The organism is Selenomonas sputigena (assembly GCF_026015965.1).
In the GTDB taxonomy this organism is placed as follows: domain Bacteria; phylum Bacillota; class Negativicutes; order Selenomonadales; family Selenomonadaceae; genus Selenomonas.
On sequence record NZ_CP110383.1, the window covers coordinates 2,435,633 to 2,550,975 of the forward strand.

Annotated in this window: 94 protein-coding genes, 2 tRNA genes and 3 rRNA genes (2 of these 99 running past the window's edge); 61 read left to right on the top strand and 38 right to left on the bottom strand. The window is 59.1% G+C overall.

Features of this window, described 5'->3' with window-relative positions; all coding sequences use genetic code 11:
• The 3 genes from OL236_RS11625 to OL236_RS11635 all read right to left on the bottom strand — a co-directional run.
• Window positions 1-1,533: the 5' portion of an AAA family ATPase gene (locus OL236_RS11625; RefSeq protein ID WP_265070740.1), read on the bottom strand. The gene continues 561 nt to the left of window position 1, outside the view; only the first 1,533 of its 2,094 coding nucleotides appear in the window; it begins with the start codon at window positions 1,531-1,533; the stop codon falls past the left edge of the window.
• Window positions 1,534-1,767: 234 nt separating this feature from the next.
• A complete protein-coding gene (locus OL236_RS11630) occupies window positions 1,768-2,091 on the bottom strand; it encodes a nitrous oxide-stimulated promoter family protein (protein ID WP_265070741.1) in 324 nt (107 codons plus the stop codon).
• Window positions 2,092-2,123: 32 nt separating this feature from the next.
• A complete protein-coding gene (locus tag OL236_RS11635) occupies window positions 2,124-2,849 on the bottom strand; it encodes a DUF169 domain-containing protein (RefSeq protein ID WP_265070742.1) in 726 nt (241 codons plus the stop codon).
• A 309-nt stretch (window positions 2,850-3,158) separates the two neighbouring features.
• Between OL236_RS11635 and OL236_RS11640 the strand changes: the two genes are divergently transcribed.
• From OL236_RS11640 to OL236_RS11655, 4 genes are all read left to right on the top strand, one after another.
• On the top strand, window positions 3,159-3,659 hold the full coding sequence (locus tag OL236_RS11640; protein ID WP_009646910.1) for a hypothetical protein: 501 nt from the start codon (window positions 3,159-3,161) through the stop codon (window positions 3,657-3,659).
• A gap of 259 nt (window positions 3,660-3,918) precedes the next feature.
• Window positions 3,919-4,566: a vWA domain-containing protein gene (locus OL236_RS11645; protein ID WP_009646919.1), complete on the top strand. Its 648-nt coding sequence runs from the start codon at window positions 3,919-3,921 to the stop codon at window positions 4,564-4,566.
• Between the two features lie 44 nt (window positions 4,567-4,610).
• A complete protein-coding gene (locus OL236_RS11650) occupies window positions 4,611-6,299 on the top strand; it encodes a PP2C family serine/threonine-protein phosphatase (protein ID WP_265070743.1) in 1,689 nt (562 codons plus the stop codon).
• The gene (locus OL236_RS11655) at window positions 6,292-7,767 is read left to right on the top strand and encodes a serine/threonine protein kinase (RefSeq protein WP_265070744.1); all 1,476 of its coding nucleotides are present in this window, start codon (window positions 6,292-6,294) and stop codon (window positions 7,765-7,767) included. The genes OL236_RS11650 and OL236_RS11655 overlap by 8 nt, the downstream gene beginning before the upstream one ends.
• Before the next feature lie 248 nt (window positions 7,768-8,015).
• Here the strand turns inward: OL236_RS11655 and nrdG are convergent, their stop codons facing one another.
• The 8 genes from nrdG to glyA form a co-directional block, all read right to left on the bottom strand.
• Window positions 8,016-8,519 (bottom strand): anaerobic ribonucleoside-triphosphate reductase activating protein, encoded by a 504-nt coding sequence (nrdG, locus tag OL236_RS11660; RefSeq protein ID WP_265070745.1) that lies wholly within the window; start codon window positions 8,517-8,519, stop codon window positions 8,016-8,018.
• On the bottom strand, window positions 8,506-10,839 hold the full coding sequence (locus OL236_RS11665) for an anaerobic ribonucleoside triphosphate reductase (RefSeq protein ID WP_265070746.1): 2,334 nt from the start codon (window positions 10,837-10,839) through the stop codon (window positions 8,506-8,508). The genes nrdG and OL236_RS11665 overlap by 14 nt, the downstream gene beginning before the upstream one ends.
• 469 nt (window positions 10,840-11,308) lie before the next feature.
• Window positions 11,309-12,352, bottom strand: a complete 1,044-nt coding sequence (locus tag OL236_RS11670) for a mechanosensitive ion channel family protein (RefSeq protein ID WP_265070747.1) — start codon at window positions 12,350-12,352, stop codon at window positions 11,309-11,311.
• 334 nt (window positions 12,353-12,686) lie between these two features.
• A complete protein-coding gene (locus OL236_RS11675) occupies window positions 12,687-13,409 on the bottom strand; it encodes a hypothetical protein (protein ID WP_037370382.1) in 723 nt (240 codons plus the stop codon).
• 526 nt (window positions 13,410-13,935) lie between these two features.
• Window positions 13,936-14,976 (bottom strand): hypothetical protein, encoded by a 1,041-nt coding sequence (locus OL236_RS11680; RefSeq protein WP_265070748.1) that lies wholly within the window; start codon window positions 14,974-14,976, stop codon window positions 13,936-13,938.
• A gap of 61 nt (window positions 14,977-15,037) precedes the next feature.
• Window positions 15,038-15,125: transfer RNA gene (locus OL236_RS11685), tRNA-Ser, on the bottom strand.
• Between the two features lie 120 nt (window positions 15,126-15,245).
• On the bottom strand, window positions 15,246-15,896 hold the full coding sequence (gene upp, locus OL236_RS11690; RefSeq protein WP_009646668.1) for a uracil phosphoribosyltransferase: 651 nt from the start codon (window positions 15,894-15,896) through the stop codon (window positions 15,246-15,248).
• A gap of 11 nt (window positions 15,897-15,907) precedes the next feature.
• Entirely contained in the window at window positions 15,908-17,155 is a 1,248-nt protein-coding gene (gene glyA / locus OL236_RS11695) for a serine hydroxymethyltransferase (RefSeq protein WP_320109798.1), read from the bottom strand.
• A gap of 409 nt (window positions 17,156-17,564) precedes the next feature.
• Between glyA and OL236_RS11700 the strand changes: the two genes are divergently transcribed.
• The 12 genes from OL236_RS11700 to hypE all read left to right on the top strand — a co-directional run bounded on the left by OL236_RS11700 (window position 17,565) and on the right by hypE (window position 28,204).
• Complete coding sequence (locus OL236_RS11700) at window positions 17,565-19,097, top strand: Ppx/GppA phosphatase family protein (protein WP_265070749.1); 1,533 nt, start codon at window positions 17,565-17,567, stop codon at window positions 19,095-19,097.
• A gap of 130 nt (window positions 19,098-19,227) precedes the next feature.
• A complete protein-coding gene (locus OL236_RS11705) occupies window positions 19,228-19,611 on the top strand; it encodes a hypothetical protein (protein WP_265070750.1) in 384 nt (127 codons plus the stop codon).
• Window positions 19,612-19,946: 335 nt separating this feature from the next.
• On the top strand, window positions 19,947-21,053 hold the full coding sequence (locus OL236_RS11710; RefSeq protein ID WP_265070751.1) for a hydrogenase small subunit: 1,107 nt from the start codon (window positions 19,947-19,949) through the stop codon (window positions 21,051-21,053).
• A complete protein-coding gene (locus tag OL236_RS11715; RefSeq protein WP_265070752.1) occupies window positions 21,050-22,957 on the top strand; it encodes a nickel-dependent hydrogenase large subunit in 1,908 nt (635 codons plus the stop codon). Before OL236_RS11710 ends, OL236_RS11715 begins: the two co-directional genes overlap by 4 nt.
• Before the next feature lie 81 nt (window positions 22,958-23,038).
• The gene (cybH, locus tag OL236_RS11720) at window positions 23,039-23,755 is read left to right on the top strand and encodes a Ni/Fe-hydrogenase, b-type cytochrome subunit (RefSeq protein ID WP_265070753.1); all 717 of its coding nucleotides are present in this window, start codon (window positions 23,039-23,041) and stop codon (window positions 23,753-23,755) included.
• 15 nt (window positions 23,756-23,770) lie between these two features.
• Window positions 23,771-24,013 (top strand): hypothetical protein, encoded by a 243-nt coding sequence (locus OL236_RS11725; protein ID WP_006192754.1) that lies wholly within the window; start codon window positions 23,771-23,773, stop codon window positions 24,011-24,013.
• A 101-nt stretch (window positions 24,014-24,114) separates the two neighbouring features.
• Complete coding sequence (gene hypA, locus OL236_RS11730) at window positions 24,115-24,456, top strand: hydrogenase maturation nickel metallochaperone HypA (RefSeq protein WP_013740499.1); 342 nt, start codon at window positions 24,115-24,117, stop codon at window positions 24,454-24,456.
• Window positions 24,457-24,460: 4 nt separating this feature from the next.
• The gene (gene hypB / locus OL236_RS11735) at window positions 24,461-25,123 is read left to right on the top strand and encodes a hydrogenase nickel incorporation protein HypB (protein ID WP_265070754.1); all 663 of its coding nucleotides are present in this window, start codon (window positions 24,461-24,463) and stop codon (window positions 25,121-25,123) included.
• Entirely contained in the window at window positions 25,123-25,860 is a 738-nt protein-coding gene (locus tag OL236_RS11740; protein ID WP_265070755.1) for a HyaD/HybD family hydrogenase maturation endopeptidase, read from the top strand. Before hypB ends, OL236_RS11740 begins: the two co-directional genes overlap by 1 nt.
• Window positions 25,860-26,090, top strand: a complete 231-nt coding sequence (locus OL236_RS11745; RefSeq protein ID WP_006192758.1) for a HypC/HybG/HupF family hydrogenase formation chaperone — start codon at window positions 25,860-25,862, stop codon at window positions 26,088-26,090. The genes OL236_RS11740 and OL236_RS11745 overlap by 1 nt, the downstream gene beginning before the upstream one ends.
• A 16-nt stretch (window positions 26,091-26,106) precedes the next feature.
• Complete coding sequence (gene hypD / locus OL236_RS11750; RefSeq protein ID WP_009646677.1) at window positions 26,107-27,213, top strand: hydrogenase formation protein HypD; 1,107 nt, start codon at window positions 26,107-26,109, stop codon at window positions 27,211-27,213.
• The gene (gene hypE, locus OL236_RS11755; RefSeq protein ID WP_265070756.1) at window positions 27,203-28,204 is read left to right on the top strand and encodes a hydrogenase expression/formation protein HypE; all 1,002 of its coding nucleotides are present in this window, start codon (window positions 27,203-27,205) and stop codon (window positions 28,202-28,204) included. The genes hypD and hypE overlap by 11 nt, the downstream gene beginning before the upstream one ends.
• A 12-nt stretch (window positions 28,205-28,216) precedes the next feature.
• On the opposite strand, the gene OL236_RS11760 is transcribed toward hypE, so the two are convergent.
• Window positions 28,217-28,714: a hypothetical protein gene (locus OL236_RS11760; protein ID WP_264918166.1), complete on the bottom strand. Its 498-nt coding sequence runs from the start codon at window positions 28,712-28,714 to the stop codon at window positions 28,217-28,219.
• 195 nt (window positions 28,715-28,909) lie between these two features.
• Between OL236_RS11760 and bioF the strand changes: the two genes are divergently transcribed.
• From bioF to OL236_RS11815, 11 genes are all read left to right on the top strand, one after another.
• On the top strand, window positions 28,910-30,835 hold the full coding sequence (gene bioF / locus OL236_RS11765) for an 8-amino-7-oxononanoate synthase (protein WP_265070757.1): 1,926 nt from the start codon (window positions 28,910-28,912) through the stop codon (window positions 30,833-30,835).
• A gap of 243 nt (window positions 30,836-31,078) precedes the next feature.
• Window positions 31,079-31,170, top strand: a tRNA-Ser gene (locus OL236_RS11770).
• Window positions 31,171-31,452: 282 nt separating this feature from the next.
• On the top strand, window positions 31,453-32,328 hold the full coding sequence (locus OL236_RS11775) for a LysR family transcriptional regulator (RefSeq protein WP_265070758.1): 876 nt from the start codon (window positions 31,453-31,455) through the stop codon (window positions 32,326-32,328).
• Between the two features lie 105 nt (window positions 32,329-32,433).
• Window positions 32,434-33,198 (top strand): response regulator transcription factor, encoded by a 765-nt coding sequence (locus OL236_RS11780; protein ID WP_320109799.1) that lies wholly within the window; start codon window positions 32,434-32,436, stop codon window positions 33,196-33,198.
• Between the two features lie 43 nt (window positions 33,199-33,241).
• Window positions 33,242-34,666, top strand: a complete 1,425-nt coding sequence (locus OL236_RS11785) for a sensor histidine kinase (RefSeq protein ID WP_265071827.1) — start codon at window positions 33,242-33,244, stop codon at window positions 34,664-34,666.
• A gap of 56 nt (window positions 34,667-34,722) precedes the next feature.
• Window positions 34,723-35,397, top strand: a complete 675-nt coding sequence (locus tag OL236_RS11790; RefSeq protein WP_265070759.1) for a dTMP kinase — start codon at window positions 34,723-34,725, stop codon at window positions 35,395-35,397.
• Between the two features lie 139 nt (window positions 35,398-35,536).
• On the top strand, window positions 35,537-36,124 hold the full coding sequence (rnmV, locus tag OL236_RS11795) for a ribonuclease M5 (RefSeq protein ID WP_265070760.1): 588 nt from the start codon (window positions 35,537-35,539) through the stop codon (window positions 36,122-36,124).
• The gene (gene rsmA / locus OL236_RS11800) at window positions 36,121-36,987 is read left to right on the top strand and encodes a 16S rRNA (adenine(1518)-N(6)/adenine(1519)-N(6))-dimethyltransferase RsmA (protein ID WP_265070761.1); all 867 of its coding nucleotides are present in this window, start codon (window positions 36,121-36,123) and stop codon (window positions 36,985-36,987) included. The genes rnmV and rsmA overlap by 4 nt, the downstream gene beginning before the upstream one ends.
• The gene (locus OL236_RS11805) at window positions 36,984-37,760 is read left to right on the top strand and encodes a histidinol-phosphatase HisJ family protein (RefSeq protein ID WP_265070762.1); all 777 of its coding nucleotides are present in this window, start codon (window positions 36,984-36,986) and stop codon (window positions 37,758-37,760) included. Before rsmA ends, OL236_RS11805 begins: the two co-directional genes overlap by 4 nt.
• A gap of 156 nt (window positions 37,761-37,916) precedes the next feature.
• The gene (ahpC, locus tag OL236_RS11810; protein WP_265070763.1) at window positions 37,917-38,480 is read left to right on the top strand and encodes an alkyl hydroperoxide reductase subunit C; all 564 of its coding nucleotides are present in this window, start codon (window positions 37,917-37,919) and stop codon (window positions 38,478-38,480) included.
• Between the two features lies 1 nt (window position 38,481).
• Window positions 38,482-40,146, top strand: a complete 1,665-nt coding sequence (locus OL236_RS11815) for an FAD-dependent oxidoreductase (protein ID WP_265070764.1) — start codon at window positions 38,482-38,484, stop codon at window positions 40,144-40,146.
• Between the two features lie 81 nt (window positions 40,147-40,227).
• Here the strand turns inward: OL236_RS11815 and OL236_RS11820 are convergent, their stop codons facing one another.
• From OL236_RS11820 to thiT, 8 genes are all read right to left on the bottom strand, one after another.
• On the bottom strand, window positions 40,228-41,709 hold the full coding sequence (locus OL236_RS11820; RefSeq protein ID WP_265070765.1) for a glycoside hydrolase family 32 protein: 1,482 nt from the start codon (window positions 41,707-41,709) through the stop codon (window positions 40,228-40,230).
• 15 nt (window positions 41,710-41,724) lie between these two features.
• A complete protein-coding gene (gene dnaB, locus OL236_RS11825) occupies window positions 41,725-43,050 on the bottom strand; it encodes a replicative DNA helicase (RefSeq protein ID WP_265070766.1) in 1,326 nt (441 codons plus the stop codon).
• A gap of 1 nt (window position 43,051) precedes the next feature.
• Complete coding sequence (gene lonC / locus OL236_RS11830; protein WP_265070767.1) at window positions 43,052-45,106, bottom strand: Lon family ATP-dependent protease; 2,055 nt, start codon at window positions 45,104-45,106, stop codon at window positions 43,052-43,054.
• 16 nt (window positions 45,107-45,122) lie between these two features.
• Entirely contained in the window at window positions 45,123-45,569 is a 447-nt protein-coding gene (rplI, locus tag OL236_RS11835; protein ID WP_265070768.1) for a 50S ribosomal protein L9, read from the bottom strand.
• The gene (locus OL236_RS11840; protein ID WP_265070769.1) at window positions 45,520-47,553 is read right to left on the bottom strand and encodes a DHH family phosphoesterase; all 2,034 of its coding nucleotides are present in this window, start codon (window positions 47,551-47,553) and stop codon (window positions 45,520-45,522) included. Before OL236_RS11840 ends, rplI begins: the two co-directional genes overlap by 50 nt.
• Window positions 47,554-47,601: 48 nt before the next feature.
• On the bottom strand, window positions 47,602-48,561 hold the full coding sequence (locus OL236_RS11845) for a YybS family protein (RefSeq protein WP_009645575.1): 960 nt from the start codon (window positions 48,559-48,561) through the stop codon (window positions 47,602-47,604).
• A 170-nt stretch (window positions 48,562-48,731) separates the two neighbouring features.
• Entirely contained in the window at window positions 48,732-49,610 is an 879-nt protein-coding gene (gene rarD, locus OL236_RS11850; protein ID WP_265070770.1) for an EamA family transporter RarD, read from the bottom strand.
• Window positions 49,611-49,650: 40 nt separating this feature from the next.
• A complete protein-coding gene (gene thiT, locus OL236_RS11855; RefSeq protein WP_013740519.1) occupies window positions 49,651-50,292 on the bottom strand; it encodes an energy-coupled thiamine transporter ThiT in 642 nt (213 codons plus the stop codon).
• A gap of 254 nt (window positions 50,293-50,546) precedes the next feature.
• On the opposite strand from thiT, the gene OL236_RS11860 reads away from it, so the two are divergent.
• From OL236_RS11860 to rrf, 8 genes are all read left to right on the top strand, one after another.
• The gene (locus OL236_RS11860; RefSeq protein ID WP_265070771.1) at window positions 50,547-52,379 is read left to right on the top strand and encodes an acyltransferase family protein; all 1,833 of its coding nucleotides are present in this window, start codon (window positions 50,547-50,549) and stop codon (window positions 52,377-52,379) included.
• Between the two features lie 51 nt (window positions 52,380-52,430).
• A complete protein-coding gene (locus OL236_RS11865; RefSeq protein ID WP_265070772.1) occupies window positions 52,431-52,673 on the top strand; it encodes a type II toxin-antitoxin system HicA family toxin in 243 nt (80 codons plus the stop codon).
• Complete coding sequence (locus tag OL236_RS11870) at window positions 52,666-53,067, top strand: type II toxin-antitoxin system HicB family antitoxin (protein WP_265070773.1); 402 nt, start codon at window positions 52,666-52,668, stop codon at window positions 53,065-53,067. Before OL236_RS11865 ends, OL236_RS11870 begins: the two co-directional genes overlap by 8 nt.
• Before the next feature lie 21 nt (window positions 53,068-53,088).
• Window positions 53,089-53,457 carry a YkvA family protein gene (locus tag OL236_RS11875; protein ID WP_265070774.1) on the top strand — a complete coding sequence of 123 codons (369 nt, stop codon included), beginning with the start codon at window positions 53,089-53,091 and terminating at the stop codon, window positions 53,455-53,457.
• 116 nt (window positions 53,458-53,573) lie between these two features.
• Complete coding sequence (locus OL236_RS11880) at window positions 53,574-54,059, top strand: hypothetical protein (RefSeq protein ID WP_265070775.1); 486 nt, start codon at window positions 53,574-53,576, stop codon at window positions 54,057-54,059.
• Window positions 54,060-54,530: 471 nt separating this feature from the next.
• A 16S ribosomal RNA gene (locus OL236_RS11885) occupies window positions 54,531-56,085 on the top strand.
• A 420-nt stretch (window positions 56,086-56,505) separates the two neighbouring features.
• Window positions 56,506-59,423, top strand: a 23S ribosomal RNA gene (locus tag OL236_RS11890).
• Between the two features lie 69 nt (window positions 59,424-59,492).
• A 5S ribosomal RNA gene (gene rrf, locus OL236_RS11895) occupies window positions 59,493-59,609 on the top strand.
• Together the 16S, 23S and 5S rRNA genes form the textbook arrangement of a ribosomal RNA operon.
• A gap of 37 nt (window positions 59,610-59,646) precedes the next feature.
• Here rrf and OL236_RS11900 read toward each other — a convergent pair.
• Window positions 59,647-60,093: a helix-turn-helix domain-containing protein gene (locus OL236_RS11900; RefSeq protein WP_009644874.1), complete on the bottom strand. Its 447-nt coding sequence runs from the start codon at window positions 60,091-60,093 to the stop codon at window positions 59,647-59,649.
• Between the two features lie 487 nt (window positions 60,094-60,580).
• Between OL236_RS11900 and OL236_RS11905 the strand changes: the two genes are divergently transcribed.
• The 7 genes from OL236_RS11905 to OL236_RS11935 all read left to right on the top strand — a co-directional run bounded on the left by OL236_RS11905 (window position 60,581) and on the right by OL236_RS11935 (window position 67,380).
• Complete coding sequence (locus tag OL236_RS11905) at window positions 60,581-61,753, top strand: serine/threonine protein kinase (protein ID WP_265070776.1); 1,173 nt, start codon at window positions 60,581-60,583, stop codon at window positions 61,751-61,753.
• Between the two features lie 232 nt (window positions 61,754-61,985).
• Window positions 61,986-62,255 carry a transcriptional regulator gene (locus tag OL236_RS11910; protein ID WP_265070777.1) on the top strand — a complete coding sequence of 90 codons (270 nt, stop codon included), beginning with the start codon at window positions 61,986-61,988 and terminating at the stop codon, window positions 62,253-62,255.
• 16 nt (window positions 62,256-62,271) lie between these two features.
• Window positions 62,272-62,835: a zinc-ribbon domain-containing protein gene (locus OL236_RS11915; protein WP_265070778.1), complete on the top strand. Its 564-nt coding sequence runs from the start codon at window positions 62,272-62,274 to the stop codon at window positions 62,833-62,835.
• Window positions 62,836-62,919: 84 nt separating this feature from the next.
• Complete coding sequence (locus OL236_RS11920; protein WP_265070779.1) at window positions 62,920-64,056, top strand: hypothetical protein; 1,137 nt, start codon at window positions 62,920-62,922, stop codon at window positions 64,054-64,056.
• Window positions 64,057-64,346: 290 nt separating this feature from the next.
• Complete coding sequence (locus OL236_RS12490; RefSeq protein ID WP_320109800.1) at window positions 64,347-65,189, top strand: methyl-accepting chemotaxis protein; 843 nt, start codon at window positions 64,347-64,349, stop codon at window positions 65,187-65,189.
• Between the two features lie 239 nt (window positions 65,190-65,428).
• Entirely contained in the window at window positions 65,429-66,343 is a 915-nt protein-coding gene (locus tag OL236_RS11930; RefSeq protein ID WP_265070780.1) for a GGDEF domain-containing protein, read from the top strand.
• A gap of 410 nt (window positions 66,344-66,753) precedes the next feature.
• A complete protein-coding gene (locus tag OL236_RS11935) occupies window positions 66,754-67,380 on the top strand; it encodes a DedA family protein (RefSeq protein ID WP_009644875.1) in 627 nt (208 codons plus the stop codon).
• A 324-nt stretch (window positions 67,381-67,704) separates the two neighbouring features.
• Here the strand turns inward: OL236_RS11935 and OL236_RS11940 are convergent, their stop codons facing one another.
• On the bottom strand, window positions 67,705-68,667 hold the full coding sequence (locus OL236_RS11940; protein ID WP_265070781.1) for an AEC family transporter: 963 nt from the start codon (window positions 68,665-68,667) through the stop codon (window positions 67,705-67,707).
• Window positions 68,668-68,789: 122 nt separating this feature from the next.
• On the opposite strand from OL236_RS11940, the gene OL236_RS11945 reads away from it, so the two are divergent.
• On the top strand, window positions 68,790-69,767 hold the full coding sequence (locus OL236_RS11945) for a type I phosphomannose isomerase catalytic subunit (protein WP_413777377.1): 978 nt from the start codon (window positions 68,790-68,792) through the stop codon (window positions 69,765-69,767).
• A 55-nt stretch (window positions 69,768-69,822) separates the two neighbouring features.
• Here the strand turns inward: OL236_RS11945 and OL236_RS11950 are convergent, their stop codons facing one another.
• Window positions 69,823-70,929: a DUF2939 domain-containing protein gene (locus OL236_RS11950; RefSeq protein ID WP_265070782.1), complete on the bottom strand. Its 1,107-nt coding sequence runs from the start codon at window positions 70,927-70,929 to the stop codon at window positions 69,823-69,825.
• A gap of 60 nt (window positions 70,930-70,989) precedes the next feature.
• Between OL236_RS11950 and OL236_RS11955 the strand changes: the two genes are divergently transcribed.
• Entirely contained in the window at window positions 70,990-71,439 is a 450-nt protein-coding gene (locus OL236_RS11955) for a metal-dependent hydrolase (RefSeq protein WP_265070783.1), read from the top strand.
• Window positions 71,440-71,554: 115 nt separating this feature from the next.
• Window positions 71,555-73,447: a fructose-1,6-bisphosphatase gene (locus tag OL236_RS11960; RefSeq protein WP_265070784.1), complete on the top strand. Its 1,893-nt coding sequence runs from the start codon at window positions 71,555-71,557 to the stop codon at window positions 73,445-73,447.
• Between the two features lie 109 nt (window positions 73,448-73,556).
• Here OL236_RS11960 and OL236_RS11965 read toward each other — a convergent pair whose 3' ends face one another.
• Entirely contained in the window at window positions 73,557-75,806 is a 2,250-nt protein-coding gene (locus OL236_RS11965) for an adenosylcobalamin-dependent ribonucleoside-diphosphate reductase (RefSeq protein WP_265070785.1), read from the bottom strand.
• Window positions 75,807-76,155: 349 nt separating this feature from the next.
• Here OL236_RS11965 and OL236_RS11970 point away from each other — a divergent pair, with 349 nt between their 5' ends.
• Window positions 76,156-76,485: a YnfA family protein gene (locus OL236_RS11970; RefSeq protein ID WP_265070786.1), complete on the top strand. Its 330-nt coding sequence runs from the start codon at window positions 76,156-76,158 to the stop codon at window positions 76,483-76,485.
• Window positions 76,486-76,695: 210 nt separating this feature from the next.
• Here OL236_RS11970 and OL236_RS11975 read toward each other — a convergent pair whose 3' ends face one another.
• Together OL236_RS11975 and OL236_RS11980 are read right to left on the bottom strand one after the other, a co-directional pair.
• Window positions 76,696-77,439 (bottom strand): DUF4198 domain-containing protein, encoded by a 744-nt coding sequence (locus OL236_RS11975; RefSeq protein ID WP_264919861.1) that lies wholly within the window; start codon window positions 77,437-77,439, stop codon window positions 76,696-76,698.
• Between the two features lie 380 nt (window positions 77,440-77,819).
• Window positions 77,820-82,022 carry a hypothetical protein gene (locus OL236_RS11980; protein WP_265070787.1) on the bottom strand — a complete coding sequence of 1,401 codons (4,203 nt, stop codon included), beginning with the start codon at window positions 82,020-82,022 and terminating at the stop codon, window positions 77,820-77,822.
• Window positions 82,023-82,238: 216 nt separating this feature from the next.
• Between OL236_RS11980 and OL236_RS11985 the strand changes: the two genes are divergently transcribed.
• From OL236_RS11985 to OL236_RS12000, 4 genes are all read left to right on the top strand, one after another.
• Window positions 82,239-83,546 carry an LCP family protein gene (locus OL236_RS11985; protein WP_265070788.1) on the top strand — a complete coding sequence of 436 codons (1,308 nt, stop codon included), beginning with the start codon at window positions 82,239-82,241 and terminating at the stop codon, window positions 83,544-83,546.
• Window positions 83,547-83,706: 160 nt separating this feature from the next.
• A complete protein-coding gene (locus tag OL236_RS11990) occupies window positions 83,707-85,719 on the top strand; it encodes an ABC-F family ATP-binding cassette domain-containing protein (RefSeq protein WP_265070789.1) in 2,013 nt (670 codons plus the stop codon).
• 83 nt (window positions 85,720-85,802) lie between these two features.
• Window positions 85,803-87,986 (top strand): ATP-dependent RecD-like DNA helicase, encoded by a 2,184-nt coding sequence (locus OL236_RS11995; RefSeq protein WP_265070790.1) that lies wholly within the window; start codon window positions 85,803-85,805, stop codon window positions 87,984-87,986.
• Window positions 87,983-88,672, top strand: coding sequence for a ComF family protein (locus OL236_RS12000; RefSeq protein WP_265070791.1), 690 nt, complete (start codon window positions 87,983-87,985; stop codon window positions 88,670-88,672). The genes OL236_RS11995 and OL236_RS12000 overlap by 4 nt, the downstream gene beginning before the upstream one ends.
• A 119-nt stretch (window positions 88,673-88,791) precedes the next feature.
• Here the strand turns inward: OL236_RS12000 and thrS are convergent, their stop codons facing one another.
• The 8 genes from thrS to OL236_RS12040 form a co-directional block, all read right to left on the bottom strand.
• Complete coding sequence (gene thrS, locus OL236_RS12005; protein WP_265070792.1) at window positions 88,792-90,573, bottom strand: threonine--tRNA ligase; 1,782 nt, start codon at window positions 90,571-90,573, stop codon at window positions 88,792-88,794.
• Between the two features lie 160 nt (window positions 90,574-90,733).
• Window positions 90,734-91,978, bottom strand: coding sequence for a Fic family protein (locus tag OL236_RS12010; protein ID WP_265070793.1), 1,245 nt, complete (start codon window positions 91,976-91,978; stop codon window positions 90,734-90,736).
• A gap of 144 nt (window positions 91,979-92,122) precedes the next feature.
• Window positions 92,123-93,439 carry a glutamate-1-semialdehyde 2,1-aminomutase gene (hemL, locus tag OL236_RS12015; RefSeq protein ID WP_265070794.1) on the bottom strand — a complete coding sequence of 439 codons (1,317 nt, stop codon included), beginning with the start codon at window positions 93,437-93,439 and terminating at the stop codon, window positions 92,123-92,125.
• 13 nt (window positions 93,440-93,452) lie between these two features.
• Window positions 93,453-94,427 carry a porphobilinogen synthase gene (gene hemB, locus OL236_RS12020; RefSeq protein ID WP_265070795.1) on the bottom strand — a complete coding sequence of 325 codons (975 nt, stop codon included), beginning with the start codon at window positions 94,425-94,427 and terminating at the stop codon, window positions 93,453-93,455.
• Window positions 94,421-95,932 (bottom strand): uroporphyrinogen-III C-methyltransferase, encoded by a 1,512-nt coding sequence (gene cobA, locus OL236_RS12025; protein WP_265070796.1) that lies wholly within the window; start codon window positions 95,930-95,932, stop codon window positions 94,421-94,423. The genes hemB and cobA overlap by 7 nt, the downstream gene beginning before the upstream one ends.
• Before the next feature lie 16 nt (window positions 95,933-95,948).
• On the bottom strand, window positions 95,949-96,884 hold the full coding sequence (gene hemC / locus OL236_RS12030; protein ID WP_265070797.1) for a hydroxymethylbilane synthase: 936 nt from the start codon (window positions 96,882-96,884) through the stop codon (window positions 95,949-95,951).
• Complete coding sequence (gene hemA, locus OL236_RS12035; protein ID WP_006193691.1) at window positions 96,844-98,163, bottom strand: glutamyl-tRNA reductase; 1,320 nt, start codon at window positions 98,161-98,163, stop codon at window positions 96,844-96,846. The genes hemC and hemA overlap by 41 nt, the downstream gene beginning before the upstream one ends.
• Complete coding sequence (locus OL236_RS12040; protein WP_265071829.1) at window positions 98,132-98,779, bottom strand: bifunctional precorrin-2 dehydrogenase/sirohydrochlorin ferrochelatase; 648 nt, start codon at window positions 98,777-98,779, stop codon at window positions 98,132-98,134. The genes hemA and OL236_RS12040 overlap by 32 nt, the downstream gene beginning before the upstream one ends.
• Before the next feature lie 556 nt (window positions 98,780-99,335).
• Here OL236_RS12040 and OL236_RS12045 point away from each other — a divergent pair.
• The 11 genes from OL236_RS12045 (at window position 99,336) to OL236_RS12095 (ending at window position 110,988) form a co-directional block, all read left to right on the top strand.
• On the top strand, window positions 99,336-100,736 hold the full coding sequence (locus tag OL236_RS12045) for an L-fucose/L-arabinose isomerase family protein (protein WP_265070798.1): 1,401 nt from the start codon (window positions 99,336-99,338) through the stop codon (window positions 100,734-100,736).
• Between the two features lies 1 nt (window position 100,737).
• Window positions 100,738-101,553 carry a transketolase gene (locus OL236_RS12050; RefSeq protein WP_265070799.1) on the top strand — a complete coding sequence of 272 codons (816 nt, stop codon included), beginning with the start codon at window positions 100,738-100,740 and terminating at the stop codon, window positions 101,551-101,553.
• Window positions 101,550-102,476, top strand: coding sequence for a transketolase family protein (locus tag OL236_RS12055; RefSeq protein WP_265070800.1), 927 nt, complete (start codon window positions 101,550-101,552; stop codon window positions 102,474-102,476). The genes OL236_RS12050 and OL236_RS12055 overlap by 4 nt, the downstream gene beginning before the upstream one ends.
• A 1-nt stretch (window position 102,477) precedes the next feature.
• Window positions 102,478-103,965 (top strand): FGGY-family carbohydrate kinase, encoded by a 1,488-nt coding sequence (locus OL236_RS12060; RefSeq protein WP_265070801.1) that lies wholly within the window; start codon window positions 102,478-102,480, stop codon window positions 103,963-103,965.
• Window positions 103,966-104,048: 83 nt separating this feature from the next.
• The gene (locus OL236_RS12065) at window positions 104,049-105,050 is read left to right on the top strand and encodes a D-ribose ABC transporter substrate-binding protein (RefSeq protein ID WP_265070802.1); all 1,002 of its coding nucleotides are present in this window, start codon (window positions 104,049-104,051) and stop codon (window positions 105,048-105,050) included.
• 72 nt (window positions 105,051-105,122) lie between these two features.
• Window positions 105,123-105,761 carry a DUF2291 family protein gene (locus OL236_RS12070; RefSeq protein WP_265070803.1) on the top strand — a complete coding sequence of 213 codons (639 nt, stop codon included), beginning with the start codon at window positions 105,123-105,125 and terminating at the stop codon, window positions 105,759-105,761.
• Window positions 105,762-105,773: 12 nt separating this feature from the next.
• Window positions 105,774-107,345, top strand: a complete 1,572-nt coding sequence (locus OL236_RS12075; RefSeq protein ID WP_265070804.1) for a sugar ABC transporter ATP-binding protein — start codon at window positions 105,774-105,776, stop codon at window positions 107,343-107,345.
• Between the two features lie 28 nt (window positions 107,346-107,373).
• The gene (locus tag OL236_RS12080) at window positions 107,374-108,426 is read left to right on the top strand and encodes an ABC transporter permease (RefSeq protein ID WP_265070805.1); all 1,053 of its coding nucleotides are present in this window, start codon (window positions 107,374-107,376) and stop codon (window positions 108,424-108,426) included.
• A gap of 129 nt (window positions 108,427-108,555) precedes the next feature.
• A complete protein-coding gene (locus tag OL236_RS12085) occupies window positions 108,556-109,578 on the top strand; it encodes a LacI family DNA-binding transcriptional regulator (RefSeq protein ID WP_265070806.1) in 1,023 nt (340 codons plus the stop codon).
• A 19-nt stretch (window positions 109,579-109,597) separates the two neighbouring features.
• Window positions 109,598-110,524 carry a ribokinase gene (gene rbsK, locus OL236_RS12090; RefSeq protein ID WP_265070807.1) on the top strand — a complete coding sequence of 309 codons (927 nt, stop codon included), beginning with the start codon at window positions 109,598-109,600 and terminating at the stop codon, window positions 110,522-110,524.
• A gap of 17 nt (window positions 110,525-110,541) precedes the next feature.
• Complete coding sequence (locus OL236_RS12095; protein ID WP_265070808.1) at window positions 110,542-110,988, top strand: RbsD/FucU family protein; 447 nt, start codon at window positions 110,542-110,544, stop codon at window positions 110,986-110,988.
• Between the two features lie 83 nt (window positions 110,989-111,071).
• On the opposite strand, the gene OL236_RS12100 is transcribed toward OL236_RS12095, so the two are convergent.
• The 4 genes in view from OL236_RS12100 to OL236_RS12115 are tightly spaced (at most 53 nt apart) and all read right to left on the bottom strand, a layout consistent with a single transcriptional unit that may run on beyond the window.
• Window positions 111,072-112,304 carry a Zn-dependent hydrolase gene (locus OL236_RS12100; protein WP_265070809.1) on the bottom strand — a complete coding sequence of 411 codons (1,233 nt, stop codon included), beginning with the start codon at window positions 112,302-112,304 and terminating at the stop codon, window positions 111,072-111,074.
• Entirely contained in the window at window positions 112,301-112,993 is a 693-nt protein-coding gene (locus tag OL236_RS12105; protein ID WP_265070810.1) for an aspartate/glutamate racemase family protein, read from the bottom strand. Before OL236_RS12105 ends, OL236_RS12100 begins: the two co-directional genes overlap by 4 nt.
• 53 nt (window positions 112,994-113,046) lie before the next feature.
• Window positions 113,047-114,447, bottom strand: a complete 1,401-nt coding sequence (allB, locus tag OL236_RS12110) for an allantoinase AllB (RefSeq protein ID WP_265070811.1) — start codon at window positions 114,445-114,447, stop codon at window positions 113,047-113,049.
• Window positions 114,448-114,459: 12 nt separating this feature from the next.
• Window positions 114,460-115,343, bottom strand: partial view of an MFS transporter gene (locus OL236_RS12115; RefSeq protein ID WP_037370668.1) — the 3' portion only. 415 nt of this gene lie beyond the right edge of the window; the window shows 884 of its 1,299 coding nt (coding positions 416-1,299); its start codon lies beyond the right edge, outside the window; its stop codon occupies window positions 114,460-114,462.

Sequence of the window (115,343 nt, forward strand, 5' to 3'; positions counted from 1 at the left end):
CTGCACCGCCGTCCAGCCGACGTACCTGCCCACGAGATCGGCGCGTCCGCACTCGACGAAATGTCCCGTGTCAAGGAGGTTCTCCTTGCTCAGGATGTCGGCGAGCAAGCGGGCGACCGTCGTCTTTGCGCTGCCTGGGTTGCCCGTGAAGCACATGTGCATGGAGGGGCGCTGCGCGTCCATGTCGAGCTCGGTGCGCCGTTTCTGCACGGCGAACGAAGCGACGATCTGTCGCACGAGCTCCTTCTGCCTTTTCAGTCCGACCATCTCCTGCAGCGCGGCCTTTGCATCCTGCTCCGATTTCTTGGCTGTCGTCTCTTTATAGAACTCGATGTCCTGATACGCACGGTAGGTCTTGGCCTTCAGTGCGTCCCGATACAATTTCTCATGAATCTGGTGAATGTCGGAGGCGCGGAAGGTATGCCGCTCGCCGAGCGCCAGCTCCAGTTCGCGCACGCTGTAGTGGGGCATCGACGACTGAGTGTCGAGTTTTTGCAGATACGCTGCTGCCTGCGCACGGTTGCCCGCGCCCTCTTCGATGTGTACGAAAGAGATGTCTTCCTGCAGGTAGGCCAGAAGTTTTTTCAACGCTCTCGTTTGCGTATGGAACTCCACAAGGATGAAGAGCGTGTCGCGCTGATATTTGCGGATGATCTTTCCGAAATATTCGACAACGCGCTCATAGCTTCCTGCATAGTTTTCTTCCTCTTCACTGCAGCCACACATTTCAATGACGACGGCCCCTCCCTTCGCATGGTGCAGAAGATGTTCGAGATCCTCCTCCTCGAAACAGGTGTCTTTAATGCTATGAATGCGGTTGATTCTTTGCCCCACAAGGCGCTTGTTGGCGTGGAGCGCACGCGCGAGAAGGCGCGTCATCGCCATCGCCGCCTCCGAATTTCCTGCTGCGATATGGTAATGCACGGGATGTCCGTAAAACATCCTGCGCTCGTTCTCTTCGGCATAGATTCGCGCCAGTTCTGCCAAAAAGCTGTTGTCTGCCAGCAGACTTTCCGCTTCAAGGTTCGCCTGTGCATGTGAGAGGCGCGGCCTGCTCCGAAGGATTTCCTCTGTCAGTTGGAAAGCCGAACTGTCTGCATAGTTGAGGTTCATCTCATAGAAGGGATTGCAGATATTGATATAATTCTTTTTGTCACAGACTTCGAAGCGATGCACAAACTGTTCGCGTGTAACCTCGCGCAGACCGTGGATGGCGATTTCCTGCACATCGCACGTTTCGGCGAGCAGGGGAGCGAGTTTCTTACCGAACTGCCCTGCGGTCATCGCTTTCATCTGATTTAAGGCGGCGCACATATGAAAGCCGTTTGGAAGGATGCGGTCGATGAAGAGCAGAACCATTGCGTCCGCGCACACTTCCCTGAGCGCATCATTCAGGTCGGAGAGCCAACGTTCCCGCTTGCGGTGCGAGTTAAAGATGGAAAGATGTTTGTTCGGATCACGGGAGTCTTCGCTTGAAGCGGCCTGAATCGCTTTTGTCAGATTGCATTTTACCTGAAATTCATAAAACAGCATCGTTCTCACTCCTTTGCTTCAAAACTTTTCCTGCCGATGATTCCTCTATGAAGTTGTCAAGGAACAAATGGAGCAAGCCGCTGTTTGGGAGTCTCTTCAGAGGCCGTAAGTCCTGTACATGTGCAGAAGCACATCCTTCAATCTCGTTTCTCCTCCCTTTGTAAACAGTATAACACAGCGGATGTACAAAAAAATGCACATCCGCTGTAAAAAAATCTTTTGCTAAGCCTACCTTCAGCGCCGCTTCTCGCGCCACTCGATCCACATGTGCCGAAGCGCCATGACGGGCGCGTGGAGCAGCATGCGCGGGCCGCTGTAGCGCATGGCTTCGCGGATTTTTTCGCGCATCTTGGGCGCGTAGCAGTGCGTCTGGCACGCACTGCAAAACGTCTTCGTCTCCATGTGCGGGCAGCGCTCGACGCGCGCACGGGCATAGTCGAACAGCGCTTCACATTCTTCGCAAAGGCTCAAATTGTTGCCATGATGCGCGCGGCAGTAGATTTCGAGCATTTTCTTGACCGTCGCCATCTCCGCCTTGCGTTTTTCTTCTGACGTCATACGGATCATCCGACTCCTCTCTTTGCAAATTTTCATCCGTCGAGGCGCACCGCAATCTTTTGCCACGTTTCTTTCGTGAGAAAGCTTCCTTCCGCTTCGCGTTCCATTTCCAGAAAGCGGCTGTACGGTATGCCAAAGGACAGCACATCCTTCGGAATGCATTTCCTAGCCGAAGGATCGGTCAGCCCGATGAAACAATTTGTGCCGCCCTCCTGCTCTTCTGTCACGGGATAGAGCACCGCCTGTGCACAGCCCGCACCGAAGAGCAGTTTGACGTTGTCCTGCGTCCTCTTATCGTAGTTTGCGAGCGTGGCAAGAGCTGAGAGCTGATCGGCATTCACGAAGAAGATCACCGCGAGCGGGCGTTCATCGGGCAGGACATCGCACAGGGGCTTGCAGACGACATAGGGCTTGCCGTCATGACGCTTAATATTCTCGATAAAGTCCCGCGCCAGCTCCGGTGTTTTCTTGTAGAACTCGCCTTCTCTGCCGATCTGTTCGCCGCCCGTCGAGAGGAAGTATTCGATCCAACCGTGCGGGTAATTCTGAAAGCCCAGCCCAGTTTTCGCGCCAAGACAGACGGTCGTCTTTTCGGCGAACGCGGCCGTCCTTCCCTTGCTTGCCGCAACAAGCAAGGCAACCGAGCAGCCCCATGTGCCTTCCTTGAACTGCACAGCATCCTCAGGCGCCGTATCCGCATGAAGCACGGCTACGGGCTGCGTTTTCAAGTGAATGAGTTCTGCGATTTTGCTTTCCATGGCTGATCACCCCTTTAATGCTGCATATTACATGTCTTTTCCTATACGACAGTAAGTAGAATATTGCATCCAGCCACGAAATATTTTTCAACGGGAAACGATAGATCTTCTGGCTGATGAATCGTCCATAGCTTTACTGAAAACGATATCCGCTGCGACTCTGCTCGCTGCCGTACAACTCTTTCCCGTTGTCATTTTTGATGCCTCCTATTATAACATATATATTGAAGCAGCAGGAAACCAAACATCCAGCGCGAAATGATAATCACATAGGCCAAACGACAACCTTAAACCAAGGAGGCATCCATCATGAAACGATTTTTCCACACATTCCTCACTGCAGCGGCTTTTGCGCTCTTCTTCCTCGTCCAGCCGCACGCGGCATCTGCTTCCCTGCAGTATCTTGACGACGATCCCAACTATCCTGTTTCGTATTATCACGCCAACTATCGTGAATATGTGGATCTCAGCTCATGCACCTTCAGTGCCGAAGATCCGGATTACTACACGTATGCAACGGGCTATGTCGCTTATTATCGCGATGCCGACGGCTCTTTCCGTGAGTATAGAATTCGGCAATACCGCCAATCGAAAGACGGCGGCTCAAATCCTCAGTTCTACTCCGCTCAAGGGCGATGGCTTTCCATGCCCGCGTTCGATTACGATGAGATCTCTCGCTACATACAGAGCCACGGCTATACGGGATACATCGACGATTACCATGCCTATCCCTACTACATGTTCAAGATCGTCTACAAAAAAACACGCGGTGTCGAATATCCGGACAATCTGCATGGACAGACACCTTGATGCGGCAAGATCTTCCTACATTTTATCCGCCGCTAGTCTGCCAAAGACAAACAATCCGAATGTCCACTTCTTGAAAGAGCGCCCCGCATCTGCCGGGCGCTCTTCTTTCTTCGCGAAAATCGCTCGACGCCGTCCGCTTGACCTCCTGCGCTTTCGTGGTTAGAATAAAGTGTATACGATAAGGGCTTCGAGGCGTACTGCCTCGGACTATGGTTTCCGCCGCTTTTTGCGTGCGGAAGGATTCTAGGAGGTGCTTTTCATGGCGGATGTTGGACGCAGACTGCCGGTGTATTTGCTTTTGGATTGCTCGGGATCGATGATGGGCGAGCCGATCGAGGCCGTGCGCCAGGGGATCAAGGCGCTCTTGTCGGAGCTTCGCGGCGACCCGCAGGCGCTTGAGACAGCGTATCTTTCGGTCATCACGTTCGCGAGCCAGGTGCGGCAGACGACGAAGCTCACGGAGCTCATGCTCTTCAAGGAGCCGCGCCTTGAGGCCGAGGGCTGCACGCTCATGGGCGGCGCTCTGAAGCTCCTCGCCGAGTGCGTGCGCACGGAGGTGCGCAAGAACACCGAGACGCAGAAGGGCGACTGGCGGCCGCTCGTCTTCCTGTTGACGGACGGCAGTCCGACCGATCTGGAGGACTTTAGGCAGGCGGCGGCTGAAATCAAATCTCTGAAGCTCGGTAATATCATCGCGTGCGCGGCGGGCGCCGATGCCGATACGAGCTATTTGAAGCAGCTCACGGACAACGTGCTGATGATGAACAGCCTGTCGGCTGGCGATATGGCGAAGTTCTTCGCATGGGTTTCCGGCTCGATCAAGATGTCGTCGAAGAGCCTCGACGCGAAGCCCGGCGCGGCCATCGAGCTGCCGCCGCCGCCGAAGGGATTCACGGTCGTCCCCTGATGGGCAGAGAAGAGCGGTCATGAAGAGGAAAGGGGTGATGTGTCTTGACGGAAAACGAAACATCGGCTGAAGTGGAACTGGGAAAGATTCACCTTGAAAAGTGTGCGGCTGCCGCGCCGCCCGAGCCAAGGGAGGAACTGCTTGAGGCGAGCGCGACTCCGCCCGAACCGATGAAGGAGCCGACTACACCCGAACCGATGGAGAAGCCGACTACGCCTGAGCCAACAGGCGAGCCGCCTGCATCGAGCGATGCGCTGCCCGAACCAATGAATGAGCCGCCTGCATCGAGCGATGTGCTGCCCGAACCAATGAGCACGACGCCCGAACCAATCGCCGAACAGGCAGAATTGCCGAAGCAGCCGTCCGAATGGATCGCCATACCATTCGCGCCGGACAGCGAGCCGCCTGCATCGGGCGATGCGCCGTCCAAGCCAACGAGCGAGCCGCCCGCATCGAGCGCTGCAGCCGCCCCTGCGGATGCAGAAGTCGATGCAGATGCAGCAGCGGACGATGCTTCTCTCGCCCTGAGCGATGAGGCGGTTCTCGCACATACGGCATCGCTCTGGCAGTATCATCCCGTACCGCAGGATGAGCCGGATGCCGCGCCCGAGTACAAGACTGAGGAGAAGAGAATCGGCATGGCAGACTTCATCGCGGCACGTGTGCGCGGCAAGAAGCACAAGCATGAAGCGACGAACTGCGACGATTGGTTCGCTGTAGCTGCCGTCGGCGACATCGCCGTTCTTGCCGTTTCCGACGGTGCAGGCTCGAAGCGCTTCTCGCGCGTCGGTGCGCGTGCGGCGAGCGAGGCCGCCGTCGGCTCGATCTACGAGCAGCTGCGCACCCTCGATGCGGCGAGCGCCAAAAATCGCGCCGCCTTCGCGCTTCCCATGAGCGATGCGGCGTTCGGCGAGGCATGCGCCAGGCTTGGCGCGGCACTTCACACGGGAGTGCTCGATGCTCGACGCGCCGTCCTCGCGGCTTTCCATGAGCGATGCGGCCAAGAGGCGTATACGAAGCATCTCGGGCGCGACCTCGCTCTCTCCGACTTCGCGGCGACGCTTCTCGTGACCGTCGCCGTGCCCGTCCCCGAGCTAGGAGAAGTCCTCGTGCTCTCATGTCAAGTCGGCGACGGCATAACCTGTGCCATCGACACGCATGCGCCTTACGGCAAGGCAGTCAAGCTCCTCGGCAAGCCCGACAGCGGCGACTTCTCGGGCGAGACGGATTTTCTGACGAGCGAGGCCATGGCGGACATCGCCAGCCTGCAGAGGCGCACGCTCGTCACGCGAGGCGCTTACGATCTCATCCTCACGATGACGGACGGTGTGGCGGACGACTACTTCAACGAGCAGGAGATGCACCGCCTCTATCTCGACCTAGTGGCGAACGGTATCGTGCCGGGTGCGCAGGGAACGGCCACGTTCACGCGCGCCGAGGTTGAGTTTCTGCGCAGCCTGCCGCAGCCCACCACCTTCCCGTGGGTCAACGACAAGGAGCAGCATATCGCGCTGCAGTATGCGAGCCACATGTGCCGCAAAATCCCCACGACGGAAGAATGCTTGTGGCAGAACGCGCATGTGCTCGCACTCGCTGCCGAGGATACGAGCCTCAAGGGCGTCGCCTCGCACGCTGAGCGGCTGAAGATCTGGCTCGATAACTATGTGACGCGCGCCTCCTTCGACGACCGCACGCTCGCGCTGCTCGCATGGAAGGAGCCTCCGCATGTCTAGGCCGAGGCTCGCGGAAGCCGTCCTCGCGGACGGCAGGAAGATTCCCTACGTCATCACGGAAAACCCGCCGCAGGGCGGCATGAAATACACCTACTTCGCGCCCGACAAATCCTACGTCGTGCAGTTCTTCCTCGATCCAGACGCAGTCGACGAAGCGCTCGTCGATCGGCTGACGGCGATCATCGGGCGCTACAACCCGACGCTTGCCGAGACAAAGGGCGGCGCACGCGGCAATACAGTAGAGGCGGCGACCTACTTTGCCGATCTCTTCTGCTGGCCGACGGCGATCGTCACGAAGCCCGAGTTCGGCATCGTCTGCCCCGCCTATCCGAAGAACTTCTTCTTCGGGCGCGACGCCTCGCGGCAGCTCGACCTCGCGGGCAAGGACAAAAAGGGCAGCTGGTTCACGAACCGCGTGCGCAAGTATCTAGAAAAGGCGGAGCTTGGCAACTTCCAGATGATGCTGCGCCTCTCCATCGCACTCGCACGCGCCGTGCGCCGCATGCACCAGGCGGGACTCGCGCATTCCGACCTATCGTGCAACAACGTCCTCGTCGATCCCAAGAGCGGCAGCTGCGTCGTCATCGACATCGACTCGCTCGTCGTGCCCGGCCTGTACCCGCCCGAGGTTGCGGGCACGAAGGGCTACATCGCGCCCGAGGTGCTCGCCTCGATGGATCTTCCGCCGGGCGATGCGCGCCGCGTCATTCCAAGCCTTCTGACCGACCTCTTCGCGCTGCCCGTGCTTCTCTATCAATACCTGCTCAAGCGTCATCCGCTCGAAGGGCCGAAGAACTACAACCTGCCCGCCGAGGAAGCCGACTTCCTGATCTACGGGGAAAAGGCGCTCTTCGCCGAGCATCCGACCGATCATTCCAACCGCCCGGACGATCTCAAGGTCACAATTCATGATCTCGGGCCATACCTCGAAAAGCTCTTCCTGCGCGCCTTTGTCGACGGCCTGCACGAGCCGGAGGCGCGTCCCACGGCATTCGAGTGGGAAAAGGCGCTCGTCAAGACGTGGGATCTCCTGCAGCCGTGCGCGAATCCGCACTGCCCCGAGAAATTCTTCATCTTGCATGATACCGCTGCACCGCGCTGCCCCTTCTGCGGCACCGCCGTGCCCGAGCGCCGCGTGCTGCACCTCAAGCGTCTGCGGCGCGTGCGCGGTAAGACCGGCCAATGGCTGAAAGCGGGACTTGTCAATGTCTACGACGGCCTGCCGCTCTTCTCTTGGCACTTCACGGAAAACGTCTTCCCCGATGAGAAGGCGCATGATCGCGAGGTCAAAGCCTACATCACGCGCCAAAACGGCGCATGGCATCTCGTGAACAGCGGCCTCTCCTCCCTGCGCACGCCCGAAGGAGAGCTTCTGCCCAAGGGAAAGGCGCTGCCCCTTCGGCCGGGCGAACCATTCGGTACCTGGGAGCAGCCCGACGGCGTCCTCTATATCGCCGAGAGGAAATAAAGGAATCCCTGATAAATTCAGCCACCCATCTTCGCACATCTGCGCTGTCCTCTCGTCGTCGACAAATCCTCGACGTAGCACCGCTACGCCTGTGGTTTGTCTCCTCGATAGATACAGCGCATCTGTGCAAATCTGGGCGACCTCATTTTATCAGTGCTTCCTAAATTTCGCGCACGGAGGAAAGCCGTTTGGTATCAGGGAATAAAAAAGAGAGCCGCAAGGCTCTCTCTTTTATTCCCTGATACCATTTATGCGTCCTGCCAGAGGATAATCTCCCCTGTTTCGCGCGTCTTCTTCATGTCGATCACGCGCTGATTGCGGCTGCCGCGAAAGGCGAGCGTGAGATCGCGCTCCGACTCTTCGTATGCGCCGTCCACGAGGACGTCGACCTCATCAAGCAGTGCGTCCACCTCGCACGCCTTCTTTTGCTGCAGGTCTTCGAGCGTATAGCCCGTATACGCCCAGACGTCCATGCCGTGCGCGTGCACCTCATGCGCGAGGGAAGCGAGCGGCGCGGCCTGGCAGAATGGTTCGCCGCCCGAGAGCGTCACGCCCGTCAGCAGGGGATTGCCGAGCACGTCCTTGAGGATCGTCTTCGTATCCATCTCCAAGCCGCCAGAGAAGTCGTGCGTCTTGGGATTCTGGCAGCCTGGGCAATGGTGCGGGCAGCCCTGCGTGAAGATCGTGTAGCGGATTCCCGCCCCGTCAACGATGGAATCCGATACCGTTCCTGCGAGCTTAACCGATGCCATGCTTGACCCGGTCATGCTCTTCGGCACGCTTCGCGTTGTTCCAACGGTCGATCGTGCCGACGAGATACCCCGTGATGCGGCGGATGCGCTCGAAGGGGCGGCCGTTCTCCTTTCTGCCGCAGCGCGGGCAGATGTTGTCGATGATACCATTGTAGCCGCAGACGGGGTCGCGGTCGACGGGATGGTTGACCGAGCCGTAGCCGATGCCCGCATCGTGCATGTAACGCACGATCGCCTCGAAGGCCTGGAGATTCTTCGACGGATCGCCGTCCATCTCGATGTAGCTGATGTGTCCGGCATTCGTCAGCGCATGGTACGGCGCTTCGAGGCGGATCTTTTTCGCCGCCTCGATCGGGCAGTAGACGGGCACGTGGAAGCTGTTCGTATAGTAGTCGCGATCCGTGACGCCCTCGATTTCACCGAACTTCTTGCGGTCGAGGCGCACGAAGCGGCCCGATAATCCTTCGGCAGGCGTTGCAAGCAGCGTGAAGTTCAGCCCCGTGCGCTTCGCCTCCTCGTCCATGCGGCGGCGCATGTGCCCGACGATGGCAAGACCCAGAGCCTGCGCTTCCTCCGACTCGCCATGATGCTTGCCGATGAGCGCTTTCAGGCATTCGGCGAGACCGATGAAGCCCATCGAGAGCGTGCCGTGTTTCAAGACCTCGGCGATCTCATCGTCGGGACCGATCTTCTCCGAGTCGATCCACACGCGCTGTCCCATGAGGAACGGATAATTCCTGCCCTTTTTCGCGCACTGGATCTTGAAGCGATGCAGAAGCTGGCGGATGACAAGCTCCGTGAGGCTGTCCAGCTCGCTGTAGAAGACATCCAAGTCGCCCTTGGCGAGCAGCGCGAGGCGCGGCAGGTTGATGCTCGTGAACGAGAGGTTGCCGCGGCCGCATGTGACCTCGCGCTCGGGGTCGTGCACGTTGCCCATGACGCGCGTGCGGCAGCCCATGTAGGCGACCTCCGTGTTGTAGTCGCCGGGCTTGTAATACTGGAGGTTGAACGGCGCGTCGAGGAAGCTGAAATTCGGAAACAGGCGCTTCGCCGACGTCTCCATCGCGAGGCGGAAGAGGTCGTAGTTCGGCTCGCCCTCGTTGTAGTTCACGCCCTCCTTGACCTTGAAAATCTGCACGGGGAAGATCGGTGTCTCGCCGTTGCCGAGCCCCTCCTGCGTCGCGAGCAGGAGGTTCTTCATGACCATGCGGCCTTCGGGCGACGTGTCCGTGCCGTAGTTGATCGAGCTGAAGGGCACCTGTGCGCCCGCGCGCGAGTTCATCGTGTTGAGGTTGTGAATCAGAGCCTCCATCGCCTGGAAGGTCGCATTGTCCGTCGCGTCGAGCGCCGCCCCGTAGGCGTAGTCATGCGCGCGCGCCGCGAGCTTTTCGGAAATTTCCTCGTAGCCACACGCCTTCTGATGCGCGGGCAAAAAGTCGATGAGCGCCGCCTTGTAGACGTCCGCGCCGCCGATCGTGATGCCCAAGGGCAAGAGCGAGCGGCGAATCTCCTTGGCTAAGAGGTTCGCGTCGTCCTGCTTCATGCCGAGCGTGATGGCGAAGAAGTTCGCCAGCTCCTTGAAGTAGAGCTTGCGGAAGGTCTTCCTTACGCCTGGCGCCATCGAATAGTCGAAGTTCGGGATCGCCTGTCCGCCGTGCATCTCGTTTTGGTTCGCCTGGATGGCGATGCAGCCGAGCGCCGCGTAGGAGCGGATGTCGTTCGGTTCGCGCAGGTAACCGTGCCCCGTCGAGAAGCCGTCCTTGAAGAGCTTCAGGAGGTCGATCTGGCAGCACGTTTCCGTCAGCATGTAGAAATCCTTGTCGTGGATATGGATGTCGCCGTCGATGTGCGCCGCCGCGATGTCCTTGGGCAGGATATGATGGTCGATGAAGTATTTCGATCCTTCCGAACCATATTTGAGCATTGTGCCCATCGCCGTATCGGCGTCGATGTTCGCATTCTCGCGCTTGATGTCGGCGTCCTTGGCACGCTTGAAGGTCAGCTCATTGTAGATGTCCATGAGGTCGCCCTCGGCGTCACGGATCTTCGCATGTTCCGCGCGATAGAGGATGTACGCTTTCGCCGTCGAGGCGAAATTGTTCTTGATGAGGACCTTTTCCACAGCATCCTGAATGAACTCGACGGCAGGCGTTTCCTCCCCTTCGATGCGGTGGATGACGCTCTTCGTGAGCTTTTCAAGCTGATGCTGCGAAAATGTCTCGTCGATGGACTCAAGATTCGCCTTGCGGATGGCGTCGGTGATCTTCTCGGCATCAAACGGCACGATCTGCCCCGTACGCTTCTGGATGTTCTTGATCATTAGCAGTTTCCCTTCCTCTATATATTGTGGTTGACGATGTATCACAGCGCAAGAAAAACAACGCTGAGCCTTCGCCAAAGGAGTATATAAGAGCGGAATCCTCCGCATTCTTTGCAGCAGCGGTCAACGTCAGCCAATCATGCTGCGCGCTTTGCGCTTGCATTCTTGGGACGTTTTCGCATACGAACTGTTACCCAATTAGCTGCGCGCTTTGCGCTTGCACTCTTGGGACGTTTTCGCATACGAGTCGTTGCCCAATCCGCTGCGCCCTATGGGCTTGCCTCTTGGACGACTCAGCAAGATTATACAAGATGTAGATTGGGCAGTCAAGGGACTAAACTACATATTGTGGTTTATCCACAAGAAAAGCACCCTTTATCCACAGGCGGGAAAGGGTGCTTTCGCAAGATTTTCAAGGCTTTTGAGCGCGGAGAAAGATTCTTTCAAAAAAGTTATGCACAGGCGGCAGCTATTCCTTCGCCTGCACGATTGTGCGCACGGGGAAGGGGATGTCGATGCCCTCCTCGCGGTAGCGGCGCGTCAAAGCCTTGATGAACTCGTGCTTCAACAGGAACTGGTTGACGAAGCTGCTCGTGCGCAGCACGACGTTGAACTCGATGGCGGAGTCGCCGAAGGTGTGGAAGCGCACGACGGGATCGCTCTCAACATCATGATCGAAGGCTGCCATGACCTCGTTCGCCACCTCAAGGGTCACGCGCTCCACCTCGTCGAGATCGCTCGCATAGCTGACGCCGACAGGGATGGCGACGGAGATTTCCTGCGCGGGCATGTCGTAGTTCGTGAGAACGGAAGACGCGAGCTTCTGATTCGGCACGATGATCGTGTTGCCGCCCAGGGTCTGCACCGTCGTGAAGCGGAAGTTGATGTCGGCGACCTTGCCTTCCTCGTCCGCCGATATGCGCACATAGTCGCCGATGCGAATCTGGCGCGAGAGGATGAGCTGCAGTCCCGAGAAGATGTTCGACAGCGTCTCCTGCATACCGAGGGCGAGCGCCGCGCCGCCGACGCCCATCGCCGTGAGGATCGGCGCGATGGAAATGCCCGCATACTGCAGGACGACGAGCACGCCCATGGCATAGATGACGCCGGAAAGAATGGAGGACAGGAGCGTCGTCTTCGGCAGAGCCGCGCCGCTCGTGCGCGTCTTCATCTCGATGAATCCCGTGATCGTGCGCGAAGCGACGCGCGTCAGCGTGAAGACGATGATACCGAAGAGGATGTAGGAGAGGAACTGCGCGATCGTTGGGAAGACGTCGATGGTCTTGATCGACCAGTAGACGCCGACGCCCATGCACCACGAGACGGGCACACCGCGCAGCGCATGGATGAAGATCGACCAAGCCGTATCCTCGCCGACCGTGATCCTCTCGCGAATCTGCCGGTCAATGAGCTTGTTGAGGAATATGCCGACCGTCAGCGCCGCGAGCATGATGCACGCAGGCATGAGCAGGAAATCGGTCATCTCATGCCATGTCAGCTCCTGAAGTTTCATAAAAAAGGACAAAATCTCTCCTCCTCTAGCATGTGGATAAGTCGAGCAGGAAAAGCTTTGGCATGGCAAGCCGTGCCGGGCTTATCCCCAAAAATCTGTGGATAACTGTGGAAAACAAGTGTTTTCTTTGTGGATAACAGACCGTATGCGAAAGTTTAGCGTGAAAGGCTAAGGGAAGCGCTGATAAAATGAGGTCGCCCAGATTTGCACAGATGCGCTGTATCTATCGAGGAGACAAACCACAGGCGTAGCAGTGCTACGTCGAGGATTTGTCGACGACGAGAGGACAGCGCAGATGTGTGAAGATGGGTGGCTGAATTTATCAGTGGTTCCTTTATTTCTTGCTGCTTGCTGCGGCCTCGTCCGCTGTTTTTGCCGTCTTGTAAAGGAACTCGGCCAGCTTGTACTCGCGGCTGCCTGCCTTGAGCTGCGGCAGAGAGCCGCTGTTTAGGACATCCACGATGGAGAGATCTCTCTGGGCTTCGGGGACGGTGGAAAGAATCATGCTCGACAGGGGCTTTCCGGCGGCGTCATAGAAGAAAAAGATGGCGTCGGGCGCTACGCCCTTTGTGGCCTTTTTCTTATGGACGACCTCGAACACCTGCGCCGTGATCACCTGGCGCTTGTCCTCCATGCTCTGGCGGATGGCGTAATGCGTCTCCACAACGCGGAACCAACGGATGGGATAGGCCGTCTGTATGGCGTCCTCCGACTTTGCTTCGCGCCCCTCCAAAGGAACGAGCCGCACGTCCGGCACGCCGAGCATCTCGCTGAATATGGCGCTCAATGTCTTCAAAGGCTGCTCGGGTGATTCGGCGCTGAGATCGATGTCCTGGTAAAGGTTGTTGTCCGCGACGATTTTGCGGGCCTCTTCCACGGAAATCGGCGTCTTCTTGGCATTTTCCTCCTCTTCCTGGATCGCTTTGTCCAAGGCTGCCTTTGCCTCGACGGAAGGCGCTGCCCCGGAGCCTGTGCTGTTCGCCGCAGAAGCCGTGCCCGTAAGGCAGAGGAGCAAGGCCGCGATGGCGGAGAGTCGTTTAAGATGGGATATTTTCATGATGCGATTCCTCCAATACGATATGTTTGCATTAACCATTCCGGTATTTTCGTGACCGCCGTGTTCCGGCGATTAAGCTGCATAAAGGAAACGCTGATAAAATGAAGTCGCCCAGATTTGCGCAGATGCGCTGTATCTATAGCGGTCAACGTCAGCCAATCATGCGGCGCACTTCGCGCTTGCATTCTTGGGACGTTTTCGCATACGAGCCGTTGCCCAATCGCCTGCGTCCTTCGGACTTGGCTCTTGGACGGCTCAGCAAGGAGACAAACCGCAGGCGTAGCGGTGCTACGTTGAGGATTTGTCGACGACGAGAGGATAGTGCAGATGCGTGAAGATGGGTGGCTGAATTTATCAGTGGTTCCTAAGAAGGCAAGCCCGAAGGGCGCAGACCGATTGGCTTTTTCATATAAGGCGTGAGGACATATGCACAGCATGACGTTCTGATGCGCCATCGCAGGAAATGGGGGCAAAAACAAGTATGCCGCTCCGAGTGGGGTTGAGAATATGTCCTAAAAGTTTGCACTTATATGCGGATCTCGAAGCCGCCGTGCTCGCCGTCTTGCTTCTCTTCGCGGCCTTGGCGGATGGCCGCGGCACGTGCGGCTTTCTTCGCCTCTTCTGTCGCCTTGACGTCTGCTTCACCCTCCATTATGCGACTCGCCTCGCGGAAGGCGGAAAGCGCCTCGGAAAGGGAGGCGAGCATCGAGGCGTCGGGCGAGGCGGCAGGAGCGGCGGCCCTGAGCGGCGGGGCTGGCGCAGGCGCTGCATCTACGCCGCTCGGGACGGCCGCGGGGGAGGAAGCCTGTGTGCGTGCGCCCTTCGAGGCCGCCGCACTTGCCGCAGCCGCGGGCGGCGCCTCTGCCGCATCTGCCGCCTCTGGCGCGGTGCGCACCGCCGCGCCAGCGATGGCGGAAAGCCCGGCGGCAGCAACCTTCGCAGCGCGGTCAGATTCGCGCCTTTCGCGTGCGGCGCGCATCGTTTCAAGATCAGCCAGAAGCTCCGCCTCACGTGCGGCGCGCATGGCGGGCGTCGGCTCGCCTTTTTTTCTGTGCAGGAACTTGTAGGCGAAGATGCCTGCGAGACAAGCGCAAAGGGCGGCGACGACGGCGAGGTGCATCATGCCGAAGCCCTGTGGCGGCTCGTCGGCGGACGGCTTTGGCACACGCGTCTCCGTGCCCGGCTTCTCCTGCACCGCCTGTGCTGCCGGCGGCAGATTTGTCGCCTCGGAGGAGGTCGTCTGACTCTTTGTGCCGCCCGCTTCGGGCGCGGCGGCAGCCGGTTTCTGTGCGAGCTTTCCCTCCTTGCCCGGCTCTTCTCCCGCCGTCTTTTCCTGTGTCTTTCGCTCGGGCGTTCCCATGAGCCGTTCGCCCGCCGCGCGTGCGTTTGCCGCCGCATCCTGGCCGGCTTGTGCAGCGTCGGCAGCCCTTTGCTGTGCGCCCTCGATCGCCGACTGTCCGGAAGCGCCGAAGTCCGGCAGTCCGCCGACTGCCTCCGATGCAGCGTCAAGTCCCGGAACAGCCGGCGGCGTTGGCGCCTGCGGCGCCTGAGGTCCTGCAATCGCCATGAAAATCCCTTCTCCCTACAGAAAAGGCTTCGTGGAAAAGTCCACGAAGCCTTGAAATATCTGGCGGAGAGGGTGGGATTCGAACCCACGGTACATTGCTGCACACTTGATTTCGAGTCAAGCACCTTCGACCACTCGGACACCTCTCCTCAAAGGTACTGTGCTAGTTTACCATATCTTTTTCCGCTTGTAAAGGGGCGCGGTGCACGTTTCTTGGCACACTGCGCACGATACTGCACGATACTTGCAAAGTGGATGCTCGTGCGGGCTTACAGCGTGCCGAAGATGCGGTCACCGGCGTCGCCCAAGCCGGGGACGATGTAGCCGTGTTCGTTGAGATGGTCGTCGACGGCAGCGGTGTAGATGGGGATGTCCGGGTGTGCCGTATTGACGGCGCGTACACCTTCCGGTGCAGCGACGAGACAGAGGAGCACGATGTTCTTCGCGCCCTTCTTCTTCAAGAGGTCGAGCGCTGCGGCGGAACTGCCGCCCGTGGCGAGCATGGGGTCGACGACGATGAACAGGCGCTCACTGATGTCGCCCGGCAGTTTGCAGAAGTATTCGACGGGCTGCAGCGTCTCGGGATCACGGTAGAGTCCGATGTGTCCGACGCGGGCGGCGGGGACGAGGCGCAGCACGCCTTCCGCCATGCCGAGTCCCGCACGAAGAATGGGAACGATGCCGAGTTTCTTGCCTACGAGCTTCTTCGCATGGCAGGCTGCGACGGGCGTCTCGATCTCTACATCCTCAAGCGGCAGGTCGCGCGTGATCTCGTAAGCCATGAGCATGGCGATCTCTTCGAGAAGTTCGCGGAAGTCCTTCGTACCCGTTTCCTTTTGGCGCATGAGCGTGAGTTTGTGCTGGACGAGCGGATGATCGACGATGTGTACAGCGAGATCCGCCTGGTTTTCCTGAGTCATGGGATGCCTCCTCACTCGTAAAGGGGATATTTTTCGCAAAGGGCGTCAACGCGTTTTCTTGCTTCCTCCTGCGCAGCCGTGTCCGTCGCATGATCGAGCACGAGCGCGATGATGGCAGCGACCTCTTCCATGTCGGTCTCTTTGAAGCCACGCGTCGTGAGCGCGGGCGAGCCGAGACGGATGCCGCTCGTGACGAAGGGGGATAAAGGCTCGAAGGGGATCGTGTTGCGGTTTGCCGTGATGCCGACGCCGTCGAGGAGGTTCTGCGCCTCCTTGCCCGTGACGCCCTTGCTCCTGAGGTCGACGAGCATCAGGTGGTTGTCCGTGCCGCCCGAAACGATGCGGAAGCCCTTTTCCTGCAAAGAGGCGGCAAGCGTCTTTGCATTCTTCACGACCTGTGCGGCGTATTCCTTGAAGGCGGGCTGCAGCGCTTCTTCCAAGGCGACGGCCTTCGCCGCGATGACGTGCATCAAGGGGCCGCCCTGGATGCCGGGGAAGATCGCCTTGTTGAACTGTGCGCCGAATTCCGCGTCCTTCGTGAGGATCATGCCGCCCCGAGGGCCGCGAAGCGTCTTGTGCGTCGTCGTCGTCACGACGTCCGCCCACGGCAGCGGGCTTGGATGCATGCCGCCCGCGACGAGTCCCGCGATGTGCGCCATGTCGACCATGAGGTAGGCGCCGACCGCCTTGGCGATGGCGGAGAGCCGCTCGAAGTCGATGATGCGCGCATAGGCGGAAGCGCCGGCGACGATGAGCTTCGGCTTGACCTCCTTCGCCTGCTTTTCCAGCGCATCGTAGTCGATGCACTCTGTCTCTTTGTCCACACCATAGGGGACGACGTGGAAGTACTTGCCCGACATGTTGACGGCGCTGCCGTGCGTGAGGTGTCCGCCGTCCGTGAGATTCATGCCCATGTAGGTGTCGCCGGGCGAAAGCAGCGAGAAGAACACCGCCATGTTTGCCTGTGCGCCCGAGTGCGGCTGCACGTTGACATAGCCTGCGCCGAACAGCTCTTTCGCACGCTCGATGGCAAGCGTCTCGACGACGTCGACGCACTCGCAGCCGCCGTAGTAGCGCTTGCCCGGGTAGCCCTCGGCGTACTTGTTCGTGAGCACGCTTCCCTGCGCCTCCATGACGGCGCGGCTCACGATGTTCTCCGAAGCGATCAGCTCAAGCTTGTGACGCTGGCGCGAAAGCTCCGCCTCAAGCGCCGAAGCGATCTTCTCATCGGTCTTCTTCAATGTATCCATCAATGCCATACATTTCCCTCCTGATCCGTCGATAACGGGGACACCCCCCGTTTCCTGCCTATCCATACTATGTTATTGTACTATGAATTCTTAGCCTCGACAAGCCCGTAGGGCGCAGGCGAGGGTTAGAAGTCATTGTCCAGCATCGCTGTGGCTATGAATTCTTAGCCTCGACAAGCCCGTAGGGCGCAGGCGAGGGTTAGAAGTCGTTGTCCAGCACCGCTGTGGCTACGAATTCTTAGACGCGACAAATCCGATAGTGTGTAGGAGCGTCCTAGAAGTCGTTGTCCAGCACCGCTGCGGCTATGAATTCTTAGCCTCGGCAAGCCCGTAGGGCGCATGCAAATCTTGAAGCATCGCGGCAGAATTGCTATACTATACTTAGGTTAAGATAGCATCAAAGCGAGGGGGAGCATCGATGGAAAATCTGGCGATCATCGACATGGGGTCGAACAGCATTCGGTTCATCGTCATGCAGATCAACGACAACCATTCGTATTTCCTGCAATATCAGCAAAAGGAGGCGATTCGGCTCGGCAAGGGCATGTCGGAGACGGGGCGGCTCAATCCAGACGGTGTGAGGCGTGCGCTTGAGTGCCTGCACGTCTACAAGCACATGATGGAGGTCATGCAGGTCACGCGCTGCATCGCGGTCGCGACGGCGGCGGCGAGGAGCGCATCCGACGGGCAGCAGTTCATCGAGCGCATCCGAGAAGAGACAGGCATCGAGATTGAGATCATCTCGGGTGAGCGCGAGGCATATCTCGGCTACCTCGGCGTCGTGAACACGATAGATGCGAAGGATTTCATCCAGTTTGACCTCGGCGGCGCATCGATCGAGGTGTCGCTCGTTTTGAACCGCAAGATCAAGGAGTCGGTTTCCGTACCCCTGGGCGCAGTGACGATGACGGACAAGTTTGGCATGCAGGACATCGTGACGCAGGGCGTCCTCGACAAGTGCGTGAAACATGTGGAAAAGAAGTTCCGCGAGATGATTCCCTGGGCGAAGGACAGACGCCTGCCCGTCATCGGCATCGGCGGCACCGTCCGAAACCTCGCGAAGATGGATCAGTACAAGACGAGCTACCAGCTCGCGCGCATCCACAACTACATCATTCCGCGCGAACGCTTCGAGCCTTGCTATCAGGCCATCATCAAGTCGAGCTGCACGAACCGCAGGAAGTTCGGCGGGCTTTCTACGGAACGCGCCGACATTATCGTCGCAGGTGCGACGATTGCACGCTGCCTCATGGAGTTCAGCGGCGGCAAAGACCTCATCGTTTCAGGCTGCGGCCTCCGAGACGGCGTTTTCTACGAGTATTACGGCAAGAAATACGGCGCAGGCTCGCCCGTCGTCAAGGACGTGCTCAAGGCGAGCGTAGAGAACTATCTGAAGCGCGTGGAGCGGCGCATGGAGCATCTAGGGCGCGTCCACGATCTCGCCCTGAGCCTCTTCGACCAGCTGAGGCGCCTGCACGGTGCTCCGAAGCGTTCGCGCGACCTCCTGTCCGTTGCCGCGTGGCTGCACGATGCGGGCAAGATCGTCAATTATTACGAGCACGCGCGAAACTCCGCCTTCATCATCAACAACGCGCCGCTCTACGGCATGACGCAGAAAGAACAGCTCAAGGCGTCCTTCATCGCGGGTTTCCATCACGGCATCAGCAACAAGATCATGCGCTCGTATCGCTATGCCATGATGGTCACGCAGCCCGAGTGGAAGGAGATTCGCAAGCTCGCGACGCTGCTCGCGCTCGCCGAGGCCGCCGATGTGACCTACGAGGGTCTTGTCACAGGGTTCGAGGCGGCGGCAACGTCCGAGGGCGTCGCGCTCTCCGTCATCGCCGCGCCCGATGCCGACACCCGCGCTACGGATTTCGAGATGCAGAGTTTCTGCAAGCAGTTCAAGAAAGAGTTCGGCCGGCCGCTCGTCATCGTGTGGCGCAAGTAGGCGCGCGTATCTAACATAAGAAAGGATCTCCTTAGAAAATTTCTTTTCGAGCAGGGAAACGCATTCTTTTAGAGAATTGGGATTATAGTAGAAAAGTCTTGAGGGAAAACTGTATTAGGAGGGATGTGTCATGTGGAAAAAATTCTTGTTCGTCGTTTGTGTCCTGTTGCTTCTGACCGCAAGCCTGGCGGGGGCGGAAGCAGCGGCGGTTGCGCCGCCGGAAGCGGTGTCTGCGCCGTCTGGCATGGAGATGCGACTGAAGCTCCTCGCCGGGGAATGGCTCAGCCCCAAGGGGACACTCATCTTGGAGGTTGAGGGGCAGAAGATCAACGGCTGTGAGATCACGAAGTACGAAGATCTCGTTGATCGCTCGACCATGGGAACGACGGTCTTCTGGATCTTGGAAGAGGAAGGCGAGCGCATGATGCAGCTCGACTGGCGCATCCAAGGTGACGACAGCGACTACATCTTCCTTGACGGCAGGCTCAAGCTGCATCGCGCTTCTGCGTTGTGAAACGGGTTGCCGTATGAGCTGACACAAATGCTCCCGCATAGGATTTCATTTTGCCTTGTGCGGGGGCGTTTTGCGTGGGGCTGGAAAAGCAATGAAAGTTCCCCGATCCGTCTGCGCCCCTTGGACTTGACTTCTTAGATATGAGAAAAAAGTGTGAAAAAATGCAGAATGCAAGCAGGAATTTTGAGGAAAAAGGAGAACTTGAAAACTAAGGATAATTATGTTTTAATTAAGGAAGACTGACTCAATCAGCAATCCTTGGAGAGTGCCTGGCGCTCTCTTTGAAGAAGTATTCCTGCATACCCCCGTGGTGGGGCGAAAGAGGAGGCAGTAATGTGGACAAGCGGGAAAGCATGTGGGAGCGTTATCTCCGCAACGGCCTGAGCCGCCGCGACTTCCTGAAAGGGTGCGTCGCGCTGACATCTCTGATGGGGCTTGATACGAGCATGGTCTCGAAGGTCGTCGAGGCGGCAGAGTCGAAGCCTCTGCCGGTCGTGATCTGGATGCACGGTCATGAGTGCACGGGCTGCGACGAGTCGTTCATTCGCTCGGCGGCGCCAATGGCGTCCGACTTGGTGTTGAACATGATTGCGCTCGAATACAGCCACGTCCTGAGCGCGGCTTCGGGCGAGCCGTTCGAGGCGCATCTTGAGCAGACGATTGAAAAGTACAAGGGACAGTACATCCTCGCCGTCGAGGGTGCGATTGCGACGAAGGACAACGGCGTCTATTGCATGTCGGGCGGTCATCCGTTCATCAATACGTTCCAGCGCGTGGCCAAGGATGCGGCGGCGATCATCGCCTACGGCACGTGCGCGACGTCGGGCGGCATCCAGGCGGCTGCGCCGAATCCGACAGGCTCGGCGGGCGTCAGCCACTATGTGGGCAACAAGCCGGTCATCAATGTCCCGGGCTGTCCTCCGATCCCTGAGGTCATGACGGGCGTCGTCATGCACGTCGCTCTCTTCGGCTCGGTTCCCGACCTCGATATGGAGAGCCGTCCCAAGCAGTTCTACGGCAACCGCATTCACGATACATGCTACCGCCGTCCCTTCTTCGATGCGGGCATGTTCGCCGAGCGCTTCGACGACGCGGGCTCGAAGGCGGGCTGGTGTCTCTACAAGCTCGGCTGCAGAGGTCCTGAGACGTACGCTTCGTGCGGCAATATGCGCTGGTTCCAAGGCATGAGCTACCCGATTCAGTCGGGTGCGCCGTGCATTGGCTGCACGAACGCGAACTTCTGGGACGATGCGCCGTTCTCCGACCGTCTGCCGAAGTACGGGCCTCTGGGCAGCATTGACAAGATCGGCGTCGGACTCGCGGTCGGCGCGGCGGCGGGCGTCGCCGTACACGGCGCTTTGAGCCTCGCGCAGCGCGCAAAGGCGGATGCGGCGATCGAGAAGGAAGAGGAGAAGGCGAAGAGAGAGCAGGTGCATAAATGAAACATGTAACGGTCGATCCGGTAACGAGAATCGAAGGGCATCTGCGCGTCGAGGTGCAGGTGGACGAGGCGACGGGCAAGGTCACGGATGCTCTTTCGAGCGGCACGGCGTGGCGCGGTCTCGAACTCGTCATGAACGGGCGCGATCCGCGCGACGCGTGGGCGTACATCCAGCGTATATGCGGCGTCTGCACGACGGCACACGCGCTGTGTTCCGTGCGCGCCGTTGAGGATGCGCTCGGCATCCGCATCCCGACGAATGCAAACTATATCCGCAATATCATGGCGGGCTGCCTGACGGTGCAGGATCATCTCGTGCATTTCTATCATCTGCACGCTCTCGACTGGGTCAGCCCCGTCGAGGCTCTGGCGGCAGACCCGGTTGCGGCGGCGAACCTGCAGCGTGAGATTCTCAAGCTGCGCCTGCCGCTCGCAGGCCCTGCAGGGCTCAATACGGAAGCGTATCCGAAGGACTTCCCGAATGCGACGCCCGAATACTTCGCGGCATTCAAGCAGAAGATCGAGCAGATCGTCAAGAGCGGGCAGCTCGGCATCTTTGCGGCGAACTGGTGGGATCACCCCGACTACAAGATCCTGCCGCCCGAGGTGCATCTCATCGCGGTCGTCCACTATCTTGAGATGCTCGACAAGCACCGTGAGATCATGACGCCGCACGTCGTGTTCGGCGGCAAGAACCCGCACGCGCACTATGTCGTCGGCGGCATGCCGTGCGCGATCTCCCTCGACGACGGCAATGCACCGATCAACACGGCTCGCCTCGCCATCGTCGATCGCGCCGTGAACCTCACGCGCACGCTCGTCAACGAATATTATCTGCCCGATGTCCTCGCCATCGGCTCGCTCTACGTCAAGGCGGGCAAGGTGGACGGCGGCGGCCTCGCCAAGCATTGCGTCATGGCGTTCGGACAGTTCCCCGATCAGAGCTACACGGGCACGCGAAACGGCGACTTCATGCGCCAGCTATTGATCCGCTCGAACGGTGTCGTCGAGAACTTCGGCGCAGGCCTTGCGGCGGCGACCTTCACGGAGGTCAAGGCGGAGGATCTGTCCGATCCCGTCGCCTTCACCGAGGGTGTCGATCATTCGTGGTACGAGTACGAGGGCGCGGAGAGCGATCTGCATCCGTGGGCAGGACAGACGAAGCCGAAGTACACGGCGCCGAAGGTCGGCACGCAGACGAACTGGCAGGAGCTCAACGAGAAGGGCAAATACTCGTGGCTCAAGACGCCGAAATGGCGCGGCAAGCTCGCCGAGGTCGGTCCTCTGGCGCGCTATATCATCATCTACGTCAAGGCGAAGAAGGGCCTCCTGCCCGATCCGACGTGGGCGGAGCAGCTCATGCTCAACCAAATGGATGCGGTGTCGAAGGCGATCGGTCTCGCGCCCGAGGTCTGGCTGCCGACGATGGTCGGCCGCACGGCTGCGCGTGCACTCGACGCGCAGCTCAATGCCGAGATCGAGAAGTACTACTTCGACAAGCTCATCGCGAACATCAAGGGCGGCGACCTCGCTGTCGCAACATCGGATAAGTGGGATCCTGTGACGTGGCCGAAGGAAGCGAAGGGCGTCGGCCTCTACGACGCGCCGCGCGGCGCGCTCTCGCACTGGGTCGTCATCAAGAACGGCAAGATCGCGAACTATCAGTGCGTCGTGCCGACGACGTGGAACGCCTGCCCGCGCGACGATGCGGCAGGACACGGCGCCTACGAGATGGCGATGATGGACACACGCGTCGCCGTGCCCGACAAGCCATTGGAGATCGTGCGCGTCATCCGCTCGTTCGATCCGTGCATGGCCTGCTCCACGCACGTCTACAACGCGAACGGCGACACGCTCAAGATCATGACGACTGATCCCTATGCAGGACTGCAGGTGGAAGAATAGAACGATCACGCATCGTGGAAAGGAGAAACTGCCGCGAGCGGGGCGTTCATCGCGCGTTTCGCGGCAGCAGGGACATGTGATATGAGAGAAGTCAAACGCAGGATTTACTACGTTTTCAGTCCTTGGCTCAGGATCTTTCACTGGATCATGGTCGTCTGCATCTCGGTCCTCTTTGCGACGGGATTGATGATCACCGAGCCTTGGCTCATTTACTCTGTCGAGCCGACGTTCAGCGGCATGACGACGGACAACATCCGAAACATCCATTTCATCGCGGCGTTCACCTTCATGGCGGCCTTCCTCCTGAGGATTTACGGCTTCTATGTGAACCGCGGCGACCGTCTCTTCCCGCGCTTCTGGGAGGGGCTTTTCTGGCGGGCGATCGGCGACGTCATCCTGCATTACATCTTTGTGCGCTACGAGCACAAGTCGTACTTGAGGAACCCGATCGCGCGCATGTCGTACACGCTGCTCTATGTGCTCGTCGCCGTCGAGGTCTTGACGGGCTTTGCGATGTACGGCGCGAATGAGCCGGAAAGCGTGTCCTTCATGCTCTTCGGCTGGGTCATCACGTTCTTGGGCAACGAGTTCATGGCGCACCTCGTGCACCACTACGTCGCCTGGTTCATCATCCTCTTCGCCATCGGCCATCTCTACATGGTCATCCGCGCGGAGTTCATGGAGGGCGAGAGTGAAGTGTCGAGCATGTTCTCCGGCAGGAAGATCCTGACGCACGAGCCGCTTGACGCTTACCAGCTCAGCCACCCCGAGGAGGAACACAAGGGCAGGGCGAGCTGAGGAAGGAAGAGGTCTATGTGTAAAGAATGCGGCTGCGGCGCGTCAAACGGCAATACGCGCCTGCAGTTCAACGTCAAAGGCTATACGGAGGAGTCGGCGAAGGGCGCGGAAAAGGCGCTTTTGGGTCTTGCGGGCGTGCTCTACGTGCATATCCACGCGCACGACGGCGAGACGACGGTCGACTACGATCCGGCGAAGACAAAACTCACGGAGATTCTTGGCATTTTCGAGGAGCGAGGCCTTTCGGCTGCGCTCTGAGTCGGGCGGTGCGCTTTTGCCGCATCGTTTCAACAGGGAAAGATGGCGCCCCCTTTCGGCAAGCCGCCGGAGGGGGCGCTTTTCGCATAGGAGGAAGTTCGGTGCATGAAATGGCGATCGCCGAGGGCATTTTGGACATCGCGCTCAAGACGATGGAGGAGAACGAGGCGAAGCGCGTCGCACGCGTCAAGCTGCTCGTCGGTGAAATGGCGGGCGTGGAATGCGAGTCGCTGCTCTTTTGCTTCGAGGCTCTGACAAAAGGCACGGCGGCAGACGGCGCGGCGCTCGACATCGAGCGCGTGCCGCTCGTCGGACGCTGCGGATCTTGCGGCAAGGAGCAGCACGTCGAGCGATACAGCTTCTTGTGCCCTTCGTGCAGGAACGGCGCACTTGAAATCATCTCGGGACGCGAACTCAAGGTGGAATCTTTGGAGGTGGATTAAGAAAATGGAAGTCAAGGTCATGAAGAACGTTCTGGCGATGAATGACGAAGCAGCAGCAGAAAATGCGGCGCTTTTTCAGCGGAAGGGGATCTTCGTGCTCAATCTCATGGGATCGCCGGGCGCGGGCAAGACGACGCTCCTGGAGCGCACGTTGGAAGCATTGAAGGATGAGATGCGTCTCGCCGTCATCGAGGGCGATCTCTTCACATCGAAGGACGCTGAGCGCATCGACCGCCTCGGCGTGCCCGTCGTGCAGATCAACACGAGCGGCGGCTGTCATCTCGACGCGCCGATGGTCAAGAGTGCGCTCTCGTCCATCGACCTCGACTCGCTCGACATGCTCATCATCGAGAATGTCGGCAACCTCGTCTGCCCGGCGGAATTTGAGCTGGGGCAGGACAAGAAGGCGGTCGTGCTGTCGATCACGGAGGGGGACGACAAGCCCTTGAAGTACCCGCTGATGTTCAAGGAGGCCGACGCGGCGCTCCTCAACAAAGTCGACCTCCTGCCTTACACGGACTTCGATCTGGAGAGTGCGACGGACGACATCCGGACGCTTCATCCGGGCATCGAGGTCATGGCGATCGCGTGCCGCACGGGCGAGGGACTCCCCGCATGGCTCTCGTGGCTTCGGAAGAATGTGCGCGAGAAGAAGGAGGCAGTTTGATGAGTGAAGCGTTCTTGGGCGTATCGCCCGAAGAGATCGAGCGTGCGAGAAAAGAGCTGGAGGCGACGCCCGCCGTGACGGTTCTCGGCATCGGCAACGTCATCCTGCAGGACGAAGGCTTCGGCGTGCGCGCCGCCGAACTCCTGCGCGAGAAGTACGACTTCCCGCCTGCCGTGCAGATCATCGACGGCGGCACGCTCGGTGCGGAGCTTCTGGGCGTCATCACGGGCACGGAGCACCTTCTTGTGCTCGATTCCGTCAACGGCGGCAAGGAGGCGGGCACGCTCTTTCACTTTGAGAATGAGGGAATCTCGGCGCACTTCCAGGACAAGCTGTCGGTGCACGAGGTCGGCATCCAGGACGTGCTCGCGACGCTTTCCGTGACGGGGCGCGCGATTCCCGACGTCGTCGTGCTCGGCGCACAGCCCTACGCCGTCGGCGCGGGCGTCGCGCTCAGCCCGCAGATGGAAGCGCTTCTGCCCGAGATCGAGCGCCGAGCCATCGACGTGCTCTCGCGCTGGGGCGTCGAGGTGCGGGCGAAGGACGCCTCTCGCGAGGTCGCCTTCACGCGCGTCGCCGAGGCGAAGCATGAGAAGGCGGGCGCTTCGTGCGGCTTCGTCGCAGAGGACGAGGCCGATGCGCCGCTCGATGTGCCGATGAAGCAGGCGGGCGAGGCGATGCGCACGGCGCGGCAGACTTTGCCGCATGAGCTTCTGACGAAGGGAGGCGAAGGCTGATGTGTCTTGCTGTACCGGCGAAGGTGCTCGATATTGCGGGCAGCGTCGCGCGCGTCTCCGTCAACGGCGTGGAGCGCGAGGCGAGCCTCATGCTGCTGCCTGAGGCGAAGCTCGGCGACTACGTGCTCGTACATGCGGGCTTTGCCATGCAGATCGTTGAGGAAAAAGACGCCGAAGAAACGTACGCGCTGCTCGCCGAGATGAAGGGTGCGCCGCGCACGGTGATGTAGGAAGCGAGGAAATGCCTTGAAGAAACTCACGCCGCAAGAAGAAAAGGAAGCGGCAAGGGCGCTCCTTGCTGACATTGAGCGCCTTGCCGCGGGCAGGCATCTTCGCTATATGGAGGTTTGCGGCACGCACACGGTCGCCATCTTCCGCGCGGGACTTCGGCAGATTCTGCCCGAGAACATCGAGCTTGTCTCCGGCCCCGGCTGTCCCGTGTGCGTGACGAGCGATGCCTACATGGACAAGGCGATCGCCTGCGCGAAGATGGAGGACGTCATCGTCGCGACGTTCGGCGACATGCTCAAGGTGCCGGGCAGCCGCGAAAGCCTCGCAGATGCGCGTGCGGCGGGCGCATGTTTACGCGTCGTCTACTCGCCACTTGACGCGCTCGCCGCCTCGCGGGAGAATCCCGAAAAGACGGTCGTCTTCCTCGGCGTCGGCTTTGAGACGACAGCGCCGACCGAGGCGGCGGCGGTGCTCTCGGCAAAGGAGGAGGGACTGAAGAACTTCTGCGTCTTGTCGGCGCAGAAACTCGTGCCGCCTGCCGTGAAGCTCCTCTTGGCTGACCCCGATGTGCATGTCGACGGCTTCCTGCTGCCCGGGCACGCATGCGTCGTCACAGGCACGCGCCCCTACGCCTTTCTCGCTGATGAGGCGCATAAGCCCGGCGTCGTCGCGGGCTTCACGCCGCTCGCGATCCTGCGCGCCGTCTGGCGGCTCGTGCGGCAGACGGCGGCGAATGAAGCCCGCATCGAGAACGAGTACGGCTCCGTCGTGCGCGAAGAGGGAAATCCCGCCGCGCTCGCCATCCTCGCGCGCGTCTACGAGGAGGCGGCGGACGAGTGGCGCGGTCTCGGCGTCATCGAGCGCTCGGGGCTTCGCATGCGCGAGGAGTTCGCCGCGTTCGATGCCGAGCGACGACTGCCCGTCGAAGTCGAGCGCGTGGAGAAGAAGACAGCGTGCCGCTGCGGCGAGGTTCTGCGCGGCGCGGTGCGCCCGACGGACTGCACGCTCTTCGCGAAGGCGTGCGTGCCGACGCACGCCGTAGGGCCGTGCATGGTGTCGGTCGAGGGCGTGTGCGCCGCCTGGTACAAGTACGGCCGAGGGAGGTTTCACTTTGGAAAATGAGAAGATCACGCTCGCGCACGGCGCGGGCGGCAGCCTGAGCCAGGCGCTGATGGAGAGCGTCATCCTGCCTGCCTTCGGCAATGAGTTCCTGCAGAAAATGCACGACGGCGCGGCGCTCGACCTCGGCGGCAAGACCGCCTTCACGACGGATTCCTTCGTCGTCGCGCCGCGCTTCTTCCCCGGCGGCGACATCGGCAAGCTCGCCGTCTGCGGCACGGTCAACGACCTCGCGATGACGGGCGCCGTGCCGCGCTACATCTCGTGCGCCTTGATTTTGGAAGAGGGTCTTTCCATCGAGGAGCTCAGGCGTATTTTGCACTCGATGAAGGAGGCTGCGGCAGAAGCGAAGGTCGCCATCGTCACGGGCGACACGAAGGTCGTCGGCAAGGGTGCGGCGGACGGCATCTACATCAACACGGCGGGACTCGGCGAGATCGAACGCGCGATGGAGCCGCAGAATGTCAGGGCGGATATGGACGTCATCCTCTCGGGAACGCTCGGCGATCATGCAGCGACCGTCATGGCGGAGCGTCACGGCATCGAGATTCCCGCGACGCTTCATAGCGACTGTGCGCCGTTGGGCGACCTCGCCGCGCTCATGCGCCGCGCCGCGCCCTCGATCGCCTGCATGAGAGATCCGACGAGAGGCGGCGCGGCGGCGGTCTTGAACGAGATCGCATGTGCGGCACAAGTCGGCGTCATCCTGGACGAGGAGGCGCTTCCCGTGCGCGAGGAGGTCGAGGGCATCGCCGCATTTCTCGGATTCGATCCGCTGGAATTGGCGAACGAGGGCAAGGCGATCGCCTTCTGCGCGCCCGAGGAAACGGCGGCGCTTCTCGCCGCCATGCGCGAGCATCCTTACGGCAGGAACGCCTGCTGCATCGGCCGCACGACGGCGGAGGAGCCGGGCATCGTCGCACTCCGGACGGCGCTCGGCGGCCTGCGCATCGTCGACATGCCGCTCGGCAACCTCGTGCCGCGCATCTGCTAGGGCGGCTGCGGCTCAGACCCGCGCGTCCGCTGTGCGGCGGAGGCGCGCGATGCGGTCGAGGATTTTTACGAGAAGCGGTGCAGCCAAGAGCGTGAAGACCATGCCGGGAAGAGCCGCCGCGACGAGCGCCCATGCGCCCTTGCCGACGACGAAACTCAGCGTGATGCGGGCGGTGAAGGTGCCGAGCGGCCCTGCGAGCGCCACCGTCCAATAATGGCGGCCGAAAAGTACGAAGACGAGGCCGACGACGAGGCGGAACTGCATGGCGATGGCGACATTGAAGAGGTTCTGCGTGCCGAGCAGGAGGCCGACGAGACTCGAAAGGACGCCCGCCAGAATGTAGCGCTTGAAGCCGAAGACGGCGCAGATCGCGACGGCCAGCGGGGCGGAGAGCTGAAATTCCAGCCCTGGCGCCAGGCTCGGCAGCTTGATGGCTCCCGTGACGGTGATCAGGGCGGCGAGCAAGGCGATTTCGGTCACGTCGGAGGTGGAAACGGCAAGTTTTTTCATGGGAAACGCTCCTTTTTTTATGGAATCACGGGTGAGTCGAACAGCTTCATCGCATCTGTGATTCTTTTTTTATTGTTTCAGCGTACACGTTTTGCATAGTATTGTCAACCGTAAAATAAATAAAGTTGACAATAAAATAAACAAGGTCTATTCTATAGGAAGCACTGATAAAAGGAGTAAAAGGAGTGTTTCTGCATGGCGCTTTACAGTCTGAAGATGCGGGCGGAAAAGAGCGCGGGAAAGCGCGAGCACGTGTCGGGCGCGGAGAAAATCTTGCCGGAGGAGGAACTGCCGGAACATTTGGCGGCGCTTCTTTCGCGCGCCCTGCACCACGCCAAGGGCAAGGCGGATTTCGTGAACTTCAAGGTGGAGGCGATCGCGCCCGAGGCGGTGGAGCATCTGCCCGCGCTTCCCGTCTCGACGGTCGAGGTTGAGACGCTTGCCGAGGGGCGGCGCGTGATTATCGACGCCTTGGAAAAACTTGGCTTGAAAAACGGCGAAGCCATCCTCGCGAAGTTTTCCGAGACGTATGGGATGCGCGGCGCAATGCTGCTCGATGCGGACACGCTCGAACGCTTGGAGCCGGACGCCGAACGCGGCCTGCGTGCGACGTACATGGACGCCGCACGTACTGCAAAAGGGGCGTCTGACTGCAAGAACCACTTCGCCGAAGCCGTCGTCCTCGCGACGAAGGTCGTCCATGCGCCGCACATCGTCGCGGAGATCTGCGTGTCCGACGATCCTGACTATGTGACGGGCTATGTGGCAGCGCCGTCGCTCGGCTATCGCCGCATCACGAAGCTCAAGGAGGCAGGCTCGCCCGACGGCGGACGCATCTTCCTCTATCGCGGTCCGCGCGGCGGCGTCGCCGAGACGATTCGCTATCTGGAAAAGCAATGTGTGCTCGTGAGCGGCGTGCCGGACAGCCCGGCGGGGAATGTGCGCCCACAGGGCATGGAGGAAATGCTTGCCGAACAGCTGGCGGCGAAAAAGGCGCGCCATTTGTGCCGCGAGATGCACGAGATCGACTCGGTGCAGGCCGCACACGTCACGGTCGGCGGTGTTGAAAAGCTGCTTCTGGCGTCGAACAATTACCTTGGACTCGTCGATCATCCGCGCCTCAAGCGGGCGGCGCAGGAGGCCGTCGAGCGCTACGGCTGCGGCTCCGGCGGCTCGCGGCTGACGACGGGTACGCTTCCTCTGCACACGAAGCTGGAAGAGGAGCTGGCAGCGTTCAAGGGGACGGAGGCGGCGCTCCTCTTCGATACGGGCTACATGGCGAATGTCGGCATCCTTTCCGCGCTTGGTCAGAAAGGCGCAGTCTTTTTCAGCGATGAGCTCAACCATGCGAGCATCATCGACGGCTGTCGCTTGAGCCGCGCCAAGACCGTCGTCTATCGCCACAGCGACATGAAGGATTTGGAGGAGAAGCTCGCCGCCCATGCTCAGTGTCCGGGCGTCATCGTCTCCGATGCGGTGTTCAGTATGGACGGCGACATTGCCGATCTGCCGCGCATCTTGGAGCTTGCGCGAAAGTACCATATTTGGAGCATGGTGGACGAAGCGCACTCGACCGGCGTGATCGGCGGGATGGGGCGCGGTATATGCGAGCATTTTCACTTAAGGGAGAAGCCCGATGTCCTGATGGGGACGCTGTCGAAGGCTTTGGCGAGTGAGGGCGGCTACGTCTGCGGCAGTCGACTCTTGATCGACTATTTGAAGAATACAGCTCGCAGTTTCATCTTCTCGACGAGCCAATCGCCCGCCAATCTCGCCGCCGCGTCCGCAGCGCTGCAGCTTTTGCAGGAAGAGCCAGAGCGCGTCGCTCGCCTGCAGGAAAATGTCCGCGTGTTCTGCGCGGCACTTGCCGAGAATGGCGTTGAAGCCCGGAGCGAGACGGCGATTGTGCCCCTCATCATCGGCGAAGAGTCCCTGGCGGTGAAAATAGCGAAGGATTTGGAGCGGCAGGGCATCCTCGTATCCGCCATCCGCTACCCGACAGTGGCGAAGGGGGCGGCTCGCCTGCGCGTCGCCTTGGCTGCGACGCACACGGAGGAGGAGCTGAAAAGCGCGGCGGCGCACATCGCCGCATGTATAGAGAGTTTTCATGGAACGGCGTAACTTCGCAAAGTAACTTCCGCTGATGTAAGTCTGTGGGATTTACTCTAAGAAAGCCGATAGGAGTACGGGCAAGAAGCATTGGAATTTACGATGTCACTTCATTTACCCGCTGTAATTTCCCTGTAACTTGCGATTGACAAGCCGCATGGGAAATGGTATACTCATCCTTGTTGCGCAGCCTTGTTTGCAGGCTGACGAAAACTTCATATCGACTGCGGCTTGCCGCAGGCGGATTCAAGCATTGGAGAGTTGTCCGAGTGGTTGAAGGAGCACGCCTGGAAAGCGTGTATACGGGGAAACCTGTATCGAGAGTTCGAATCTCTCACTCTCCGCCAGTGATGAAGGCAGGCGTTGTCCCGTTTCGGGGATGACGCCTTTTTTGTGTTTTGGAGCGGTATATGAGGAATTACACGCACAAACGTCCATTGTGTGGAAATTGTGCGCCGTCCTGAATGAAAGTTTGCCAATCGGTCTGCGCCCTTCGGGCTTGACTTCTTGGACTTTCATCGGAAATTCACTTGCCTTGCGAAAGATTCCCCCATATAATAAAAGACGTATACACTGTGCGGCGGCTGGATGCTGCACGGGCGCTTTGGCGCCGAAGGGGAGAAGAAAGAATGGACATCAAGGACATGCGCGCCTTTTATGCGATCGTGGAGGAAGGCAATATCAGCCATGCCGCAGGGCGGCTCGCCGTGGCGCAGCCCGCGCTGTCGAGGCAGATGAAGCGGCTGGAGAGTGCGCTCGGCGTGAAGCTCTTCGAGCGCGGCAGCCGCCGCATCCGGCTGACGGAGGCGGGGCGCGTGCTCAAGGAGCGCGTCGAGCAGATTCTAGGCCTCGTCGACGGCACGGTGCGCGAGATCCAGGACGTGGGCGAAGGCACGGCGGGCGAGGTGCGCATCGGTACGATCACAAGCTCGGGCGCGAACCTCGTGCCGGGGCTTCTGGCGGCGTTCCACAAGACGCATCCGCGCGTGACCTTCCAGATCTTTGAGGCGGAGGGCGCACGCGTCCTCGATATGCTCGACAATCGGCTCATCGAGATCGCCGTCACGCGCACGGAGGTCGAGCGCGAGAGCTACGAGTCCATTGTGCTCGCAAACGAACCGCTCGCGGCGATGATGAACCGCACGGCGTCCTGCGGTGCGGCCGAAGATTTCGTGCGGCTCGCAGAGCTTGCCGAGCAGTCGATCATCATCCCGCTTCGCTGGCAGGGCATCTTTCTTACTGCCTGCCGCAAGGCAGGTTTCGAGCCGCGCATCCTGTGCCTGAGCGACAGCATCGTACAGGATGTCCTGGCAGCGAAGGTGGGACTCGGCGCGGCGATCCTGCCGCAGTCGGCGAAGAGCCTTCTGACGGATGAATCGATGGTCTGCAAGCGGATCGTCGAGCCGGAGATCTTGACGCACACGGTGATCGCGTGGAAACGCGATCGACCACTTTCAGCGGCGGCTGCAAGCTTTTTGTCGCTCCTTCGCGAGCGACTTCTATAGGAGGCAGTAGGGTTTTCCGCGCTTCTTATAAGCCGCCGGAAGTGATGAGAGGAAGCGTTCGAACGAAAGACGCGCGGAACGCAGTGAAGAACAGGAGGATACAGCATGGCGAGAGTAGCAAAGGCAGAAAAAGCAACGAAAAGCACAACGGCGGAAGCAGTGAGTGCGGCGGAGACGGCAGAATCCCCGAAGAAGATCATGATCGTCGAGGACGAGAGGCGCATCGCGCGCTTTCTGCAGATGGAGCTGGAGCACGAGGGCTTCGAGACGGAGTCCGAGGAGAACGGACGTCGCGCCTATGAGCGCATCGTGCAGGAGCAGTACGATCTCGTTCTCCTCGACATCATGCTGCCCGATATGGACGGGCTTGAGGTCTGCCGCCGCGTGCGTGAGATCAGCGACGTGCCGATCATCATGCTGACGGCGAAGGACGATGTCGAGGATAAGGTCAACGGACTCGACATCGGCGCGGACGACTACATCACGAAGCCCTTCGCCATCCAGGAATTGCTGGCCCGCGTGCGCGCGGCGATTCGCGTGCACAAGGCGAACGAGGCGGGTAACCGCGACGAACGCGTGCTCGCCGTCAAGGATCTCGTGCTCTATCCGGGGCGCTACGAAGTGCGCGTCAAGGGCGATCTTGTTGAACTGACGAAGAAGGAGTATTCACTTCTCGAATACATGCTGCGCAACAAGCCCAATGTTCTCACGCGCGACCAGATCTTGCAGGAAGTCTGGGGCTATGACTACGTAGGCGACACGAACGTGGTTGACGTCTATATCCGCTATCTGCGTGCAAAGATTGATGAGCGTTTCGACGACAAGTACATCTACACGGTGCGGGGCGTCGGCTATGCGATCAAGGGCTAGGCGGCTCTGGCGTGCACTTTCCCGCCTGCGCTCCTCGCGCCACATGCGCATATCGACGTGGCTGACGCTCGTCTATGCGGCGGTGCTCGTCTTCGTGCTCGTGTTCACGAGCATCGTTTCCGCCATCGGCATCTATTATTCCCTCTACCACCAGGCGGAGATTGAGCTTATGCGATCGCAGGAGCATGTGCTCTCCGCGATCGAGCATGGTACGGAGATTTTTAACGAGACGGCACCCGACATGCGCCGTCGCTATCCGCTCGCCTTCGCTGTCTACGAGGATGATCTCTTGATGCCCGGCGTTGTGCTGCGCGTGACGGAGGGGGCGGACAGCCCCGTCGTCTACGAGTCGGATACGCACTACCCGTCCATCAACCTCGTCGAAGCGCACATCGACCAGCATCCGCCGCTTTGGGCGAATTCGGCGATGTACGTTTCTACCATTGGCAATACACAAATTTACTACCACAAAATCATCATCAACCAGAGTGGGCACACCTATGTGCTGCACTTCTTCCGCACGATCACAGCGGAGCGCCACTTCCTCACGACATTGCAGAAGGTGCTGACCATCACGAATCTCGCGGGCATCGTTCTGGCGCTCGCCGCCGGCTACTTCATCAGCTGCCGCATCCTGCGGCCGATCCGCACGATGACGCAGGCGGCGCGTTCCCTTGAGGTCACCGACCTTGGCCGACGCATCGCTGTGCCGCCCGTCAAGGACGAGCTTGCCGAGCTTGCTGAGACGTTCAACCACATGCTCGACCGCATACAGGCGGGATTCGAGCAGCAGCGGCGCTTCGTGTCCGATGCCTCGCACGAGCTTCGGACGCCCGTGACGGTCATCCGCGGCTACTCGGACATGCTGCGCCGCTGGGGCGCAAGCGATCCCGAAACGCTCGAAGAGGGACTCGCTGCCATGGCTTCCGAAGCCGAGGACATGCAGGGGCTGATCGAGAAGCTCTTGTTCCTCGCACGCGCTGACCAGAAGCGGCTCGCCATGCACAAGGAGCGACTGGAACTCGCGCCTCTGGTTGAGGATGTCGTGAAGAAGATGGCGCTCATCGCGACGCGGCACGAGGTCGAGCTTCTTGCAAATGAACCGGGCGCGGTCTACGCCGACCCACTGCTCATCAAGCACATGATGCGCATCATCCTCGAAAACAGCATGAAGTATACGCCCAAGGGCGGCCGCATCACGATTGAGCTGCGCCGTGGAGCGGGTGAGATGGTTCTGACGCTTGCCGACAACGGCATCGGCATCGCGAAGGAGCATCAGGACAAGGTGTTCGAGCGCTTCTATCGCGTCGATTCCGCGCGGACGCGCGGCAAGGATGCGCCGGGCGGCACGGGACTGGGGCTTTCGATCGCGCGCTGGATCGCTGAGCAGCATGCGATCGGCATCGAGCTTGAGAGTGATCTCGGCAAGGGCACGAAGTTCATCCTCCATGTGCCATGCGTGGAGTGAGCGCCGGATCTGCCCCAAGGGTGGAAAATCGCGGAAGCGTGGAGGAGGCTGGAATCTTGCAGGCAAAGGGAAAACTCCTCGTCTTGGAAGCGGGCGACGGCTCGGGCAAGGCGACGCAGACGAAGATGCTCAAGGAAAGGCTCGTCGCCGAAGGCCGCTGCGTGCGGCAGGTCGAGTTCCCCGACTATGCTTCGCCGTCGTCGGCGCTCGTGCGCATGTACCTCGGCGGCGACTTCGGCGAACGTGCATCCGAAGTCAATGCCTATGCCGCATCTGCCTTCTTTGCCGTCGACCGCTACGCTTCATTTCAGACGAAATGGCGTGCGGATCTTGAGGCGGGCGCGATCATCCTCGCCGACCGCTACACGACGGCGAACATGGTGCATCAGGCCGTGAAGATCGAGGATGAAGCAGAGCGCGAGGCTTTCCTCGCGTGGCTTGAGGATTTCGAGTACGGAAAGCTTGCGCTGCCGCGCCCCGATCTCGTCCTCTTTCTCGACATGGATCCTGCTGTGAGCCGCCGCCTCATCGCGGCGCGTGCGGCTGCAAGCGGCGCGGCACGGGACATTCACGAGCGCGACGAAGATTACCTCGTGCGCTGTCATCGGGCGTCGATCAATCTTGCCGCGCGCTGCGGCTGGCAGCGCATCCGCTGCAGCGAGGCGGGCGAGCCGCTTTCGCGCGAGGCGGTGCATGAAAAAATTTACGAAGCGGTGCGGCGCATCCTATGAGGAATGTACGCATAAACGTACAATCGTGCGCCGCCCGCAAAACCGCCCCCGTGGAAGGCGGAATATGATTTGCTGTGAACGAGGGCTGTGCATGAGTCGAATGGGGCTTATGCACAGCCCCTTTGTGGAAGGGAAAGATATGCTGAAAGAAGTTCTTGTTGTGGAAGGAAAGATGGACGTCGTTGCTGTCCGAAAGGCGCTCGACGCCGACTGCATCGTGACGGGCGGCTTCTCGCTGGGCAGGCGTGCGCTCGCCGACATCGAGGCGGCGTACAAGAGACGCGGCATCATCATCCTCACCGATCCGGATTCTGCGGGCGAGCGCATAAGGCGCTTTCTCGCGAAGAGATTCCCCGAGGCGGGTCATGCCTTCATCCCGAAGGAGGAGGCGACAGCGAACGACGACATCGGCGTCGAGCAGGCCTCGCCTGAGTCGATCCGCTGCGCACTCGCCAAGGTGCGCACGTGCACGATCGCACCGCGCGAAGTGTTCACGAGCCGCGATTTGCTGCTTGCAGGTCTTTCCGGCGGCGAGGATGCGAGTCGGCGACGCGCGCGCCTCGGCGAGCGGCTCGGCGTAGGCTGGGCGAACGCGCGCACATTCTGCAAGCGCCTCAACAGCTACGGGGTGACGCGCGAGGAGTTCGAGGCGGCGCTGGCGTCATTGGAGGACGGCGCTGAAATGGCTGCCGTGCGAAATGACGAGGCGAAAGGAGGCGCATTATGATCGCTCCCGAGATTGCCAGTCCTGCCGTCACGCGCCACATTCTGAAGGCTTTCGGCCTTCGCGCCTCGAAGCGGCTCGGGCAGAACTTCCTCGTCGACGGCTCTGTCGTCAAGGACATCGTGGCGGCAGCGGAAATTGAAGAAGGCGACCGCGTCTTGGAGATCGGCCCGGGCATCGGCACGCTGACGCAAGGACTTCTCGAAGCCGGTGCACACGTCACCGCCGTCGAACTCGACAAGAAGCTGCCCGCCGTCCTCGCCGAGACGCTCGCCGCCTACGATCATCTGCGCATCGTGCCCGGCGACATCTTGAAGACGGACATCCGCGCTCTCATGGAAAATCAGCCGTTCAAGGTCGCGGCGAATTTGCCCTACTACATCACGACGCCGATCCTCCTCGCACTTCTTGAACAGCATCTGCCCCTCACACACATCGTGACCATGGTGCAGAAGGAAGTGGCGGAGCGCATGATCGCCGCGCCCGGTTCGAAGATCTACGGTGCGCTCTCCGTCGCCGTGCAGTACCATACGGAGCCGCGCATCGTGCGCGAGGTCGCGCCGCGCTCCTTCATTCCTGCGCCCGAGGTCGCCTCCGCTGTCATCGCGTGCCAAAAGCGCGAGAAACCGCCTGTAGAGGTAACCGACGAGCGCATGTTCTTCCGCGTCGCGCGCGCCTCCTTCGGACAGAGGCGCAAGACGCTCGCCAACGCGCTCCTCGGCACGGGAGCGTCGAAGGACGCCGTGCGCCGTGCGCTGGACGCGGCCGCGATCGACGAGAAAAGGCGCGGTGAGACGCTGAGCCTTGCTGAATTCGCGCGCCTTGCCGACGCCTTTTCTGCCATGCAAACGGAGGGAGAACGATGATATTCGACAGCCACATGCACACGGAAGTCTCCGCTGACTCCGCGATGAAGGCCGAGGACGCACTCGAAAGAGCCGCAAAGCTCGGCATCGGCGCGGTATTCACCGAGCACGAGGACATGGACTTTCCGGGCGAGAAGGACTTCACCTTTTCGCCCGAAGACTATTGGAAGAAGTACGAAGCGCTTCGCGGCAAGGGAGAAAGGCTTCGGCTCGGCGTTGAACTCGGCATGCAGGAAGGCCTTGCCGAAAAGAACCGCATCTTCCTCCTTCGAGCGCCCTTCGATCAGGTCATCGGCTCCATCCACACGCTCATGGGCTTCGATCTCTACTATGAAACGCTCTACGAGGGGCGCGAAAAGGACGAGGTCTACCGGTTCTATCTCAAAACGATGGCGCATTGCGTGCGCTCGCACGGCGAGTTCATCGACATCCTCGCGCACATCGACTACATCGCACGCTATGCTGCCTACCTTGATACGGAACTGACCTATGCGGTTTACGGCGAAGAAATCGACGAGGTGCTCACAGCGCTCATCGAGACGGACACTGTGCTTGAGCTGAACACGCGCCGCTTCGACGCGCCGCAGGGCAAGTCGTCACTCGTGCCGATCTTCCGTCGCTACCGCGAGATGGGCGGGCGCGAGGTGACGCTCGGCTCGGATGCGCACAATGCGGCCGCGATCGGCTTCGCCTTTCGTGAAGCGCACGAGATGGCAGAATCTCTCGGGCTTCGCGTCGTAACTTTTTTTGCCCGCAGGAAGGAATATTGCTGAACCTTAGCGAATTTTAAGAGGAAAGTTGACCGATGGGGGATGGAAGCAGACGTGAATGAAAATTTATTTCAAAAAATGCTTGACAGCCGCCGTATGCTGTGATATCCTTTATTCATCAGCTAACAAATAATAGTTATTCGCTAGGAGTGATTGAAAATGTCGTTAATCAACAAGGAAATCGGAGATTTTGCTGTACAGGCTTACCAGAATGAGGCCTTCCGCACGGTGACGAAGGCGGATGTGCTCGGCAAGTGGAGCATATTCTTCTTCTATCCGGCAGATTTCACGTTCGTTTGCCCGACGGAGCTTGAAGACTTGGAGAACAACTACGCGAAGTTCAAGGAAGCGGACTGCGAGGTCTATTCCGTCTCGTGCGACACGCACTTCGTGCACAAGGCATGGCATGACCATTCCGAGCGCATCAAGAAGATCACCTACCCGATGCTCGCCGATCCGACGCACGTCCTTGCGCGTGACTTCGATGTGCTCATCGAGGACGCCGGCCTTTCCGAGCGCGGCACGTTCATCGTGAACCCCGAGGGCAAGATCGTCGCCTACGAGGTGAACGCGGGCAACGTCGGCCGCAACGCGGACGAGCTTCTGAGAAAGCTGCAGGCATGCAAGTTCGTCGCGGAGCATGGCGACGAGGTTTGCCCGGCGAAGTGGCAGCCCGGCGGCGAGACGCTGAAGCCGACGCTCGACCTCGTGGGAGCGCTCTGAGATGGCGGCGGAAAAAAACGAGCTTTATGATGCAGTAGTGATCGGCGGCGGCCCTGCGGGGCTGACCGCCGCGCTTTACTTGGCAAGAGCCTGCTGCCGTGTGCTCGTGGTGGAGAAGGAGACTTTCGGCGGTCAGATCGCCCTGACGGCGGAGGTCGTGAACTATCCGGGCAGCGACCCTACGAGCGGCGCTGACCTCACGGCGAAGATGCACCGTCAGGCGGAAGGCTTCGGCGCGGAGTTCCTGCTCGCCGAAGTCAATTCGCTCGAAAAGAAGGGCGATACTTGGCATGTGCATACGAGCCGCGGCGACTATGAAGCTTTTACCGTACTGCTCGCGACAGGCGCACATCCGCGCCAGATTGGCTTTGCGGGCGAGAAGGAATTTCGCGGGCACGGCGTCGCCTATTGTGCGACGTGCGACGGCGAGTTCTTCACAGGCAAGGATGTATTCGTCATCGGCGGCGGCTTCGCAGCGGCGGAGGAGAGCGTTTTTCTCACGAAGTATGCGAAGCATGTGACGATTCTCGTGCGCGAGGAGGACTTCACATGTGCTCCCGCCACGGCGCAGCCCGCACGCGACAATGAGAAAATTTCGATTCACTTCCAGACGGAGGTCGAGTCGGTCGAGGGAGACGCCCTGCCGCGCAAGCTCACATGGAAGAACCTCGCGACGGGCGAGCGAACGGTGTTTACACCCGAAGGCGGAGATTCCTTCGGGGTGTTCGTGTTCGCGGGCTACCAGCCGTCGACCGATCTCGTCAAGGGACTGGCGGAGCTTGACGAGCATGGCTACATCGTGACCGACCGCCAGCAGCGGACGACGGTCGAAGGGCTCTATGCGGCGGGCGACGTCTGCATCAAGCCGCTCAGACAGGTCGTGACGGCGACGGGCGACGGCGCTCTCGCCGCGACCGAGATGGAAAAGTACGCCATGAAGATGGAAGAAAAGACGGGGCGGAGGACAGATCACAAGGTGTGCCGCGCCGCGCAGCACACAGCGAAGGACACGGGGAAGGACACGGGGAAGGGAGAGGCAGCGGCTCCGACGACCGGCCCCTTCACGGCCGACATGAAGAAGCAGCTCATGACGGTCTTTGATCGCATGGAGCGTCCTCTGCACCTTGAGGTCGCGCTGAGTGACGATCCGCGCTCAAGCGAGCTTCTCGACTTCATGACGCAGCTCGCAGAGATGACGGACAAGCTGTCCGTCGAGATCACAGGCGGCATGGGCGTGCCGAACGTGCGCATCTACAATGCGGACGGCAGCTGGGCGGGACTCGCTTTCCACGGCGTCCCCGGCGGGCACGAGTTCACGAGCTTCGTGCTCGGCCTCTACAACGCTTCGAGCGCCGGACAGAAGGTCGCCGACGAGGATCTCGCACGCATTGAGAAGATCAAGGAGGATCACCATATCACCATCATGGTCAGCCTCTCGTGCACGATGTGCCCCGAACTCGTCACGAGCGCTCAGCGCATCGCGACCCTCAACCCGCATGTCAAGACGGATGTCTACGACTTGAGCCTCTTCCCCGAGATCAAGGAGCAGTACAACATCATGAGCGTGCCGTGCTTCTTCATCGACGACGACGCAAAATTCTACTTCGGCAAGAAGAACATCTCGCAGCTCCTCGACCTGCTCGAACAGGAAGAAGCGAACGCATGAATTGACAAAGTGTTTGAAGCATAGAAAAAAGCCGCAGCCGACGCAAAATTGCGTCGGCTGCGGCTTTTTTTGCCCATTTTCTCAGAACCTGTACTTTCTCTTCTGCTGCTTGAGCTCTCCGTAGCGCAGGCGGTCGAGATCCCAGATCGATCCCATGACCTTTTCCATCGGGGCGTCGGCCTCGACGGAGAAGACGGGAGCGACGTCCTCTTCGGGGAATACGAGGAAGGAGGCGACCTCCTCGCCGTTCTGGAAGAAGATCTCGATGGCCGTGCGGTCGATGAAGATGTTCATGGCGAGCGAGTGATAGGTGTAGAGCTTGAAGCTCCGCACGCCGCGGCCGCCGAGCTTCATTCCCTCGCGGCTGATCTCGACGATGTCCGTCTCGCGGTTGTAGCTGATCTTCACCTTTTCCCTGCCGTAGCGAAGCTCGATCTTGATGCGCTGGGCGACGCCCATGACGATGTTCATGAGGATCTCCGAGCAGTAGGCAAGCTCCGTCTTGAGGGACGGCACGGCGCGTCCCGAAAGTTCACGCGCGCTCCTCGCTACGCGAAGCGCCTTGAGTTCGGGTGCGGGTCTTGAGAAGATCTTGCCCTGCTTGAGCGTCAGGACGCGCGGCAGGGTCAAGGTGTGCATCCAGCCGTGCTCTCCCGTCGGATAGTCCTCGTCCTTGTGCGGCATGCTCAGCCAGCCGAAGAGCAGCGCACGCCCCTCGTGCACGCCCACATGTGGCGCGAAGAAGTCGAAGCCGCGATCGAGCTCGTGGAACTTGCCGTGGATCATCTCGCGTCCCGCAAGAGACAGATGCCCCACGATGTAGCCCGATTGGAAGAGGTTCTGCCAGTCGAACTCGCGATCGGAGAGACCGCGCGGCGAAAAGAAGAGCACGTCGTGCTTGCCGAAGGAGAGGAGTGCCGGGCATTCCCAAACCTTGCCGAAGAAGCCGAGCTGTGTCTTCAGCTCGCCGGCAAAGTGGAAGAGTCCCTTCTCCTCTCGATAGAGCAGAAGGCAGCCGCGTGCGTCGTCTGCGGGCGCCGCCTGTGCGCCGAGGAGCGCGTAAGCGTGGCTGTCGCGCACGAAGAAGTGCGGCCCTTGGAAGAGGTCGGTATAGCCTTCGGGCTGCTCCTTGATGAGCGTCATGTCCTTACGGATGACGCCTTCCTTTGTCATCGTGCCGAGGATCTGGCGGTTTGCCCTTTTCCCGTTTTCCTCGCGTCTGCCCGTGTAGAAGACGCGCAAGTTCCCGCCGTTGATGAAGGCGCAGCCGGAGCCGCAGCCGCCCTTATCGTTGTCGTCCGTCGGCCACAGGACGAGCTTCGGATCGGTCCAGTAGACGAAATCGCGCGTCTTGAATTCGACCCAGCCCTTGTTCTTGTCCTCGGTCGAAAAGGGATTCCACTGGCAGAAGAGATGGTACTCGCCCTGGAAGAAAACGAGTCCCTTCACACTGCCCGTGAAGCCGAACGGCAGTTCCAGATGAAAGCGGTTGCGCCAGCGGTGACCCGCATGGTGCAGCTCGTCCTTCAAGCGGGCGTCAAGTTCCTTCTTGTCGTATTCCATCGTGTCCTCCTAGGTCTATTGCATGCGTGAGAGATTGCCGAACTTCGTAAACTGCTTGAGGAACGTAAGATCGACGGTGTCGACGGGGCCGTTCCTGTGCTTGGCGATGATGACTTCCGTGATGTTCTTGTTCTCCGTTTCGGGATCGTAATAATCCTCGCGGTAGAGGAACATGACGATGTCGGCGTCCTGCTCCAAAGAGCCGGATTCGCGCAGGTCGGAGAGCATCGGACGCTTGATCTGGCGCGACTCGACGCTTCTCGAAAGCTGCGAGAGCGCGATGACGGGCACGTTCAGCTCACGCGCGAGTGCCTTTAAGGAGCGCGAGATCTCCGAGATCTCCTGCTGGCGGTTGTCGCCGCTCTTGCTCGTGCGCCCCTGCATGAGCTGCAGATAGTCGATGACGATGAGCGAAAGCCCGTGCTCGGCCTTCAGGCGACGCGCCTTCGAGCGCAGTTCCATGACGGTGATCGAGGGCGTGTCGTCGATGTAGAGCGGCGCGGCGGAAAGCCGGTTCGCCGTGTCGATGAGGTCGCCCCATTCCTTTTCCTCCAGCTCGCCGACGCGCAGGCGCTGCGAGTCGATGCGCCCTTCCGAGCACAGGAGACGCTGCACGAGCTGCTCTTTGCTCATTTCCAGGGAAAAGAAGGCGACGGGCTCTTTCGCGCGCAGCACGACGTGCGCCGCGATGTTGAGCGTGAATGCCGTCTTGCCCATCGAGGGGCGTGCGGCGACGAGGATGAGGTCGGATTTCTGCAGCCCCGCCGTCAGATGGTCAAGCTCCGTGAAGCCCGTCGGCAGTCCCGTGATGCTGCCCTTGTTGTTGTAGCGCAGATCGATTTGCTCCAAGGTGTCGAGAAGGATGTCCTGCAGCGGCACGAAGTCCTTGCTGCGCTTGCCCGAAGCGACTTGGAGGATGCGCTTTTCCGCGCTGTCCATGATGTCCTCGACTTCGTCGGCGCTCTCATAGGCGGCGCCCGCGATTTCCGTCGCGGCGTTGATCAGCGAGCGAAGCTGCGCCTTCTCATGCACGATGCGCGCGTGGTAATGCACGTTCGCCGCCGTCGGCACGGAGTTCGCAATCAAGGACAGCGCGGGGATGCCGCCGATCTTCGCGAGCTTGTCCGCCTTCTTGAGCTGCTCGGTCAAGGTCACGAGGTCGACAGGCTCCGCGCGCTCCTTGAGTTCCATCATGGCCTCGAAGATCAGACGATGCGTCTCGCGGTAGAAGTCGTCCGCCGACAGTTCCTCGGCGGCGGTCGTCACGGCATCGGGCTTTAAGAGCATTGCGCCGAGAACGGCCTGCTCGGCCTCGATGCTTGCGGGCGGCATGCGATCCATTTCAGACGGCCTCCTTTGACTTTTCGAGCGATGATTCAGCGGAGTTTTCCGCGTCAATCGTCGCGCTGTCGGCGCGGTCTTTTTTGCTGGTCTGCGGCTTTTCGAGTTTCAGCCGCAGCGGCTCGCCGTCCGCCTCGGGCGCAAAGAGCACGGCGAAGGCTTCCTCCGCTGTCTCGACGGCGTGGATGTCAAGCCCCAAGTGACCCTCGGGGATGTCCTTGTCGTTCTCCTTCGGGATGACGAGCGTCCGGATGCCCGCCTGCTTCGCGCCGTACGCCTTTTCAAAGACGCCGCCGACGGGGCGCACGCGGCCAGCGAGTGAGATTTCGCCCGTGACCGCGACGTCCTGCCTGAGCGGCTTCTCCGTCACGGCGCTGACGAGCGCCGCGAGGATCGCCGTGCCCGCGCTCGGGCCGTCGATGTTGCCGCCGCCGATGACGTTGATGTGCACGTCGTAGTCGTGGATGCTCTTGCCCGTCAGATGGCGCAGCACGGAGGCCGCGTTGAATACGGAGTCCTTCGCCATGCTGCCCGCCGTCTCGTTGAAGCGCACCTGTCCCTTGCCCTTTTCCTCGGCGGGGAAGACGACGGCCTCGATCTCGATGACAGAGCCTAGGAATCCCGCGACGCCGAGTCCGAAGACGTGCCCGACCTCGGGTTTCTTCGAAGCCTTCTTCGTCACGAACTGGTAGAGGCGGCTGACCTGTGCGACCTCGTAGATGTCGCCCTTGGAGATCTTGACATCTTCGCCTTCTTTCGTGCGCGAGAGCGCGAGGCTGTAGGCGTCGGCGAGGATGTTGATCGCCTTGCGGCCTTCCGTCGTATACTCGCTGATGAGGCGCACGACTTCCTCTGCGACCTCGACCTTGAGCTTCTTCGCCGCATTCTGCACGATCTCCTCGATGTGCTTGGGCGTCAGAGGCTCGAAGTAGATTTCCGCGCAGCGCGAGCGCAGCGCAGGGTTGACGTGCGAGGCGTCGCGCGTCGTCGCGCCGATGAGCACGAAGTCGGCCGGTGCGCCCTCCTCGAAGAGCTTCCGAATGTAGGGCGGCACCTTCTCATCCGTATGGTCGTAGTAGGCGGACTCGAAGAAGGCACGCTTGTCTTCGAGCACCTTCAGGAGCTTGTTCTGCAGCATTTCGTCCATCTCGCCGATCTCGTCGATGAAGAGGATGCCGCCGTGCGCTTCCGTGACCATGCCGGGCTTCGGCTCGGGGATGCCGCCGTCGGCGAGGTCGCGGCGCGCACCTTGATAGATCGGATCGTGCACCGAGCCTAAGAGCGGGTTCGTCATGTCGCGCGAATCCCAGCGCAGCGTCGTGCCGTCCGTCTCGACGAAGGGCGCGTTCGCGGCAAAAGGCGAGTGCGCCTCCTTTTTGACGGCTTCGAGGACGATGCGCGCCGCCGTCGTCTTGCCGACGCCCGGAGGCCCGTAGAGCAGGAGGTGCTGCGGGTAGGGCGAGGCAAGCTTCGAGGCGAGCGCCTTGACGGCACGCTCCTGGCCGACGATCTCTTCGAGCGTCTTGGGGCGCAGAAGCTCCATGACGGACTGCGTGAGGTGAACCTTTTCGAGCGCTTCGAGTTCCTCGCGCTTCTTCGCCGCCTGCGGCGACTCGATCGCGCTTTTCTCGTCCTTCAAGACCTGCATGCGGATGTCCTGCACATAGTCCTGATGGTTCTCTTCAAGCTTTTCCTGAATCTTCTGCTCGATTTTGTCCTCCATGCTGCGCCGCGCCATGATGTCGGCGATGCGCTCGGAAAGCTCGACGAGGATGGCGGGAATCTCCGACTCCGTCGGCACGCGCTCGATCGTCGGGTTCTCGTAAACGATGCGCTCAAGCGCAAGAACGCGCTCGCCGCGAACGGGCGAGCGCATGAGGCGCATGGCATCCATCTTGCCCGCCTTGATGACGAGCCTGTCCGATCCCGCCTCGTCGGCGAGAATCGAATAGAGCGCGTCGATCTCGCGGTCGAGGCGCTCTGCCGCTGCGTCGGCCTGAGGTTCAGGCGCGGGCGCAGCGGGGCTTGAGAAAAGACGCTTGAAAAATTTCAGCATGATACCTCTTTCCTCTTCATTCGGCAACGACGAGAACGCGGATCGTGCTCTGAATCTCGGGATGCACCTTGATCACTGCCTCGTACTCGCCCGCGCCCGTGACCTCGCTCTTCAGCGAAATCTTGCGGCGGTCGACGTCGATGCCGTGCTCCTTGGCGAGCGCGTCGGCGACATCCTTGCCCGTGACCGAGCCGAAGAGCTTGCCGCCTTCGCCGATGCGCACGGCGACCTTGACGCTGACCTTTTCGAGCTGCGCGGCCAGAAGGTGCGCCTCGTCGGTCGCCTGCTGCTTCTTCCTTGCGGCGGAATTCGCCTTCTGCTTCGCCGTCTCAAGGTTCGCTGCCGTCGCTTCGACGGCGAGCTTCTTGGGCAGCAGGAAGTTCCTGCCGTAGCCTTCCGAAACCTCGACGATGTCACCCTTGCTTCCGACCTTCTTGACGTCCTGCTGCAATATCACTTTCATCTTTATCATTCTCCTCTATATGTTTCTCACTGATGGCGATGGCGCGTTCCTCGATCGAGGCGAGCGGCTCGCCCTTGACCTGTGCGCCCGCGACGTTCTGATGACCGCCGCCGCCGAAGCTTTCCATGATGACCTGCATGTTCAGCTCGCCCGTAGAGCGGGCGCTGATGCCGACGGTGTCAGCGTCGAGCTGGAAGAAGACGAGGCTCATGCGCACGCCCTCGATGCGAAGGAGCGCGTCTGCGACCTGGCCTGCGATCGCCTGCACATTCGGGATGACGGCAGGGAATCGTGCCGTGATGAGTCCGCCGGGGAAAAGACGCGCTCCCGCTTTCGCCGCGGAAAGCGCCTTCTCCGTATCGAAGTCCGCACGGAAAAGGTGACGTACGACGACGGGATCCGCGCCGCCTCGCCGAAGATAGGCCGCCGCCTCGAAGGTGCGGATGCCCGTCTGCACGGTAAAGTTCTTCGTATCGACGACGATGCCCGAATAGAGCGCTGTCGCCGCGAGGCGCGAGAGCACGAGGTCGTCGTTGAAGTACATCAAAAGCTCCGTCACAAGCTCGCTCGTCGAGCTCGATGCCGGCTCGATATAGACGAGCAACGGCGACTTGATGAAGCTCTCGCCCGAGCGGCGATGGTGGTCGATGACGATGACCTGCGCGATGCGCTCTAGGAGCACGGGCGCGGCGACGAGGTGCGGGATGTGCGTGTCGACGACGAAGAGCACGGGATTCAAGGAATCGATCGTCTCCAAGTCCTCGGCACGAATGAGCAGGCCCTCGTATTCGGGCGCGTCCCGCAAAAGATCGGTGAGCTTGTCGATGCCCTCATTCATATCGCTCAAGACGATATGAACGGGCTTTTTGAGTTCGTGCGCCATCTTCGCCACGCCGATCGCTGCGCCGAAGCAGTCGAAGTCCTCGTTGTGGTGTCCCATGATGAAGACTTCGTCGGCATTCTCGATGATCTCGCGCACGGCATGGGCGACGACGCGCGCCTTGACGCGCGTATGTTTCTCGACCGCCTTCGCCTTGCCGCCGAAGAACTGGTTCTTGCCGCCCATGCGCACAGCGACTTGGTCTCCGCCGCGCCCGAGTGCGAGGTCGAGTCCCGCCTGCGCTTCTCGGCCAAGCTCTTCCATCGACTGCTCTTCCGCGACGGCAAGCCCCATGGAAAGCGTCAGCGGCAGGCGGTTCGTGCTCTGCAGGTTGCGCACGCGGTCGAGGATGTCGAAGTGCTCCTCGATCGCGCGGTCAAGGGATTTTCGCTCCAGCACGGCGACGTAGAGATCGTCGCTCACGCGGCGCATGAAGCCGCCGAGTCCCTTGAGCCATTCGTCGAGACGGCGGTTCGCCTCGAAGAGCAGCGCCGTGCGCTCCGCCTCGGAAAGTCCCTGCATGACCTCGTCGAAATTGTCAATCTGGATGTAGGCGAGTACGGCGCGGCTGTTCTTGAAGAAGATGCGCATCTCCTCGTATTCCGTCCAGTCTTCCACATAGAGCGCCATGAGGCCCTGGATGTCGTCCGACGTCACGATGGGGCGGTAGCGCACCTTGTAATAGTGCGCTTCATGGGCGAACACATACTCGCCCGACGCGCCCCAGATCGGCTCTAATATGACGCCCGGCCAGAAATCCTTGAGGGAAAGTCCCGGCTCGGGATTTGCCCCCAGATACTCTTTGGCGATACTGTTCGTCCAAGCGATGCGCCCCTCGGGGTTGACGATGACGACTGCCTGCGGCAGACGCTCGATCGCGAAGTTCGTCACCTCGCTGACGTTGCGCACGACGTCGCGGCAGTAGGTGTCAAAGGCGAGCTTGCGCGCCCGGCAGCGCTCGCGCGCGAAGAGCGCGACGAGCAGCCAGACGACAAAAGCGATCGAAGCTACATAAGTGTTGTAATAAGACAGCACCAAAACAAGTGCCAGCAAAGTGGCGAGATGGACGCAGGCGTCCACCCACGCCGACAGATTTCGGGGCAAGAAAGCCACCTCCTATGAGATTGGAAAATGCCGCTGGGACGGCATCTCCTAGCGCCGACGGCTGAAGCGGCGGCGGTAGTCGAAGTACATATCGAAAAGCCCCGTAAAGGCGATGAGCTGCATGAGAAATGCGCTCAAAACAGCGAAGGCGACGATCGTCCAGCGCCAGAAGCGTCCGATCTTCCAGTGGTCGGCCACATACCACAAGAGCGAAAAGCCCTGGATGAGACCTGCGAACGTCGCGATGATGTCGCCGTTGAGCGCGGCTTCGTAAAGAAGCGAGATGTGGCGCGTGCCGCCCCAGTAAAGTCCCACGAGGGAAAAGCCGAAGAGGAAGAGAAAGTAGACGGAAAAGCGCCACTCGCGAAACGGCGGCAAGGACGGCATCTTCTGGCCAATACGAGAGAACAGGACGCCCGCGGCGACGAAGTTCACGAGGACGGCGAGAGCCGACTCCACGACGAAGATCGTCGGTGCGATCAGAGAGACTGTCTCGACGAGCGAGGCGACCTGCTTCTCCAAAGCCTGTGTCTCGGTCGGCGTAAGGCTGCCGCTCGACTGCATGGCAGAGCCGAGTCCCTGGTACGACTCGCGCACAGCTTCGATAAAGGGCGCCAGCGGGTCAACGCCGAAGATGAGCGCTGCAAAGAGCAGCGAGACGAGCGTGCCCAAAAGCGAGATCACAAGACCCCACTTGATGAGGCGCACCGCCTCCCATTTGCGGCGAAGGCCGAATCCTAGGAAGAACGCCAGCGGCACGACGAGAAAAAGCGTATGCAGTGCCCCCAGAGCGCCGAGCACGGCATAGTAGAAACCTGCCGCAAGAACGACGCCGGGCACGGCGTAGCCGTAGCCGTGACGCACGATCAAGACGACCAGCGGCGCCGTCCAGCCCAGAAGAAAGACCACGCCCAAAACCGGCAGGAACGGTGCGGCAAGCGCAAAGAGAAACGCCATGATGAGGAGCGCCCAACGCTCCTGCCCCGGCGAGATCTGTCGCATCGTCATATTCCATCCTCTCTGAATCAAGCCGCCGCTCTTTTCAAGCTGCGGCTATTTTTTGTCGCGATACTCTATTATAGCAGAAAAGACGGCGATTGTTAAACATTATGTGGGAGAGGCTCTATCATGACGAGATCGAAGCTGCGTCTGAGCATCTCTGTGGGGAGGTCATTTCCTTACCGCACGCGCTCGGAGAGCGTGAAGATCAAAAGAGCCGTCCAGATGCAGGCGCAGGCGGAGAGCTGAGCTGCGCCGAAAGGCTCGTGGAAGAAGAATACGCCGAGGAGAAGTGCGATCGTCGGACTCAGGTATTGGAAGAAGCCGAGGACGTTCAAGGGCAGGAGGTTCGCGCCGTAGGAGAAGAGGATGAGCGGCGTGGCGGTGGCAGCGCCGGAGCCGATGAGGAGCAGCATTTCACGCGGCGTCGCCAGGCTGAACTGACTCGTCGGCTCGCCCGCCAGATAGACGGCGTAGGGCAGGAATACGGGCAGTACGAGCAGGGTTTCGAGCGTGATGCTTGAAAAGGGATGCAGCGCGAGCTTCTTTTTCAGTGCGCCGTAGAGCCCGAAGGTCAGGGCGAGCACGAGCGCGACCCACGGCAGTTTGCCGATCTGCACGGTCATGAGCACGACGCCGCAGAAGGCGAGGAGGACGCTGACGCGTGCGGACGGCGTGAGCCGTTCCTTGAAGAGCACGACGCCGAGCGCGACGTTCATCAGCGGGGTGCTGTAGTAGCCGAGACTCGTGTCGATGACATGACCGTTATTGACCGCCCATATATAGGTCAGCCAGTTGATGGTGATGAGGATCGAAGCGCCGAAAAGGAGCAGCGCACGCCGTCGGTTTTGACGGAGTGCGCTGCAATCCTGGCAGAAGCTCTGCCAGCGTTTGGAGACGGCGAGGACGAGCAGCATGAAGACGAACGACCATGAGATGCGATGTGCGAGGATTTCAGCAGAGGAAGCCCCAGCGAGAAGGTTCCAGTAGAGCGGCAGAAAACCCCAGATGATATAGGTGGAGAGGGCGGCGATCATGCCGCGCTTTTTTTGTTCCATGGGATAAAAAACTTCTTTCCGTTTTGTGTGAATGGGATGATCAGTGCGCGTGCGGCGCCGTTTGGCGATCCATCGCCGCCATGAGCCTTTCTACGGGCAGCACCTTCAAGAGGGCAAAGCAGATCAGGCACTCGGGAACGAGGTACGTCGCGTTGAAGGTCAGCGAGTAGACGAGGGGGCTTGTGCCTGCGGGAGCGTAGGACGCGAAGAATACGACGCCGCTCACGATGTGGCAGAAAAAGCGCGCGAGGAAGGCGAGCGCCGTCGACGCCATGCGGTGTGCGGGAAAGAGCGCGGCGAGCGAGAGCGCCATGTAGGGCAGCGGGTAGTCGAAGAGCACCTGCACGGGGTGCAGCAGATACGGATCCTGCATCATGTTGAAGATGCCGTAGAGGAAGCCCGCAAGGCAGCCTGTGCCGACTCCATAGCGATAGGAAACGAAGAGCAGGGGCACCATCGCGCCGAGCGTCACGCTGCCGCCCTGCGGCATGTGGTAGAGGCGAAACTGGTGCAGGATGACGGTCATCGCGAGCATGAGGGCGATGGTCACGATCATCGGCGTCGTGAGCCGTACGCGCCTAAAGTAGAGGTGCGAGAGAATCGCGAAGAGCACGGCGATAAGCGCGATGAGGCTCGCCGGGTGCTCAAGAATGGCTGAGATGTTTTGCAGCAGAGTGTCCATATTTATCCGTCCTTTCATTGTTCTCTTGCCAATAGTACATCGAGAATGATATTTGTATCACAGAGTGCCTTCATGACGCTGCAGACGCTCCTTTCGTATAGACTCTAGATCTGCAGGAGCCTCTTTCAAAAGTCCGAGCAGGGGGCGTCGTTTTCTTAATTATACAATTCGTCCCTTCCGAAAGCAAACGAAAATCCCTTGAAGAGGCTTTTCGTTTGTGCGATAATGGAGGGCACACAAAGGATGGTGGATTTATGGCAGATTACGTTGGAGGAAGACCGACGAATCGGATTCAAGGGCTCGATGCTTTGCGCACCTCGGCGATCATCGGCGTCACGTTGTTTCATATATTTCCCGATGTGGTGAAAGGAGGATACCTCGGGGTATCCTTGTTTTTTGTTTTGACGGGGTATCTTCTCGCCTACACGACGGAGCGGGAACGGCTCGCGGGCGAATTTTCTCTCGGACGTTATTTTTTGAAGCGCCTTTTGCGCATGTATCCCGCCCTCGTCGTCGTGCTCCTCGTAACTCTCGGCATATATTCCTTCGTGCTTCCCGAGACGGTCGTGGATATGCGCGAGGAGGTCCTTTCCGTCGTGCTCGGTTATAACAACTGGTGGCAGATCGCCGCGAATGCCGACTATTTCACGCGCATTGCCAATGCATCGCCGTTTACGCATCTGTGGTTTATGGGCATCGAGCTGCAATATGCGTTCGTCTTGTGGCCGCTGCTCTTTCTTCTTTATACGCTTGTCTCGCATTGCTTGGGGAAAGGGGCAGGCATAGCAGTCATCGCCGCGCTCGGTTTGGGGACGGCGTTCCTCATGCCGCTTTCGTATCAGCTGGGGGCAGATGTGACGCGCCTTTACTATGGTACGGATACGCGTGTTTTTGCGCTCCTCTTGGGTGCAGCGATGGGGCTTTGGCGTGCAGGGGCTTCTGCGGCGAAGAAGAATCCGCTTTGGCGCGAGATTGCAGAGTTCGTCAGTTTCGAGCTTCTGTTCGTCGCCGTCCTCTTCGCTTGCGTTTTTTTCGATGGCGCGAATCCGCTGCTCTATCGGGGCGGCATGTTCCTCGTGACGCTTCTATTCTGTCTTTTGCTCGCGATCACGGCGGATCGCGGCATGACGATTGGCAAGTTTCTCGATATGCGCGTCTTTCGCTGGATTGGCACGCGCAGCTATGGCATCTTTCTCTGGCAGTACCCCGTGATCTTCCTGTTTCAACAAAAGGGCTGGGAAGCGATGCCGTATTTTGCCGTGTGGGAGATCGCCGTCATCGTGCTGCTCGCCATGTGGACGGAGGCATTGACGAAGAGCATCGGCAGGCGCGAACTGCCTGCGTTCGGCAATCGCCTCGTCTATGTGCAGGGAGCGTGCTTTCTCGCGTTCACTCTGTGCGGCGTCTTTTTGATGGGCTTCGGCTGCAAGGGGCTTGCGGCGCCTGCCGGCTACAAGGCGGAGGCACGCGCGCAGCTCAATGCACGTCTTGAAAAGAATGCGGCGGAACTCGCGCGGCAGAAGGAAGAAGCCGAGAAGGCAGCGGCGGCAAAAGCCGCTGAGGACAAGGCGGCACGCATGAAGGCGGTGGAGCTTTCGGGCGTCGCCTGCATCGGCGATTCGGTCATGCTGTCTGCGGCGGGAGATTTGCAGAAGGCGCTGCCCGGCTGCGCGGTCGATGCGGAAGTCTCGCGCTATGTGGGCGGCGGAATTGAAGCTGCGCAAAGCCTCGCGGCGCAGGGCAGGCTCGGCAGCATCGTCGTCGTCTCGCTCGGCACGAACGGGCCACTCGCCGCCGGTGAGCGCTATGTGGAACAGACGCAGGGGCTTTTGAAGCTTTTAGGATCGAGCCGCCGCATTTTCTGGGTTAATGTCTATGCGCCGCACCTTTCGTGGCAGGATCCGAACAATGAATACATCCGAAAGATGGCTGCTGAGCATAAGAATGTGACGGTCATCGACTGGTACGGACTTGTATCGAAGCACCCCGAGTGGCTCTCGGGCGACGGCGTGCACCCGAACGACGCGGGCACGGAGCAGTACGCAAAGCTCGTGCACGATGCGCTGGCGGAAGCGTTGGCGAAGTGAGATTTGCTTCAAAAGGTTGGGTGTGGTACTATATATGGGGGCGGAAATGCCTTGAGCAAGTGGGAAAAACTTATCGCACGCATTCGGAACAATCCCAAGGCGGTTTCGTTTGAGGAAGTCGCGAAAGTGCTGGAATCCATCGAGTATGAGAAGCGGCAGCCGAGAAGCGGATCCAGTCATTGGACGTTTCGGAAAAAAGGGTGTCTGCCGCTTACGATTCCGAAGAAAGAGCCGTATGTGAAAGAAGCTTATGTGCGGCAGGTCATCCTAGCTTTGGATGATGCTGATGCTTGATTTGTTGTCGGTTTGCGAGGGTGACGATATGAAAAGGGATATTGCATACTATATGGCGTTGCCGTATCGTGAAATTATCGAAGCGGATGCGGCCGGCGGTTACGTCGGTTATGTGGCGGAATTGAAAGGATGCATTACACAGGCGGAGACGAAAGCGGAACTTCTGGATTTGCTGGAAGATGCAAAGAGATGTTGGCTAGAAGCTGCATTGGAAGAGGGGCTGACTATACCGAAGCCGCAGTCGGAAGAAAACTTCAGTGGAAGATTCAATCTGCGCCTGCCCAAAAGTCTGCATCGAGAGCTGGCGCTCAGTGCCAAAGCGGAGGGGGTCAGTCTGAATCAGCTTGCCGTATGTTTGATCGCAAGCGGGCTGAAGACCTCTGCTGTGAGATGATTTTGGCAGGGAGGCGGTTTTATGTGGAAGATTTTTTCCTTTTTGAAGATGTTTCGTGAAGATTTGCTTATCATGATGGTGGCGCTCAAGGATTCTCGCACGCCTGCGGCAATCAAGGCGGTGTTTCTCATCGGACTGCTCTACTGCATCAGCCCGATCGACATCATTCCGGATGCCGTTCCTGTTCTTGGCATGGTGGACGATGCGGCGGTCTTGCCGGCGGCGGTCTTCGGTCTGATCCGCTTCCTGCCGCCACAAGTGCGTGCGGATGCACAGGTGAGAGCCGAGCGGCTTGGGCGGCGGCTGCCGTACATCGTGGCGCTTGCATCAATCGCGCTTATCGCGTGGATCGCCTTGATCGTCTGGGGCATCGTGGCGATCTTCCGCTGATATATGGATCTGAGCAGCTCGTAGGATTATGGGCTGCTTTTTATTTTTATGGAAGGAGTTTCTGCCTCGAACGAGAAATGGTTTTGTGAGAGGCGAAATAAAAGGAGGGATTCATTATGAAACAGTATGCAATGCTTCTTGCCGCTGTCCTCGTGCTGCTTGCAGCGAATCTCTGCTCGGCGGCACGTCTGCCTGATGCGGACTATGCGCTCGGCGGCATAAAGTTTGGCGACGATGCAGAATTCGCAAAGAGCGTCTACGGAGAGCCGGATTGGGTTGACTACCATGAGGGTACGCCAAATTCCGGCGATATCCCGCTTTGGATTTATCACTACGGCGATTCGTTTGTCGTGGCAGTCGAAGCTACGCGGATGAGTGTGTCCTCGCTCATGACTACGGCGAACAACGGCATCGCGACGCCGCGCGGCATCCATGTGGGCAGCACGTTGACAGATATCCAGCGTGCCTATGGCACACTGCCGCAAGGGCATCGAGCGAATCAGGGCTATTGCTACTCCTATGGCTGGGGAGCGATATCACTGGACTTCTATGTGGATGGCAAGGGAAAGGTCTATAAAATCTGGACGGGCTATTCCGACTGAAATTGTCTCTGCTGGATCATGAGCGGGCGGACTTTCACCTTTTTCAAAAAGGTGTTGACAGTCCGTCCGCTTTCGTGTATTATGTTAATTGCTGTTGCGGCGAGCGACAGTAAGACGCTCGAAAAAACTTCAAAAAAGTGCTTGACAATCCCTCGTGGATGAAGTAAGATAGTCGAGTCGCCTGTGAAGAACGAGCGGCGAACAGCCGAAGCAATTCGGCGGTGTTCCTTGAAAACTAAACAATGCAGAAATGAATCATCTATATGATTCAAGCCAGATGTCCATCAAGAGGAATCTTGATGAAACATCGATTGTGAACTACATTTGTAAAAGCAATCGACAATTTCTTTATGCGGTTCGAAAGAATCGTATCCAAAGATAAAAGAGCCAATCAACGGCTCTCTGCAAACTGAATGCAAGTTTCTCCGCATTCAACATAACCATGTTGGATGCGGAGAAAAAACGCAAGTTTTTTCGGAGAGTTTGATCCTGGCTCAGGACGAACGCTGGCGGCGTGCTTAACACATGCAAGTCGAACGGGAACCTTTATTTCGGTAAAGGTGAGAGTGGCAAACGGGTGAGTAACACGTAGGCAACCTGCCGACAGGATGGGGACAACATTCCGAAAGGAATGCTAATACCGAATGAAGTCGCCAGAGGGCATCCTCTGGTGATGAAAGATGGCCTCTGAATATGCTATCACCTGTCGATGGGCCTGCGTCTGATTAGCCAGTTGGCGGGGTAACGGCCCACCAAAGCGACGATCAGTAGCCGGTCTGAGAGGATGAACGGCCACATTGGGACTGAGACACGGCCCAGACTCCTACGGGAGGCAGCAGTGGGGAATCTTCCACAATGGGCGAAAGCCTGATGGAGCAACGCCGCGTGAGTGAAGAAGGTCTTCGGATCGTAAAGCTCTGTTGCACGGGACGAAAACCGAGCTTGAAAACATTGAGTTTGGGTGACGGTACCGAGCGAGGAAGCCACGGCTAACTACGTGCCAGCAGCCGCGGTAATACGTAGGTGGCGAGCGTTGTCCGGAATTATTGGGCGTAAAGGGAGCGCAGGCGGACATATAAGTCCATCTTAAAAGTGCGGGGCTCAACCCCGTGAGGGGATGGAAACTGTATGCCTTGAGTGCAGGAGAGGAAAGCGGAATTCCCAGTGTAGCGGTGAAATGCGTAGATATTGGGAGGAACACCAGTGGCGAAGGCGGCTTTCTGGACTGTAACTGACGCTGAGGCTCGAAAGCCAGGGGAGCGAACGGGATTAGATACCCCGGTAGTCCTGGCCGTAAACGATGAATGCTAGGTGTAGGAGGTATCGACCCCTCCTGTGCCGGAGTTAACGCAATAAGCATTCCGCCTGGGGAGTACGGTCGCAAGACTGAAACTCAAAGGAATTGACGGGGGCCCGCACAAGCGGTGGAGTATGTGGTTTAATTCGACGCAACGCGAAGAACCTTACCAGGGCTTGACATTGAGTGAAAGAGCTAGAGATAGCTTCCTCCCTTCGGGGACACGAAAACAGGTGGTGCATGGCTGTCGTCAGCTCGTGTCGTGAGATGTTGGGTTAAGTCCCGCAACGAGCGCAACCCCTGTCCTTTGTTGCCAGCGCGTAATGGCGGGAACTCAAAGGAGACTGCCGCGGAGAACGCGGAGGAAGGCGGGGATGACGTCAAGTCATCATGCCCCTTATGTCCTGGGCTACACACGTACTACAATGGGATGGACAGAGGGAAGCGAAGGCGCGAGCCGGAGCGGACCCCACAAACCATCCCCCAGTTCGGATTGCAGGCTGCAACCCGCCTGCATGAAGTCGGAATCGCTAGTAATCGCAGGTCAGCATACTGCGGTGAATACGTTCCCGGGCCTTGTACACACCGCCCGTCACACCACGGAAGTCATTCACGCCCAAAGCCGGTGGGCCAACCGCAAGGAGGCAGCCGTCTAAGGCGGGGGCGATGACTGGGGTGAAGTCGTAACAAGGTAGCCGTATCGGAAGGTGCGGCTGGATCACCTCCTTTCTAGGGATACTGAGCAAGCAAAGAAGCGAGCCGAAAGGTGAGCGGATCTGCAGGCTTGACCTAAGTCGAGGCATCTGCTGACTTGTCCAAGAGCCGAAGGCGATTGGGTAACAAGTCGTATGCGAAAACATCCCAAGAACGCGAGCCGTCAGGCGAAGCGCGATTGGTTGATGTTGACCGCTTTCTGCATTGTCTAGTTTTGAGGGAACACAAATCTCTCAAACTTGACCTTCTCGTTGGATTATAACAGCGGCAAGGTCAGGCGTACCTTGAAAACTACACAGAAGACAAAATGAAAGAAAATCATCGAAGGCTGCAGAAATGCAGCAAAGATTTTCCGAACATTTTAGGATCACAAACCAAACCAAGAACATCAGAAATGATGCCTTGAGGCGAAACACACGGCGAAAGCCGTGGAAAAGTCAAGCTACGAAAGGCATACGGTGGATGCCTTGGCGTCAGGAGTCGAAGAAGGACGCGATCAGCTGCGAAAAGCCGTGGGGAGCCGCAAATAGGCCTCGATCCACGGATATCCGAATGGGGCAACCCAGTGCGAGTCATGTCGCACTACCCGAAAGGGAGACAAACCCGGTGAACTGAAACATCTAAGTAGCCGGAGGAAAAGTAATCAAACGAGATTCCCCCAGTAGCGGCGAGCGAAGCGGGAAGAGCCCAAACCGAAAGCTTTCGGGCTTTCGGGGTTGAGGACCAGCATAAAGGGAAAGCAGCCTAGTGGAACGGCATGGGAAGGCCGGGCGAAGAGAGTGAAACCCTCGTACACGAAAGGCTGAAGAACAGGCTGGGATCCAGAGTACCACGGGACACGAGGAACCCTGTGGGAAGCCGGGTGGACCACCATCCAAGGCAAAATACTACCTGACGACCGATAGAGGAAAGTACCGTGAGGGAAAGGCGAAAAGAACCGCGGGAGCGGAGTGAAATAGAACCTGAAACCGTATGTCCACAAGCAGTCGAAGCGCTTTATATGCGCGACGGCGTGCCTATTGAAGAATGAACCGGCGAGTTATCCTGTCGAGCGAGGTTAAGCGGAAAACGCGGAGCCGAAGCGAAAGCGAGTCTTAAAAGGGCGAAGAGTTCGACGGGGTAGACCCGAAACCACAGTGATCTATGCATGGCCAGGCTGAAACTCAGGTAAAATTGAGCGGAGGGCCGAACCCGTGAGTGTTGAAAAACTTTGGGATGAGCTGTGCATAGGGGTGAAATGCCAATCGAACGTGGAGATAGCTGGTTCTCCCCGAAATAGCTTTAGGGCTAGCCTCGAGCGATGCATGCAGACGGTAGAGCACTGATCGGGCAAGGGGGCGTAAAGCCTACCGACCCCAGTCAAACTGCGAATGGCTGCATGTCAAACTCGGGAGTCAGCGTGCGAGTGATAAGACCCGTACGCAAGAGGGAAACAGCCCAGACCGCCAGCTAAGGTCCCCAATGCTGTACTAAGTGGAAAAGGATGTAGGAATTCGAAAACAACCAGGATGTTGGCTCAGAAGCAGCCACCATTTAAAGAGTGCGTAATAGCTCACTGGTCGAGAGTCCCTGCGCCGAAAATATCCGGGGCTCAAGTACAGAACCGAAGCTGCGGCTGCATACTTAGGTATGCGGGGTAGGGGAGCGTACCATGCGCGGCGAAGCCGTACCGGAAGGAGCGGTGGAGCGCATGGCAGTGAGAATGCCGGTATGAGTAGCGAAAAGGCCAGCAAGAATCTGGCCCACCGAAAGCCTGAGGTTTCCTGGGCAACGCTCGTCGTCCCAGGGTCAGTCGGGACCTAAGCCGAGGCAGCAAGCATAGGCGATGGACAACTGGCAAACATTCCAGTACCGCAGGGAGTCGTTTGAGTGATGGAGTGACGCAGGAGGGAGCTTGGGCGCGCGAATGGAAGAGCGCGTCGAAGCCGGTAGGCTGCAAGGGAGGCAAATCCCCCTTGTAAAAGCCGAGACGTGACAGGGAGGCAAACCCTTGGGTGAGCCGAAGCCAAGCGGACCACACTGCCGAGAAAAGCTTCTAGCGAGACAAACTGCGCCCGTACCGAAACCGACACAGGCAGGCAGGGAGAGGATCCTAAGGTGCGCGGGAAAACCCTCGTTAAGGAACTCTGCAAATTGCATCCGTAACTTCGGGAAAAGGATGGCCGGAACTGGTGAAGACCCCTGCGGTTGGAGCCGGGGCCGGCGACAGAAGAGAAGCCCAAGCGACTGTTTACCACAAACACAGGTGCCTGCAAAAGAGAAATCTGACGTATAGGTGCTGACGCCTGCCCGGTGCTGGAAGGTTAAGGGGAGAGGTCAGGAGCAATCCGAAGCCTTGAGCTGAAGCCCCAGTAAACGGCGGCCGTAACTATAACGGTCCTAAGGTAGCGAAATTCCTTGTCGGGTAAGTTCCGACCCGCACGAAAGGCGTAACGATTTGGGCACTGTCTCGACGAGGGGCCCGGTGAAATTGAAATACCTGTGAAGATGCAGGTTACCCGCGACTGGACAGAAAGACCCCATGGAGCTTTACTGCAGCTTGGCATTGATGCCCGGCGGATGATGTACAGGATAGGTGGGAGGCTAAGAAAGGCGGCCGCAAGGACGCCCGGAGCCGCTGTTGGGATACCACCCTTCCTCCGCTGGTCATCTAACCGAAGTAGTTACGACACTCGGGACAGTGCCAGGTGGGCAGTTTGACTGGGGCGGTCGCCTCCGAAAGAGCAACGGAGGCGTCCAAAGGTTCCCTCAGCGCGGACAGAAATCGCGCGAAGAGCATAAAGGCAGAAGGGAGCTTGACTGCGAGACCGACAAGTCGAGCAGGTACGAAAGTAGGGCTTAGTGATCCGGTGGAATGAGAGTGGAATTGCCATCGCTCAACGGATAAAAGCTACCCTGGGGATAACAGGCTAATCTCTCCCAAGAGTCCATATCGACGGGGAGGTTTGGCACCTCGATGTCGGCTCATCACATCCTGGGGCTGAAGCAGGTCCCAAGGGTTGGGCTGTTCGCCCATTAAAGTGGTACGTGAGCTGGGTTCAGAACGTCGTGAGACAGTTCGGTCCATATCCATCGCGGGCGGAAGAAACCTGAAGGGGGCTGCTCCTAGTACGAGAGGACCGGAGTGGACGGACCAACGGTGTACCAGTCATGGCGCCAGCCGTGCAGCTGGGTAGCTGCGTCCGGAAAGGATAAACGCTGAAAGCATCTAAGCGTGAAACCAGCCCTAAGATGAAGTTTCTCACGGAGCAATCCGGTAAGGCGCCTCAAAGACGATGAGGTTGATAGGCGGGGAGTGGAAGCGCTGCAAGGCGTGTAGCCGACCCGTACTAATACGCCGAGGGCTTGACCTAAGTTTCGTCACCCTAAAATGTTCCATTGAGTCTTCTGTATAGTTTTGAGGGCACACCTCAACAAAGAAATCCAGTGGCGATAGCTGAGTGGATCCACCTGTTCCCATCCCGAACACAGTCGTTAAGCACTCATACGTCGAAAGTACTTGGTTGGAGACGACCTGGGAGGATAGAAAGCTGCTGGTTGATGACGCACCCGCAAGGGTGCGTTTTTATTTTGGAATCAAGGCATCTCTGTTTCGACGTTCAACAAGGGGTGTTCCGACATCTTTTGGAGCATGATGTTCGTATCGATTACGCTCATGTGATGGTCGAGGGCATACCACAGGATGCTGTCCCGCGGATTGCGGACGTAGAGTTGTTCCGCTCCTGCATAGTATAGAAGATACTGCGTCTCCTCCGGCGTCAGTTTCATGGCGAGGGCGAGGGAAATGACTTTGTTGCGTGAAGGATTCTTTTTGCGTCCGGCGAATATATGGTAAGCATAGATTCGTTCCAAGCTGGAAGCCCGAACGACATCCATCTTGCTCAGGTGTTTTTCCTCCAGAAGTTGATTCAGATATTCTGCCAGCGTGTATTGGCAAAAGTCTTTCTGATTGTCCACGAGAAAACCTTCCAGCCCGGAGGCCTGGCGCAGATCGTCTTTCAATTCCTCGGTGCTTTTCGGCATGATGCTGTCCTCCTGTGTGATTTGATACACATAGGATAATACGATATGGAGAAGAAAGCAAGGTGGTTTCTTGGATGCTCATATCACCGCATATTTTGAGGAGGTTTTTCAAAAGATAGAGCTGCTCAAATCCAGCGACAAGGGCGAGGTGTGGCTGGCATCCGAGAGATCGGGGCGGTCAACGTCAGCCAATCACGCTGCGCCTTCGGCTTGCGCTCTTGGGACGTTTTCGCATACGACCCATGACCCAATCAGCGGCGCCCCTTCGGGGCTTGCTTCTTGGATGGGTCAGCAGCGGTCAACGTCAACCAATCGCGTAGCGCCTTCGGCTTGCACTCTTGGGACGTTTTCGCATACGACCCATGACCCAATCAGCGGCGCCCCTTCGGGGCTTGCTTCTTGGATGGGTCAGCAGCGGTCAACGTCAACCAATCGCGCAGCGCCTTCGGCTTGCGCTCTTGGGACGTTTTCGCAGCGGCTGGTCATATTGAAACGCATCGCTTTGACGGGGCTTCCCTATAGGATGCTCAAAGGGAAGGATTATCCGCTGATTCCCCGCGTCCTGTATTGTATCGAGGACGGCGATGAGACGGTTGTCGTGGAGGAATATGTGCAGGGAGAATCCCTGCTTGATCGCATCGGACGCAAGGCGTATCTTTCGGAGCGTGAGACGGAGAGCGTTCTTTTGCAGCTATGCGAAGGCCTTGACGAAATCCATGCACAGGGCATCATTCACCGCGACATCAAGCCGTCCAATCTTATCCTGCAAAGCGGCTGTATCATCCGGCTCATCGACTTCGATGCTGCCCGCACCGTCAAAGAGCACAGCGGCGAGGATACGATGTACCTCGGCACCAGGGGCTATGCTCCGCCGGAACAATTCGGCTATGGGCAGACAGATGCGAGGAGTGATATCTACTCGATCGGTATCACTATGCGGAAAGCGCTGCCGGAGGAGTACGACGGCTATCTCGCCAAGATATTTGCCAAATGCACGGAAATCGATCCGGACAGGCGCTATCGGAATCTGCAAGAGCTTCGCCGTGCGCTGATCTTCCGCAGGTTTTGGGCTGGCAGGGGAAAGCCGGCACTGTGGACGCTGGCCATCGTATCTGTCGTAGTATTTTGCCTTCTGCCAAGGCTTGATGGGGTAGAAACCCTGCCGAGTGCTCCCGCAAGAGAATCGGGGGTCGATTCGCCAGCGGTTCGATTGCCGAGCGCTGCGGAAGAAAGCGCAGCCGCGCCGACACCGGAAACATCTGATGAGAAATTTTCCGTGCAATCGCTTGTGCCATCGGACAGCGAGTCTGAACAAGAAGTTGCCGTGCCAACGCCGACGTCATCGATCGAGCCGACTGCGCATGACAGCTACATGCCGCCGACAGTCAGCCAAGAGGAAAGAAAGTCCATAAAGAGCGTGGATGCATTCTTGGCAGAGTTCAAGGATGACCCGGAAAAACTTGCCTATTGGCAGACAAGGAATGTGGTGTTCTCCTCCGGCAATCGTTCGGAGGAGGAACGGCTCGAGGCCATGAAGAACGGCGAAATGGGGCTCCGGCTGAACGCCTTTATAAAAAATCTGCCGCCCATGACCGAGGCGGAACGCAATCGAGCGATCGACGAGTTCGTAGCCGAGCAAAAGAGATTGCTGGATCTATAGAATCCGCTGCGACCGTACGACTGCAGAAACGTCTACGAAATCAAAATTCTTTATTTACCTCGCAGGTAACCAATGCCTGCGAGGTTTTTGTTATAATGGGGGGCGTTGATGGGCTATGTCCGCAGCCGCACTCGTTTGCACACATAGAGGAATGTTTGCCTTCCGAGGGAGCGGACAGTGGGAGGCAAGACCAGTTTATTCATAAGACGGAATAGAGAAAGGGGGGAGAAGTGTGTCTGACTTTTGTTGGCTTTTGGCTCGGCTTGCTTTTTTGGCCATGTTCATCGGCATGGTGAAGCCGAAGTTTGTGATCTTCTGGGGCGACAAGGCGGCCAGGACGCGCAAGAAGGTTTTCGTCGTCTATCTGTCCGTCATCGTGCTCGGAACTCTGCTTGCCATTGTGACGCATCCGGACGGCTTGGCAGGGGGCTTGGCTTGGTTTTTGGGCGCAGATATAGATGATGCGCAGAATATGCTGCGTGCCAAGGGGCTGGCGGATTGATATGGAGGGATAGGATATGAAGTATTGTAAGGCGTGTGGGGACAATATTCCGGATTCAGTGCGTTTTTGTCCGTCGTGCGGAAGCACAGTGGAAGAACAGCCTCTGGTGAATATACAGAAGGAGGAAGTTGCCAGGGAACATCATGAATGGAAATTTCTCACGGAGCGTCTTGCTTATGGGATTTTCCAGGTGCGGGTGCATACGAATGTCACAGTGGAGGGAAGCCGGATCACGGTTGATACGCATCGACAAGCCGTATTTTTCAAGTGGGGGAGGCAGCGCGATTCGTTTGATGTGAAGGAAGTGAAGAAAGTCACACTGGAGAAGAAAATCTCGAAACTGAGCATTTTCCTCATCGTGCTGGGTATTCTCATGCTTCTGGTGGGCAACTGGTGGGGAATCCTTCCGTTGGGAACGGCTCTCCTTACGTTGTACGACAAATACTTGTTGATCCAGCATCGACGCGGTGGTTTCCGAATTTATGATGCAGAACTCATAGGGACGAACGGACCTGCCAATGAGTTTTTTGATTATATCCAGGCTCGCAATCCGCAGGCGATGGCCATCATTCGTGGGTAGGCTTCGGCTGGAAGAAGCTTTGCTTGTCATGCTTTTTCCGCACGATGCGTCATACGCTGGTATTGTTTCAACAAGGAGGCTGATATGAGTCACGGGAAGAAAATCATCGCCGCCTGTATGGCAGTTCTGCTTGCCTTTGTACCGCTGGCGAAGGTCGCACATGCTGATGCGCTCGACGCGCTTGCCGTTGCTGTGGAAGGAGCTGTCGGCGCTCTGCAGGAGGATGATCAGAAGATCACGGATGAGATCATCGAAACGATGACAAAGGATCCAGCGCAGAAGAGCGTTCTGCAAGAACATATCACGAAGACAGAGCCTGTGGCAAAGAAGTTGACCGAGGCGGAGGGTACAATCTTACTGGTATCGAGTTGGCTGCATAAGGTTCCTCTGATCGGCGGGATGCTTACGACAGGCTTTTTGGAGTGTGTTGAGTGGTATTGGGAGAGGCAGTTTTCCAGTGAGGATGATCTTGAGGTTATCAAGCGCTATGAGACGATCCGGAGTCATTTTTTGGATGCAGAAGCGGAATACATCGGATTGTTAGCGGATATGTCTGATTCAGAATCAAAAGAGATCGATCTGATGAAGAGCATAAACGGACTTCAGCTTATGAGCCGTATGGGATCGGCAAAGTCGGCAATGAAGCGCGTGAGAATGGCGGCTTTTGATGAGAAGCCGGAGGAGAAGGGAAAGAAGGGAGCTTCAGCAAAGGAGAAGATGCAGGGAAAACCGCAAAAAGGGGCAGCGGCAGATCCGCGCGAAAAGGCGAAGCAGGAGCTTGAGAGCTTAGGGTATTCGGTGAGCGGACAAATCAAGGAAACTTCCTATGGCAACAGCAGCGTTGGGTTTCTTGCACGGGAGACCGGAACGGGAAAGCTGGTTGTATGTGACCGTAAGAATCATCGTGTGGCAGTCGTCGAACCAATCACCGATTTCAGCATATTGACAAACAAACAGGCTGGGCATGAGGTCTTTGAGACAAGGTTCTATGTCGCCAATGACACGAGGGACAATGATCGGAATGCGGGATATTGGGATGGAGCGACGCATGTCTTTAATGTCTACGGGCTGTTTGATAGAGATGGCGCGGGAAATGTCGTGCCGGGAAAGCTCTATACAGCGTCGGGACGCAAGCCGTCACATTACCATTCCGTTTTGCATGAACAGAAAAATGTTGATTTAATGAATCTTGTAATGACAGAGGCTAAGTCTCTGCGCTAAACAGCAGAATAGAAAGTGCGCGATGAAAGATGCTGCGGTTCTATGCTTTGGGGCAGAGATCCGCGGCCTTTTGTTTGGAAAGAGCAGTTTTTCCCAGAAGGAAGAAGAAATACATCCCAAAGTCGGATTCTACGAAAGATTTTTATAAAGCGCTTATATTTTATGGAAACTTTTACGATATAATAAAATATAGAGGGATTCTTTTTCATGTTTTCTTTTCGTGAGCATTCAAAGCAAAACATGGCTGTCGTCGTTTCTTTGGAGTGCGTAAATAGAGGAGTTGTATTTCCATGGTTTACCCCGATACGATCAAGACGGATCAAGATATTTTGGATGCGTTCATCGCCGTCGCCCCTTATTTGGATCATGTCGTCCGCCAAGATATTGCTGTTGGTATAACGGATAAGGAGACGACATTGGCATTGATACCGAATGCCAAGCTGGAGTTCTCGCCTGCGGCCGGCACGCCCATTTCGCCCAATACGAGGCACGTCATCGATACGGGGCGTGACTATACAGGCTTGATTGATGAGAAGGTTTACGGACCCGGTGTCCGCAGCATGATCACGCCGATTTATGGCGTGAACGGCGACATTATCGGCACGCTTGTGACGGCGATGGATGTTGCGCAGGACATCAAGCTCGCCCATGCGGTCGACGAGGTCACGAAGTCGACGGAGACGGTTTACCATGCTGTCGAGCAGGTCGCGGAGAGTGCGAGCGAACTGGCGAAGTCGGGACAGGAGGCTGTGCAGCAGGCGGCCGACCTCAAAGAGCGCAATGCCGAGACGATCAAGGTCATCGAGTTCATCAATAACATCGCGCAGCAGACGAACCTCCTGGGCCTCAACGCTGCTATCGAAGCGGCGCGCGCGGGCGAGCAGGGCAGAGGCTTCGCCGTTGTTGCAGAGGAAGTCCGCAAACTCGCGGAGCAGTCGCGCGAGGCGACGGAGAAGATTCAAGCGACGCTCGCGGAGATGAACAAGGCGGTCGAGGCGATCTCGAAGACGATTGAGACGACGGGGGCAATCAGCCAGGAACAGGCGGCTTCGACCGAGGAGATCACGGCGAACCTCTCGCGCGTTACGAATGCGGCAGAGGACCTGGGCACCTTTGTCGTGCGTACGGATTGAAAAGAATAAAGGGATGGAAAGAGGGGCTGTGCGCCCCTCTTTTTTCGTCGGCGAGATTGCGCACGGCTTGGTGGAGCTAGGGAAATTTTGAATTATTTTCATTTTTTTCTGGATTTTTTTGCGTTCTCGCGCTATACTATAAGTTAGAATAACTTCGCCATTTTGTGGGGATATTGTATGGGGAGTTATGGGGGAGAGGCATTGGTAGTTATGCTTGTCTATCTTGGGGAGGTTATATTATGGAAAGATATAAGACTCCGGTAGCAGGTTACGAGAATCAATGCGTAGAGCTGTTATTGGAAAAACTGGGTGTGGTCACGTTTGACTACGACATTGAGCACGATGTGCTTCTTTTGGCGAAAGCGCGCGACGGTATGACGGAGAAGCGCTTTGAGGGGTTCTGCCGCACCCTTTGCACCGAAAACCGCGGCATGATTCATCCTGATTCGGTCGAGCGGCTTGTGGCGCTTTTCCGTGGGCAGACGACGGGTGTGCGCGAGGTCTTGCTCGACATGGCAGAAGTGCCGCAGGGGCGCTATTCGTGGTACGAGGTCGCCGTGAAGCTCCTGCGTGACGAGACGGGACGCGTGCAGCGCACGATCGGCATCCTCTGGGACATCGAGTCGAGCATGGGCAAGATGGAGCAGAGTTTTGCGCATTTCCGCTCGGAGCGCGATTCGGTCACGGGCATTTTGAACGGTGCAGGATTGGAGAAAGCGGTGCAGACGTACCTTGCAGGTCATGGCCGCGACGAGAGCAACGCTCTGATGGCCATTTCCTTCGACAATATCTGCCAGCTCGCAGAGCAGCGCGGCAAGCATTGGGCGGATCAGCTTCTCGTGCGGATATGCAAGGCGGTCGGCAGTTTCTTCCGTGCGGGAGACGTGCTTGCGCATCTGGGCGATGGCCAGTTCGCCGTCTTTGTCAAGGATATGGAGCGCACGGAGGTCATGGATATGAAGGCACGGGCAATCCGCACGCTGTTCGGCGGCGAGAATACGCAGTTCGGCGGCTATGGCCTAGAGTGCCGCATCGCCGTTTCTTACTATCCAGAGGACGGCGCGTCTTTCCATGAGCTTTTGAAAACGGCGGAAAAGAGGCAGTCACTCGATCGCGGAGATAAGGCGGCTGCAAAGGTGCTGACGATGGCTTGAAACGTATAGGAAGCAGGAAAAGCCGCCTGGCGGGGAAGAGAAGTTTCGCCGGGCGGCTTTTTATGTTATAATACGAGAGGTGCTACTATGACGGTAGGCGGTCAATCTTAGCCCCGGAGAGGGGCGTTGCTTATGACGATAAACGATTTGATTGCGTTGCTCTTGGTGACGCTTTTTATTCTCGTCGTTCTGAAAGCATAAGAAATCCCGCCTCCGGCTTCCAATCGTAGGCGGGTTTCTTACCTCAATTACTGTTGGGGCTGACCGTTTACCAGTAGCACCCTTGCTATATTTATTATAATGCATGATGCAACATACGTCAATCGCCAGCAGAAATGCTATAGCATTTCTGCTGGCGGTAGTGTATAATGAAGCTGTATGATTGTTTCTCTTGAGGAAGGGCAGGGCGTATGGAGCAGTTCACGCAGACATTTTTGGAGTTCATTGATGCCTGGGGTTATGCGGCGGTCGCCGTCTTGATGGCCTTGGAGAATGCCTGTATACCGATTCCGAGCGAGCTGATCCTCGGATTTTCGGGCTATCTGATCTTCGCTGACCGCATGGGTTTCGTCGGGGCGCTGGTTGCCGGCATGATCGGCGGCATGGCGGGGTCGATCTTCGCCTATCTCGTCGGGCGCTACGGCGGACGTTCCTTCGTCGACAAGTACGGCAAGTATTTCTTTGTGAAGAAGTCGCACGTCGATATTGCACAGCGCTGGTTTGACAAGTATGGCGTCAAGGCGGTGTTCTTCAGCCGCATGCTTCCCGTCGTGCGCACGTTCATTTCGCTTCCGGCGGGCTTCGCGCATGTGGATATGAAGAAGTTTCTCCTCTATACGTTCCTCGGCTCTCTGCCGTGGACGGCGCTGATCCTCGGCGTCGGCATGGCGCTTGGCGAGAGCTGGCAGATCATGCTCAAGGTCGGACATGAGGTGAGCATCGCCTTCGTCGTTGTAAGCTGCATCATCGTCGCCGGTCTCTACTGGCGCTATCGCCGCAACCGTCAGCAGAAGGCAAAGGAAGCGCTGATAAAATGAAGGCGCCCAGATTTGCACAGATGCGCTGGTTCTATAGCGGTCAACGTCAGCCAATCATGCGACGCGCTTCGCGCTTGCATTCTTGGGACGTTTTCGCATACGAGCCGTTGCCCAATCGCCTGCGTCCTTCGGACTTGGCTCTTGGACGGCTCAGCAAGGAGACAAACCGCAGGCGTAGCGGTGCTACGCCGAGGCTTTGTCGACGACGAGAGGACAGCGCAGATGTGTGAAGATGGGTGGCTGAATTTATCAGTGTTTCCTTAATATGGACGTGGAGTGATCCACGTCCATTTTTTAGGAAGCGCTGCATGTATCGCTTCTGCCTCAGAAGCTGCCGCCGTGCGTCACGTAGAGGAAGAAGAGCGGGTAGAAGAGCAAGAGGTAGATGACGGTCGTGACGAGGAAGCTCGCGACGGTGAGGTCTACGTTGAGCTTGTAGAGCCGCGCGGTCAAGACGGCGTTGATCGCCGTCGGCGCGGCAGCGATGAGGAGCACGCTGCCGATGAGCACGGAGTCCGCAAAGAGCAGGCGGCAGAGTCCGAAGAAGATCAGCGGCGTGAGGAGGAAGCGCAGGGGGATGAGGTCGGCGGTCTTTTTGATGTAGGGAAGCGCGCGCGAAAAGTCGACGAGACAGCCGACGGGGAAGAGCGCTGTCCAGGCGCCGATATGCACGAGCGCTTGAAACGCTGTGCCGAGCACGGCAGGGCGCTCGACGCCGAAGACGTTGAGTGCGAGTCCTGCGATGAGACCGAGCACGGGCACCTGGTTCGGCGTGAGAAAGAGTTCCCTAAGCGACAGGTGGACGCGAGCCCCCTCTTTCGCCCCTTGCGCACGGAACATCGCGGCGAGCGGGAAGCAGATGAGCACGAGGAGGCCGACCTGGAATGATGAGACGATCTGCACATAGGCGAACCCCGCTTCGTCGTAGAGGATGAAGGCGGAGAGCCCCGCGATCGTGCCGATGTTCGTAAGCATGGCGCTCATGTAGTAGGCGCCGCGCGAAAGGGCATCCTTGTGGCGGCGCGCGAAGGTCAAATAGGCGATGGAGCCGGGCACGAGCATGAAGAGCGCACTGAAGAGCGGCAGCCAAAGGAGGCTTCTCGACAGCGGCATGACCCAGAAGCTCAAGACGGCGAGCAGCGTCGCCATGACGATGATGTTGAAGCGAATGAGGGCATTGCATAGCGCGTCGGAGATACGGCCTCGCTGATAGGCGATGTAGCCCGCGAGAAGGGGCGCGGCGAGGTCGCTGAATACGTAAAGGATGCGGAAGAGTTTTTCGTCCATGAGAGGCCTCTTTTGCTGGATTCGGTCAGCAGGGCAAGGGTTTGCTGCTGACTCGTGAAGATCTCATTATCGTGCATGTATCGTAACATGCGCACGGCAGGAATACAAGCCCGGGAGAAAGGATGGATCGAATGATATACCCGATGAAGCTTCGAGCGCCGCTCAAGGACTACCTCTGGGGCGGCACGCGCCTCAAGACGGAGTACGGTAAGGAGACATCTCTCGCGAAGGTCGCGGAGAGCTGGGAACTTGCGTGCCACAAGGAGGATCAGAGCGTCATCGAGAACGGCGCGGACGCGGGTCTGACGCTGGAAGCGTACATCGCGCGCGAAGGGGCGCACGCTGCGCTCGGCTCGCATGGTTCGCGCTATCCGTATTTCCCGCTTTTGATTAAGCTCATCGACGCGCACAACGATCTCTCGGTGCAGGTGCATCCAGACGACAGTTACGCCTTCGAGCACGAGGGCGAGTACGGAAAGATGGAGATGTGGTACATTCTCGACGCCGAACCTGGAGCGGAGATCATCTACGGCTTCAAGGAAGAGATCTCGCGTGAAGAGTGCCGTCGCCACATCGAGGAGAACACGCTCTTGGACGTCGTGCGGCGCATCAAGGTGAAGGCGGGCGACGCCATCGTGATTCCGGCGGGCACACTCCATGCCATCGGGCGCGGCATCTTCCTTGCGGAGATTCAGCAGAATTCCGATACGACGTACCGCGTCTACGACTATGCGCGGTGCGGCGCGGACGGCAGGCTGCGCGACCTGCACATCGACAAGGCGCTCGACGTGCTCTCGTTCGCGCCGCCGGCGTATGACGTGAACCGTGGTGAGAAGTTCTCCATTTTCGCCGAGCATGAGATGACGGTCGTCGCACGAACCGAATTTTTCACAGTCTATCACTTCGCCCTCAAGGGTCGCTGCCACCTGCAGGCGGGACGCACGAGCTTCCAGTCCGTCGTCGCGCTCGGAGGCCCTATGGAGCTTTCGTGGTCGGGCGGCGAGGAGATCTTGGAGAAGGGCGACTCGTACTTCATACCGGCAAGCTTCGGCGACTACACGATGCGCGGCGAGGGGGCGTTCCTGCTGACGGAGGTCTAGCGAAAATGCGCCCCGAAGAGGAAGTTCTTCGGGGCGCATTCTCGTATTTCTGGAGTCACGGCATTTCGGGCGGTTGGCTGCAAAGCGCCGTGTGGTGCAGGATGTCTTCGAGGCGCATCTCGATGTCGAGCGCTTCCTTGTGTACGGTTTCCGCCGTGTCGAACTCCGCAAAGTCGTCCGTTTCGAGCGCGTTGACGAAGTGCTCCCAAGCCGTGATGGAAAGCTCGGTGGATTCTGCGCGCAGCTGGCTCAAATAGCGTGCGCCGGGCGGCACGGAGAGTGCCGAGAGCTTTTGCTGGCGCTCCTTGAGGGTCGGGATGATGTCCGTCCGGATGAGTTTCTTCAGACCGTCTTTCTGCGCACTGGAGAGAAGTCCCGTGCCGTCCCATGGCATGTCGGTCAGCACATGGAAACGCTGCTGCTCCTTGGCGAAGCGCTTGTTGTACTGCTCGACGATGGGCGCCGACGCTTCGAGGTACGAGGCGACGTCCTTTTCGAGGAGCGGCGTCAGGCGGTCGAGGCAGTCGCGGTAGTTCTTGATGTAGGAGACCTGCCAATGACCGTCGCCCGCCTGCTCCATGGCGAGGAGCAGCGTGAGTTCTGTTCCCGTCAATTCGTCCTTCGCCTTGACGTGCGCCGTTGCCGTCGCGCCGTCGCGGTCGATGGAGTCGAGCCCGACGATGGTGATGTTCTTCAAGAGGCTGCGCTCGAAGAGGTTCTCGAAGTCGATGCGCAGCTGGCGTCCCTGCAGGAGGCCGCCGGGCTTCTGCCATTCGCCCGTCTCGATGCGACCTGTGAGCGTCGTGCGCATCCCCGCCGTGACCTGTGGCTTGATGAGTTGGTAGAAACGCACGGCTTCCGTGCGCTCGTCGTTCGTTAGGGAAGTGTCGGCAGCGAAGAGACTGCGCGTGAGATCGTCATAGATTTTGCCCATGCTCAGGCTGACGTTGACGTAGCGCTCGAATTTTTCGGCATCGTGCTTCTCCGCCGCTTCTTGAATCTCGGCAAGCGCGTATTCGGGGCTTCTCGCGTGGATGAAGAAGTACCAGAGCACGGAGCCGACGGCAAGCGCGAAGAAGACGATGACGAGCATCGTGAGCGTGCGATTGTATGAGCTGATCTTTCGGGCGCGCAGATGCAGCCGCCAAGTATAATCGTCCATAGAAATTCTCCTTATCGTCCTATTATAGCATATATGTCAACGAAAGCAGGAGGTGCGGGCATGAAATGGGTCAGCCATGAGGTTGTGACGGGCATGGCGGTCTATACGCTGACCGGCAGTCTCGTGCCGACGGCATGCGCCATGGCGGGCGCGGTGCTTCCCGATTGGATCGAGGGCAAGGGCGGCGGCGTGCGCCTGCCGTGGGCGGGACTCCTCTCCCATCGCGGCTGGTCGCACTGGCCGCTCCTCTACATCCTCGGCTTTCTCGCTCTGGGCGCTGTCGGCGAGGAACTGGGTGAGGACGCGCGCTCTCTCATTCTCGCGGGGCGTTTCATCCTCCTCGGCGCACTCTTTCATATCGCCGAGGATGCGCTTTGCGGCAAGGTGCCGCTCCTTCATCCGAAGAAGAAGGTCGGCGTGCGCCTCTTCCGTGTCGGCTCGTTCGGCGAGTACGCCTTTGCGCTTGTCCTCGTCCTTTTCTTTTATGGAATCGGACGATTGGTTTTATGAATTTATATTTATAGGAGAAATTTATTTTTGCACCGCCGCAGGCAAGAAGGAAAGCGCCTTGCTTGCGGGGAAGTCTATAAGCATAGGAGAAGAGGTCACATTGGAGGGGATCACGATGGAACAGGGCACGCAGAAGAAGAACAAGCTCTTGGGGCTTCTCGCCGAGAAGTACCCGACGCTGGAATCCGTCTACGAAAGGCTCATCTCCCTGCAGGCGCAGCTCGGTCTGCCCAAGGGCATTGAGCATTTCATGAGCGATCTGCACGGCGAGTACGAGTCGTTCTTCCACATCTTGAACAACTGCTCGGGCGTCATTCGCGAGAAGGTCGAATACGTCTTTGCTGACCGCATGACGGATGAAGAGAAGGCGGAGTTCTGCACGCTCATCTACTACCCGAAGGAAAAGATCGAGCGCATGCACGCCGAGCGCAAGGACACGCCCGCCTGGTATCGTGAGAACCTCGCGCGGCTCTTGGAGCTGTCGAAGCTCATGAGCTACAAGTACCCGGCGGCGAAGGTGCGCGGCTTCATCCCCAAGCGCTATGAGTCCGTCATCGTCGAGCTTCTTTACACGCGCCCCGAGGAGGACACGGCGCAGGCGCAGTACCATCGCCGCCTCCTCGCGACCATCGTGCAGATCGACAGCGGCGCAGGCTTCATCGAAGCGTTCTGCGTGCTCGTCAAGCGTCTCGCCGTCGATCATCTGCACATCGTCGGCGACTTCTTCGACCGCGGCAGCCGTCCCGACGCGATTCTCAACATGATCCTCGACTACCACGATATCGACATCGAGTGGGGCAACCACGACGTCATGTGGATGGGCGCGGCAGCGGGCAGCGAGGTCTGCATCGCGGGCGTCGTGAGAAACAGCTTGCGCTACCACAACACCGACGTCTTAGAGCGCGGCTACGGCATCAGCCTGCGTCCCCTATCGCTCTTTTCGACGCGCATCTATCCCGATTCCAATGCCATTCGCGCCTCGGAGAAGGCGATCACGATGATCATGCTGAAGCTCGAAGGCCAGCTCATCGCAAGGAATCCCGACTTCGAGATGGAGAGTCGCCGTCTCCTCGACAAGATCAACTACAACTCCTCCTACGTCATGCTCGGCGATCGCCGCTACGAGCTGGAGAGCGCCTACTTCCCGACGATCGACCCGAAAGATCCGTTCGCGCTCTCGGAGGAGGAGGAGCGCATCATCGCCGACCTCAAATCGTACTTCACGGAGAGCGAGATGCTGCAAAGGCACGTCGACTTCCTCTACAAGAAGGGAAGTCTCTACAAGTGCTGCAACGGCAACCTTCTTTATCACGGCTGCGTTCCCGTCAACGAGGACGGCTCGCTTCGCGACGTCATCTTCGACGGCAAGGCTTACAAGGGACGCGCCTACTTCGATTACGCTGACCGCCGCGCGCGCCGCGCCTACCTCTTCCGTGCGCAGGAAGATCTCGATTTCATGTGGTTCTTGTGGTGCGGCAGGACGTCGCCATGCTCGGGACGCGAGGTCAAGACCTTCGAGCGCTCGCTCCTAGAGGACGAGAGTACATGGAAGGAGCCGGCCGATCCCTACTACCGCCTGCTGGACGACGAGGATTTCTGCCGCTCCATCCTTGCAGAATTCGGCCTGCCCGAGAGCGGGCACATCATCAACGGCCATGTGCCCGTCAAGGTCAAGAAGGGCGAGACGCCCGTCAAGGCGCACGGCAAGGCCATCATCATCGACGGCGGCTTCTGCCAGGCGTACCACAAGAAAACGGGCATTTCAGGCTTCACGCTCATCTCCAACTCGCGCGGCTTCCGCCTCCTCATGCACCAGCAGGTCGCCGACGTGCGCCAGGCGCTGAAGGAGAACAAGGACATCGAATCCGTCTCCGAGACGGTCGAACTGCAGACGAAGCTCACGACGCTCGGCGACACGGACGAGGGCAAGGACATCCAGGAGGAGATCGCCGACCTCTACAACTTGCTCATCGCCTATCAGAACGGCGTGATCGAGCCGAAGGCATAGAAGTAAAAGCCCGCTCCTTCCCCTGCATGTATGGGGAAAGGGCGGGCTTTTTATGTCGCCTTTGCTTTGGCGCGGCATCACAGCGAGGTGTTGTTCTTGTTCAGAGGTCTTATTCACATTTCGACCAGCCGCAATAGGTGCAGGTCACGCAGTTGCCTTCGGGGCGCAGAGTGTGGCGCTTGCATTCGGGGCATTCTTTGTTGATTGCCTTGTCGTCGCTCTTGTCCTTGTATTTCGCCGTCTCGTCCTTTTGGCATTCGTTGTAGATTTCGGCGAGAGCCGTGCCGATGGCGCTGCCGCACGAGAGCGAGATGTCCTTGCGTCCGCTGCGGATCAGGGCTTGGCAGGCGGAGCAGCGGCTGACGGTCAGCTGTTTGATGATGTCCTTGACGCGCACGCCCGAGCGCAGTGCGAGAGAGGTCAGGCGCGTGATGGTCGCGATGTTCGACTGGCAGCCGCCCGAGGTGTTCGTGAACAGCTCGAAGACGTCGCCGTCGGAGGTCTTGTTGACCGTGATGTACATCTTGTCGACGCACGACGTATGGCGAAGGAGCGTCACGCCTTCGAGCCGCGCGATGTTGTCGCGGCGGCGCGGGCGCACGGTGTCGTAGGCGATCTCCTGCTCGGCGGCTTCTTTGACGCCGAGGATGTTGCCGCGTTTGCAGCCGTCGCGGAAGACCGTGATGCCCTTGCAGCGCGATTTCCATGCTGCGAGGTAGATGTTCTTGATGTCGGCGGGCGTCGCCGCATGCTTCAAGTTCACCGTTGAGGAGATGGAGTTGTCGACGTACTTCTGCATGGCCGCCTGCAGTTCGACGCGGTGCAGGTAGGGGACGTCGTGACTTTCGATGACCCACGGGAAACGCTTCTTGATGTCCTCGTTCGTGAGATCGTGCGGCAGCTTGTGATAGTCGAGCAGATCGCTGACGGAGTGTGCGTAGACGCGGAAGGAGCCGCTTCCTTCCTCCATCTTGTGTGTTGTGCGCTCGTAGCTGATCTGATAGAGAGGCTCGCAGCCGCCCGAGAATACGCCCATGAGGAGCGAGATCGTGCCCGTCGGTGCGATGGAAAGAAGCGTGCCGTTTCTAAGGCCGTACTCTTTGATCTCGGCGTAGACCTCGGGCGCTTCCTCGGCGAGACGTTGGATGAGCGGCGATTTCTTCGTCTTTTCCCAGTCGTATTTGCCGAAGGCGCCCTTTTCCTTGGCGAGGGCGGCGGAAGTGCGTGCGGCTTCCGTGAACATATTGCGCAGCACGCCTTGGATGAAGTCGCAGCTCTCGCGGCTGCCGTAGGCGAGCTTCATGGCGACGAAAGCGTCGGCGACGCCGAAGAGCCCGAGTCCGACGCTGCGCCAATCGCGGATGCATTGACGGTTCTCTTCCAAAGGCTGCGTGTCGAAGCCGTAGTCGAGCACTTCGTCGAGCGCACGCACGGCCGTCTGGACGGCGGCGCGGAACTCCTCTTCTGCAAGATGCGGCGCATCGCCGAACTTGTCCTCAATGAAGGAATAGAGGTTGAGGCTCATGAGGTTGCATGAGTTGTAGGCGTTGCCGCCGAACTCGCCACAGGGGTTCGTGACTTCGATCTTGTATTCGTCGTAGCCCGAGAGCAGTGTGTAGTCGTTGAGCCTGTCCTTGAAGAGTGCGCCGGGGTCGCCCCAATCCCACTGCGTCTGACAGTATTCATCGAAGAATTCGGCGGCGCGGATCGTCCGGCGGATCTTTTCGCCCGTCGCCTCGACGTCGAAGGTCAGCTCGTATTCGGTATCATCGACGACGGCCTGCATGAAGGCGTCGGAGAAGAGGATCGAGAGGTTCATCGAGGCGAGTTTCTCATTCTCTTGCTTCATGTGCAGGAATTCGTAGATGTCGGGGTGCTCCGAGTCGAGTGCGACGAGCATCGCGCCGCGTCTGCCGTTCTGGCTGATGACTTCGCCCGTTGTGTTGAAGATCTTGAGGAAGGATACGGCTCCCGTCGAGCTGCGCGCGACGTTGTTCACGCGGCTGTCCTTGGGGCGCAGGCCGCTGATGTTCACGCCGATGCCGCCGCCGTAGGAGAAGATCTTGGCAATCTGCTGGTTGACGGTGAAGATGGACTCGATGTCGTCCGTCGGCGACGGCATGATGTAGCAGTTCGACAGGCTGCTCTTGAACTTTCCTTTTGCGCCCGCCGCATAGAGCGTGCGCCCCGCAGGTGAGAGTGCTCCATCTTCAAGGTAGGAGCGCATTTTTTCGCGCACCTCGGGCGAGAAGATGCCCGCTACGCGCTCGATGAATTCGTGCGGCTCTGTCTCTCCCGCATGATAATATTTTGCCTGCAGGATGCTCCTGCCGATTTCCGTGTCAAACCACTTTTCCAATGATGTGCCTCCTACAATATGTGTTCGTTTCAAAACGCTAGTGTCTATTATAGGATAAAGAGTATCTGTTGGCAAATGAAAAATGTCGGATTTTCGTCTGAAAAACTAGATATTGTTGTTTTGAGGAAAGATTACGGGCATATCTTGATGATTTTCTGCCATTTCTTGTGAGGGTATGAATGGGGAATGCCGACATTCCGTCCGCTGCAAAGGGAAGCGTCGGGCAGGGAAAAGGAGTCGGCAGGGAGAATCCTTTCCCTAGGGAAGCGCTGATAAATTCAGCCACCCATCTTCACACATCCGGGCGACCTCATTCTATCAGTGATTCCCTGGAATAGGAGGCAAAATCATGCTTGTGTTGAAATCTCTTGCGTATTTCCTTCTGGCTGGATTGTTCGAGATCGGCGGCGGTTATCTGATCTGGCAGTGGCTGCGAAACGGCGCGAGTCTTTGGTATGCTTTTTTCGGCGCGGTCATCCTGATCCTTTACGGCATCGTGCCGACGCTGCAGCCCGAGGGCAGTTTCGGGCGCGTCTACGCCGCTTATGGCGGCGTCTTTATCGTATTGTCACTCCTATGGGGCTGGCGCGTCGACGGCATCGCGCCTGACCGCTTCGACATCATCGGCAGCGCCATCGCGCTCGTGGGCGTCGCTGTCATCATGTACGCGCCGCGCTGAAGCGACAGGTCAATCAACAGAAAGGAACAGCGGCCTGCGCTTTCGGCTTGACTTCTCGGACTTTCGCGCTAAAAAAGCCCGCCCTTTTCCGTGCGATCAAAATTCTTACTCAAACATGCTTCGTCTGAGTAAGAATTTTGACGGGCATTCAAGAAAATGGGCGGGCTTTCGCTTATGAAATCCCGTATTCGTGCCTATGGCTGTGCCGGATCAGTCGTCTTCCGGCGGATAAATCATGAAGCTCAGACTGCTGAAGATCTTGTCGCGTGTCGCTTTGCCGTCGGACTGCGGATAATCCTCTGCGAGTTCGAGACCGATGACATTGATGCTGCCGTTGGCGACGAGAACATTGGCTTTGCCGTCCTTGTCTGTAGTCATTGTCACGGTGTGGTGATTGACGACGTCGGGGATGATTTCAGCGTTTGGCAGCGGCTGGCCGTTGTGCAGTACCTGTACGGGCAGATAATCGCCGACATTGAGCTTGGTGGGATCTTTCAGGGGAACGATCTGGTACGGCAGATCCGGCAAGGGAGCCACCTTGTCGACGCCTTTAAGATAATTGACGCTGTATTTGATGGCATGCGTGCCTATGGTCGAGCCGGGAACTTGATCCATTGGCTTGTTGACGTATTTGCCGTCCGGCCCTTTCGACCAATAGCCGTAGTCAAAATAGACGACAGCGACGGAAACGTTTTGAGACGGATTGATCGTGATGTGATTGCCGCCGTCAATGATTTCGAGAGGAACCCGCGTATAGGTTTTATCGAAGCCGACAAGCATCGTGACATCCTTTGGGTCATAAGCATTGTCTTTGTAACCTTCGCCGAGGACGAGCTGGGTCTGATCCAGACGCGGTGCGAACCAGACGCCATGAGCAGAGGCGGGGACGGCAGTGGCGAGCATAGCAGCGCCGACAAGGGCGGAAAGGATTTTGGTCTTTTTCAAAAGGAACACCTCTTCATGATGATAGAAATTAACGAACGGCGGTATGGATTCTTTGCAGAATGAAAGCATAAATAATATATATGTTTTCATTCTTAAAACACATGAATATCTTAGCACCGGTATAGGTGAATTGTCAATTTAAGAAGGAAGTGAAATGGGCGAAAATCCTCTAATACGAGCGTGCGCGGAAGGGCGGCGGGGTTGAATGGGGCATTTTCTTCAGGATGACAGAAGAAGAGGGGGCGCTTGTCAATAAGGGAAAAGTGCGGCGCAAGACGTTCTTTCCTATATGGAAATATAAGAAGGGCAGTCTCTCGACGGAGGTCGAGAGGGACTGCCCTTCTAGCCGTTTGTTTTTTCCCTAGTGCTGCATCATATTTGCTGTTTTGTCAGAACGCCCACTTGACGGATGCGCCGCCCGTGATGCCCTTGCGCTTGCCCTGCCAGCCATTGAGGTGGAGGTCGTAGCTCACGCGGCTGTTCTTAGGCATGAAGCGGTAGCCGAGTTCGAGCATGGTGCTTGAGCCTTTGAGCGAGGGGCTGGGTGCGGCGTCGCCTTGGTAGGTCGCGCCCGCCTTGCCCGCGAATTCATGTTCCCAGGCGAGGCCTGCGTAGAATTCGCCCGTCGTCTTGTCCTTGAGGCTGTAGCGGAAGCCGAGGCGCAGGCGCTGCGAGTTGACGCTGCCGAATTCGTAGCGGTCGCCCGTGTTGAGTGTTGCCGTCATGCTGTTCTGGTGCGACCAGAAGTAGCGTGCATAGGCGTCGATGGAAGAGTCTTCCTTGATCGCGAAGGTCTTGCCTGCGCCGAGGTGCGCGCCGTAATAGGTGTTCGAGCCGTCGTAGCTCGCCGCCGTGCCGCTGAGGTTGGCGCTGTAGTCGCTCTTGGAGCGGCCTGCACGCAGAGATCCTTCGAGCCAGAGACCGTCTTTTTGTGTGAGCTTGCCGAGGACGCCTGCGCCGATATAGCTGATCTTGCCGCTGCCGTGCGTGCCGTCGTCAAGGTAGGAGTCGTAGGTGCCGTGCCCGTATTCGACGAAGGGGCTGAAGAGAACCTTCGCGCCGTCCTTCTGAACATCCTCACGCGCCCAGCCAACGCCGAGGTTCCAGCCCTTGGAGTCGACGTAGGAGCCGCTTTCCGCTCGCATGCTGTTCGCGCCTGCACCTGCCCAGAGCTGGTAGGCCGCGCCGTCGGAGGCGGCCGCCTTGCGCTGGGCGTTCTTGCCTTTGTCAGAGGTACTTGCGCTGACGGACATCTGGGCGGCGGCAAGGCCGTCCTGCACGAGGTAGTCGGCGCCTTGGTTGACGAAGCTGGCGAGTCCTGCACGCGTTTCGACGAGGGATTTCGCCTGCTCGGCAAAGCCCGCCTTGGTGACGGTCGCCGTCAGCTCGCCCGTCGCTTCCTGCTTGATCTCGTACTCGTAGCGGCGCGATACGCCCTGCATTCCTTCGACCTTGTTCTGAATCGCGGCGTCCGTCGTGAGTGCGCCGCCCGCCGTCTTCATGAGCAGGATCTTGTCGCCCTTGCTGAGCTTCGGCGCGGCGCCGCTTCTGGCGACGCCGATGTTCAGGCCGCGGATGTCCTTCGTTGCCGTGCCGAGCTTGAGCATGGGCGTCGCCGCACCTGCCGCCATCTCGTCGGTGTAGAAGTGGAGGTTCTGCACGCCTGCGAAGTCGTGCACTTCGGATGGCTTGTAGACGGCGAGCGTGTTGCCCGTGCCGTTTGCATCAGAGCCGCCCGTGACCGTGCCCGTGATGCGTGCGCCCTTGAGGTTGATCGTGTTGTTCTTCGTCGCTGTGCCGAATCCGCCGTAGATGTTGGCGGCAGTCGTGATCGCGCCGAGGTTCACGGTGTTGTCCGAGGCCTCGCCGTTTGCGGCGTAGCCGCCGTAGAGCGTGCCCGTGACCGTGCCCGCCGTGTAGTCGACGGTGTTGTTCAGGCTGTTGTTCTGTTTGTCGGCTGCGGCTTTCGTGCCTGTGCCGCTCGTCCAGCCGCCGTAGACGTTCGCGTAGGTCTTGCTGGCATCGCTGAGCGTGAGCTTGTTGTCCTGCGTCGTGTTGCCCGCCTTGGAGCGTCCCGCCCAGGTGTCTGCGCCGTAGATCGTCGCCTGCGTCGCGCCCTTGAAGGTGTAGCCTTCGTAGGTGATGGCGGTGATCGTGCTGCCCGACTGGCGAACATCGATGTTCGTCTCCATCGTGGCGTCGGCGTTCAGCTCGGATTTCACAGCGTCGCCCGTGCGGCCGCTGATGTTGATGCCAGAGACATTTTCCATGAGCGTCTTTGGCGTCTCGCTTGCCGCGCCCGTCGCTGTGAGGTTCGTCCAATCGACATCGGTCGCCGCGCCGCCCGTGACTTGGAGCATGGGATTCGCGTCGGTGTTCGTCGTATCGAAGGTCAGCTTCTGGAAGCCTGAGATGCTGTCGGCTTTGTTGTTTGTTCCTGTGACATTGAGCGTGTTGCCCGTGCCGTTTGCAGCGGTGCCGCCTTTGAGTGCGCCTGTGACTTGCGCGTTGCCCTTGAGGTTGACGGTATTGTTGTTCGTGGTCGCGCCTTCGCCGCCTGTGATGGAATTGACCGTGGCATTGGCGAGGCTGACGATATTTTTCGTCGCGTTGCCGCTTGCCGCGCGTCCGCCGTAAACATCACGCACCGAGCCGCCCGTGATGTTTACGGTGTTGCCCGTCGCGTTGCCGCTCGTCGACCAGCCGCCGTAGGCATCATGGCCCGATGTGGAGCCGCCCTCGATGTTGACATGGTTCTTTACGGCATCTCCGTTTGCGGCGATGCCGCCAAAAATATCACCGCTCAGCGTGCCGCCTTTGAGCGTGACGGTGTTTTCCGTTGCCTTGCCCGTACCGCCGGATTCGCCGCCATAGATGGATCGCGCTGTGCCGCCGCTGATTTGGACGGAGTTGCCCTCGGTGTCACCGCCATGCGAGTGACCGCCATAGACATCTAGCGCTGAGCCGCCTGTGAGTTTGACAATATTCTTCGCAGATTTGCCTGAACCATTGGCTGCGCCTCCGACAGTTATGCTGATTACCGTACCGCCGTTGATATCGACAAAGTTGCCTGTGGCATTGCCGCTAACGGCGGTGCCTCCATGTATTTGTCCGTGCACGGTGCCGGCGTTCAATATTGCATGGTTGCCTATTGCATTGCCGCCTGCCGAGAGCGTCATACCGCCGCTCATGTGATGGACGTTAGTGCTTGTTCCCGTAAGCGTAATCTTGTTGTTCATGCTGTGGGTCGTTGCGTTCTCTCCCGTTGCTGTCGAGCCTGTACCGCTTGTCAAGCCGCCATGGGCTGAACGTGGGAGATGATTGCCGCTCACAGTGACTTCATTGCCTGTTGTCGTGTTGCCGAGGATGGAGCGACCGCCCCAGATTGCTGTACTGTCACTTTTTGCCTCGGTTGAGCCTTTGAACTGGTAGTATTTATAGCCGATCTTGTTCGTGCCGTCGCGATCGATGATGCTTTCCGTCTTTTCCATCGTGCGCGATACTGCACCGCTGTAGTTGGCGACCGTGATGCCGTGCGTGTTCTCGATCAGCGTGCCCTCGCTCTTGTCGAGCGGTGCACCCGACAGATGGATTTGCTCAAGGCTTGCAATCTGTGTCCCTGCGCTGTCGCTTAAGGTGAGCAGGGAAGAGGCCGCATTCGTATGGGCGTTGAAATTGAAGTTAATCGTCGAGAAGTTTTTAATGTTGTGCGCTACGGCATTGGTGTTGACGTTGAGCGTGTTGTTCGACACTTTGTCAGGGTGACTATCGTTGCGACCGCCGTAAATCGTGCCGTTGATCGCGTAGCCTGCCGCCATGGCGCTCGTGCCGTCGCCGAGGTTGACCGTATTGCCGGATACCTCGCCTGTACCGTCGGAATGACCGCCTTCGACGCCCGTCATGATGCCGCCCTTGATGGTGACAATGTTGTTTTTTACATTGCCGTTTTCATCGGCATAGCCGCCGTAGACCATTCCCGTATGACCATTTTCGATCGTCGCTTGATTATGGAGCACGTCGCCGTTCGTTCCGGCTGCTGCTATGCCGCCGTAGACGGTAGTTGCATTGCCGCTCTTGAGGAGTGCTGTATTGTCCTTGACGATTCCTGTGCCGGTGCCTTTCGTCATGCCGCCGACTAAGTCGCCGTTGAGCTGATTGCCGTTGAATACGGCATGGTTGTCCTCTACATTGCCGCCGCCGTTCGCGGCACCGCCAAAGATTCCGTCGGTGTTGGAAAAAAACGTTCCCGTTGCCGAATTGACGATGACACGGTTGCCTGTCACATTGCCTGTGCCGAACGTAAGGCCGCCGTAGAGTTGTTTCGTATAGTGTATATTTTTGAATGTCAGCGTATTGCTTGTCACGTTGCCGCTGTTGGCTTCCTCCTTGATAAAGCCTGCTGCCGTGCCGAAGGCTGGCCCGCCTCCGGGATGTTCGGCGTTGTCGCTCGGTGCATGTGCATCGTCAATCGCTACATTCTGCCCGCTGACATCGGCAGCGCCTGCCGCTGATGGTGCGAGAAACGCGCCGCTGCCGAGGGCGAGGGCGACGAAAAGCGCCAGCGAATGGCGCGAAGATTTTTTGTTGAACATTATTCTCCTCCTTTAGGACTAAAAGCCCAAGACTTTTGCATAATTTGGACTTTTGGATTCATTATAGCAATTAATTGATAATTGGTCAACATTTCTCCTCTTGCGCCCTTTTATTGCGGCTTCGGGCTTTTTTTGCTATACTTCTGTATTGAACTATCTGATATGTAGGCAGGCGGCGGCAGCTGTCTGTATTCGATAAGGAAAGCAGGGAAAGTTTTGGAGCAGAAGCGCAGTTATCGGCGCATCGGGATCCTCGTCGCCGTCTTGCTCGTCGCCGCGGTCGCGGCGGCTGCGGCGCATTTCTTCGGCGGCGGTCTTGCGCGCCGCACGACGGCGGACGGCATGATCGCAGGAAGTTCCGAGATCCATGTGATGATTTTGGGCGTCGATGAGCGAAAGGACGATGTGGGGCGAAGCGACACTTTGATGGTCGCGACGGTTGATCCCGAGAAGGGGACGGCGTCGCTGCTTTCGATTCCGCGCGATACGCGCGTCGCCATCGAGGGGGTGGGCTACGACAAGATCAATGCTGCCTACGCCTACGGCGGCTATGCGCTGACGAAGAAGACGCTTGAGCAGCTGCTTGACGTGCCGATGGACTATTATATCCTCATCGACGTGCATGCCTTCGAGCGCATCATTGACGCCTTGGACGGCATCGACATCGACGTGGAGAAGCGCATGTACTACGAAGATCCTTGGGATGACGACGGCGGACTCGTCATCGACATCTACCCGGGCATGCAGCACATGACGGGCGAGAAGGCGATCGAGTATGTGCGCTATCGTGATATGGAGGGCGACATCGGGCGCATCCGCCGCCAACAGCGCTTCATGCGTGCGGTTCTGCAGAAGGTGACCTCGCCCGAGATCTTCGCGAAGCTGCCCGAGATCGTGAGCGAAGTGGCGAAGAGCGTCAAGACCGATCTCGACACGGGCGACATGATCAAGTTCCTGCAGATCATGAAGAAGGTGCAGGAAGACGGGCTGGCGGCGGAGATGGCGCCGGGCAATCCCGCTTGGTTCAAGGGCGTCAGCTACTGGATTCCCGACATCATGGAGATCCGCCGCATGGCGGCGCGCGCGGCGGGCGTTCCTTTTGCAGGCGAGGCGGCGGAGCGCGCTGAGAGCTATGCGGCGAAGTACAAGGCGGAAATGCCCGAGGGCTTCCGCTTCGACGATGCCGGGCCGCAGTCGGGCGAAAATGCGGCGGGCGAGAGCGCGGCAAAGAAGAAGGAAGAGCCGACGAAGCCGCCCGCGCCGAGCGCGGTCGCCGTCACGGTCGTCAATTCGAGCGGCATCACGGGCGCGGGCGCGGAGGTCGCGGCGATCCTGCAGGCGAAGGGCTTCGTCATCCGCAGCGTCGAGACGGGCAAGAGGAGCGACCGAGCGCAGACGACGATCACGGCGGGCGGCAGGACGGTCGACCTCTTCTACGGCATGCCGTTTCCGTGCATCCTCATGGAGGGCGGCGCGAAGGACGAGGCGCTCGTGAACATCGGCAGGGATTATGTGAAGCGATAAAAATATTTTGCAAATCATTGTTGTCAGGAAAGCACGGATGAAATAAAGGAAGCGCTGATAAAATGAGGTCGCTGAATTTATCAGTGATTCCTAAAGTCCCTCGCTATGTGCAGATGGGGGCGAAACGTATGCGTGCGCCATGGGGAAAAGGGAGTTTTAGGTGAAGGCAGTCGGGCTTGCCAAATCGTTTGGCGTGAAAGAGATTTTTCATGATGTGACCTTTGAGGTGCGCCGCGGCGAACGCGCGGGTCTTGTCGGCGCGAACGGCGCGGGCAAGACGACCTTGATGCGCTGCCTCCTGGGCGAGGAGGAGGCGGATGCCGGAAGCGTGCAGCTCGACGACGGCGCGGCGATCGGCTACGTCGAGCAGCAGGCGGCGTTCGGCGAGGGCACGCTCTACGAGGAGTTTCGTCGTGCCTTTGCCGACGTCATCGACCTCGGTGAGAAGAAGCGTGCGCTGGAAAAGGAGATCGCCGCTGCATCGAGCGAGGAAAAGCTCGCACTCTACGGGCGCGTCGTCGACGAGTTCGAGCGGCTCGGCGGCTATTCGTTCGAGAGCCGCATCCGCCGCGTCGCCTTTGGCCTGGGCTTCACGGCGGAGGACTTCGAGAAGGATGTGCATCACTTCTCGGGCGGGCAGAGGACGCGAATATGCCTCGCGAAGGCGCTGCTGCGCGAGCCGGATTTCCTTTTTCTCGATGAGCCGACGAACCATCTCGACATCAAGATGATCGAGTGGCTCGAAGGCTTCCTCTCAGAGTATGCGGGCGGCGTCATCATCATCTCGCACGACCGCTTCTTCCTCGACCGCGTGGCGACGCACATCCTCGATCTTTCGGGCGGCACGGTGACCGCATACGCGGGAAATTACAGTTACTTCCAGAAGGTGCACGCCGAGCGGCAGAAGTCGCTGCTCGCCGCCTACGAGAAGCAGCAGGAGCACATCAAGCGCACGGAGGAGTACATCCGCCGCTACCGCGCGGGCATCAAGGCGAAGCAGGCGCGCGGGCGCGAGAGCCAGCTGCGCCGTATGGAACGCATCGTGCTGCCGGCGGAGAAGGCGAGCTTCAGCTACTTCGCCTTTCATCCGCCCGCCGAGTGCGCCGATCGCGTGGCGGAATTGGAGGATGTGGCCTTCGCTTTTGGCAGCCACACCGTGTTTTCGCATCTCTCCTTGCTCGTCCGCAAGGGCGACGGCATCGCCATCGTCGGCCCGAACGGCGCGGGCAAGACGACGCTCCTGCGCGTGCTTCTGGGAGAGCTTGCGGCGCAGACAGGGCGCGTGAAGATCGGCAGCCGCGTGAAGATCGGCTATTTCTCGCAGCAGCATGAGGGGCTGAATCCTGAGAATACCTTGGTCGGCGAACTCAACTACGATTTCGGCATCGCAGAGGACGAGGCGCGCAAGTACCTCGGCGCGTTCCTCTTCCACGGCGACGAGGTCTTTCGCCGCATCGGCGATCTCTCGGGCGGCGAGCAGGCGCGTCTGGCGTTCCTCAAGCTCATGCTCACGGGCGCGAACTTCCTCGTGCTCGACGAGCCGACGAACCATCTCGACATTCCTGCGCGCGAAGCGGTCGAAGAGGCGCTGATGGCATTTCCCGGCACGTTCGTCGTCGTCTCGCATGACCGCTACTTCCTCGACAAGGTCGCGAACACGACGGCGGAGCTTGCAGCGGGAAGTTTGCGCGAGTACGAGGGAAACTACAGCTACTACCGCATGAAGAAGGAAATCGAGGAGAAGGAAGCCGCCGAAGCCGCCGAGGAAAGGGCGGGCGGCGCGAAAAAGGCGGCAAAAAAGAGCGCGGCTTCCGCTATGCGGCGGGCGGCAGGTGCGGCGTCGGATGTGTCGCCGACGCAGGCGGGCGCTGCCGCAGGCGCGGCGAGCGGTGCAGGTGCTTCTAAGACGGCGGAGGAAGGTGCTGCCGCCCGCAAGGAGCAGGAGCAGCGCCGCCTCGCCTCTCTGTCGGACGCCAAGCGCACCGAGATGCTCGCACGCGCCGAGGCGGAGATCGCCATGGCGGAGGCGGAACTCAAGGGATTGGAGTTCGAGATGAATCGGCCCGAGGTGCAGGGCGATCCCGAAAAGAGCGCGGAAATCGCCGAATTGTATGCGGCGAAGGAGCAGGAGATCGAGGAGCGCTACGCGCGGTGGGAAGCGCTCGCCGACTAGGGCAATGCCCGCGGCGAGACTGAGCCTTTGCGCGGAGCGAAGCGCAGGAAGGAAAAGAACCGCCAAGGGACAGGAGGTGCAGCATGGAAACGCTCGAAGGGACGGCACAAAGCGTCGTCTTTGCCGCGCCCGAGGGGGGCTTCACGGTCTTTCGCCTGCGGCCATCGGGGCGGCGCGGACTCGTGACGGTGACGGCGAACGCGCCCGCACCGCTCGTGGGGCAGGAGATTGCGCTTTCGGGCGAGTGGGTGCAGCACCCGCGCTTCGGTGAGCAGTTCAAGGCGGCGACGCTTCGCGTTTCTGCGCCGACGAGTCTCGCGGGCATCGAGCGCTTCCTCGCGTCGGGCGCGATCGCGGGCGTCGGCGAGGCGATGGCGCACCGCCTCGTGCAGAAGTTCGGCAAGGAGACGCTTGAGATCATCGAGAAGAAGCCCTCGCGCCTCACCGAGGTCGCGGGCGTCGGCAAGAAGACGGCGGCGAAGATCCACGCTTCCTACATGGAGAAGGAGGAGCTCAGAGAGATCATGCTGTGGCTCGAAATGCACGGCGTTTCGGGCGCGTACGCCGCACGCATCTTCGAGACGTACAGCTCCTTTGCCATCGAGGTCATGGAGAAGCATCCGTACCGTCTGGCACGCGACGTCGCCGGCATCGGCTTTTTGACGGCGGATGCGATTGCCAAGAGCGCAGGAATCGCCGAGGACAGCAAGGAACGCATCGAGGCAGGGCTAGGCCACGCGCTCCTCACCGTCTCCCAGCAGGGGCATTGCTGCATTCCGGCGCCCGCTTTGACGGAGCGTGCGGCGAAGCTCCTCGGCACGCCGACGGAGGAGGTGCGCGAGGTCTTGAAGGAAGCCTTGGCCGCCGAAAGGCTCGCCTTCGAGGAGGTCGGCGCGGAGACGCTCATCTATCCGCCGTGGCTCTACCGCGCGGAGAAGCGCACGGCACAGATGCTTTTCTTCCTGCAGCAGAAGGCCGCCGTGCTGCCCGCAGAAAGGGCGGCGGCCATCGTCGCCGACTGGGAGCGGGCGGCGGGAATCACGCTCGCCGCAGAGCAGCAGCAGGCTGTCGCCGCCGTGCTCGACCATGCGGTCTTCGTGCTGACGGGCGGCCCGGGCACGGGCAAGACGACGGTCGTGCGCGGCATGATCGCAGTTCTTGAGAGCCAGGGGCTCTCCGTGCTCCTCGGCGCGCCGACGGGACGCGCAGCGAAGCGGCTCGCAGAGGCGACGGGGCGCAAGGCGGAGACGGTGCATCGGCTTCTGGGCGCACAGGGCGGCATAGAGGCCGACGGCTCGCCCGTATTCGAGAAGGACGCGGACGATCCTCTGGACGCCGACGCTATCATCCTCGACGAGGTGTCGATGATGGACATCGTGCTCATGGAGCATTTCCTCGAAGCTGTGCTCGAGGGCGCACGCGTCATACTCGTCGGCGATGTCGACCAGCTTCCTGCCGTCGGTCCCGGCTCCGTCCTCAAGGACATCCTGCGCTCGGGCGCTGTGCCGAGCGTGCGCTTGAAGGAAGTCTTTCGCCAGAGCGGCGAGGGAACGATCGTCCTGAACGCGCACGCGATCAATCGCGGGCGCATGCCGCAGTTCACTGCAGGCGGCGATTTCGAGTTCCTGGAGATGCCCGACGAGGAGGCGGCGGCGCGGCGCATCGTCGCGCTGTGCCGCGAGGAATTGCCGCGCGAGGGGTTTTCCGCTCTGGAAGCGGTGCAGGTATTGTCGCCCATGCACCGCACGCCGTGCGGCGTCGACAATCTGAACCGCCTCTTGCAGGCGGCGCTCAACCCGCCCGCGCCCGAAAAGGCGGAGTTTCGTAACAGCACGCTCACATTCCGGGTCGGCGACAAGGTCATGCAGACGAAGAACGATTACACGAAGGGCGTATTCAACGGCGACATTGGCTTCATCCGCGAGGTGTCGGCGGACGGCGTCAAGGTGCGCTATTCCGAGGAGCTGACGGCGGACTACGAGCCGAACGAACTCATGATGCTCACGCTCGCCTACGCCATGAGCGTGCACAAGAGCCAGGGCAGTGAGTACCCTGTGATCGTCTTGCCGCTTGTCGCTGCGCATCACATCATGTTGCAGCGCAATCTCCTCTATACGGCGGTGACGCGTGCGAAGAAAAAGGTCGTGCTGCTCGGCTCGAAGGCGGCTGTCTTCACGGCGGTATCGAACGACAGGACGCGCAGGCGCTACACATTGCTCGCCGAGAGACTTGCGGGCGCGGGCGGCGAGAGTCCGCTGCTGTCGTGAGGGGCGCGGCGTGGCTCGCCGCCCTGGCGGACGCCGTATCTTCCGTCGTCTTTCCCGCACGCTGCCCGGCTTGCGGCGCTTACTGCGAGAGACGCGGCGGCTGGTGCGCGCCCTGCCTTTCGCGCACGGTGCGACCGCATCGCCTCGCACTTTCGGCAGAAGCGCTCGCCGCGCTCGATGATGCGTGGGCGGTCGGTTTCTACGGCGGCGCACTCGGCACGCTCATTCGTGACCTCAAGTATCGCGGCAGGCGCGGCGTCCTGCCCTACATCCACGCGGCTCTGGCGGCGGCGAAACTGCCGGAGCAGTTTCTCGCCGCCGATCTTGCCGTCTATGTGCCGCTCCATGAAGCGCGCGAGAAGGAGCGCGGCTTCAATCAGGCCGAGCTGATCTTCGCTGCTTGGCTCAAGGCGAAGGGCATCCCCGCGCGCCCCTTGCTGACGCGAATGCGCTCGACTGCGCCGCAGTACGGCTTGGGCGAGAAGGAGCGCAGGAAAAATGTGTGCGGCGCGTTCTCCCTCTCCGAGGCGGGGAAAGGCGGCGCGGGAGAAATCGCGGGGAAAAGCATCGTGCTGCTCGACGACATCCTGACGACGGGGGCGACGCTCACATCTTGCGCCGCCGTGCTGAAAAAGGCGGGCGCAGGCTCTGTGTATGCACTGGCGCTGGCGAGCGACCGAAGCTAGAACAGGGATGCTTGCATCGTGTTGATGCATGATTCAGCTGCGCAAGCATATAAAAATGCCCCATCTGCCGCATTTTGCGGCGGGTGGGGCATTTTGCGTTTATGTGTTTGTGCAAGAACTTATTCGGGAACCTTCGTCAGAAGCTCCAGGCTGTGCTCTTCGTTCATCGTGCGGCACATTTCGATGAAGGTGTCGAGCGGCACATCTTTGAGCTGCTCGTTCGTGCCGCGCACGTTGATGGAGACGGTGTTTTCCTCGGCTTCCTTATCGCCTAAGACGAGGATATAGGGATCCTTGTAGTGCTTGAATCCCTTGATCTTCTCGCGCATGTTCTTGTCGGCGTAGTCGACCTCGAAGCGCACGCGGCTCTTGAAGAGCTTCTGTGCGACCTTCTTGGCGTAGTCGTTGTGCTCGGGGCGGATCGGCACGATGCCGACCTGCACGGGGCTGAGCCAGAAGGGGAATGCGCCCTTGAAGTTTTCGATGAGGACGCCGATGAAGCGCTCCATCGAGCCGAAGATGGCGCGGTGCAGCACGACGGGCTGCTTGTGGCTGCCGTCCTTGGCAATGTACTTGAGGTCGAAGTTCTGCGGCAGCTGGAAGTCGAGCTGCAAGGTACCGACCTGCCACTCGCGGCCGAGCGCGTCCTTCATCTTGAGGTCGATCTTCGGGCCGTAGAAGGCGCCGTCGCCCTCGTTGACTTCGTAATTGCCCTCGCCGTACTTGCGGTCGAGGATCGCCTTGAGCTCTTTTTCCGCGACGTTCCACGTCGCGATGTCGCCCATAAAGTCATCGGGGCGCGTCGAAAGCTCCGCCTTGCAGCTCATGCCGAGCGTAGAATAGATCTCGTCGGCGATGTCCATGATGTCGCCCATCTCAGCGGCGATCTGGTCTTCCATGAGGAAGGTGTGGTCGTCGTCCTGGCGGAAGAGCTGCACGCGGAAGAGGCCGTTGAGCTCGCCCGACTTCTCCTTGCGGTGGATGACGTCGACCGTGTTGTAGCGAATCGGCAGATCGCGGTAGGAGCGCGTCTTGCGCTGGTAGATCTTGATGGCGTTCGGGCAGTTCATCGGTTTGATCGCGAAGGTGTCGTCCGCTTCGATGTCGCCGTCTGCGCCGGGAATCAGGAACATGTTTTCCTTGTAATGTGCCCAGTGGCCGCTCGTGACCCACAGGCGCTTGTTGTTGATGACGGGCGCGGAAACTTCCTGATAGCCGTGCGCCTCGTGAATGCCGCGCCAGAATTCCAGCAGCGCGTTGAAGAGCTTCCAGCCGCGCGGCAGCCAGTAGGGCATGCCGGGCGCCGTTTCATCGAACATGAAGAGGTCGAGCTGCGGCCCGATCTTCTTGTGGTCGCGCTCCTGCGCGTCCTTGATGAACGCGAGGTGCGCCTTGAGCTCCTCCTTCGTCGGGAAGGCGTAGGCGTAGATGCGCGTGAGCTGGTCGCGCTTCTCGTCGCCGCGCCAGTAGGAGCCGGACATGGAGCGAAGCTGCCAGGCGACAGACAATAGTGCGGCAGAGTTCTCGACGTGCGGCCCACGGCACAGGTCGACGAAGTCATCGCCCGTGCGGTAGATCGTCAAAATCTCGTCTTCGGGCAGATCCTCGATGAGCTCGACCTTGAACTTTTGATTCTTGAAAAGTTCGAGCGCCGCCTTCTTGGAAATCTCCTCGCGCTTCCAATCTTCCTTGCGCTTCAAGATTTCCTTCATCTTCTCCTCGATGGTCTTGAGGTCGTCGTTCGTCGCTGGGCGCGGCAGCAGGAAGTCGTAGTAGAAGCCGTCGGCAATCTCCGGCCCGATGGCGTACTGTGTCTCTTTGCCGAAAACTTCGATGACAGCCTTTGCAAGCACATGCGCCAACGAGTGGCGGTAGACGTGCAGGAATTGTTCTTTATCCATGATGTTTCCCCTTTGCTGGACATTTGTGCAGGTACGGCGCGCAGAGGCGAGCGGCAGCCTGCACGGTTTCTTCTATTATAGAGCAAAATGTGCAATCTGTCACGAAAGTCTTGCATGCGGGGATTCGAGGCACATCTGGCGGATTGGATGAGGAGGAACTTTATTTTGATGCAAGAGTTTCCAATTTTTTTATAAAATCTGTAGATAGTTTATATCTGTGGGCTCTGCGTGTTGTGTTCGTCGTGATATGATCAGCGGGATAGCGTTTGATATGTGTCTGAATTGTTTTTGCGCTTTGCCCAACCGTGCTCGCAATCTCTTTTAAGGTTGCTCCGTCATCTGAAAAAAGATATGCTTGCAGCAGTACAAAATAAATTTTCCAGTCGGCTTTGTTTTTTGCTGTCCCGAAGTAGTGGATTTCAAGAGCTTGAGCCAAAGCATCAAGTTTTTTTCGCCGTTCCTGTAAAATCTCATTGACACGAGTGGTACTTTTCTGAATCAGCCAAAGGAAACCGGTAATAAATGGTGTTAAGTCTCCGTAGTTTCCTGGATGATTAGTATCTTCAAATAATTTATAGTATACGCGAAGGGACTTTTTGATGGTAATGGAGAGACGGATTGCGACCAATGGGTGTAATATTTTGGCAAGGTAATATGATGTAATAAAGCGTGAGGTCCGGCCGTTTCCATCATAGAAGGGATGGATGTAACCAAAGAAATAATGGAAGATGGAAATACGTATTAATCCCGGGATTTGTTCATTCTGTAAAGTTTTTAATGCAGTTTCCATAGAGAGAATAATTTTTTCCTCTGGAATGATGCCGCGATGGATGACTTTCGATTTGGACCATACATCGACAGGTTCTTTCCGAAAGATTTTGCCATCGGGAAGATTAGCAGGATCATCTCTTTTGATTTCGTCTGCTAAAAATTCGTCGTAGAATTTACGCAAGTCATGACTACAACGAAAAGAAATCTCTTCCTGCTGCTGAAGTTTCAGATACTTGTTGACAGTACTCCAGAGACGGGGGCGATGATGAGAATCTGTAGAATCTTGCTCATCGATAGCTGTTTTGATTTCTTTGCGTGTACTGCGAACACCTTCTATGGCGTTGCTGGATTGGATCTCTTCGATTAGACAGGCTCGACGGAAGGATTCAATCGCTATGTGAGGAAGTGTTGCTGTAATGCTTGTCAATTGACGGAGTTCAAGCATGATGGAGGAGAGAATTTGCATGATGTCTTCCGTATAGTAATAAAAGGAGGTAAATTCGTGAGAAGCATTCAGATGCTTAATCGGTATGTCGATGTGATGTGCCAGGACGGAATTGTACAAACTGTGGTAAAGCTCTTGGCTTTTGGGTTCATTTTGGTGATATTGCTTTAGCAGGATGGGTGTCGGCATAGATCATCACCTCGTATGACACGGGAAAAAAAGCAGATTTTTTCTTAGGTGTAGAATGAACTGAGAAAAAAGAGCATATTTTTCTTAGTTGTGAAATGAACTAGGAAAAAACCGCGTTTTTTTCCTAGTTCATTTCGTACAATATCATTTTTTCGACTTGACCTGTGCAAACGCCTTTTCTGCCGCCGCGATCGTGCGGTCGATGTCTTCGTCCGTGTGGGCGAGCGAGAGGAAGAGTGTCTCGAACTGCGAGGGGGCGAGGTAGATGCCCTGTTCGAGCATGGCGCGGAACCAAACCTTGAAGGCTTCCTGATCCGAAGCGGCGGAGCTTGCGTAGTCCTTGACCTTGCCTTCGTTGAAGAAGAGGCTGAACATCGAGCCGGCCTGGTGCGCCTGAATCTTGACTCCCGCCTCGCGTGCGGCGGACTCAAGGCCGAGGACGAGCTTCTTCGTCTTCAAGGTGAGCGCACGGCTCGCGTCGGCTTCTCCCGGCTCGGGCTCTTTCAAGATGAGCTTGAGCGTTTCGATGCCCGCCGTCATGGCAAGGGGATTGCCCGAGAGCGTGCCCGCCTGATAGACGGGGCCTGCGGGCGCGATCTGCTCCATGATGTCACGGCGGCCGCCGTAGGCCGCGCACGGCAGGCCGCCGCCGATGATCTTGCCGAGGCAGGTGAGATCGGGCGTGATGCCGTAGGCCGCCTGCGCACCGCCCAAGGAGGCGCGGAAGCCGCACATGACCTCGTCGAAGATGAGGAGTGCGCCGTGCTTTTCGGTCAGCGCGCGCAAGGTGTCAAGGTAGCCGTTTTCCGGCAGGACACAGCCCATGTTGCCCGCGACAGGCTCGACGATGATGCAGGCGATGTCCTTGCCGTATTCCGTCATGACGCGCGTGATGGCGTCCGCATCATTGAACGGCACGGTGATCGTGTCCTTGGCGACGCCCTCGGTCACGCCGGGACTCGACGGCACGCCGAAGGTCGCAAGCCCCGAGCCGGCGTCGACGAGCAGGCTGTCGCTGTGGCCGTGGTAGCAGCCGACGAACTTGACGATCTTCGAGCGTCCCGTGAAACCGCGTGCAAGGCGCAGGGCGCTCATCGTCGCTTCCGTGCCCGAGTTGACCATGCGCACGAGCTGCATCGAAGGATAAGCCTTCTGCACGAGGCGCACGAGGTCGGATTCGAGCGTCGTCGGTGCGCCGTAGCTCGTGCCGCGTGCGGCAGCTTCGGCGAGCGCGCTTACGACGGCGGGATGCGCGTGTCCGGCGACGAGCGGCCCCCACGACAGCACATAGTCGACGTACTCGTTGCCGTCGATGTCGAAGATGTGCGCGCCCTCGCCACGCGCGATAAAGGGCGGATTGCAGTCGACGTTTCTGTAGGAGCGCACGGGACTGTTGACGCCGCCCGGCATGAGGGTTTTCGCTTCTTCGAACGCCTCCAGGGATTTTTCTAAGTTCAGCATATTTCGCTCCTTTTCAGCCTTGAAGCCACTTCGCCGCGTCGATCGCGTGGTAGGTGATGATGATGTCGGCGCCCGCACGCTTCATGCCTGTGAGCGTTTCGAGTACGATGCGCTTCTCGTCGATCCAGCCGTTCGCTGCCGCCGCCTTGACCATCGCGTATTCGCCGCTGACGTTGTAGACGGCGACGGGGCGGTCGATTGTCTCGCGCACGCGGCGCACGATGTCGAGGTAGGCGAGCGCGGGCTTGACCATGATGATGTCCGCTCCCTCGGCGAGGTCGAGCGCGACTTCCTTCATCGCCTCGCGTGCGTTGGCGGGATCCATCTGGTAGGCGCGGCGGTCGCCGAAGGAGGGCGCGGAGTCCGCAGCATCGCGGAAGGGGCCGTAGTAGCCCGAAGCGTACTTGACGGCGTAGCTCATGATGGAGACATGGGAGAAGCCGGCTTCGTCCAAGGCTTCTCTCAGGGCGGCGATGCGTCCGTCCATCATGTCGGACGGCGCGACGATGTCGGCGCCGGCTTCCGCCTGGCTGACCGCTGTCTTGGCAAGGAGCGGCAGCGTCGCGTCGTTGTCGACTTCGTGGCCGCATAGCTTGCCGCAGTGGCCGTGCGACGTGTACTGGCAAAGGCAGACGTCGCCGACGACGGCAAGCTCCGGCTCTGCCTGTTTGATGGCGCGGATCGCTTGCTGCACGGGACTTTTCGCGTCCCATGCCGAAGAGCCGATCTCGTCCTTGTACTCGGGCAGGCCGAAGACTTCGACGGAGGGAATGCCGAGTGCGGCGAGTTCTTTCGTCTGCTCGACGGCGCGGTCGACGGAGAGGTGGAAGCAGCCCGGCATGCTGGGGATTTCCTCCTTGATATTCTCGCCGGGCACGACGAAGATGGGGTAGACGAAATCACGGACGGAAAGCTCCGTCTCGCGCACCATGGCGCGGATGTTCGCCGTCCTGCGCAGGCGGCGCGGACGAAGGGTTTGCTTCAGCATAACAGCATCTCCTTGATGGTTTCGATGAGTCCTTCGATCGTGTATTCTTTGGCGACGGCGGCGGGCTTTATGCCGAGAGCCTCGCACGTCTTCGCCGTGATGGGGCCGATGGCGACGCACTTGACATGCTGCAGAGGCTCTGCGCCGCCGAGGATGGCGCAGAGGTTCTTTGCCGTCGAAGAGCTTGTGAAAGTCACGATGTCGATCTCGCCGTTCGTGAGTTTTTTTGCGAGAGCAGCGCCGTCGGCTTCTGCCTGCTTTGTGCAGTAGGCGGCGGCGATGGTGACCTCTGCTCCGAGCGCCTTGAGGCTTTCGGGCAGCACTTCGCGCGCTTCTTCGGCGCGTGCGAGGAGGACGCGCGTGCCGCTTCGCACATCGCCCTTGAGGGCTTCGACGACGGCTTCGGCGCGGTATTCGCCGGGCATGCAGTCGGCGCGGACGCCGCAGGCGGCGAGCGCCGCGGCTGTCGCAGGGCCGATGGTGGCGACTTTGGCGCGGGCGAGGGCGCGTGCGTCCTTGCCCGCGCCGTCAAGGGCGCGGAAGAAATGCTCGACGCCGTTCGCGCTCGTGAAGATCAGCCAGTCGTAGTCGGCGATATGAGCGATGGCGGCGCGGAGCGCCGCGCCGCCGTCGGAAGGCTCTTTGATGCGGATCGCGGGCACTTCGAGGCACGCGGCGCCGAGCGCTTCGAGGCCTTCGGTGAGCTTCGAGGCTTGGGCGCGCGCACGCGTCACGAGGATGCGCTTGCCGAAGAGGGGACGCCTCTCGGGCGCGTCGAACCAGCGCAGCTTCTCTCGATAGCGCACGACATCGCCGACGAGGAAGATGGCGGGCGGCTTGAGCCCGGCTCGCGCCACATCGTCAGCGGCGTTTTCGACGGTCGTGATGAGTGTCTCCTGCTCGGGGCGCGTGCCCCAGCGGATGACGGCGGCGGGTGTATTGCCGGCGCGGCCGTGGCGCATGAGTTCGGCTGTGATGGCGGGAAGGTTTCCGACGCCCATGAGGAAGACGAGCGTATCGACGCCCGTCGCGAGTTTCTGCCAGTCTAGCCCTGAGGCTTCTTTCGTTGGGTCTTCGTGTCCCGTGACGACGGCGAAGGAGACGGCGACGCCGCGGTGCGTGACGGGGATGCCCGCGTAGGCGGGCACGGCGATGGCGGAAGTCACGCCCGGCACGATTTCAAACGGCAGGCCGTTTTCCGCCAAGAGCAGGGCTTCCTCGCCGCCGCGCCCGAAGACGAAGGGGTCGCCGCCCTTGAGGCGCACGACGCATTTTCCTTCGCGCGAGAGCTTGACGAGGAGCTTCGAGATGTCTTCCTGCTTCATCGCGTGGTTGCCCGCGCTTTTTCCTACGTAGATGCGCTCGGCTTCTTCCGGCACGAGCGCGAGGATGCGTCTGTCCGCGAGGTAGTCATAGACGACGGTGTCGGCTTTTTTCAGACACGCGTGCGCCTTGACCGTCAAAAGCCCCGGGTCTCCGGGGCCGGCTCCGACAAGATATACCATAGCTTCGCTTTCCTCCTTACGGTTGCAGCAGGCCGAGTTCCTGCAGGATTTCTTTGCCGCCCATGGCGAGCAGTTCCTCGGCGAGCGCACGGCCGATTTTCTCGGCGTCCAGGGCGCTGCCTGCCTTCTTCTTGCGATAGAGGCGCTCGCCGTCGATGGAGGCGATGACCGCCTCCATTTCGAGCGCCTCGTCCGCCGCCTCGGCGTAGACGCCGACGGGAACCTGGCAGCCGCCCTCGACGCGTGCGAGGAAGGCGCGTTCCGCTCTCGCCGCCGCACGCGTCGCCGCGTCGTCGAGGAAGGCGATCAGGGAAAGCGTCGCCTCGTCGTCCGCACGCGCCTCGATGGCGAGGGCGCCTTGTCCGACGGCGGGCAGGCAGATTTCGCGCGGCAGGATCTCGGTGATGCGGTCATGGAAGCCCAAGCGCTTGAGTCCGGCGACGGCGAGGATTATGGCATCGAAATTTTCTTCTTCGAGCTTCTTGAGCCGCGTGTTCACGTTGCCGCGCAGGCTGACGATCTCAAGGTCGGGCCTCTTGGCGAGGAGCTGTGCGCGGCGGCGAAGGCTCGACGTGCCGACCTTCGCGCCTTGAGGAAGGTTCGCGAGCGTCCGGTAGCGCGGACTCACGACGGCGTCGCCGGGGTCGAAGCGCTCGGTCACGGCAGCGAGCACGAGTCCTTCGGGCAGTTCCGTCGGCATGTCCTTGAGGCTGTGCACGGCGAGGTCGATTTCGCCCGCGAGCATCGCCTGCTCAAGCTCCTTCGTGAAAAGCCCCTTGCCGCCGATCTTCGCCAACGGCGCATCGAGCACGCGGTCGCCTTTCGTCGTCATGCGCTTTTGTACGACATGAAGCTCCGGGTATCTCTCCCGGAGCTTCGCCTCTACATAGTCTGCCTGCCAGAGCGCGAGCTTACTGCTGCGCGTACCTATAACGATGGTGTCTTTCTTCACAAGTTCCCGTCTCCCCTATCGTATCAAGCTTGAAGAGGCTTCGCATCGCCTCGATGTAGAATGCCTCGTCCGCCGTTCCCGCCGATGCGTTGAGCTTCATCATCGGCGTGCGCAGGATCTTTCGGACGATCATGCGCGTCATGTGGTCGACGGCACGCTGCTGCTCCTCCGTGAGTTCGGGCAGTTTCGTGTGCGCACGCTGCATCTCACGACATCGTATGCGCTCGCAGCGCTCGGAGAGGAGTGCCATCAGCGGGCGGCATGAGAGGTATTGGAAGCGTTTCTCGATGGAAACGATTTCCTCCTCGACGATGCGTGAGGCCTCGACCGCCTCCTGCTTGCGCTCCTCCATGTGATCGTCGACGACGGCTTCCAAGGCGTCGATGTTGAAGAGCTTCACGCCCTTGATTTCCTCGACCTCGGGATCGACGTCGCGTGGCACGGCGATGTCGATGAAGACGAGCGGCCGCCCCTTCCGCTGCGTCATGAGATGGCGCGTCTCCCACGCCTTGACGACGTAGTGCGGCGCGCCCGTCGAGGTCACGACGACGTCGACGTCCTCGGCCTTTTCCATCGCGCGCTCGAAAGGCACGGCCTCGCCGCCGAAGCGAGCGGCAAAGTCCTCGGCTTTCTCCATGTGGCGATTCGCGATGTAGAGCTTCTTCGCGCCGTGCGAGACGAGATGCTCCGCCGTCAGCTCCGCCATCTTGCCCGCGCCGAAGATCAGGACGCTCGACTTGTCGAGCGTGCCGAAGATGTCCTTCGCCAGTTCGACCGCCGCATAGCTGACGGATACGGCGCTCCACGCGATGCGCGTCTCCGTGCGCACGCGCTTTCCCGTCGCAATGGCGCGGTGAAACAGCGTGTTCAGCACCGTGCTCGTCGCGTGGCCTTCGAGTGCGAGCGCGTACGCCTGCTTGACCTGCGAGAGGATTTGCCCCTCGCCGAGGACGAGCGAATCGAGACTCGCCGCCACGCGGAAGAGGTGACGGATACATTCTTCGTCCTCGTGCATGTAAAGGTATTCTTCGATGTCCTCGTCGTTTCCCGTGAGGTCGAAGAAAAAGCGGCGCACGGCCTCGCCCGCATGTGCATCGTCCGCCGTCACCGCGTAAATCTCACTGCGGTTGCACGTCGAGAGCACGACCGCTTCAAGGAGATCGGCATACTCCGCCAGATGCTGGAACCCCTTGCGGATGGCGTCCTTCGGTATGGAAAACCGCTCGCGCACATCCACGGGCGCCGTCTTATGATTCAGTCCCAAAACAATCAAGTGCATGTCTTATCTCTGCCTCCGCCTCATCCAGTCTGCCTTCTTCGACAAGATTCAAAATATGCTCCGAAAGAGCCGCGCGCCAAAACGCCTCGCGTCCTGCACTTCCTTCGATGCGTTCCTTCGCTTCCTCGCGCAGCCTGGCGAGCCTTTCGAGCCAGTCGCCCCAGCTCGCGCCCAGGCGAGCGGCGAGCCGCTTCTTCAGCGTGCGGGCGAGCGCGGGCGATGTGCCGCCCGTCGATACCGTGACGAGGAGATCGCCGTCTCGCAAAGCCGCCGGCAGGAAGAAGTCGCAAAGCTCGGGTGCCGTCGCATCGTTGACGAGAGCGCCGGCCTCTTTTGCCGCCTTGCCGAAGGCGGCGTTCGCCGCACGGTCGTCGGTCGCGCAGAAGACGAGGAGCGCACGCGGCAGCGATGCGAAAACCTCCGCCGTCGCAAGCTGCGCGAGCCAAGCGATGCGCCCGTCTGCTGCAAGCGCAGCCAAGGGCGGCGAAAGCTTGGGCGCGACGACGGTCACAGCCGCTCCTGCTGCAAGCAGCCCTGCGACCTTTCGATGCGCCACCGCCCCGCCGCCGGCGACAAGCGCGGCGCGCCCTTCAAGGCGCAGGTCCATCGGATACATGTCCAAATCTTGAGAGTCCTTCCAAATTACGAATGTGGTTCACTTTTTTGTTTTCTTCTTTATTATATCGTAAAGGCATGAAAAAAAAAAGCCCTGCAGGAAAGTTTGTATGTGTCTTGCTCACAATATTGACAAGAGGGAAAATCTCATGAGGGAAACTCATATCTATTCTTATCTTTCAGGACATATGTTCAGTCGCCACGTATAGTGACATAATTGCTTTTACTCCCGTTTTCTGCGATGGCGTATCACAGCGTCATGCTGTACATATGTCCTCACGTCTTACATGAAAAAGCAGCAGTCCGACAGGGATTTTCTCGTCGGACTGTCTTTGTCCGTCTTGTGCAGATTTGTCCAAAATATACGGCAATAATAAAGAAATAACACTATAATATATAAATTTTTTATTGATATATGTAAATTTTTTATTGATTATTTTAAAAACAAGTGATATAATGATGGCGCAAGAGAAAATCCGATGAAGCAGTAAGAAAATAAGAAACAGGATAGGGCGCTTCGGGCGTGCCGGTTTCCTGAGGCGAGCGGAGGGATTCTGATGGCAGAGATCAAGCTTGGCTTTGCGCCGACGCGGCGCAGCATTTTCAGCGCGCCGGATGCAGTGAAGTATCGGGGACTGACGAGAAAGCGTTTGGAGGAGCTAAGCGTTTCCTTCGTTGATATTGACGATATCAACGAGGAAGGGCTGCTCTATGATGAGAATGATCGGCTGAAAATTGTCGAAAAGTTCAAACGCGAGAAGATCGACGGGCTTTTTCTGCCGCACTGCAATTTTGGCACGGAGTATGAGTGTGCGCGGCTCGCGAAGGATATGGGCGTGCCCGTGCTGCTCTGGGGGCCGTTGGACGAGCGTCCCGACGAAAACGGCGTGCGGCTTCGCGACACGCAGTGCGGACTGTTCGCGACGGGCAAGGTGCTCAGGCGTTTTCGCGTGCCATTCACTTACATGACGAACTGTCGGCTCGAAGATCCCGTGTTTGAGCGCGGCGTGCGCGATTTCCTCGCGGTCTGCAATGTCGTCAGGACGTTCCGCCATATCCGCATCCTGCAGATCGGGCCGCGTCCCTTCGACTTCTGGTCGACGATGTGCAACGAGGGCGAGCTTTTGGAGCGTTTCAACGTGCAGCTCGCGCCGATTCCCCTGCCCGAGATGATTGCCGAGGTGAAGCGTGCTCTGGCGGAGAAGACGGAGGTCTCCGAGACCGTCGCCTACATCCGTGAGCGCATGATCGTCGACATCAAGGACGATGAGGTCGAGAAGGTCGCCGCGCTGAAGGTCGGAATGCGGCATCTGATTGACAAGTATCAGTGCAATGCAGGTGCGATTCAGTGTTGGAACGCGCTGCAGGACGAGCTGGGCATCATGCCGTGTGCGGCGAATGCACTCCTCAACGATGAGGGCGTGCCCGTTGTCTGTGAGACGGACATCCATGGCGCGATTACGGCGCTCATGGTGGAAGCCGCCGGCATGGGCGAGTGTCGTTCTTTCTTCGCCGATTGGACGATCCGTCATCCCGACATCGAGAACGGCGAGCTTTTGCAGCACTGCGGTCCGTGGCCCCTCTCGCTCGCACGCGAGAAGGCGCATCTGACGTATCCTCTCGCCTTCGACTTTCCAGGCAGTCTGACGGCGGAGGCGCGCCACGGCGATCTCACGCTCTGTCGCTTCGATGGAGACAACGGTGAGTATTCGCTGCTTTTGGGACGCGCCAAGGGCGTTGAAGGGCCGAAGGGAATGGGTACCTACCTTTGGGTCGAGGTGGAGAACATCAAGCGCCTGGAAGCGAAGATCGTCGAGGGCCCGTACATCCACCACTGCGTGGGCATTCATAAAGACGTCGTGCCCGTTCTTTACGAGGCATGCAAATATATCGGCGTAAAGCCTGATCTTTACGATCTGATCGAAGAGGAAGTCAAGGCGTATCTTAGGGGGGAATGACATGGATCTCAAGAAGAAAGCCATCGACATCCGCAAGGACGTCGTCAAGATGATCCATCATGCAGGAACAGGCCACATCGGCGGCGACCTCAGCGTGACGGACATTCTCGTGGCGCTTTACTACGAAGCGATGAACGTCGCGCCCGACAAGCTCGACGATCCGGAACGCGACCGCTTCGTCATGAGCAAGGGGCACTCCGTCGAGGCGCTCTACGCCGTGCTCGCTGATCGCGGCTTTTTCCCGAAGGAGGAGCTGGAAAGCTACTCCGCCTACGGTTCGAGGTTCATCGGACATCCGAACAACAAGATTCCGGGCATTGAGATGAATACTGGATCCTTGGGGCACGGCCTTTCCGTTGGCGTCGGTATGGCGCTCGCCGCGCGCATGGATGATCGCAGTTACCGCGTCTATGTCGTCTTGGGCGACGGCGAATGTGATGAGGGATCCGTCTGGGAGGCAGCGATGGCGGCGAGCCACTACAAACTCGACGGCCTGACGGCGTTCGTTGACCGCAACCGTCTGCAGATTTCCGGCTCGACGGAAGACGTCATGCATCAGGACAGCGCCGAGGAGCGCTGGGCCGCATTTGGCTGGAACGTGCTCTCGATTCCAGGCAACGATATCGAGGCGATCCTCGCCGCTGTCGAGCTTGCCAAGCGCACGAAGGGAAAACCGACTGCCATCATCGCCAACACGACGAAGGGCGCGGGAGTTTCCTTCATTGAGAACAAGGCGGGCTGGCATCACAAGGTGCCGTCGGATGCGGAGCTTGCCGAGGCGTTGAAGGAACTGGACGAAAGGAGGAGTCGGCTATGAGTGAGGCATGCAAGAAGGTCATCGCGGATTTCCTCATTGAGGCCTCGAAAAAGGACAGGAACATCGTCGTACTCTGCAGCGATTCGCGCGGTTCGGCAGCTCTCGGCCCCTATGCGGCGGAACGCAAGGAGCAGTTCATCGAGGTGGGCATCGCCGAGCAGAATCTCGTCGGCATCAGTGCGGGTCTTGCCGCTTGCGGCAAGCGTCCCTTCGCTGTGTCGCCCGCGTCGTTCTTGTCGACGCGCAGCATGGAACAGGCGAAGGTCGATGTCGCCTATTCGCACACGAACGTCAAGCTCGTCGGCATCTCGGGGGGCGTGAGCTACGGTGCGCTCGGCATGACGCATCACTCGGCGAATGATGTCGCGACGATGGGGTCGATCCCGGGGCTGCGCGTCTACTTGCCGAGCGATCAATACCTGACGCGTGCGCTCATGAAGGAGTTGGTTGCCGATACCGATCCTGCCTACATCCGCATCGGGCGTAACGCCGTCGAGGACATCTACGAAGGCGAGCTGACGGACTTCGCGCTGGGCAAGGCCGTGACGGTGACGGACGGTCGGGACTGCACGGTCATCGCTTGCGGTGAACTTGTCGCTGAGGCGAAGAAGGCGGCAGCATCGCTTGCGGCGTCGGACATCTTTGTGCGCGTGCTTGACATGTACAGCTTGAAGCCGCTCGATGAAGAAGCCGTGCTCACTGCCGCAAAGGAAACGAAGGCCATCGTGACCGTAGAGGAGCATGCGCGTCAAGGCGGACTCGGATCACTTGTCGCGCAGGTTCTCGCCGAGAAGCAGCCGGCGCGGCTCAAGTGCCTAACGCTGCCCGATGCGCCCGTCGTCACGGGCAAGTCCGCCGACATCTTCCGTCACTATGGACTCGATGCGGCGGGCATCGAAAAAGCCGTGCGGGAGCTTATCTGAGATGGCGGACTTCATTCTCGCCGTCGATCAGAGCACGCAGGGTACGAAGCTGCTCTTGCTGCGTTTTGACGGTTCCATTGCCGCGCGGCTCGACCGCGCACACGCGCAGATCGTCGATGAGCGCGGCTGGGTCGAGCACAATCCAGAAGAAATCTGGCAAAACCTCAAGACACTTGTCCGAGAAATGCTCGAAAAGGAGCATCTGACGGGCGAAGAAATCGCCGCCATCGGCATCAGCAACCAGCGTGAGACGGCGCTCGCCTGGAATCGCGCGACGGGCGCTCCCGTAGGGAACGCCATCGTCTGGCAGTGCGCACGCGGCCGCGCTATATGCGAGCGGCTGGCAAAGGATCATGCCGCGTATATCCAGCAGGTGACAGGCTTGCCGCTCTCGCCGTACTTCTCGGCGGCGAAGCTTGCGTGGCTTCTTGAAAACGTTGAGGAAGTGCACGAGCTGGCCAAGAGCGGTGACCTCGCGCTCGGCACGATGGACAGCTACATCATCCATCGCCTGACGGGCGGTGAAGTCTATGCGACGGACGCATCGAACGCCTCGCGAACGCAGCTCTTCGACATTGAAAAACTCGCGTGGTCGGCAAAGATCAGTGCCCTCTTCGGCATAGCCGCACGCGCCTTGCCTGAGGTGCGCGCATCGGATGCCTCATTCGGCATGACGGACGTCGATGGGATTCTCAAACGGAAGGTGCCGATCCACGCTTGTCTTGGCGACTCGCACGCCGCTCTCTTTGGGCAGGGATGCCTCTCGCCCGGACAGGCGAAGGCGACTTACGGCACGGGTTCTTCCGTCATGATGCAGACGGGCGCACGCCTCGTGCGAAGCCAAAAGGGGCTTGTGACCTCGCTCGCGTGGCTCATGGAGGGCGAGGCGCATTACGTCCTTGAAGGAAACATCAATTACACGGGCGCTGCTGTCACATGGCTGAAAGACAGCCTCGGACTCGTCGCGAGCGCCGCTGAGACGGAAGTGCTCGCGAGGTGCGCGAATCCTGCCGATGAGAGCGTCTTCGTGCCCGCTTTCACGGGACTCGGTGCGCCTTATTGGCAGAGTGAGGCGCGCGGCGTCTTCACGGGTCTTTCGCGCACGACGGGACGCGCCGAGATGGTGCGTGCTGTGCTCGACGCCATCGCCTTCCAGATTGCCGACATCGCATCTCTCATGCAGGAAGAAGCGGGCGAGTCGCTGCCCGTTCTTCGCGTTGACGGCGGCCCGACAAAGAACGCCTACCTCATGCAGATGCAAGCCGATCTCCTCGACTGCCCCGTGGAGGCGTCCGAAGCGGAAGAGCTTTCGGCGCTCGGCGCCGGCTTCGCTGCCGGAATCGCCGTCGGTTTTTATCATAAAGAAGAAATTTTCGCCCAAGTCAAACGCCGAGCCTTTTCCCCTGCGATGGAGGCAGAAAGGCGCGGGAAGCTGCTTGCCGGCTGGAAGAAGGCCGTCGCGCAGGTGCTTTGGGCGGCAACGCACTAAAGGGAAGAAACTGAGAAGGATGCTCCCGCCGATCCGTCTTCGAAAAGGCGCGGAGCACGAACAAGCAAGGGGAGGAAAAAGCAATGCAAAAGTTCAAGAAGATCCTGCTCACCGTCGCCTCACTGTGCCTCATGGCGGCGATGCTCGCCGGCTGCGGCGCACAGGACACGAAGTCCGCTTCGAATGCCAAGTCGGGCGAGCCTTTGAAGGGCGGCGGCTCGAAGATCATCTACATCATCACGCCGTCGCACTCCAACCCGTTCTTCAAAACGGAAGCGGAAGCCGCTTCCGCCAAGGCGAAGGCGCTCGGTTACGAGGTTAAGGCTGTGTCGCATGACGACGACGCAACGAAGCAGTCCGAACTCTTCGACAACGCGATCTCCGACAAGGCTGCCGCCATCATCTGCGACAATGCGGGCGCCGACGCTACGGTCGCCGCCGTGCAGAAGGCGCGTGATGCAGGCATTCCCACGTTCCTCATTGACCGCGAGATCAATTCGAGCGGCATCGCCATCAGCCAGATCGTCGCGAACAACTACCAGGGCGCGAAGGGGATCGCCGAGAAGTTCGTCGAGCAGATGGGCGAGAAGGGCGAGTATGCGGAACTCCTCGGCAAGGAATCCGACACGAACGCGGGCGTTCGCTCGGGCGCTTTCCATGAGGTTATCGACCAGTACCCCGACATGAAGATGGTCGCGCAGCAGACGGCGAACTGGGAACAGACGGAAGCGAACCAAAAGGTCGAGACGATCCTCCAGTCCAACCCGAACATCAAGGGCGTCATCTGCGGCAATGACACGATGGCCATGGGCGCGATTGCCGCGATCAAGAACGCAGGTCTTGCCGGCAAGATCGCCGTCATCGGTGTCGACGGCTCGGACGAGGCGGCTGCCGCCATTCGTGACGGCGCGATGACGGGCACGGCGCTCCAGCAGGCGGCGCTTATCGCTGAGATGGCGGTTGAGCAGGCGGACAAGTATCTCAAGAGCGGCTCGACGGGACTTGATGAGAAGCAGCTCGTCGACTGCGTCATCATTACGAAGGACAACGTCGCGAAGCTCAAGGCGTTCGTTTACAAGGAATAGCATCAGAAACAAGGGCAGAGAAGCGCCCCAGGGCACATGCCTTGGGGCGCTTTTGTCGGGAGGGAAAATGAGATGAAGAAAAAATGGATCGTGGTGCTCGCTCTCATCGTCGCCGCCTTTTCCTTCGGCGGCTGCGTTAAGGTGGTCGAGATCGGTCACGAAGGCGAGCTTACGGGAGAGAAAACGTTCAATGCCGCAGAAGACGTCGAGGCGATCTGGACGAGCAAGGCGGTGCCTGAACTCAAGGAAAATGCCGTTGATTTGAAGACGCTGCTCGCTGAAGCAGGCGGCGATCTCAAGGCGCCGGCAGCCAAGTACGGCCGCTATTCGATGGGGGACAAGGGTGAACTCAGCTACATCGTCAAGGGCGAGGGCACGGTTACGGAGGTGAATCGTGAGAAGAAGGCGGGATTCATGACGCTGAAGCTTGCGGGCTACGACGGCCCCATCGCCGTGCGACTGCAGATAGGCCCCGTTTACAAGGGTTCTGCCGTTCGTGACACTTTGAGCTTCATCAAGTACGAGGATTATAAGAATCAGGTCGACTGGGCGAAGGTGTCGCAGGCGATTCATGCGGCAGTCGACAAGGAAGTCATCGAAAAACTCGACATGCAGACGATTGTGGGCAAGAACATTTCTTTTACGGGCTGCTTTAGCGTCGCGGGCGACAAGGAGATTCTCGTGACTCCCGTCGAGATTGAAGTGAAGTGAGGAGGGAGCGAGATGGCAGCGGAAAAAGAGGCTATGGAGCGCATCCATACGGACGTCCCCGTCGTGCTTCATGCGGAAAAGGTTGACAAGATCTATCCGGGCACGAAGGCGCTCGACGGTGTTTCCTTCGACGTCTACAAGGGCAAGGTCAACGTGCTCATCGGCGAGAACGGTGCGGGAAAATCGACGCTGATGAAACTCATCGCGGGCATCGAGCAGCCGTCGGCAGGCGAGATGACGATGGGCGGCGAGAGCGTCCGCTTCCCTGATGTATCGGCGGCACGTGCGCACGGCATCGGCATCATCCATCAGGAGCTTTCCCTCTTTCCGAATCTCAGCGTGTATCAGAATATCTTCATGGCGCGAGAGATTACGAAGAGTAAGATCGGACTCGACAATGCAGCGCATGTGCGCCGCACGAAGGAAATCCTCGCGAAGCTTGAGCATCCCATCGACCCGCATGTGATCGTCGGCGACCTTCGCGTGGGACAGCAGCAGATGATCGAGATCGCACGCAACCTCATACAGGACGACCTCAAGATCCTCATCATGGATGAGCCGACTTCCTCGCTTTCGGCGCAGGAAGTGCAGGTTCTTTTCAAGATCATGCGCGAACTGACGGCGGAAGGCATCTCCATCGTCTACATCTCACACCGCCTCGAAGAGATCATGCAGATCGGCGACTTCGTGACGATCCTTCGAGACGGCAAGCTCGTTGCGAGCGCCGCCGTCGCTGACATCGATGTGCCGTGGATCGTCAAGAAGATGGTCGGCACGAAGAAGTCGTATCCGAAGCGCAAGGAAGGGATTGACTGGCAGAAGCGCAAGATCGTGCTCGAAGTCAAGGATCTCTCGCTGCCGAAGAAGGGTGGCGGCTGGCTTCTCGATCGCCTGAGCTTCGACCTCAAGGAGGGCGAGATTCTCGGCATCTACGGGCTCATGGGTGCAGGGCGCACGGAAATTTTCGAGTGCATCATGGGGCTGCACCCTGAGCATACGGGTGAGATCCGGCTCGCGGGCGAGAAGCTCGCGATTCGGAACGTTACGGAGCAGATCGCGCGCGGCTTCGCCATGGTGCCTGAAGACCGCCAGCGCGAAGGGCTTGTGCAGACGATGAACATCAAGAAGAACATCTCACTTTCGAGTCTCAAGAACTACGCCAAGGGCATTTTCCTCAGTGACAAAAAGGAGGATGCTGCCGTTGATGCCGAGATCAAAGACATCCATATCAAGGTCGCGGACAAGAGGCTGCCCATTCTCTCGCTCTCGGGCGGCAACCAGCAGAAGGTCGTCATCGGCAAGGGTCTCCTGACGAAGCCGAAGATTCTGCTGCTCGATGAGCCGAGCCGAGGCATCGATATCGGTGCGAAGACGGAGGTCTTCGAGATCATCAACCACTACGCCGACGAAGGGCTTTCCATCATCGTCATCTCCTCCGAGCTGGAAGAGATCGAAGCGATTGCCGACCGCATCGTTGTGCTGTCGAACGGCATCAAAACGGCACAATTCGTGCGCGAAGAAGTGACGCAGGACAAGCTCGTCCTCGCTTCCTACCAGGGGCATGCGACGGGCAGAGCATCTTGATATTATGAAAGAAAAGGGTGGGAGAATCATGAGCCTCAATCGTATCAATAACAACAACTCCTTGGCGATGACGCTTCTCAAGGGGCGCACGCTCATCGTGCTCGCCGTGCTCGTCGTCTTCTTCAGCCTTGCGACGCCGAACTTCCTCACGGCGAACACCATGCTGCTGCTCGCCAAGCACGTCGCACTCTACGGCATCCTTGCCATCGGCATGACCTACGTCATCATCACGGGCGGCATCGACCTCTCCGTTGGTGCTGTCGTGGGTCTCGCGGGCATGATCGCGGGCGGCATGATCCAGAACGGCGTCACGCTTCAGACCTTTGGAGTCACGCTCTATTTCGATGTGCCGCTCGTCGTCGCCATCACAGTTCTCGCGGGTGCGCTCATCGGCCTGCTGAACGGCACGGTCATCACACGCTTCGGCGTCGCCCCCTTCATCGCCACGCTCGGCACGATGTATATCGCGCGCGGCTTCGCCATGCTCCACTCGGGCGGTGCGACGTATTCGAGCATCCTTGGCAAGGCAGCGCTCGGCAACACGGGCTTCGACTTCTTTGGCAGCCGCATCGCGGGTGTGCCCGTCGGTGCGTTGATCCTTGCCGTCATCGCCGTCATTGCTGCCGCGCTCCTCATGAAGACGACGTTTGGCTGGCATATCTTCGCCATCGGCGGCAACAGCAAGGCGGCGAAACTCTCGGGCGTCAAGGTCAATAAGGTGACGATCCTTGTCTACGTATTCTCCGGTATCTGCGCCGCCATCGTCGGCATCATCACGGCCTCGCAGCTTGAAGCCTCGCATCCGGCCTCCGGCGAGACGTGGGAGATGAACGCCATCGCCGCCGCCGTTCTCGGCGGCACGAGCATGATGGGCGGCGTCGGCACGATCGGCGGCACGATCATCGGCGCATTCGTCATCGGTGTCATCTCCGACGGCATGGTCATGTGCGGCGTTTCCGAGTTTTGGCAGATGATCATCAAGGGACTCGTCATCATCCTCGCTGTCATCATCGACCAGTTCCAGCGCAACATGGAAGCGAAGATGGCACTGCAGGCGAGAAACGAGTCGAAGGAAGCATAAACCTGCGTGATACCCGCACGCATGAAAATATTTTCAAAAAATTTGCAGACGACGTCAAATCCTGTTAATATGATGAAAGAAATCAGGTGAAGATAGGAAAAATTAGGTTTGCAGCGAGGGGGACATGCCATGAAGGGCAGCGGAAAGAAGATCAGCATCAAGGAACTCAGCGAGCTTTCGGGTTTTTCTCCCGCTACCGTATCGAACGCCCTGAACAAGAAGCGCGGCGTCAATCCTGCGACAGCCGAGCAGATCGTGCGCCTCGCGCAGGAAAGAGGTTATATCACCGAAGAAAAGGTCAAGAGCATCCGCGTCGTGACATACCGTGACAGCGGCGAAGTCTTCTCCGATTCGCCATTCTTTTCTGTCCTTCTGGAGAGCGTCGAGAATGAGAGCCGCAAGTGCGGTTACGAGACGTCCATCATCAACCTCTATCGCCGTCATGCTGACTATGAAGAACGTGTCAAGGCTGTCCTCAACGATACGACCTCGGGCGTACTGCTCATCGGCACCGAGCTGACAGACGAGACGGCACGTCCCTTTCACGAGGCGGTGCTGCCCCTCGTGCTGCTCGACGCATGGATGCCGCATCTCGCCTTCAATGCCGTGCTCATGGATAATGAAGGGGGTGCGATGGCGGCGGTCGAGCACCTCATCGAGCATGGTCACAAGCGCATCGGCTACCTTTCGGGCGGCCTGCGCATCCAGAATTTCCAAGCGCGCGAGCGTGGCTTCCGCCGCGCGATGGAGGCGCATGGACTTGCCGTCGATGAGCACTTCTTCCTAGAAGTGCCGCCCTCGATTCAAGGCTCGCACGAGCGCCTGTTGCAGATTCTCGCTGAAAAGTGCGAGATGCCCACGGCGTTCTTTGCTGACAACGACATGATCGCCCTCGGCGCCATGCAGGCATTTCAGACGCATGGCTGGCGTCTGCCCGAGGACATCTCCATCGTCGGCTTCGACGACATCAGTTTCGGCGAAGTCTTTTCGCCAGGCCTCACAACCGTGCGCGTGCACAAGAAAGAGCTCGGTCGTCTCGCTGTCCGAAGGCTCATCGAACTGATCAAGAGGCCGCGCGCCGTAAAGACGCGCATCGAGATCGTCAACGACCTCGTCGTGCGGGGCAGCGTCGCCGCGCCACGAGAGAGGTAGAAGATAGGGGGAAATGTGCATGAAACTGGCAGTCATTGGTTCCAATATGGTGGATCTCTGCGCTTACATCCATCGCATGCCCGCGCCGGGAGAGACGCTGGAAGTGCCGGATTTCACCATCGGCTGTGGTGGTAAGGGCGCGAATCAAGCGGTTGCCGCCGCGCTCTGCGGTGCGGAGGTGACGATGGTATCGAAGGTCGGCAGCGACCTCTTCGCGGACAATACGATCGAGAATTTCAAGAAGTTTGGCATTGATGCGCGCTATGTCACGAAAGCGTCCGATGCGTCGAGCGGCATTGCGTCGATTTTCGTCGATGAGAGTGGCCAGAACAGGATCTTGATCGTCAAGGGAGCAAACGATTTGCTCGCACCGGCGGACATCGACGCGGCGGCAGAGGATCTCAAGGCGTGCGCCATGATCATCCTGCAGCTTGAGGCGCCGCTGGCAACCGTCTACCATTCCATCGATTTCGGCAGGAAGCATGGTGTTCCCGTTCTGCTCAATCCGGCGCCAGCGACAAAAGCGCTCGAGATCGCCAAGGTCTGCGCCTGCGATTTCTTCGTGCCGAATGAGACGGAGCTGGCTATCCTCACGGGTCTGCCTACGGAAACGATGGCGGACGTGGAAGCGGCGGCGAAGAGCCTCTTGGTGCGCGGGCTCAAGAACATCATCGTCACTCTTGGTGGGCGCGGTGCTCTGTGGATGACGCAGCGGGAAAAGCAGTACGTTGCGCCCTGCAAGGTCACTGCCGTCGATACTACGGGTGCGGGCGACGCCTTCATCGGCTGCTTTGCGAGCGAGTATGCGAAAGGCGGCGACGTGCTCGCCGCCATGAAGAAAGCGAGCGCGTTCGCTGCCTTGAGCGTCACGCGCAAGGGTACGCAGTTGTCGTATCCGACACAGGAAGAGTTGGCGATATTCCTGCAGAAAAAAGCTGCAGAATAAACGTGGGGGGAAGAATCATGTTGAAAGGAATACCAAAATGCATCAGTCCGGATCTCTTGAAGGCTCTTGCCGAAATGGGACATGGAGATCTCGTCGTTGTCGCCGATGACTTCTATCCGGCCGTGTCGATGGCGCGTGAGGGAATCACGGTCAACGCCGACGGCATCGGCGCTGCTGAGATGATTGACGGCATCCTGCAGCTCATGCCGCTCGATACAGAGTATGAGGAGCATCCCGTGCTCATCATGGATGTGATGGAAGAGATGCGCGAAAAGATCGGACGCCCCAAGGTTTGGGACGATTTCATTGCCGCCGTCGAGAAGCATGTGCCGCAGGGCAGGAAGAACATCGGCTTCATCGATCGCTTCAGTTTCTACGACAAGGCAAAGACGGCCTTCGTGACGATTTCTACGGGCGAGCGTCAGCCTTACGGCTGCGTGATCCTGCAGAAGGGCGTCATGTAGACGGTTGGGAGGAACGAAAAGAGGTCTGGTGCACATGATGTATGTGCACCAGACCTCTTTCATAGGAAGAGTTGAATTTGATTTTATACAGCGGCGGTCAGATGCCGCGCGGCGGCGGAAAGAAGCCTGACGCCTGCTGTAATCTGGCTGAGGCTTGCGTATTCCGCTGCACTGTGGCTGATGCCATCCTTACAGGGAATGAAGATCATGGCAGTCGGGGCATAGTCCGCCCAATGCATGGCGTCGTGTCCCGCACCGCTCGGCATCATGCGATGCGGCAGATGCAGGTCATCGGCGATCTTTGCGAGGCATTGGGTGAGGGCGGTGTCCATGTGTGCGGGAGTCTCCTTGCTGATGAGAGAGATTTCGCAGGAGATGCCGCGCCGAAGTGCGATTTCTTCGATGCGAGTGCGGATGATCTGCTCTACATTATCCCGAGCCTCTGAGGAAGTGCTGCGCAGGTCGATGCCGAGCCGCACTTTGCCCGGGATGACGTTCATGACGTTGGGGCGGACTTCGACGATGCCGACCGTGCCAACGACGGGCGTGTGCGTTGCCGCGCGGGCTTCCTGCTCGACGGCGAGGATGATTTCCGCCGCTGCACAAGAGGCGTCGGCTCTTAAATTCATCGGCGTCGCGCCGCTGTGATCGGCAGTGCCGTGCAGCAGGCAGGAAAAGCGTGACGGCGCGGCAATCCCTGTGACGATGCCGATGGAAAGGCGCTCATGCTCAAGGACTCTTCCCTGCTCGATATGAAGCTCAAGGAATGCCTTGAGCTTTTTTGTGTATCTGGCAGTTTCCAGTGCATCGGGCTGCAGACCGCGCGCCTTCAGCACATCATAGAGGGTATTGCCCTGATGGTCACGCAGACGAGAGATGTCCTCGCGGGAAATCCTGCCGCGCATGGCGCGGCTGCCGAGGGTGGCGGCAGAAAAGCGGCTCGATTCCTCACACATGAAGATGACGACTTCGAGCGGGTGAAGGGGGCGAAAGTCGTCGTCCTGCATGCTGCGCACCGTCTCGATGGCGCCGACGATGCCCAGCGTGCCGTCGTAATTGCCGCCGTTTGGCACGCTGTCGCCGTGCGAGCCGAGCATGACGGCGGGAAGACTGTCGTCGCGCCCTGCGAGATGCCCGATGACGTTGCCGAATGCGTCCTCATGCAGGGTGAGTCCCGCCTTTTCCATTTCCTGCATGAAATAGGCGCGTCCTTGCCAATCACTGTCCGTAAAAGCCAAGCGATTGATGCCGCCTCCCGGCGCAGTGATGGCAGCGAGCGCTGTGAAATCCGCTGCGAGGCGCTCCGGTTTGATCATGTGCGCTTGGCTGCGTGCTCACGCAGGCGTTCCTGCTGGTAGACCATGTACTCGATGCGGATGAGGGCTGAAGTGATGCCTTCGAGTACAGGCAGATGCGTCAGGCGGGAAACATCGTCAGCGAGAACGCCCATCGAGGGATCGCCGAGGACGAGCACGGTGGCGAGATGCTCCTTTTTCGCCTTTTCTGCAGCTTCTGAAACTGCTTCACGCAGATCGGCAAGCGGAGCGTTTTCTTCCATGACGGGCAGGAATGTGAGATTGTCGTGAAGGATGCCGTAGTGGCGCAGCGTTTCGCGATGCGTTTCGAGGTCGCGCAGCGAGCGGCTGAGGACGGCGATGCGATGTCCGTAGAGGGGAGCTGAGTAAACGGCAGCAGCGCCGCTCGAAACGACGGGCTTTCCTGTCAGCTCCTGCAGGGCGTCTGCGCCGAGTTCTGCCGTATGGGCGATGATGAAACCGTCGTAGACGTCCTTGAGGGAACGCACTTTCTCCATGAGCGCCATGGAAGCTTCCATGATCTCCAAGGGGGAGGAGACACGACGCGGCGCTTGATCGAGCGAGATTGCCGAGGTGTGCGTGTACTCTTCCGCGCTGCGTGCCGACAGCTTCGATGCTTGATCTGCTGCATGGAAGATCGTGTCGTTGAGTTCGGATTCGCTTGTAGGATTGATGACAAGAATATTCATAGAAATGATCCTTTCTCTATCTGTTTCGTACGCTTTGCTGCATGGTTTTGCATCTATACGGCTGCATGGCAGTGTGCCGGCTGTCCGCCGGGATCGCCGACAATCTCGTGATCCGCTGCGATGAGCCTCCCGCGCAGGTAGGTGCTGACGGGCCAGCCCGTGATGCTTCGACCGTCAAACGCTGTCAATGGCTGCTTGCTGTGGAGGTCTTCATTTCGGATGGGACGCGTTTTCTGCATGTCGACCAATACGAGATCGGCGTCGGAGCCGATGTCAAGCCTGCCCTTGCGCTCGATGCCGTAGATTTCCGCTGGCCTTTGAGAGAGCACGCGTGCGACAAAGGGCAAGGTGATCTTCCCGCGGCTGACGGCGTCGAGCATCAACGGCATCATGGTTTCCACACCGCACATGCCGGAGGGCATCTTGAAGAGGCTGCCGCGTTTTTCCTCGATGCGGTGCGGTGCATGATCGGAGGCAACGAAGTCGAGCGTGCCATCCAAGAGTCCTGCCCAAAGAGCCGCCTGATCGTCCTTGCTCTTGATGAGGGGATAGACCTTCATCATGGGGCCGACGGCGGGAAAGTCTTCTGCGGATAGGAAGAGGTAGTGCGGCGCCGTTTCCGCTGTGACGGAGACGCCATCAGCCTTTGCGCGGCGGACGAGTTCGACGCCGCGTCGCGATGTCATGTGCAGGATGTGCAGATGCGCGCCCGTATCCCGCGCCATGGAAATGGCCGTCGCGACGGTCAGCTCTTCCGCAAGTGATGGGCGTGTGGAAAGGAATGCCGCATAGTCGTCGTCTGCTGTCTTACTGGTAGCGAGTTCTTTCGTCAAGCGACGGATCAGTGCGGAATTTTCTGCATGGATGGCAAGGATCTGTCGATTCGCTGCGATTTGGCGGAAAATTGCGTAGACCTCTCCGTCGTCGAGCGGTGGAATCACATCCTCCTTCCCTTCCGTATAATTGTAGACGAGCGCGTGCGTCTTGGCGTCAATCGCGTATCCCCAGAAGAACTTGATCGCTGCAGCGCCGGCCTCTTTCATGGAGAGTAGCTTGTCGAGGTTGAGATCGCCGAGAGAGAGTCCCCAGATGCCATAGTCTACATAAGCTTTATCGTGAAAATAGGCGATTTTCTTTCGCACATCGACGCCGTCCAGCACGGCGGGGTTTGTGTTCGGCATATCGAAAACCGTCGTTATGCCGCCGACTGCCGCCGCGCGTGTGCCGTGGGCGAAGTCTTCCTTTTCCGTCGCACCGGGATCGCGAAAATGACAGTGCGTATCGATGCCGCCGGGCAGCACGTAGAGTCCCGAGGCGTCGTGCGTTTCCTGCGCATTTGCATCGCTTTCGCCCAGGGCGGCGATGCGCCCGTCTTTCACATAGATGTTTTGCTTTCGGAGTTCCTGTCGGACGGGGTCGACGACCCAGCCGCCCTTGATGGCAAGATCGAACATCTGCCGCACCTCCTATTCCATGACTTTTCCCTTCGTCTCGGGAACCATCAGATGCATGACGATGAATGCGATCGGATAGATGAGGAATACGAGGCTCATAGCACCCAGAAGCCCCGTGCTTGCGGCGAGCCAGCCGATCAAGGCTGGTCCGAAGCCGGCGAGCCCGCGACCCGTGCCGAAAATGAAATTCTCTGCCGTCGAACGCGCTTCTGAGCGATAGTTCTCCGCGAGAATCGCGCCGTAGCCGCCCATCATGCCGTTGACCGTGAGGCCGAGCAGGAAGCTGCCCCAGAGCAGTGCCTCCTGGCTCGTGAAGAAAAAGAAGTAGAGGATGCAGTAAATCGTGCCGCCGATGTACCAGATGCTGAACGTCTTCTTGCGGCCGAGCTTGTCGGCGAGGATGCCGAACAAGGTGATGCCGACGAGCATGCCGGCAATCGAGATCGCCATCCAGCCGCTTGCCTTGGCGAGTGTGTAGCCGTACTGCTGCGCCAAGATGGCAGGCATCCAGCTGAAGACCGCGTAGTAGCCGAAATTCTGCACGAGACACATGACCATGAGGCCGATCGTCGTGATCGTCGTGCGGCGATCCTCGAACAGCGCTTTGACCGGCGTTCCGTTGATGCGGTCGTACTCTTCCTGCTCCTCATGGGACGCCGTGCCGCTCTCCACCTTTTCCCGCAGCGCCTTTTGATGTGCTTGCCGCTCCAAGAACATCTTCGGCTCGCGAAGCGTCATGCGCGCATATATGGCGATTGCGGCCGGAATCAGTCCGATGAGGAAAACGCCGCGCCAGCCGATGTAGGGAACTGCGACGGCGACGATTAACGATGCTGCGAGCACGCCGAACTGCCAGCCGAGTGCCACCCAGCTTGTTGCGCGTGCACGCATCGCAG

Coding starts and splice junctions, on each gene's coding strand:
- OL236_RS11630 (WP_265070741.1), bottom strand. CDS start 2,091: ATGACGTCAGAAGAAAAACGCAAGGCGGAGATGGCGACGGTCAAGAAA.
- OL236_RS11635 (WP_265070742.1), bottom strand. CDS start 2,849: ATGGAAAGCAAAATCGCAGAACTCATTCACTTGAAAACGCAGCCCGTA.
- OL236_RS11640 (WP_009646910.1), top strand. CDS start 3,159: ATGAAACGATTTTTCCACACATTCCTCACTGCAGCGGCTTTTGCGCTC.
- OL236_RS11645 (WP_009646919.1), top strand. CDS start 3,919: ATGGCGGATGTTGGACGCAGACTGCCGGTGTATTTGCTTTTGGATTGC.
- OL236_RS11655 (WP_265070744.1), top strand. CDS start 6,292: ATGTCTAGGCCGAGGCTCGCGGAAGCCGTCCTCGCGGACGGCAGGAAG.
- nrdG (WP_265070745.1), bottom strand. CDS start 8,519: ATGGCATCGGTTAAGCTCGCAGGAACGGTATCGGATTCCATCGTTGAC.
- OL236_RS11665 (WP_265070746.1), bottom strand. CDS start 10,839: ATGATCAAGAACATCCAGAAGCGTACGGGGCAGATCGTGCCGTTTGAT.
- OL236_RS11670 (WP_265070747.1), bottom strand. CDS start 12,352: ATGAAACTTCAGGAGCTGACATGGCATGAGATGACCGATTTCCTGCTC.
- OL236_RS11675 (WP_037370382.1), bottom strand. CDS start 13,409: ATGAAAATATCCCATCTTAAACGACTCTCCGCCATCGCGGCCTTGCTC.
- OL236_RS11680 (WP_265070748.1), bottom strand. CDS start 14,976: ATGGCGATTGCAGGACCTCAGGCGCCGCAGGCGCCAACGCCGCCGGCT.
- upp (WP_009646668.1), bottom strand. CDS start 15,896: ATGACTCAGGAAAACCAGGCGGATCTCGCTGTACACATCGTCGATCAT.
- glyA (WP_320109798.1), bottom strand. CDS start 17,155: ATGGCATTGATGGATACATTGAAGAAGACCGATGAGAAGATCGCTTCG.
- OL236_RS11700 (WP_265070749.1), top strand. CDS start 17,565: ATGGAAAATCTGGCGATCATCGACATGGGGTCGAACAGCATTCGGTTC.
- OL236_RS11705 (WP_265070750.1), top strand. CDS start 19,228: ATGTGGAAAAAATTCTTGTTCGTCGTTTGTGTCCTGTTGCTTCTGACC.
- OL236_RS11715 (WP_265070752.1), top strand. CDS start 21,050: ATGAAACATGTAACGGTCGATCCGGTAACGAGAATCGAAGGGCATCTG.
- cybH (WP_265070753.1), top strand. CDS start 23,039: ATGAGAGAAGTCAAACGCAGGATTTACTACGTTTTCAGTCCTTGGCTC.
- OL236_RS11725 (WP_006192754.1), top strand. CDS start 23,771: ATGTGTAAAGAATGCGGCTGCGGCGCGTCAAACGGCAATACGCGCCTG.
- hypB (WP_265070754.1), top strand. CDS start 24,461: ATGGAAGTCAAGGTCATGAAGAACGTTCTGGCGATGAATGACGAAGCA.
- OL236_RS11740 (WP_265070755.1), top strand. CDS start 25,123: ATGAGTGAAGCGTTCTTGGGCGTATCGCCCGAAGAGATCGAGCGTGCG.
- OL236_RS11745 (WP_006192758.1), top strand. CDS start 25,860: ATGTGTCTTGCTGTACCGGCGAAGGTGCTCGATATTGCGGGCAGCGTC.
- OL236_RS11760 (WP_264918166.1), bottom strand. CDS start 28,714: ATGAAAAAACTTGCCGTTTCCACCTCCGACGTGACCGAAATCGCCTTG.
- bioF (WP_265070757.1), top strand. CDS start 28,910: ATGGCGCTTTACAGTCTGAAGATGCGGGCGGAAAAGAGCGCGGGAAAG.
- OL236_RS11775 (WP_265070758.1), top strand. CDS start 31,453: ATGGACATCAAGGACATGCGCGCCTTTTATGCGATCGTGGAGGAAGGC.
- OL236_RS11780 (WP_320109799.1), top strand. CDS start 32,434: ATGGCGAGAGTAGCAAAGGCAGAAAAAGCAACGAAAAGCACAACGGCG.
- OL236_RS11785 (WP_265071827.1), top strand. CDS start 33,242: ATGCGCATATCGACGTGGCTGACGCTCGTCTATGCGGCGGTGCTCGTC.
- rnmV (WP_265070760.1), top strand. CDS start 35,537: ATGCTGAAAGAAGTTCTTGTTGTGGAAGGAAAGATGGACGTCGTTGCT.
- rsmA (WP_265070761.1), top strand. CDS start 36,121: ATGATCGCTCCCGAGATTGCCAGTCCTGCCGTCACGCGCCACATTCTG.
- OL236_RS11805 (WP_265070762.1), top strand. CDS start 36,984: ATGATATTCGACAGCCACATGCACACGGAAGTCTCCGCTGACTCCGCG.
- ahpC (WP_265070763.1), top strand. CDS start 37,917: ATGTCGTTAATCAACAAGGAAATCGGAGATTTTGCTGTACAGGCTTAC.
- OL236_RS11815 (WP_265070764.1), top strand. CDS start 38,482: ATGGCGGCGGAAAAAAACGAGCTTTATGATGCAGTAGTGATCGGCGGC.
- OL236_RS11820 (WP_265070765.1), bottom strand. CDS start 41,709: ATGGAATACGACAAGAAGGAACTTGACGCCCGCTTGAAGGACGAGCTG.
- dnaB (WP_265070766.1), bottom strand. CDS start 43,050: ATGGATCGCATGCCGCCCGCAAGCATCGAGGCCGAGCAGGCCGTTCTC.
- lonC (WP_265070767.1), bottom strand. CDS start 45,106: ATGCTGAAATTTTTCAAGCGTCTTTTCTCAAGCCCCGCTGCGCCCGCG.
- rplI (WP_265070768.1), bottom strand. CDS start 45,569: ATGAAAGTGATATTGCAGCAGGACGTCAAGAAGGTCGGAAGCAAGGGT.
- OL236_RS11845 (WP_009645575.1), bottom strand. CDS start 48,561: ATGACGATGCGACAGATCTCGCCGGGGCAGGAGCGTTGGGCGCTCCTC.
- rarD (WP_265070770.1), bottom strand. CDS start 49,610: ATGGAACAAAAAAAGCGCGGCATGATCGCCGCCCTCTCCACCTATATC.
- thiT (WP_013740519.1), bottom strand. CDS start 50,292: ATGGACACTCTGCTGCAAAACATCTCAGCCATTCTTGAGCACCCGGCG.
- OL236_RS11860 (WP_265070771.1), top strand. CDS start 50,547: ATGGCAGATTACGTTGGAGGAAGACCGACGAATCGGATTCAAGGGCTC.
- OL236_RS11870 (WP_265070773.1), top strand. CDS start 52,666: ATGCTTGATTTGTTGTCGGTTTGCGAGGGTGACGATATGAAAAGGGAT.
- OL236_RS11875 (WP_265070774.1), top strand. CDS start 53,089: ATGTGGAAGATTTTTTCCTTTTTGAAGATGTTTCGTGAAGATTTGCTT.
- OL236_RS11880 (WP_265070775.1), top strand. CDS start 53,574: ATGAAACAGTATGCAATGCTTCTTGCCGCTGTCCTCGTGCTGCTTGCA.
- OL236_RS11900 (WP_009644874.1), bottom strand. CDS start 60,093: ATGCCGAAAAGCACCGAGGAATTGAAAGACGATCTGCGCCAGGCCTCC.
- OL236_RS11915 (WP_265070778.1), top strand. CDS start 62,272: ATGAAGTATTGTAAGGCGTGTGGGGACAATATTCCGGATTCAGTGCGT.
- OL236_RS11920 (WP_265070779.1), top strand. CDS start 62,920: ATGAGTCACGGGAAGAAAATCATCGCCGCCTGTATGGCAGTTCTGCTT.
- OL236_RS12490 (WP_320109800.1), top strand. CDS start 64,347: ATGGTTTACCCCGATACGATCAAGACGGATCAAGATATTTTGGATGCG.
- OL236_RS11930 (WP_265070780.1), top strand. CDS start 65,429: ATGGAAAGATATAAGACTCCGGTAGCAGGTTACGAGAATCAATGCGTA.
- OL236_RS11935 (WP_009644875.1), top strand. CDS start 66,754: ATGGAGCAGTTCACGCAGACATTTTTGGAGTTCATTGATGCCTGGGGT.
- OL236_RS11940 (WP_265070781.1), bottom strand. CDS start 68,667: ATGGACGAAAAACTCTTCCGCATCCTTTACGTATTCAGCGACCTCGCC.
- OL236_RS11945 (WP_413777377.1), top strand. CDS start 68,790: ATGGATCGAATGATATACCCGATGAAGCTTCGAGCGCCGCTCAAGGAC.
- OL236_RS11950 (WP_265070782.1), bottom strand. CDS start 70,929: ATGGACGATTATACTTGGCGGCTGCATCTGCGCGCCCGAAAGATCAGC.
- OL236_RS11955 (WP_265070783.1), top strand. CDS start 70,990: ATGAAATGGGTCAGCCATGAGGTTGTGACGGGCATGGCGGTCTATACG.
- OL236_RS11960 (WP_265070784.1), top strand. CDS start 71,555: ATGGAACAGGGCACGCAGAAGAAGAACAAGCTCTTGGGGCTTCTCGCC.
- OL236_RS11970 (WP_265070786.1), top strand. CDS start 76,156: ATGCTTGTGTTGAAATCTCTTGCGTATTTCCTTCTGGCTGGATTGTTC.
- OL236_RS11980 (WP_265070787.1), bottom strand. CDS start 82,022: ATGTTCAACAAAAAATCTTCGCGCCATTCGCTGGCGCTTTTCGTCGCC.
- OL236_RS11995 (WP_265070790.1), top strand. CDS start 85,803: ATGGAAACGCTCGAAGGGACGGCACAAAGCGTCGTCTTTGCCGCGCCC.
- thrS (WP_265070792.1), bottom strand. CDS start 90,573: ATGGATAAAGAACAATTCCTGCACGTCTACCGCCACTCGTTGGCGCAT.
- OL236_RS12010 (WP_265070793.1), bottom strand. CDS start 91,978: ATGCCGACACCCATCCTGCTAAAGCAATATCACCAAAATGAACCCAAA.
- hemL (WP_265070794.1), bottom strand. CDS start 93,439: ATGCTGAACTTAGAAAAATCCCTGGAGGCGTTCGAAGAAGCGAAAACC.
- hemB (WP_265070795.1), bottom strand. CDS start 94,427: ATGCTGAAGCAAACCCTTCGTCCGCGCCGCCTGCGCAGGACGGCGAAC.
- cobA (WP_265070796.1), bottom strand. CDS start 95,932: ATGGTATATCTTGTCGGAGCCGGCCCCGGAGACCCGGGGCTTTTGACG.
- hemA (WP_006193691.1), bottom strand. CDS start 98,163: ATGCACTTGATTGTTTTGGGACTGAATCATAAGACGGCGCCCGTGGAT.
- OL236_RS12040 (WP_265071829.1), bottom strand. CDS start 98,779: ATGTATCCGATGGACCTGCGCCTTGAAGGGCGCGCCGCGCTTGTCGCC.
- OL236_RS12045 (WP_265070798.1), top strand. CDS start 99,336: ATGGCAGAGATCAAGCTTGGCTTTGCGCCGACGCGGCGCAGCATTTTC.
- OL236_RS12050 (WP_265070799.1), top strand. CDS start 100,738: ATGGATCTCAAGAAGAAAGCCATCGACATCCGCAAGGACGTCGTCAAG.
- OL236_RS12055 (WP_265070800.1), top strand. CDS start 101,550: ATGAGTGAGGCATGCAAGAAGGTCATCGCGGATTTCCTCATTGAGGCC.
- OL236_RS12060 (WP_265070801.1), top strand. CDS start 102,478: ATGGCGGACTTCATTCTCGCCGTCGATCAGAGCACGCAGGGTACGAAG.
- OL236_RS12065 (WP_265070802.1), top strand. CDS start 104,049: ATGCAAAAGTTCAAGAAGATCCTGCTCACCGTCGCCTCACTGTGCCTC.
- OL236_RS12070 (WP_265070803.1), top strand. CDS start 105,123: ATGAAGAAAAAATGGATCGTGGTGCTCGCTCTCATCGTCGCCGCCTTT.
- OL236_RS12075 (WP_265070804.1), top strand. CDS start 105,774: ATGGCAGCGGAAAAAGAGGCTATGGAGCGCATCCATACGGACGTCCCC.
- OL236_RS12080 (WP_265070805.1), top strand. CDS start 107,374: ATGAGCCTCAATCGTATCAATAACAACAACTCCTTGGCGATGACGCTT.
- OL236_RS12085 (WP_265070806.1), top strand. CDS start 108,556: ATGAAGGGCAGCGGAAAGAAGATCAGCATCAAGGAACTCAGCGAGCTT.
- rbsK (WP_265070807.1), top strand. CDS start 109,598: ATGAAACTGGCAGTCATTGGTTCCAATATGGTGGATCTCTGCGCTTAC.
- OL236_RS12095 (WP_265070808.1), top strand. CDS start 110,542: ATGTTGAAAGGAATACCAAAATGCATCAGTCCGGATCTCTTGAAGGCT.
- OL236_RS12100 (WP_265070809.1), bottom strand. CDS start 112,304: ATGATCAAACCGGAGCGCCTCGCAGCGGATTTCACAGCGCTCGCTGCC.
- OL236_RS12105 (WP_265070810.1), bottom strand. CDS start 112,993: ATGAATATTCTTGTCATCAATCCTACAAGCGAATCCGAACTCAACGAC.
- allB (WP_265070811.1), bottom strand. CDS start 114,447: ATGTTCGATCTTGCCATCAAGGGCGGCTGGGTCGTCGACCCCGTCCGA.